The organism is Pseudaeromonas sp. HNCC25DJ182, assembly GCF_055413365.1.
In genome coordinates, this window is sequence record NZ_JBVAYG010000001.1 from 57,672 (window position 1) to 173,014 (window position 115,343).

At 54.2% G+C, this 115,343-nt stretch carries 99 protein-coding genes (2 of these 99 cut by a window edge); 42 read left to right on the top strand and 57 right to left on the bottom strand.

The genetic code is table 11. The annotated features are described in order from the left end of the window. From purL to ndk, 11 genes are all read right to left on the bottom strand, one after another. A protein-coding gene (gene purL, locus ACZYUB_RS00225; protein ID WP_463944608.1) for a phosphoribosylformylglycinamidine synthase crosses the window boundary here: on the bottom strand, positions 1-414 show its beginning. 3,477 nt of this gene lie to the left of the window's left edge; 414 of the gene's 3,891 nt are visible here — the first part of the coding sequence; its start codon is at positions 412-414; the stop codon falls past the left edge of the window. 719 nt (positions 415-1,133) lie between these two features. Then, on the bottom strand, positions 1,134-1,367 hold the full coding sequence (locus tag ACZYUB_RS00230) for a zinc ribbon domain-containing protein (protein WP_463944610.1): 234 nt from the start codon (positions 1,365-1,367) through the stop codon (positions 1,134-1,136). A gap of 44 nt (positions 1,368-1,411) precedes the next feature. Next, positions 1,412-2,905: a ribosome biogenesis GTPase Der gene (gene der / locus ACZYUB_RS00235; protein WP_463944612.1), complete on the bottom strand. Its 1,494-nt coding sequence runs from the start codon at positions 2,903-2,905 to the stop codon at positions 1,412-1,414. A gap of 74 nt (positions 2,906-2,979) precedes the next feature. Further along, positions 2,980-4,164, bottom strand: coding sequence for an outer membrane protein assembly factor BamB (gene bamB, locus ACZYUB_RS00240; RefSeq protein ID WP_463944614.1), 1,185 nt, complete (start codon positions 4,162-4,164; stop codon positions 2,980-2,982). Then, positions 4,157-4,813, bottom strand: coding sequence for a YfgM family protein (locus ACZYUB_RS00245; RefSeq protein WP_463944616.1), 657 nt, complete (start codon positions 4,811-4,813; stop codon positions 4,157-4,159). Before ACZYUB_RS00245 ends, bamB begins: the two co-directional genes overlap by 8 nt. Positions 4,814-4,816: 3 nt before the next feature. Further along, the gene (hisS, locus tag ACZYUB_RS00250; protein WP_463944618.1) at positions 4,817-6,094 is read right to left on the bottom strand and encodes a histidine--tRNA ligase; all 1,278 of its coding nucleotides are present in this window, start codon (positions 6,092-6,094) and stop codon (positions 4,817-4,819) included. 111 nt (positions 6,095-6,205) lie between these two features. Then, on the bottom strand, positions 6,206-7,321 hold the full coding sequence (gene ispG / locus ACZYUB_RS00255) for a flavodoxin-dependent (E)-4-hydroxy-3-methylbut-2-enyl-diphosphate synthase (RefSeq protein ID WP_463944620.1): 1,116 nt from the start codon (positions 7,319-7,321) through the stop codon (positions 6,206-6,208). A 4-nt stretch (positions 7,322-7,325) separates the two neighbouring features. Beyond that, positions 7,326-8,345: a cytoskeleton protein RodZ gene (gene rodZ / locus ACZYUB_RS00260; RefSeq protein ID WP_463944621.1), complete on the bottom strand. Its 1,020-nt coding sequence runs from the start codon at positions 8,343-8,345 to the stop codon at positions 7,326-7,328. After that, positions 8,335-9,117: a type IV pilus biogenesis/stability protein PilW gene (gene pilW / locus ACZYUB_RS00265; protein WP_463944623.1), complete on the bottom strand. Its 783-nt coding sequence runs from the start codon at positions 9,115-9,117 to the stop codon at positions 8,335-8,337. Before pilW ends, rodZ begins: the two co-directional genes overlap by 11 nt. A 26-nt stretch (positions 9,118-9,143) precedes the next feature. Further along, the gene (rlmN, locus tag ACZYUB_RS00270; protein ID WP_460881824.1) at positions 9,144-10,262 is read right to left on the bottom strand and encodes a dual-specificity RNA methyltransferase RlmN; all 1,119 of its coding nucleotides are present in this window, start codon (positions 10,260-10,262) and stop codon (positions 9,144-9,146) included. Positions 10,263-10,496: 234 nt separating this feature from the next. Then, positions 10,497-10,928, bottom strand: coding sequence for a nucleoside-diphosphate kinase (gene ndk / locus ACZYUB_RS00275; protein WP_460881823.1), 432 nt, complete (start codon positions 10,926-10,928; stop codon positions 10,497-10,499). A 277-nt stretch (positions 10,929-11,205) separates the two neighbouring features. On the opposite strand from ndk, the gene ACZYUB_RS00280 reads away from it, so the two are divergent. After that, positions 11,206-13,101, top strand: a complete 1,896-nt coding sequence (locus ACZYUB_RS00280; RefSeq protein ID WP_463944625.1) for an oxidoreductase — start codon at positions 11,206-11,208, stop codon at positions 13,099-13,101. 84 nt (positions 13,102-13,185) lie between these two features. On the opposite strand, the gene pepB (ACZYUB_RS00285) is transcribed toward ACZYUB_RS00280, so the two are convergent. The 10 genes from pepB (ACZYUB_RS00285) to trmJ all read right to left on the bottom strand — a co-directional run bounded on the left by pepB (ACZYUB_RS00285) (position 13,186) and on the right by trmJ (position 22,044). Continuing rightward, positions 13,186-14,484 (bottom strand): aminopeptidase PepB, encoded by a 1,299-nt coding sequence (pepB, locus tag ACZYUB_RS00285; protein ID WP_463945051.1) that lies wholly within the window; start codon positions 14,482-14,484, stop codon positions 13,186-13,188. After that, entirely contained in the window at positions 14,484-15,779 is a 1,296-nt protein-coding gene (gene pepB, locus ACZYUB_RS00290) for an aminopeptidase PepB (protein WP_463944626.1), read from the bottom strand. The genes pepB (ACZYUB_RS00285) and pepB (ACZYUB_RS00290) overlap by 1 nt, the downstream gene beginning before the upstream one ends. Positions 15,780-15,922: 143 nt before the next feature. Continuing rightward, positions 15,923-16,261, bottom strand: coding sequence for an ISC system 2Fe-2S type ferredoxin (gene fdx, locus ACZYUB_RS00295; RefSeq protein WP_463944627.1), 339 nt, complete (start codon positions 16,259-16,261; stop codon positions 15,923-15,925). A gap of 1 nt (position 16,262) precedes the next feature. Continuing rightward, a complete protein-coding gene (gene hscA / locus ACZYUB_RS00300; protein WP_463944628.1) occupies positions 16,263-18,110 on the bottom strand; it encodes a Fe-S protein assembly chaperone HscA in 1,848 nt (615 codons plus the stop codon). A 6-nt stretch (positions 18,111-18,116) separates the two neighbouring features. Then, on the bottom strand, positions 18,117-18,635 hold the full coding sequence (hscB, locus tag ACZYUB_RS00305; protein WP_463944630.1) for a co-chaperone HscB: 519 nt from the start codon (positions 18,633-18,635) through the stop codon (positions 18,117-18,119). Between the two features lie 86 nt (positions 18,636-18,721). Further along, positions 18,722-19,045, bottom strand: a complete 324-nt coding sequence (iscA, locus tag ACZYUB_RS00310; protein ID WP_463944632.1) for an iron-sulfur cluster assembly protein IscA — start codon at positions 19,043-19,045, stop codon at positions 18,722-18,724. Positions 19,046-19,067: 22 nt separating this feature from the next. Continuing rightward, on the bottom strand, positions 19,068-19,454 hold the full coding sequence (gene iscU, locus ACZYUB_RS00315; RefSeq protein ID WP_460883922.1) for a Fe-S cluster assembly scaffold IscU: 387 nt from the start codon (positions 19,452-19,454) through the stop codon (positions 19,068-19,070). 32 nt (positions 19,455-19,486) lie between these two features. After that, on the bottom strand, positions 19,487-20,701 hold the full coding sequence (locus ACZYUB_RS00320; protein WP_460883923.1) for an IscS subfamily cysteine desulfurase: 1,215 nt from the start codon (positions 20,699-20,701) through the stop codon (positions 19,487-19,489). A gap of 34 nt (positions 20,702-20,735) precedes the next feature. After that, positions 20,736-21,242, bottom strand: a complete 507-nt coding sequence (iscR, locus tag ACZYUB_RS00325; protein WP_463944634.1) for a Fe-S cluster assembly transcriptional regulator IscR — start codon at positions 21,240-21,242, stop codon at positions 20,736-20,738. An 82-nt stretch (positions 21,243-21,324) separates the two neighbouring features. Continuing rightward, positions 21,325-22,044: a tRNA (cytosine(32)/uridine(32)-2'-O)-methyltransferase TrmJ gene (gene trmJ / locus ACZYUB_RS00330; RefSeq protein ID WP_463944636.1), complete on the bottom strand. Its 720-nt coding sequence runs from the start codon at positions 22,042-22,044 to the stop codon at positions 21,325-21,327. Between the two features lie 139 nt (positions 22,045-22,183). Here trmJ and ACZYUB_RS00335 point away from each other — a divergent pair, with 139 nt between their 5' ends. Then, positions 22,184-22,552 (top strand): hypothetical protein, encoded by a 369-nt coding sequence (locus tag ACZYUB_RS00335; RefSeq protein ID WP_463944637.1) that lies wholly within the window; start codon positions 22,184-22,186, stop codon positions 22,550-22,552. A gap of 14 nt (positions 22,553-22,566) precedes the next feature. Here the strand turns inward: ACZYUB_RS00335 and ubiT are convergent, their stop codons facing one another. Beyond that, on the bottom strand, positions 22,567-23,073 hold the full coding sequence (gene ubiT, locus ACZYUB_RS00340) for a ubiquinone anaerobic biosynthesis accessory factor UbiT (protein WP_463944639.1): 507 nt from the start codon (positions 23,071-23,073) through the stop codon (positions 22,567-22,569). Positions 23,074-23,242: 169 nt separating this feature from the next. On the opposite strand from ubiT, the gene ubiU reads away from it, so the two are divergent. Both ubiU and ACZYUB_RS00350 read left to right on the top strand, forming a co-directional pair. Further along, positions 23,243-24,238, top strand: a complete 996-nt coding sequence (ubiU, locus tag ACZYUB_RS00345; RefSeq protein ID WP_463944641.1) for a ubiquinone anaerobic biosynthesis protein UbiU — start codon at positions 23,243-23,245, stop codon at positions 24,236-24,238. A 10-nt stretch (positions 24,239-24,248) separates the two neighbouring features. Then, entirely contained in the window at positions 24,249-25,130 is an 882-nt protein-coding gene (locus ACZYUB_RS00350) for a U32 family peptidase (RefSeq protein WP_463944642.1), read from the top strand. An 83-nt stretch (positions 25,131-25,213) separates the two neighbouring features. On the opposite strand, the gene nlpI is transcribed toward ACZYUB_RS00350, so the two are convergent. The 7 genes from nlpI to ACZYUB_RS00385 form a co-directional block, all read right to left on the bottom strand. Next, positions 25,214-26,140, bottom strand: coding sequence for a lipoprotein NlpI (gene nlpI, locus ACZYUB_RS00355; RefSeq protein WP_463945052.1), 927 nt, complete (start codon positions 26,138-26,140; stop codon positions 25,214-25,216). A gap of 187 nt (positions 26,141-26,327) precedes the next feature. Further along, complete coding sequence (gene secF / locus ACZYUB_RS00360) at positions 26,328-27,269, bottom strand: protein translocase subunit SecF (RefSeq protein ID WP_463944644.1); 942 nt, start codon at positions 27,267-27,269, stop codon at positions 26,328-26,330. Between the two features lie 10 nt (positions 27,270-27,279). Next, positions 27,280-29,133 carry a protein translocase subunit SecD gene (secD, locus tag ACZYUB_RS00365; protein ID WP_463944646.1) on the bottom strand — a complete coding sequence of 618 codons (1,854 nt, stop codon included), beginning with the start codon at positions 29,131-29,133 and terminating at the stop codon, positions 27,280-27,282. Positions 29,134-29,153: 20 nt separating this feature from the next. Next, a complete protein-coding gene (gene yajC, locus ACZYUB_RS00370) occupies positions 29,154-29,489 on the bottom strand; it encodes a preprotein translocase subunit YajC (protein ID WP_463944648.1) in 336 nt (111 codons plus the stop codon). A gap of 33 nt (positions 29,490-29,522) precedes the next feature. After that, a complete protein-coding gene (tgt, locus tag ACZYUB_RS00375; RefSeq protein WP_463945054.1) occupies positions 29,523-30,647 on the bottom strand; it encodes a tRNA guanosine(34) transglycosylase Tgt in 1,125 nt (374 codons plus the stop codon). Between the two features lie 49 nt (positions 30,648-30,696). After that, entirely contained in the window at positions 30,697-31,740 is a 1,044-nt protein-coding gene (queA, locus tag ACZYUB_RS00380; RefSeq protein ID WP_463944649.1) for a tRNA preQ1(34) S-adenosylmethionine ribosyltransferase-isomerase QueA, read from the bottom strand. A 339-nt stretch (positions 31,741-32,079) separates the two neighbouring features. After that, the gene (locus ACZYUB_RS00385; RefSeq protein WP_463944651.1) at positions 32,080-32,991 is read right to left on the bottom strand and encodes a LysR substrate-binding domain-containing protein; all 912 of its coding nucleotides are present in this window, start codon (positions 32,989-32,991) and stop codon (positions 32,080-32,082) included. Positions 32,992-33,114: 123 nt separating this feature from the next. On the opposite strand from ACZYUB_RS00385, the gene ACZYUB_RS00390 reads away from it, so the two are divergent. After that, positions 33,115-33,717 (top strand): peroxiredoxin C, encoded by a 603-nt coding sequence (locus tag ACZYUB_RS00390; protein WP_460883936.1) that lies wholly within the window; start codon positions 33,115-33,117, stop codon positions 33,715-33,717. Positions 33,718-33,827: 110 nt separating this feature from the next. Here the strand turns inward: ACZYUB_RS00390 and ACZYUB_RS00395 are convergent, their stop codons facing one another. The 5 genes from ACZYUB_RS00395 to yejK all read right to left on the bottom strand — a co-directional run bounded on the left by ACZYUB_RS00395 (position 33,828) and on the right by yejK (position 40,190). Further along, positions 33,828-34,964 carry an ABC transporter ATP-binding protein gene (locus ACZYUB_RS00395; RefSeq protein ID WP_463944652.1) on the bottom strand — a complete coding sequence of 379 codons (1,137 nt, stop codon included), beginning with the start codon at positions 34,962-34,964 and terminating at the stop codon, positions 33,828-33,830. Positions 34,965-35,044: 80 nt separating this feature from the next. Next, the gene (malG, locus tag ACZYUB_RS00400; protein WP_463944654.1) at positions 35,045-35,935 is read right to left on the bottom strand and encodes a maltose ABC transporter permease MalG; all 891 of its coding nucleotides are present in this window, start codon (positions 35,933-35,935) and stop codon (positions 35,045-35,047) included. A gap of 11 nt (positions 35,936-35,946) precedes the next feature. Beyond that, on the bottom strand, positions 35,947-37,584 hold the full coding sequence (malF, locus tag ACZYUB_RS00405; protein ID WP_463944656.1) for a maltose ABC transporter permease MalF: 1,638 nt from the start codon (positions 37,582-37,584) through the stop codon (positions 35,947-35,949). A gap of 64 nt (positions 37,585-37,648) precedes the next feature. Further along, positions 37,649-38,830: a maltose/maltodextrin ABC transporter substrate-binding protein MalE gene (gene malE / locus ACZYUB_RS00410; protein WP_463944658.1), complete on the bottom strand. Its 1,182-nt coding sequence runs from the start codon at positions 38,828-38,830 to the stop codon at positions 37,649-37,651. Positions 38,831-39,176: 346 nt separating this feature from the next. Then, a complete protein-coding gene (yejK, locus tag ACZYUB_RS00415; RefSeq protein WP_463944660.1) occupies positions 39,177-40,190 on the bottom strand; it encodes a nucleoid-associated protein YejK in 1,014 nt (337 codons plus the stop codon). Between the two features lie 67 nt (positions 40,191-40,257). Between yejK and ACZYUB_RS00420 the strand changes: the two genes are divergently transcribed. The 3 genes from ACZYUB_RS00420 to ACZYUB_RS00430 all read left to right on the top strand — a co-directional run bounded on the left by ACZYUB_RS00420 (position 40,258) and on the right by ACZYUB_RS00430 (position 43,333). Beyond that, the gene (locus tag ACZYUB_RS00420; RefSeq protein ID WP_463944661.1) at positions 40,258-40,488 is read left to right on the top strand and encodes a YejL family protein; all 231 of its coding nucleotides are present in this window, start codon (positions 40,258-40,260) and stop codon (positions 40,486-40,488) included. Positions 40,489-40,506: 18 nt separating this feature from the next. Continuing rightward, positions 40,507-42,396 carry a DUF3413 domain-containing protein gene (locus ACZYUB_RS00425; RefSeq protein WP_463944663.1) on the top strand — a complete coding sequence of 630 codons (1,890 nt, stop codon included), beginning with the start codon at positions 40,507-40,509 and terminating at the stop codon, positions 42,394-42,396. Between the two features lie 94 nt (positions 42,397-42,490). Then, a complete protein-coding gene (locus ACZYUB_RS00430) occupies positions 42,491-43,333 on the top strand; it encodes a tetratricopeptide repeat protein (RefSeq protein ID WP_463944665.1) in 843 nt (280 codons plus the stop codon). 28 nt (positions 43,334-43,361) lie between these two features. Here ACZYUB_RS00430 and ACZYUB_RS00435 read toward each other — a convergent pair whose 3' ends face one another. After that, on the bottom strand, positions 43,362-44,459 hold the full coding sequence (locus ACZYUB_RS00435; protein ID WP_463944666.1) for an AI-2E family transporter: 1,098 nt from the start codon (positions 44,457-44,459) through the stop codon (positions 43,362-43,364). Between the two features lie 213 nt (positions 44,460-44,672). Here ACZYUB_RS00435 and bepA point away from each other — a divergent pair, with 213 nt between their 5' ends. Together bepA and arsC are read left to right on the top strand one after the other, a co-directional pair. After that, positions 44,673-46,124, top strand: coding sequence for a beta-barrel assembly-enhancing protease (bepA, locus tag ACZYUB_RS00440; RefSeq protein WP_463944668.1), 1,452 nt, complete (start codon positions 44,673-44,675; stop codon positions 46,122-46,124). 36 nt (positions 46,125-46,160) lie between these two features. Then, positions 46,161-46,511 carry an arsenate reductase (glutaredoxin) gene (gene arsC / locus ACZYUB_RS00445; RefSeq protein ID WP_463944669.1) on the top strand — a complete coding sequence of 117 codons (351 nt, stop codon included), beginning with the start codon at positions 46,161-46,163 and terminating at the stop codon, positions 46,509-46,511. A gap of 74 nt (positions 46,512-46,585) precedes the next feature. Here arsC and hda read toward each other — a convergent pair whose 3' ends face one another. The 3 genes from hda to upp form a co-directional block, all read right to left on the bottom strand. Then, positions 46,586-47,287 carry a DnaA inactivator Hda gene (gene hda / locus ACZYUB_RS00450; protein WP_463944671.1) on the bottom strand — a complete coding sequence of 234 codons (702 nt, stop codon included), beginning with the start codon at positions 47,285-47,287 and terminating at the stop codon, positions 46,586-46,588. A 27-nt stretch (positions 47,288-47,314) separates the two neighbouring features. Then, positions 47,315-48,421: a DUF2066 domain-containing protein gene (locus ACZYUB_RS00455; RefSeq protein ID WP_463944672.1), complete on the bottom strand. Its 1,107-nt coding sequence runs from the start codon at positions 48,419-48,421 to the stop codon at positions 47,315-47,317. A gap of 150 nt (positions 48,422-48,571) precedes the next feature. After that, the gene (upp, locus tag ACZYUB_RS00460; protein ID WP_463944673.1) at positions 48,572-49,198 is read right to left on the bottom strand and encodes a uracil phosphoribosyltransferase; all 627 of its coding nucleotides are present in this window, start codon (positions 49,196-49,198) and stop codon (positions 48,572-48,574) included. Between the two features lie 164 nt (positions 49,199-49,362). Here upp and purM point away from each other — a divergent pair, with 164 nt between their 5' ends. Next, on the top strand, positions 49,363-50,400 hold the full coding sequence (gene purM, locus ACZYUB_RS00465; protein WP_463944675.1) for a phosphoribosylformylglycinamidine cyclo-ligase: 1,038 nt from the start codon (positions 49,363-49,365) through the stop codon (positions 50,398-50,400). Continuing rightward, positions 50,397-51,056, top strand: a complete 660-nt coding sequence (purN, locus tag ACZYUB_RS00470; protein ID WP_463945055.1) for a phosphoribosylglycinamide formyltransferase — start codon at positions 50,397-50,399, stop codon at positions 51,054-51,056. Before purM ends, purN begins: the two co-directional genes overlap by 4 nt. A gap of 66 nt (positions 51,057-51,122) precedes the next feature. Here purN and ACZYUB_RS00475 read toward each other — a convergent pair whose 3' ends face one another. Continuing rightward, the gene (locus ACZYUB_RS00475) at positions 51,123-51,938 is read right to left on the bottom strand and encodes a class II glutamine amidotransferase (protein WP_463944676.1); all 816 of its coding nucleotides are present in this window, start codon (positions 51,936-51,938) and stop codon (positions 51,123-51,125) included. A 27-nt stretch (positions 51,939-51,965) separates the two neighbouring features. After that, a complete protein-coding gene (lpcA, locus tag ACZYUB_RS00480; protein ID WP_460883766.1) occupies positions 51,966-52,550 on the bottom strand; it encodes a D-sedoheptulose 7-phosphate isomerase in 585 nt (194 codons plus the stop codon). A gap of 200 nt (positions 52,551-52,750) precedes the next feature. On the opposite strand from lpcA, the gene ACZYUB_RS00485 reads away from it, so the two are divergent. Further along, on the top strand, positions 52,751-54,262 hold the full coding sequence (locus tag ACZYUB_RS00485; protein ID WP_463944678.1) for a DUF3369 domain-containing protein: 1,512 nt from the start codon (positions 52,751-52,753) through the stop codon (positions 54,260-54,262). Between the two features lie 88 nt (positions 54,263-54,350). Here the strand turns inward: ACZYUB_RS00485 and dnaQ are convergent, their stop codons facing one another. Next, positions 54,351-55,088, bottom strand: a complete 738-nt coding sequence (gene dnaQ, locus ACZYUB_RS00490; RefSeq protein ID WP_463944680.1) for a DNA polymerase III subunit epsilon — start codon at positions 55,086-55,088, stop codon at positions 54,351-54,353. 49 nt (positions 55,089-55,137) lie between these two features. Here dnaQ and rnhA point away from each other — a divergent pair, with 49 nt between their 5' ends. Beyond that, on the top strand, positions 55,138-55,602 hold the full coding sequence (gene rnhA, locus ACZYUB_RS00495; protein ID WP_463944681.1) for a ribonuclease HI: 465 nt from the start codon (positions 55,138-55,140) through the stop codon (positions 55,600-55,602). A gap of 32 nt (positions 55,603-55,634) precedes the next feature. Here rnhA and ACZYUB_RS00500 read toward each other — a convergent pair whose 3' ends face one another. Next, positions 55,635-56,351: a class I SAM-dependent methyltransferase gene (locus ACZYUB_RS00500; RefSeq protein WP_463944683.1), complete on the bottom strand. Its 717-nt coding sequence runs from the start codon at positions 56,349-56,351 to the stop codon at positions 55,635-55,637. Positions 56,352-56,431: 80 nt separating this feature from the next. Between ACZYUB_RS00500 and gloB the strand changes: the two genes are divergently transcribed. Both gloB and ACZYUB_RS00510 read left to right on the top strand, forming a co-directional pair. Then, entirely contained in the window at positions 56,432-57,202 is a 771-nt protein-coding gene (gene gloB / locus ACZYUB_RS00505; protein WP_463944684.1) for a hydroxyacylglutathione hydrolase, read from the top strand. A 295-nt stretch (positions 57,203-57,497) separates the two neighbouring features. Then, positions 57,498-58,682 (top strand): LysM peptidoglycan-binding domain-containing protein, encoded by a 1,185-nt coding sequence (locus ACZYUB_RS00510; RefSeq protein WP_463944686.1) that lies wholly within the window; start codon positions 57,498-57,500, stop codon positions 58,680-58,682. Between the two features lie 98 nt (positions 58,683-58,780). Here ACZYUB_RS00510 and ligA read toward each other — a convergent pair whose 3' ends face one another. Continuing rightward, the gene (gene ligA, locus ACZYUB_RS00515; RefSeq protein ID WP_463944688.1) at positions 58,781-60,835 is read right to left on the bottom strand and encodes an NAD-dependent DNA ligase LigA; all 2,055 of its coding nucleotides are present in this window, start codon (positions 60,833-60,835) and stop codon (positions 58,781-58,783) included. Between the two features lie 82 nt (positions 60,836-60,917). After that, positions 60,918-61,721: a cell division protein ZipA gene (zipA, locus tag ACZYUB_RS00520; protein WP_463944689.1), complete on the bottom strand. Its 804-nt coding sequence runs from the start codon at positions 61,719-61,721 to the stop codon at positions 60,918-60,920. A 237-nt stretch (positions 61,722-61,958) separates the two neighbouring features. Between zipA and cysZ the strand changes: the two genes are divergently transcribed. Then, complete coding sequence (gene cysZ / locus ACZYUB_RS00525) at positions 61,959-62,714, top strand: sulfate transporter CysZ (protein WP_463944690.1); 756 nt, start codon at positions 61,959-61,961, stop codon at positions 62,712-62,714. Positions 62,715-62,774: 60 nt separating this feature from the next. Here cysZ and ACZYUB_RS00530 read toward each other — a convergent pair whose 3' ends face one another. Further along, a complete protein-coding gene (locus tag ACZYUB_RS00530; protein WP_463944692.1) occupies positions 62,775-63,323 on the bottom strand; it encodes a peptidoglycan L,D-endopeptidase MepK in 549 nt (182 codons plus the stop codon). Between the two features lie 230 nt (positions 63,324-63,553). Beyond that, positions 63,554-65,074, bottom strand: coding sequence for a L,D-transpeptidase family protein (locus tag ACZYUB_RS00535; protein WP_463944694.1), 1,521 nt, complete (start codon positions 65,072-65,074; stop codon positions 63,554-63,556). 378 nt (positions 65,075-65,452) lie between these two features. On the opposite strand from ACZYUB_RS00535, the gene cysK reads away from it, so the two are divergent. The 4 genes from cysK to crr all read left to right on the top strand — a co-directional run bounded on the left by cysK (position 65,453) and on the right by crr (position 69,438). Further along, on the top strand, positions 65,453-66,421 hold the full coding sequence (cysK, locus tag ACZYUB_RS00540) for a cysteine synthase A (protein ID WP_460883276.1): 969 nt from the start codon (positions 65,453-65,455) through the stop codon (positions 66,419-66,421). A 425-nt stretch (positions 66,422-66,846) separates the two neighbouring features. After that, complete coding sequence (locus tag ACZYUB_RS00545; RefSeq protein ID WP_460883275.1) at positions 66,847-67,104, top strand: HPr family phosphocarrier protein; 258 nt, start codon at positions 66,847-66,849, stop codon at positions 67,102-67,104. A gap of 52 nt (positions 67,105-67,156) precedes the next feature. Further along, positions 67,157-68,884: a phosphoenolpyruvate-protein phosphotransferase PtsI gene (gene ptsI, locus ACZYUB_RS00550; protein WP_463944696.1), complete on the top strand. Its 1,728-nt coding sequence runs from the start codon at positions 67,157-67,159 to the stop codon at positions 68,882-68,884. A 44-nt stretch (positions 68,885-68,928) separates the two neighbouring features. Further along, on the top strand, positions 68,929-69,438 hold the full coding sequence (gene crr, locus ACZYUB_RS00555) for a PTS glucose transporter subunit IIA (RefSeq protein WP_460883273.1): 510 nt from the start codon (positions 68,929-68,931) through the stop codon (positions 69,436-69,438). A gap of 252 nt (positions 69,439-69,690) precedes the next feature. On the opposite strand, the gene tesB is transcribed toward crr, so the two are convergent. The 5 genes from tesB to ACZYUB_RS00580 all read right to left on the bottom strand — a co-directional run bounded on the left by tesB (position 69,691) and on the right by ACZYUB_RS00580 (position 76,303). Continuing rightward, positions 69,691-70,554, bottom strand: coding sequence for an acyl-CoA thioesterase II (gene tesB, locus ACZYUB_RS00560; protein WP_463944697.1), 864 nt, complete (start codon positions 70,552-70,554; stop codon positions 69,691-69,693). 133 nt (positions 70,555-70,687) lie between these two features. After that, the gene (gene thrC / locus ACZYUB_RS00565) at positions 70,688-71,959 is read right to left on the bottom strand and encodes a threonine synthase (RefSeq protein ID WP_463944699.1); all 1,272 of its coding nucleotides are present in this window, start codon (positions 71,957-71,959) and stop codon (positions 70,688-70,690) included. Between the two features lie 13 nt (positions 71,960-71,972). Then, complete coding sequence (thrB, locus tag ACZYUB_RS00570; protein ID WP_463944700.1) at positions 71,973-72,926, bottom strand: homoserine kinase; 954 nt, start codon at positions 72,924-72,926, stop codon at positions 71,973-71,975. 1 nt (position 72,927) lies between these two features. Further along, positions 72,928-75,384 (bottom strand): bifunctional aspartate kinase/homoserine dehydrogenase I, encoded by a 2,457-nt coding sequence (thrA, locus tag ACZYUB_RS00575; RefSeq protein WP_463944702.1) that lies wholly within the window; start codon positions 75,382-75,384, stop codon positions 72,928-72,930. Between the two features lie 217 nt (positions 75,385-75,601). Further along, positions 75,602-76,303 carry a tRNA/rRNA methyltransferase gene (locus tag ACZYUB_RS00580; protein WP_463944703.1) on the bottom strand — a complete coding sequence of 234 codons (702 nt, stop codon included), beginning with the start codon at positions 76,301-76,303 and terminating at the stop codon, positions 75,602-75,604. Between the two features lie 173 nt (positions 76,304-76,476). Here ACZYUB_RS00580 and ACZYUB_RS00585 point away from each other — a divergent pair, with 173 nt between their 5' ends. The 6 genes from ACZYUB_RS00585 to rfaH all read left to right on the top strand — a co-directional run bounded on the left by ACZYUB_RS00585 (position 76,477) and on the right by rfaH (position 81,514). Next, complete coding sequence (locus ACZYUB_RS00585; RefSeq protein WP_463944705.1) at positions 76,477-76,977, top strand: hypothetical protein; 501 nt, start codon at positions 76,477-76,479, stop codon at positions 76,975-76,977. Between the two features lie 335 nt (positions 76,978-77,312). Then, positions 77,313-78,035: a two-component system response regulator ArcA gene (arcA, locus tag ACZYUB_RS00590; protein ID WP_463944706.1), complete on the top strand. Its 723-nt coding sequence runs from the start codon at positions 77,313-77,315 to the stop codon at positions 78,033-78,035. A gap of 307 nt (positions 78,036-78,342) precedes the next feature. Next, positions 78,343-79,386 carry a methionine ABC transporter ATP-binding protein MetN gene (metN, locus tag ACZYUB_RS00595; RefSeq protein ID WP_463944707.1) on the top strand — a complete coding sequence of 348 codons (1,044 nt, stop codon included), beginning with the start codon at positions 78,343-78,345 and terminating at the stop codon, positions 79,384-79,386. Further along, complete coding sequence (locus ACZYUB_RS00600) at positions 79,367-80,020, top strand: methionine ABC transporter permease (protein WP_460882033.1); 654 nt, start codon at positions 79,367-79,369, stop codon at positions 80,018-80,020. The genes metN and ACZYUB_RS00600 overlap by 20 nt, the downstream gene beginning before the upstream one ends. A 31-nt stretch (positions 80,021-80,051) precedes the next feature. Continuing rightward, positions 80,052-80,849: a methionine ABC transporter substrate-binding lipoprotein MetQ gene (metQ, locus tag ACZYUB_RS00605; protein WP_460882032.1), complete on the top strand. Its 798-nt coding sequence runs from the start codon at positions 80,052-80,054 to the stop codon at positions 80,847-80,849. Between the two features lie 161 nt (positions 80,850-81,010). After that, positions 81,011-81,514 (top strand): transcription/translation regulatory transformer protein RfaH, encoded by a 504-nt coding sequence (gene rfaH, locus ACZYUB_RS00610; RefSeq protein ID WP_460882031.1) that lies wholly within the window; start codon positions 81,011-81,013, stop codon positions 81,512-81,514. Positions 81,515-81,560: 46 nt separating this feature from the next. Here rfaH and dgt read toward each other — a convergent pair whose 3' ends face one another. The 4 genes from dgt to mnmL all read right to left on the bottom strand — a co-directional run bounded on the left by dgt (position 81,561) and on the right by mnmL (position 88,038). Beyond that, a complete protein-coding gene (gene dgt / locus ACZYUB_RS00615; RefSeq protein ID WP_463944709.1) occupies positions 81,561-82,919 on the bottom strand; it encodes a dGTPase in 1,359 nt (452 codons plus the stop codon). A gap of 31 nt (positions 82,920-82,950) precedes the next feature. Further along, positions 82,951-85,299 (bottom strand): aerobic respiration two-component sensor histidine kinase ArcB, encoded by a 2,349-nt coding sequence (gene arcB, locus ACZYUB_RS00620; protein ID WP_463944710.1) that lies wholly within the window; start codon positions 85,297-85,299, stop codon positions 82,951-82,953. Between the two features lie 169 nt (positions 85,300-85,468). Next, entirely contained in the window at positions 85,469-86,806 is a 1,338-nt protein-coding gene (gene glgC, locus ACZYUB_RS00625) for a glucose-1-phosphate adenylyltransferase (RefSeq protein WP_463944712.1), read from the bottom strand. Positions 86,807-87,132: 326 nt separating this feature from the next. Then, positions 87,133-88,038, bottom strand: a complete 906-nt coding sequence (gene mnmL / locus ACZYUB_RS00630) for a tRNA modification radical SAM protein MnmL/YtqA (RefSeq protein WP_463944713.1) — start codon at positions 88,036-88,038, stop codon at positions 87,133-87,135. Between the two features lie 179 nt (positions 88,039-88,217). Here mnmL and ACZYUB_RS00635 point away from each other — a divergent pair, with 179 nt between their 5' ends. From ACZYUB_RS00635 to ACZYUB_RS00665, 7 genes are all read left to right on the top strand, one after another. Beyond that, positions 88,218-90,254: a bacteriohemerythrin gene (locus ACZYUB_RS00635; RefSeq protein ID WP_463944715.1), complete on the top strand. Its 2,037-nt coding sequence runs from the start codon at positions 88,218-88,220 to the stop codon at positions 90,252-90,254. A 547-nt stretch (positions 90,255-90,801) separates the two neighbouring features. Further along, on the top strand, positions 90,802-95,259 hold the full coding sequence (gene gltB / locus ACZYUB_RS00640) for a glutamate synthase large subunit (RefSeq protein ID WP_463944716.1): 4,458 nt from the start codon (positions 90,802-90,804) through the stop codon (positions 95,257-95,259). 15 nt (positions 95,260-95,274) lie between these two features. Next, a complete protein-coding gene (locus ACZYUB_RS00645; protein ID WP_463944718.1) occupies positions 95,275-96,693 on the top strand; it encodes an FAD-dependent oxidoreductase in 1,419 nt (472 codons plus the stop codon). 118 nt (positions 96,694-96,811) lie between these two features. Further along, positions 96,812-97,177, top strand: a complete 366-nt coding sequence (locus ACZYUB_RS00650) for a YidH family protein (RefSeq protein ID WP_463944719.1) — start codon at positions 96,812-96,814, stop codon at positions 97,175-97,177. A 244-nt stretch (positions 97,178-97,421) separates the two neighbouring features. Further along, complete coding sequence (locus ACZYUB_RS00655) at positions 97,422-99,587, top strand: transporter substrate-binding domain-containing diguanylate cyclase (protein ID WP_463944721.1); 2,166 nt, start codon at positions 97,422-97,424, stop codon at positions 99,585-99,587. Between the two features lie 113 nt (positions 99,588-99,700). Next, positions 99,701-100,714 carry a LacI family DNA-binding transcriptional regulator gene (locus ACZYUB_RS00660; protein WP_463944723.1) on the top strand — a complete coding sequence of 338 codons (1,014 nt, stop codon included), beginning with the start codon at positions 99,701-99,703 and terminating at the stop codon, positions 100,712-100,714. A gap of 316 nt (positions 100,715-101,030) precedes the next feature. After that, positions 101,031-102,986 (top strand): alpha-amylase family glycosyl hydrolase, encoded by a 1,956-nt coding sequence (locus ACZYUB_RS00665; RefSeq protein ID WP_463944724.1) that lies wholly within the window; start codon positions 101,031-101,033, stop codon positions 102,984-102,986. 348 nt (positions 102,987-103,334) lie between these two features. On the opposite strand, the gene ACZYUB_RS00670 is transcribed toward ACZYUB_RS00665, so the two are convergent. Then, positions 103,335-104,426: an acyltransferase gene (locus tag ACZYUB_RS00670; RefSeq protein WP_463944726.1), complete on the bottom strand. Its 1,092-nt coding sequence runs from the start codon at positions 104,424-104,426 to the stop codon at positions 103,335-103,337. Between the two features lie 377 nt (positions 104,427-104,803). Between ACZYUB_RS00670 and ACZYUB_RS00675 the strand changes: the two genes are divergently transcribed. The 8 genes from ACZYUB_RS00675 (at position 104,804) to ACZYUB_RS00710 (ending at position 113,988) form a co-directional block, all read left to right on the top strand. Further along, on the top strand, positions 104,804-105,559 hold the full coding sequence (locus ACZYUB_RS00675; protein ID WP_463944728.1) for a class I SAM-dependent methyltransferase: 756 nt from the start codon (positions 104,804-104,806) through the stop codon (positions 105,557-105,559). A gap of 826 nt (positions 105,560-106,385) precedes the next feature. After that, positions 106,386-107,699 carry a hemolysin family protein gene (locus ACZYUB_RS00680; RefSeq protein ID WP_463944729.1) on the top strand — a complete coding sequence of 438 codons (1,314 nt, stop codon included), beginning with the start codon at positions 106,386-106,388 and terminating at the stop codon, positions 107,697-107,699. A gap of 1,064 nt (positions 107,700-108,763) precedes the next feature. Beyond that, positions 108,764-109,312 (top strand): hypothetical protein, encoded by a 549-nt coding sequence (locus tag ACZYUB_RS00685; RefSeq protein WP_463944731.1) that lies wholly within the window; start codon positions 108,764-108,766, stop codon positions 109,310-109,312. Between the two features lie 76 nt (positions 109,313-109,388). Continuing rightward, positions 109,389-110,270 (top strand): AbiTii domain-containing protein, encoded by an 882-nt coding sequence (locus tag ACZYUB_RS00690; protein WP_463944733.1) that lies wholly within the window; start codon positions 109,389-109,391, stop codon positions 110,268-110,270. Between the two features lie 81 nt (positions 110,271-110,351). Then, positions 110,352-111,470: a hypothetical protein gene (locus ACZYUB_RS00695; protein WP_463944735.1), complete on the top strand. Its 1,119-nt coding sequence runs from the start codon at positions 110,352-110,354 to the stop codon at positions 111,468-111,470. A gap of 420 nt (positions 111,471-111,890) precedes the next feature. Continuing rightward, a complete protein-coding gene (locus tag ACZYUB_RS00700) occupies positions 111,891-112,433 on the top strand; it encodes a cysteine hydrolase family protein (protein ID WP_463944736.1) in 543 nt (180 codons plus the stop codon). A gap of 326 nt (positions 112,434-112,759) precedes the next feature. Continuing rightward, positions 112,760-113,461 (top strand): cold shock domain-containing protein, encoded by a 702-nt coding sequence (locus ACZYUB_RS00705; protein WP_463944737.1) that lies wholly within the window; start codon positions 112,760-112,762, stop codon positions 113,459-113,461. Positions 113,462-113,571: 110 nt separating this feature from the next. After that, a complete protein-coding gene (locus ACZYUB_RS00710) occupies positions 113,572-113,988 on the top strand; it encodes an NADAR family protein (protein WP_463944739.1) in 417 nt (138 codons plus the stop codon). Positions 113,989-114,973: 985 nt separating this feature from the next. Here the strand turns inward: ACZYUB_RS00710 and ACZYUB_RS00715 are convergent. Beyond that, a protein-coding gene (locus ACZYUB_RS00715; protein WP_463944741.1) for a 2-hydroxyacid dehydrogenase crosses the window boundary here: on the bottom strand, positions 114,974-115,343 show its 3' portion. It continues 632 nt past the right edge of the window; 370 of the gene's 1,002 nt are visible here — the last part of the coding sequence; the start codon falls outside the window, past its right edge; its stop codon occupies positions 114,974-114,976.

Sequence of the window (115,343 nt, forward strand, 5' to 3'; positions counted from 1 at the left end):
CACCACTTCCATCATCCGATCATGCAGCAGGCTGGCAACCTGTTGGCGCTGGGCTGCATCCAGCTCCGGGGCGTCCAGATAGTAGGCAATACCGCGCTCCAGACGGGAAATCTGGCTCAGACCACAGTTATGGGCGATATCGGTAGCTTTGGAAGACCAGGGAGAGATGGTGCCGGGGCGAGGCGTAACAAGAAACAAGAGACCAGTCGGGGCGTGTTCAGCGATGGTTGGGCCATACGTCAGCAACTTGCCCAACGTCGCTCGTGCGTCCGGGCTCAGCGGGGCCGACAGATCGGCAAAGTGTACGAATTCGGCATACACATCCCTGATGGGGAGCCCCATCTCTTCAAAGCTTCGTAACAGTTTGCTGACACGAAAGCCGGATAAAGCGGGCGCACCTCGTAAGATTTCCATTTTGCCTATTCTCACAGTGTTGAAAGGGGGGAATGAGGAAGTGCGCGTATTATAGGAATCCGACACTGTGATGTCGACCGCAAAGACAAACGTTTTAGCGGCTTTCTTTGCCACGGGCCAGCCCGAGAAAGTCGCGGATCATTATCGCCTCGCATAAACTAATAGTTGTTGTTTTTCATATCGTTAATGAATTTTTAAACTCAAATTTCCGGCTATTCACGCCGCCAAAATTCCGGCTTATGCGCACTCGGCACCAATTCAACTCAAATGAAGCCATTTATTCGTTCCAGATCACGATTTACGGCCTGAATTCTAAGCGCTAAAGGCGGAGCCATTTGTTCATAATTTTCAGATTTATTAGTAAGTTGTCTGCCAGGATTGGTTATGGTAGCGTTATCTTGGTAACAGGCCATCTAGTTTGGCTGGAGGACGCACTATGATTCGAAGAAGAAGACTTTTGACGCAAAAACGTCGGCTCAATCGCGCCCCCAATCGTCGCAGCGCCTTGTCGTCTATCAAGCGCAAGATCCGCCTGCGTCGTCAGGTGTTATTCAGCTGTCAATTACTCGGGTAAGAGATCGGGATAGATCCTGTCGTGGGGCGCACGGACGCCAAGAAGCAAAAACAAGAAACAAAAACATGAAACAAGAAAAAAGGAGCCATCGGCTCCTTTTTTAGTCTCTGTGCACAGGAAAAGTTCCGCTCGAAAGCAACCCCTGCTACGTCACCTTGGTGACGACAAACCGCGCACTGCGTTTGGAGACCAGGTTGTTACAGCTGTTACAGAAGAAATCCACGGCTCCGCAGGCTTGAACCCGCTCCAGAATCCCATCGCATTGCGGGCAATGAGCCTCCAAGCTGAAGTTGTCTTTACAGACGGTACACTGGCTAGGACTATGACGCGGATCCAGTCCTTCCTGTTCACAGGAGGGGCATTGCAGCATAAAAGCCATGGTTTTCTTCTCCTTACTGGTATCAAACCGGTACTAGCGCTGATTTAGCCTTTTTTCACATGCTTCATCATACGACGACGCTTGCGGATCTGGCTCTGGGTCAGCTGGTTCTTCTTACCTTCAAACGGATTATCGCCTTCCTGGAATTCAATATGGATAGGAGTACCCATGATCTTCAGCGACTTGCGATAGTAGTTCATCAGATAGCGCTTGTAGGAGTCCGGCAGATCTTTGACCTGGTTACCGTGAATGATGATCCGCGGCGGGTTATAGCCACCGGCATGCGCATACTTGAGCTTGACGCGGCGACCTCGCACCAGAGGCGGCTGGTGATCTTCCTGAGCCATATGCATGACGCGAGTCAGCATGGAGGTGCCAATCCGGCGGGTCGCTGATTGATAGGCTTCCTGCAGAGATTCAAACAGGTGACCGACACCACTGCCATGCAAGGCTGAGATGAAGTGAATACGGGCGAAGTCAACGAAGCCCAGGCGGCGATCCAGCTCAGCCTTGATCTCTTCCTTGACGTCCTGGTCCAGACCATCCCACTTGTTGACTGCAATCACGATGGAGCGGCCGCTGTGCAGAATGAAACCCAGCAGACTCAAATCCTGATCGGAAATACCTTCGCGCGCATCGACCACCAGAATGACCACATTGGCATCTTCAATGGCTTGCAGGGTCTTGACCACAGAGAACTTCTCGACCGCTTCATACACCTTCTTCTTCTTCCGCACCCCGGCGGTATCGATGATGATGTATTGCTGGTCATCCCGCTCCATGGGGATGTAGATAGAGTCCCGCGTGGTGCCGGGCATATCGAATACGATGACCCGATCTTCACCCAGCATCCGGTTAGTCAGCGTCGACTTGCCGACATTGGGGCGTCCGACGATGGCAAACTTGATGGGCAGATCGGCAAACGGCTGCGCATCTTCCTCATCTTCGTCTTCTTCCAATTCCAGAACTTCTGGCTCATCCCAGGCATCGTCCCACTCATCATCATCCGACTCGCCTTCCGGATTGTTCTTTTGTTGCAACACTTCCAGATAAGGGGTCAGTGCGTGCTCGAGCAGGCTATGCACACCACGGCCATGAGCGGCGGCGATCTGGTAGATCTCGGAGCCCAATCCCAACTCGTAGAAATCACCGACCACTAGATCCGCATCAATGCCGTCAGTCTTGTTGGCGACCAAAAACACCTTCTTCTGCTGACGGCGTAGATGACCGGCAATGACGATATCGCCCGGAGTGACGCCCGCACGGGCATCCACCAGAAACAACACCACATCCGCTTCTTCGATGGCCAGCAGGGACTGCTCGGCCATCTTCAGCTCAATTCCCTCTTCGGAGCCATCGATACCACCGGTATCCACAGCGATAAATTCCATTTCGCCCACTTTGGCCTGACCGTATTTGCGGTCGCGGGTCAGACCGGGAAAATCGGCCACCAGAGCGTCCCGGCTTCGGGTCAGGCGGTTAAATAGTGTGGACTTGCCCACATTCGGGCGGCCCACCAGGGCTACAACTGGAGTCATAAACGACCTCGTTTTTAAATGACAAAGGCTCCTGATCCCGGATCAGGAGCCAAAAAATTACTGGTTGACCGGGCTCAGGGGCGTTTGAGTGCCACCAGATCGCCACTCCGTGTCTGCACATAGAGGATATCGCCATCGGCAACCGGCGCGACATACAAGCCGTCGCTATCCAGTTCCTGCATGGCTACAATCCGGCCACTGGCATCATCCAGCCAGTAGAGATAGCCTTCACCGTCCCCAACCACCACATAATCACCGAAGGTGACAGGTGCTGTCAGGTTGCGATAGGAAAGCTGGGTATTGGCCCACTTCTCGCTGCCATTGCTGCGATCCACCGCATAGACATGGCTCTTGGCATCGGTCAAAACCAGCTCCATCGGACCGACCCCCATGTTCTGGTATGAGGAATATTTGCGTTTCCACAACTCTTCCCCACTGATGAGCTTGCGCGCCATCAACTGACCGTTATAGGCCACGGCATAGAGTTCATCACCGATGATCACCGGCTGCGCATCCACATCGACCATCCGGTCCAACTCGGTCGCCCCGCGCGGCGAAGCGACGCGGGAGACATTGGCCAGCATGCCGCTGTCGAGCAGTACAACACCGATACGGCCATCGGCACGACCGTAAACTACACCGCCTGCCGCCAATACCGGCGTCGACTGGCCGCGTAACGTCAGCTTGGGCTGGTCATCACCGGTGCTCCACAGGATGTCCCCTTTCTCGGCATCCAGGGCAACCAGCTTGCCAGAGCTGGTGACGACGACGATCCGGCCAGCATCGGCAACCGGAGCCGCCAGCACTTCACCCGGAACCTGCTTGCTCCACAACAAGGAACCATCTGTCTGATCGATGGCATAGACATAGCCATTTTCAGAACCCAGGAACAACTTGCCATAGAATGCCGTCAGGCCACCGGAAAGGCGGGCACTGCGCTTGTCAGCATTTTCAGGCTGATCCGACAAGTCGATGGTCCACTTTCGATCGCCACTTTGCTTGTCAAATGCCATCACATCGCCATCGCGAGCAGCAGCAAAGACCTGATCATCAGCGACGACAGGGCTCAGCTGCGAATAAAACTTGCCGACGCCACTACCTACCGATTTACTCCACAAGACTTCTGGATCGAAGCGCGATTCCACGTGTGGAACCGGCGCCATCTTCACCACATCTTCCTCTGAATTAAACAGGGAGCAGCCTTGCAGTGCTATCCCTGCCATCAGAGTCATAGCCAGGTTTTTCAACCAGTTATGCATTCGGTTTCTCTTCTGTTACAGGAGACTTTGGGACCGCCAGTTCATCAAGCTTCATTTGCAACTCAGGACCGACCTTATCACCACTGGCTGTAGCGGCCTGCTGGTAAGCGGCCAACGCCTTGGCGTTATCGCCTTGTTTGCTAAACAAATCACCACGAATCTCAGCCGTGATCGCCTCGTAAGCAGGCAGCTTGACGCCGTCCAGACGCTTGGCGGCATCATCAAATTTCCCTTGCTCAATCAGAACCCGAGCCAGGCGAATCGCAGCCAGTGGCTTGACGGTGTCGCTGTTTCCTTTATCGGCCACTTGCTGCAGCTGCTCCACAGCCAGATCCAGCTTGCCAACTTTCACGGCTGCCGCTGCCAGTTGCAGGGCGGCCAAATCACCATAACTATCACCGGAGTGATCTTTAACAAACGCCTGGGCAGCGGCAAATGCTTTTTCATTTTCGCTCGCCAACTGCTTGACGATGGCATCATAGGCGATAGCGCCCGCTTCCATCTGCTGCTGACGATATTCGTTGAAATAGCGCCAGCCAAACATGCCGGCCAGACCCAGAGCGGCACCGATCAGAATGGCTTTGCCATTCTCTTTCCACCACTCTTTAATTGCCTCAGCCTGCTGCTCGTCGCTGTTGTAAATTTCCACTTGTTATTCTCCTTTGCTGGCCAGCAGCTGGATGAGTTGATCCAACTTCAGTGTCTGCTGGTCGCCTTGCTCACGCAGATATTTGATGCCTACCTCGCCATTGGCCAGCTCGGCTTCCCCTAAAATAAGAGCGATCTTAGCGCCAACCTTGTCGGCACGTTTTACCTGTTTCTTGAAGTTACCGCCACCACAATGGCTCATCAGTCGTAATGAAGGCAGGGCATCCCGCAATTGCTCGGCCAATTTCAGACCAGCCGACAGGGTTCCTTCACCGACCATGCACAAATAAATATCCACCGGCGCGGCAACGCCTTCGGTTCGTCCCAAGGTTTCCAGCAGCAATACCAGCCGCTCCATGCCCATGGCGAAACCGACCGCCGGGGTGGCTTGACCACCCAACTGCTCCACCAGACCATCATAACGGCCACCGCCACAGACGGTGCCCTGGGATCCCAGACTACTGGTCACCCATTCGAAGACGGTGTAGTTGTAGTAATCCAGACCCCGGACCAGACGCTCATTTACTTCGTACTGGATACCCGCGTCGTCCAGCAACGCCTTCAGACCGGCGAAATGGGCCTGGGTCTCGGCGGTGAAATAATCGGCCAGACGTGGGGCACTCGCCAGCAACTGCTGGATCCCTTGATCCTTGGTATCCAACACCCGCAGTGGGTTGGTATACATCCGGCGTTTGCAGTCTTCATCCAGCTGATCTTGGTGCTGTTCGAGGAAGGCGACCAGAGCGTCCCGGTAACGGGCCCGCTCTTCAGAGGAGCCCAGAGTGTTGAGTTGCAGACTCAGATGTTCACTGATACCAAAGGCCTTCCATAGACGTGCGGTCAACAGGATCAGCTCGGCATCCACATCCGGTCCATTCAGGCCGAAGACCTCGACCCCGAACTGATGGAATTGGCGATAACGGCCTTTCTGTGGCCGTTCGTGACGGAACATGGGGCCGATGTACCATACCCGACGTTCCTGATTGTAAATCAGCCCCTGCTCGATACAGGCGCGCACGCAACCTGCGGTACCTTCGGGACGCAGGGTCAGGCTATCGCCGTTGCGATCCTCGAAGGTGTACATCTCCTTCTCGACGACGTCGGTGACTTCACCAATCGCCCGTTGAAACAGGTTGGTCATCTCGACGATAGGCATGCGCATTTCGGCATAACCATAAGAGGCGACGACCTGACGTAAAGTGGATTCCACCATCTGCCAGAGCGGGCTTTGCTCGGGAAGACAATCATTCATACCGCGAATAGCTTGGATCTGTTTAGCCACGTTAAGTCTCGAATGCGTTAGAAAGCAGGGGAAAAGTTGGCCGCATTATAGGAACTTTCATCAGCCAGGTAAAATAAAGGGGCTAAAGGCGACCCCTGGTCGCCTTGGCTCTCACACTTCATCGATCGGAATGCGCTTCTCCACATCCAACCGGGTCGCCCGGGCTCGGATCCGCGCCTCCAGCGTATCAATCAAGGTATCATTGTCCAGCCGATCAACCCGCTCGCCCTGTTCATAGAAGGCGCTCTTCTTGTTGGCGCCTGCTAGTCCCAGATCGGAGACCAGGGCCTCGCCCGGACCATTCACCACACAGCCGATGATCGACACATCGATGGGAGTCGTAATATCCTCCAGTCGCTGCTCCAGGGCGTTTACAGTACCAATCACATCAAATTCCTGACGGGAGCAGGACGGACAGGCGATGAAGTTGATGCCACGCGAACGGATACGCAGGGATTTCAGAATATCGAAGCCGACCTTGACCTCTTCCACAGGATCAGCCGCCAGCGAGATGCGCAACGTATCGCCAATACCATCCGCCAATAACATCCCCAGCCCGATGGCTGACTTGACGGCCCCGGCCCGGAAACCACCGGCTTCGGTTATCCCCAGATGCAGCGGCTGCTCAATCTTCTGCGCCAGCAGACGATAGGCGCCAACGGCCAGAAACACATCTGAGGCTTTAACGCTGACCTTGAACTGATCAAAATTCAGACGATCCAGAATATCCACATGGCGCATGGCCGATTCCACCAACGCCTCGGCAGTGGGTTCGCCATAGCGATCCATCAGATCTTTTTCCAGCGAGCCACCATTGACCCCAATACGGATCGGAATACCCAGATCGCGAGCGCAATCCACCACGGAACGCACCCGACTTTCGTTACCGATATTGCCTGGATTGATCCGCAGGCAGTCGGCACCATATTCGGCGACTTTGAGGGCAATACGAAAATCAAAATGGATGTCGGCAACGATAGGAATGGACACCTGTTGCTTGATGAGACGAAACGCCTCGGCGGCATCCATGGTCGGCACAGAGACACGGACGATATCGGCGCCGGCGCGCTCCACGGCACGAATTTGCGCCACGGTCGCCTCGACATCTGTAGTCCGGGTGTTGGTCATGGTCTGTACCGTGATGGGAGCATCGCCCCCGACCGGTACCTTGCCAACCATGATCTGTTTGGATAAACGACGTTTAATCGGGGAGCTGGATTGACTCATAGACTCAATTCTTTAACGGCAACTCAAAACGAGCAGGACGGCCAACCGGGAATCGTTTCATATCAACCGCTTGCCCCATAAAACTCACGGATACGTATTTGGGTGCACCAATGTTCAACTTGAACGGAGCCTTCCCCTTCAACACATCGCGCTGACCGGCATGACGAGTAGCCGACAAGACCTTCTTGCCGGATGCATCGGTAACTTCCAGCCAGCAGTCACCGGTATAACTGATCACCAAGGCATCTGCCTCGACTGGTGGCGTTGCCTCGACCGGAGCAACTGCAGCACTCACAGCACTCACAGCACTATCAGGAACTGCATCCGTAGCCGTAACCGCAGCCTGAGCGGCATCGTTTGGAGTAGTTTCGGGTGCAGTCTCAGCGGCTTGAACGGCAGGGGTCACCGCCTGAGCAGCTGAGACGGCAACCGCCACTGCAGCGGCAGATGCAGCAGGTTGCACGCTGGCGCTATCCTTCTGTACCGGAGCAATCGTCAATTCATTGCGCTCACCGACCGGATTGGCATTGGACGCCTCGGTAACCGACTGACCCGCGGCCTCAAGCAGGGTTTGCTCATCCATGGTCACCACGGCCGGTTTCTCAGCCGGGCGGCCCAGGATCCAGTACAGAGCACCGGCACCGAGGGCAAAGAAGAGCAGCCAGGAGCCCAGACGCATGCGGTTCTCATTGGCTTCCAGACGCGTACGGCCAGAAAAACTATGCATTTCTGCATATTTGACTTCTGACAGACCCAGACGCTCATAGGCGGCCACAACCCGCTCTTCCGAAGCCCCTACCAGTTTGGCATAAGTTTTCAAATAACCACGGGTGAAGGTACTGGCTGTCCGCTGATCAAAGCGATCCTCTTCAATATCCCGAACCAGCGACACACGAAGATTGAGGCGAGAAGCCACTTCAGGCTGAGTCAGTCCACGGGCTTCGCGTGCCATACGCAACAACTGGCCAGGGCTATCGGGTGTTGCCGTCTCGGGACGGGGTTGGTCGTGTTGTTCAGTAGTCATTGTTTAAATATCTTTTTGCCTGATCGGATTTCGGAAATTGTTGCACCAGTTCATTGCCAAATTTATGCAATTCGGCCAATTCGCCCTGAGTTTGAGCCAACTCGAGGTGCAGCCAGAGGCTTTGCGGCGTATTTTTACCGCCTTTGCTGTAACGCTGCAGGTATCCTGCAGCCTTACCCGTATTGTTCATGTCCAGAGCCAGAGCTGCGGCTTCCAGTAACAGCTTACCGCGGCTCGGACTATAGCCGAGCGCCAAATCGTAATATTCAGCGGCCTTAGCTTTGTTCCCCGCTTGTATCGCACAAACGGCCCCATTTTCATAGGTATCATCCATGCGGATGTACTCAGGCTGCGCTAGCGCCAACTGAAAGTGTTTATCCGCCTCGGCGTAGCGTTTCTGCCCGCAGAGAAAAACCCCATAATTATTATGGGCATCTGGATTTTCACCATTTAATTCAATAAGCGACAAATAACTGGCTTCAGCTGATTTGTAATCACCAACTTTTTGATAGTAATAGGCCTTTGCCAAGTGAATATCCGGATTATGCGGATCAAACTGGTAGGCCTTTTCCAGATTGAATTTGGCCTGGGTCATGTCCCCTTTGTCCAAATATCCCATTCCCAGATTAAGCCGGGTTTTGGCCGCAGTCTGACGATCCACATCGCTGCGTACCGTATCTTTACCGACAAAAGTCGTTTCCGTCACACATCCAGGCAGCCCCAACAAGAGTGCTGCGACAAACAATATGCTTTTTTTCATGCGTTTGTTCATGACATGCTGCAATAACGGACTGGATTTCAAAGCATTTTGACGGAAATCCCCTCCTCTTGCATCCGTTTTTTCATGGTACGTTTGGTTCTGTCGATGACATCACCTACTAGCTGTCCACAAGCAGCATCAATATCATCGCCACGGGTCTTACGGACGATGACGGTATAGCCATGCTCCAACAGAACTTTCGAGAAACGATCGATGCGACTATTGCTGGGTTTGCCATACGGATTGCCCGGGAACGGGTTGAAGGGGATCAGATTGATTTTGCACGGCGTATCCTTGAGCAACTCGGCTAGTTCATGGGCTTGTTGCATATCGTCGTTGATATGATCGAGCAGCACATACTCTACCGTTACCTGTCCTTTATTGGCATTGGATTTGGTCATGTAGCGGCGAACGCCATCCAGCAGGGTCTGGATATCATATTTGTCGTTGATCGGCATGATCTCGGAGCGCAGTTTGTCATTCGGGGCATGCAGGGAGATAGCCAGCGCGACATCGATTTCATCGCCCAGCTTGTCCAGGGCCGGTACCACTCCGGAAGTCGAAACAGTCACCCGACGCTTGGAGAGCCCAAAACCCAGATCATCCAGCATCAATTCGAGAGCAGGTAGCAAGTTCGCCATGTTCAACAAGGGCTCACCCATGCCCATCATGACCACATTGGTAATCGGACGTTTGCCGGTATCTTTGACAAAACCCACCACCTGGGCCGCCCGCCATACCTGGCCGATGATCTCGGAGACCCGCAAATTGCGATTAAAACCTTGCTGGGCCGTCGAACAAAATTTGCATTCCAGCGCGCAGCCTACCTGAGAGGAGACACACAAGGTTGCCCGATCATCCTCAGGAATATAGACAGTCTCCACTTCCTGATCGCCGACCTGCATCGCCCATTTGATGGTGCCATCGACCGAGCGCTGTTCACGACTGATCTCGGGAGCCCGGATTTCGGCGATCAACGACAACTTCTCGCGCAGCTGCTTGTTTACATTGGTCATCTGGGCGAAATCATCACACCCGAAGTGATAAATCCACTTCATGATCTGGTCGGCGCGAAATGGCTTTTCACCCATCTCGGCAAACAAGGCTCGCATCGCCTTGCGATCCAGATCCAGCAGGTTGATTTTAGTGTCGCTCATGAAAGGCTCCGGAATAACCAATAGTACCAAGGAAGTGACAGTGAATCGGTTGCGAACGCATACGCCAAACGACCCACTACGGCCTTATCCTGCGGACAAAGCCCGAAAACGGGCGCGCATTGTACAAATTTTACCGTTCGGTTTCCACTGACGCAGTGTAGGGCTTAAAAATCACGCAGGGAGCCTAAAGCTCCCTGCGCAAGTACAAAAAATAGAGCTAACTAAAAGCGGAGATTAGCGTGTGCGAGGACAGATTTCATCATCGCTGAAAAAATAAGCAATTTCGCGTTCGGATGAGGGGATACTATCGGAGCCATGAACAGTATTTTGATCCACTGAGGTGGCGTAATCGGCGCGGATGGTGCCCGCTTGAGCCTTTTTCGGATCGGTAGCACCAATGACTTCACGGTGCCGGCGAATGGCATCCTCCCCTTCCAGAACCTGAACCATGACCGGGCCCGAGGTCATGAACTTGATCAATGGATCATAAAAAGGCTTGCCCTTATGTTCGGCATAGAAACCTTCCGCTTGCTCACGGGTCAGGTGCAGCATCTTGGCGGCAATGATGCGCAGACCTGCATTTTCAAAACGGTGATAGATATCGCCGATCAGATTACGGCCAACCGCATCGGGTTTGATGATAGAAAAGGTGCGTTCTGTAGCCATAGAGAGATCCTTAAGACCGAGATAATTGTCGATTTGCAGCCCGATTATATGGCAAGGCCGCGTCAGATCATGGCTTTATGTTACTTTTTGTTAAAACTTTTAACCAACTCTCAAACAAGGGATCCCAAGCAGCAGAAACCGGCACCGCCATCGCGATCTGGAGGTTGCGCCTGTCGCGCTTGCAAGTCGCTTTCACCCCCCGATGGGGTTTGCTACCCTTGTCACCCATCCCCGCATTCATCTTTAATTCCCTGATCCAGGCTCCATGGAGGAAGCGATGCTCGAATATATCCACGCAGGCTTGATTGGCTACGGTTATGCCGGCCAAACACTGCATGCTCCGCTGTTGAACAGTATTGCCGGTATCCGACTCAAGAGCATAGTTTCCCGCGATGGCGTCAAGGTCAAGAACGACTGGCCCACCGTGGAACACGTCGCAACCAGTGATCTGCTGCTGGCGGATCCGAGTATCGATCTGGTGGTCATCGCCACGCCGAATGACACCCATTATCCGCTGGCCAAAGCCGCGCTACTGGCGGGTAAGCATGTGGTCCTCGATAAGCCGTTCACCCTGGATGGCCGCGAAGCGCGGGAGCTAATTGCACTGGCGCAGGAACATGATCTGCAACTATCCGTGTTTCATAACCGACGCTGGGATGCGGATTTTCTGACCCTCCAGCAGCTTATCCGATCGGGGAGTCTGGGCGATATTCTGCATCTGGAGTCGCATTTTGATCGCTTTCGTCCCGAAGTACGGGATCGCTGGCGGGAACAAGCCGTTCCCGGTAGCGGCCTCTGGTACGATTTGGGCGCGCATTTGCTCGACCAGACCGTTCAACTCTTCGGCGCACCGGAAACCTTATGGCTGGATATGGCCCAGCAACGTCCAGGTGCCAAGACCGATGACTTTTTCCATGCCGTACTGCAATACGGCCCACGGCGGGTCATTCTGCACGCCAGTACCCAAGTGGCGGCCCAAGGCCCCCGCTTCACCGTGCACGGCAGTCTCGGCAGCTATCACAAGTTCGGGCTGGATGTGCAAGAGGAACAACTCAAAGCAGGCCGCTCTCCCTTGGACTCGGGGTTTGGCTGTGATCCGCGGCCGGGCCTGTTGATCACACCCACATCACAAGGACAACGCCAGCAGAGCATCGTCAATCAAACTGGTGACTACCGCGCCTTCTATCAGCAAATGTGCGATGCCATCCAGCGTGGCACACCGGTCCCCGTCGATCCGGAAGGCGTGGTAACAGTCATGGAGCTCATCGAGCTGGGTCTGCGTAGTCATCGTGAGGGGCGTCGCTTGCCGGTTGGGCACCAGCATATTGATTCCGTGGTACAGCAGGCGGGTCGTCACCAGACCTCTCATGCTGCCCCTCTGGCCATGCCGCTCAGTACACGACCAACGGTCAGCTCCAAGCCCGTCGAATCATCACGCACAACACAGATCCCGACATCCGGCATGGACACTCGCCCGTCACAGACCATAGCACCGAGCGGAGCCTCCGCTTCAGCATCACGCCAAGCTATCCCGACGCCAGGAACCAGGCCCAGTCCATTACCGACCGCATCAGGCCCTGTGTCCACTCGGCCTCTCCAGCGACCTATAACCCCGGCTCAAGATGCTCTGGCACGCTCAACGGCCAGCGCGCCTTCTTCCGCACGTCCCAATACTGGCAACTTCCGCAGCCCGACCCCACTGGATCGCTGGCAACTACAGCAAGAGGCCAACCGCACCGCCGCATCACTCTCGGTGCCCCCCGCAAGCCCGAAACTTCCTGCAGAGCCATCTCGCTCATCAGTCATCGGTAGCGAGCGGAGCACAACGCCTCAACAGACGCCGGTTACGCCGCCTCGTCAGGAGCCAGCCACATCTGGTCCCGTCGGCAGACACGTCTTTCCTCTCGATGTCAGCGATCCCCACCCGGCACCTAGCCTGGGCGGTCCCTTGCCCGAGATCGATGGCGAGGATGAGCGCAAAGAGCCCAAGTTCGGCACCTTTCGCATCCCACCCAGCTCACGGCCACTGAGTTCAGGTCCGGGTTCGCCAGGACTCTTTACCGATGAGCCACCCAGCCTGTCGACGCGCATAGCGGATCCTCTACCACGTTTGCGGGTCGAAGACCCGGCGGCAGACGAGGATGATGATCTGCCGCCGTTTAGTGCCAGCTGATAGCGACTGCGTTCACCTCGCATTTTGTGAACCAAAAAAGGGGAAGCCACTGGCTTCCCCTTGTCGTTGTTGCTATCGATGAACTCATGCTCCCCGAGCGGTTTCGGCCAACAGGCAACGTGCAATCGTCGTCATACCCGCCGCCGTAGCGCCAGCGGCCCAGAGTGCACTGCCGTTGTCATTGAAAGCTGCGGCCAAATCCAGATGCAACCAACCTTCGCCCTCGCGCGGAACAAAGCGGGAGAGAAAACCCGCGGCGTTGGAAGCACCACCCGGGCCACCACCTTTTACCGGCCGGGAGTTGGCAGTGTCCGCATAGTGAGAAGGACATTGCTGCCGGTGCCAGCGAGCCAATGGCAATGGCCAGAAGGCTTCAGCCTGCTGTTCGGCATGTTGCATGAAACGGCTCTGCAGGGCATTATCCAATGCAAACAGACCATGATAATGCCCACCGAGGGCCATATAGGCCGCACCGGTCAACGTCGCGGCATCGATGATCAGTGGTGCACCGGTTTCTGCGGCCGCCAACAAGCCATCCGCCAACACCAGTCGGCCTTCGGCGTCGGTATTCACCACTTCGACACTGACACCATTCTTGTAGTGGAGTATGTCCCCCAGCTTGAAGGCGTTGTCATTCACCAGATTCTCGGCACAGCACAGGAAGAGTTTTACCCGTTGGTTCAAGCCTTGCTGGATGGCAAAGCCCAGAGCGCCTGCCAATAAGGCTGCACCGCCCATGTCACTCTTCATGGTCAGCATACCTTCTGAACTCTTGAGACTGTATCCGCCAGAGTCGAAGGTGATCCCCTTGCCAACCAGGCAGGCGGCAACGGGGGCTCGACGATCACGGGTCGGATTGAAATCCAGCTCCAGCAGTACCGGCTCACGCCGACTGGCCCGCCCCACCGCATGCAGGCCAACCCATCCTGCCTCCAGCAACGCATCCCCCTTGAGGATGCGATGATTGATTTGTGTGGGTGCCAGTTCGGAGAGGAAGGTGACACTTTCCAGCGCCAAATCCAGAGGTCCGAGCTCCTGGGGAGACAGATTCGTCAGTCGTCGAACCCAGGTGGCGCAATAAAGCCGTTGCTCCAGCTCCAGGAGTTCGACTTCCGGCGCATCCGCCCAGCGCAGAGTCGCTGTCTCCGCCCCGGCAGTCGGCATATAACCTCGGGCAAAAGCCCATTGCTGAGGCAGGCTCCAGTGGCCCATCAACTGGACCGCCTTGATACCCAGCCCGGCGATGCGGCGCGCTGCCTGTTGCAGCGTCATCAGGGATGAACCATCCGGCAGGTGGATCTGCAAGCCATGAGAGCTATGGCTCACCAGATTATTATCCCCCCACTCGGCAGGCGCCGGATGAAAAGCCAGATGCACCTGCATCATGCACACACCTCCCGCAGCCAGCGGGCTATGGTACGAACGCCATGTCCCTTACCGCCCGCGGCCCACAGCTCATTACCATTTTTCTGGTAGGACGCAGAAAGGTCCATATGTACCCAGTCCAGACCAGCTGGCACAAACCGGGACAGGAAGGCCGCTGCCGTCGTCGCACCGGCCGTTCCCTCCGCGGAGGCGACATTGCCCAATTCGGCAAAGTTGGAGGTCAGCTGCCCCAGATGCCAGCTTTCCAGCGGCAATGGCCAGGATTTCTCGTTCTCTTCACTGGCCCAGCGGCACACTTGCAATGAGCGCATTTCGTCCAGACTGAGCACTGCGTGGTAATCACGACCCAGAGCCACCTTGGCCGCTCCGGTCAGGGTAGCAGCATCCAGAATATGCCGGGTTCCTGTTTCAGCAGCACACAGCAGGCCATCGGCTAATACCAGTCGCCCTTCCGCATCGGTATTCAGGATCTCCACACTCACGCCGTTGCGATAGGTAAAGATATCGCCCAGCTTGAATGCATCGCCACTGACCAGATTTTCGGCGCAGCACAAGAATAGTTTTACCCGCGCCTTGAGTCCTTGTCGGATAGCGAGCGCTAACGCGCCGCTGACCATGGCCGCCCCCCCCATATCCGACTTCATCGGCAGCATGTTATCGGAATCTTTGAGACTGTAACCGCCAGAATCAAAGGTGATCCCCTTACCGACCAGACAGGCGGCTACCGGAGCCGATGGATCGCCACTGGGGTTATAGTCCAATACCAGTAAGGCGGGCGCTCGCGCACTGCCTCGACCCACCTGATAGATGCCGATATGGCCCTGATCCTTGAGAGCTTCGCCACTGATGATCTCGAAACTGATCGCTTCCGGAGCCTGCTGGCCGATAAAGGTCGCCGCTTGCTCTGCCAAGGTTTGCGGATACAACTCATCCGGCGTGGCATTGGTGAGCTGGCGAACCCAACGGGTGACTTCGAGCAGCGCATCCAGCTGGCGCTGTTCAGCAGCAGCCATATCTCCCAGATACAGACTTTGGCCCGCGCGAGGATTGTAAAAGCCCTGATAGAAGGCGTAGCGGCGCTCCAGATCCCAATCACTGCCAACCAGAGCAATCTGTTTGATTCCCTGACTATCGAGACGGCGGCCAGCGCGCTGGATCAGACGTAAACATTCGACTTCACTACCAACCAGATGGATGGCGGTGCCACTCTGATTAAAACTGATAAGCGCCTTATCCCCCCATTGGGCATCGGCGGGATGATCGGCAAGCATGACTTTCATAATGGCGGACATAGGGCTGGCAATCCTTTTTCAGAAACAGTAACGATGAATGCAAAAGGCCACGCCTGGGTGGCATGGCCTTTAATTTATGCGGCTTTGCTGATCCAGACCAGCACAATTGACTGCATCTGCAGCGAGAGCTGCTGTCCCGCAGCCTAATGACGTTCGGAAGCCAGATTGATGGTGTATTTGGGTATATCGACCACCAGATCGGCATCCGCAACCCGGGCTTGGCAGCTGAGTCGAGATTCCGGCTCCAAACCCCAGGCTTTATCCAGCATGTCATCCTCCAGCTCATCGCTAGGCTCCAGGGAGTCGAAGCCTTCACGCACGACACAATGGCAGGTAGTGCAGGCACAAGACTTCTCGCAGGCATGTTCGATCTCGATATGGTGCCGCAGCGCCACATCGAGGATGGTTTCACCGCGGGTTGCATCGACAACCAAGCCTTCTGGACACAGGGTCTCGTGCGGCAGGAAAATAATCTTCGGCATATTACACCTTGTCTATCTGTTGCCCTTGCAGGGCGTGACGGATGGAGGCGTCCATCCGGCGAGCGGCAAACTCGGCAGTACAGTGGTCCACATCGGCAATGGCGGACTTGATAGCCTCCACATCCGAACCCTGGCGGCACGCTTTCAGGCGGGTCAGCGCGGTTTCAATCACCGCCCGATCCCCTCGCTCCAACAGAGTCGCACCATCCTTGAGCAACGCCTGCTCGACGCCCTCGAGCACCCGATCGGCCTCGACTTGCTGTTCTGCCAGCATGCGCGCCTGGATATCCTGTTCAGCAAAGCGCAATGAATCCCGCAGCATGTTGGCGATCTCGTCTTCATGCAATCCATAGGAGGGTTTGACCTCGATGGCAGCTTGCACGCCGGAACTCTTCTCCTGGGCACTGACGGCCAGCAGACCATCCGCATCCACCTGGAATGTCACCCGGATATGGGCGGCCCCGGCAGCCAGTGGCGGAATATCACGCAAGGTAAAACGCGCCAGAGAGCGGCAATCGCTGACCAGTTCGCGCTCGCCTTGCACCACATGCAGCGCCATCGCCGTCTGTCCATCCTTGAAGGTGGTGAACTCCTGAGCCCGCGCTACGGGTATAGTAGTATTGCGGGGGATGATCTTCTCCACCAAGCCGCCCATGGTCTCAAGCCCCAAGGACAACGGGATCACATCCAGCAATAACATCTCGGTCTCAGGCTTGTTACCCACCAGCACATCAGCCTGGATAGCGGCGCCGATGGCCACGACCTTGTCCGGATCGATACTGGTCAAAGGGATACGGCCAAAGAAAGCGCCGACCCGCTCCCGCACCAGAGGTACGCGCGTCGAACCACCGACCATCACCACCTGCAGGACCTCAACAGCCTCGACGCCAGCGTCTTTGAGCGCACGGCGACACGACAGCAAGGTCTTCTTCACCAACGGCTCGATCAGCGACTCGAACTGCGCCCGGCTCACCTCACCCTGCCAACCCAGGAAGCTGGCAGCAACGCTCGGAACATCGGTCAGTTGTTGCTTGATCGCACAGGCCAAGTCCAGCAACTCGCGCTGCTGCTCCGGCGTTAGTGCATCAATCGGTGCCGCTTGTGCCAGTAACCAGTCGGCGAGCAGATGATCAAAGTCATCCCCACCCAGTGCGGAGTCACCGCCGGTGGCCAGAACCTCGAACACACCACGATGCAATCGCAAAATGGAGATATCAAAGGTCCCGCCACCCAGGTCATAGACAGCGATCAAGCCTTCCTGACCGGAATCCAGACCATAGGCCACCGCCGCCGCCGTCGGCTCATTCAGCAAGCGCAAGACATGCAAACCAGCAAGCCGAGCCGCGTCCTTGGTCGCCTGACGTTGGGCATCGTTGAAATAGGCTGGCACGGTAATCACCACGCCATCGAGTTCGGCACCCAGGGTATGAGTTGCGCGTTGAGCCAGAGCCTTGAGAATTTCAGCAGAGACCTGGACCGGATTCACCGCCCCTTGCACCGTTTCAATCTGCACCATGCCATGGGGATTGGCACTGAACTGATACGGCAAACGCTGCTCATCTATGTCACTGGCGGCTTTACCCATCAGGCGTTTGATGGATGACAACGTATTGCGCGGGTCCTGGGCGGCACCCTGTTTGGCCTCATGGCCTACTCGCAGGCCATCGGCTTGATAATGCACGACGGATGGTAACAGGTGACGCCCCTGCTCATCCGCCAGGGTTTCCGCGCTGGCACTACGCACCACGGCCACCAGTGAATTGGTGGTTCCCAAATCGATTCCTACCGCCCACTTGTGTTGATGGGGAGCGGCGCTGAGGCCGGGTTCTGCAATGTGTAATAAGGCCATGAAAAGTTATAAATCCATCAAAGAGTCTTCGAGCCGGCTCAATTCTTCGCGCAGTTTGCGTACGAACTTGAGCTTGCGAATAAGATCGGCAGCAGAAGTCATTTCCGCTGCGGCGAGAGCTTGCTGCAGGGCAAGCATCAAATGATTGAATTCACTGCTGATCCGTTGTTCAAAGATTGGAATACCCGCCTCCGGATCTGCAGACTCCCGCAGCTCCTCCAGCTCTTCACGCCAGGCCAATTGCTGGATCAGAAATGTCGTATCTTGCAGTGTTTGCTGCTCACCACGGATGTCCAACCCCTGCAACATCAGCAGGTACTCGGCGCGGGCCAGAGGATCTTTCAGGGTCTGATAAGCCGCATTGATGTTACTGGCCTGCTGCATGGCGAGCAGGCGCTCATTTTCTGGCGCCGATGCCACGCGATCGGGGTGGAACTGTTGCTGCAATTGGCGATAGGTTTCAGCCAACTGATGGCTATCCAGTTCGAATTGCGCGGGGAGTTGAAACAGCTCGAAATAATTCACGATGCACTCTCAAGACCAGGCGTCGGTAATAATGACCAAAAAGGGTGACAAACGGCCCAGCCATTTGTCACCCCGGGGAGCTGCTGCTATACCGTGAAGCTCTCGCCGCAACCACACTCCCCTGTCTTGTTCGGGTTGTTGAACTTGAAGCCTTCGTTCAAACCTTCTTTAACAAAGTCCAGCTCAGTGCCGTCCAGATAGATGAGACTCTTGCTGTCGACAATAATGTTGACACCAGCGACGTTGAACACTTCATCATCGCCCTGAGTCTCGTCAACAAACTCCAGTACATAGGCCATGCCCGAGCAGCCGGAGGTTTTCACGCCAAGGCGCAGGCCAATTCCCTTGCCACGGCTTTGCAGAAATTTTTTGACCCGCTCGGCAGCGGCCTCTGTCATGGTTACAGCCATCTCTCATCCACCTTCTAAATACTTACTCGAGGCCTTTCTTTTGTTTGTAATCGGCAATGGCTGCCTTGATAGCATCTTCGGCCAGGATCGAGCAATGGATCTTCACTGGCGGCAAGGCCAACTCTTCGGCGATATCGGTATTCTTGATAGCCTGAGCCTGCTCCAGCGTCTTCCCCTTCACCCATTCAGTGACCAGAGAGCTGGACGCAATAGCCGAGCCACAGCCATAAGTCTTGAATTTGGCGTCTTCAATTACGCCAGCATCGTTGACCTTGAGTTGCAACTTCATCACATCACCACAGGCTGGTGCGCCGACCATTCCCGTCGCGACATTGGGATCATTCTTATCGAAAGACCCAACGTTACGTGGGTTTTCATAATGGTCAATGACTTTCTCGCTGTACGCCATGTATCACCTCCAACTAACTGCATTCTAACGGCTTAGTGATGAACCCACTCGACCTTGGTCAGGTCGACACCATCCTTGAACATGTCCCATAACGGTGACATCTCGCGTAAGCGGCTGATCGATTCGTTCAGCAACTTCACCGTGTAATCAATCTCCTCTTCCGTGGTAAAGCGGCCGATGGAGAAACGAATGGAGCTGTGTGCCAGCTCATCACTCAAGCCCAAAGCCCGCAACACATAGGAGGGCTCCAGGCTGGCAGAGGTACAAGCCGAACCGGAAGAAACCGCCAGATCCTTGAGCGCCATGATGAGGGATTCACCTTCCACATAGGCGAAGCTGACATTCAGATTACCCGGAACCCGGCGTTCCAGATCACCGTTGATATACACCTCTTCGATGTCTTTGAGGCCTTGCCACAACCGATCACGCAGGGTCAGGATCCGCGCCTCCTCATCCGCCATTTCCAGCTTGGCGATACGGAAAGCCTCGCCCATGCCAACAATCTGGTGTGTCGGTAGAGTGCCGGAACGCATACCGCGCTCATGACCACCGCCATGCATCTGGGCTTCCAGACGCACCCGTGGCTTACGACGGACGAACAGGGCACCGATCCCCTTGGGGCCATAGATCTTGTGTGCCGACATGGAGAGCAGATCAATCTTCATCGCCTCCACATCAATGGCAATTTTGCCCACGCTTTGCGCGGCATCGACATGGAAGAAAATCTTGCGCGCCCGGCACAGCTCACCAATCGCCGCCACATCCTGGATCACACCGATTTCGTTATTCACATGCATCAGACTCACCAGAATGGTGTCATCGCGCATGGCTGCTTCCAACTGCTGCAATGTCACCAAGCCATTCGGCTGCGGATCCAGATAGGTAACCTCAAAGCCTTCACCTTCCAGATAACGGCAAGGATCCAGTACCGCCTTGTGTTCCGTCTTGCAGGTGATGATGTGTTTCCCCTGCTTTTGATAGAAGTGCGCTATGCCCTTGATGGCCAGGTTATTGGATTCGGTGGCCCCGGAGGTAAAGACGATTTCACGGGGATCGGCACCAATCAGATCGGCGATATGGTTGCGCGCCTCATCAACCACTTCTTCGGCTTGCCAGCCGAAACGGTGGGAGCGCGAGGCCGGATTACCAAAGATGCCATCCAGGGTCAGGCATTGCATCATCTTCTCGGCAACGCGGGGATCCACAGGTGTGGTAGCAGAGTAATCCAGATAAATCGGCAGCTTCATTGTTCAAACACCTCGAAAAGGGTTGGGGTATCGTTTAGCCCAGTTGGACGGTGACATTCACCGGATCAATGTCCAACTTGTGGCCATGGGATACCACCACCTGTTTTTGTTTGTCTTGTCGTTCCGCAATCCGCTTCACATCAGCCTGGGTCACCAGTTCACCCAGCGTGATTTCGTCCAGAAAATTACTGATCCGGCTACTCAGATCGCGCCACAGAGAATGCGTCAGGCATTGAGTTCCACCCTGGCAACCATGCTGACCATGACAACGAGTGGCATCGACCGACTCATTCACGGCCAAGATGACCTTGCCAATGGAGATAGTATTGGCATCCATCCCCAGGCGATAGCCACCGCCAGGCCCACGCACACTAGCTACCAAGCCTTGCTTGCGCAGCTTGGAAAACAGTTGTTCCAGATAGGAAAGTGAAATGCCTTGCCGCTCGGAAATATCAGCCAGGGGAACGGGCCCCTGTTCAGCATGTAACGCCACATCGAGTAGTGCGGTGACGGCATAGCGCCCTTTAGAAGTCAGTCTCATGGCAAAGCACCCTATCACATTAAGCTGTGATCATGCTCCCATGCCCGAGTTTTTTAGTCAAGTATTTAACCCTACCATTGAGTCAGGTATTACGTAGCGTTTTCTGCACTGCTGTCAGAATGCCGCGTAGGATATTCAGCTCTTGGCTATCGGGTCGCGCGCGGTTAAACACTCGACGTAGTTTGCTCATCACCTGCCCAGGATGGTCCGCGCGCAGGAAGTTGACCTGGAGCAGTAACTGTTCCAGATGAGCATAAAAACGGTCTAAATCCTGCTGTTGTGGATAATCATCCACGGCCGCAGGCACAACATCCTTAGCCAGATGATGCATACGCACTTCATAACAAATGGTCTGCACCGCCATTGCCAAATTCAATGAGCTGTAGTCGGGATTGGCAGGAATGCAGACGTGATAATGGCACTGCTGCAACTCCTCGTTCGTCAAACCGGTGCGCTCACGGCCAAATACCAGCGCGACCTTGTGGCGCGTCGATTCGAGGATGGACTTGGCTCCCGCTTCACGCGGATCCAGCAAAGGCCACTCCAGGGTCCGGCTTCTGGCACTGGAACCAATGACCAGACCACAGTCGGCAACCGCTTCGGCCAAGGTATTTACGGTGCGAGCGTTCGCCAGCACATCCACTGCACCTGCCGCCATGGCTGTCGTCTGTCCATCCGGAGCCTCCACCGGATCCACCAGTACTAAATCGTGAATGCCCATGGTTTTCATGGCGCGAGCGGCAGAGCCGATATTGCCGGGATGGGAGGTATTGACCAGAACAATGCGGATATTATCTAACATCAAGGAAGGCTGACTAATCGAACGGAGGCTGGATTTTAACATGCACCACCAGGCTTGTCCCTCTTCCAGGGAGTGCATTGCCGAAGTGGCATTTATTTTCTATCTTTGAAGGGCGGTTATCTCCTTGCGAGGGCACCCCATGCTGCCACGTCTGCTCTACGAGTCGCTCCCCCTACTGTACATTCTGACTGGGCTGTTTTTCCTGGTCGTCACAACACAACCCTTGCTGTTATTTGCCGGTCTGTTGCTCTATACCTGCGGCACGCTGATTTGGGTGATGCGTTCCGATAATCGCCGCACCGACAACATGCGCTACACGAATAAGCACAAAATGACACCCGAGTGGCTCTATGAATTACAGCCCTTTATCCAGATTGGGCTGGTACTGCTGCTCTGGCGCCAACCCCTGGCATTGTGGCTGCAGTTACTCAGTTTACCACTCGTGGCCTGGGCACTCATTTGTCTGCAGCGGCGCAGCCACTCCCGACACCACAAGATACCCCATTGATCTCTAGACGCGCCTCAAGCCGGTTGCGCCGGAGTCAGCGGTAATCCGCGCTGCACAAAACTAGCCAGATCCGTCAATCCATGTTTGAGCATGCTTGGCAGCACATCCAGATCAATACTGTCCATCAGGTTTTTGACTTCCAAACCCAGCTCAGTATCCCCCTCAATGCGGAGTCGCCGCTGGAAGAACAGACTATCCGGATCCTCTTTACGACCAGCGATCAGAATCAGGTCATTGAGTTGCGCAGCGAAACTGACATCCACTCGGGGGGCCGCTTCGGCTATCAACAGTTGCTCATTCTGATAACTGATAAACCATGCCAGTCCCAGATCTTCAATGGCAATCTTCAGCCACTTGTCTTGCAAGAACTCAAAATCACCATCCGCCAGCGCCTCCTTGAATATCAGGTGTAAGCCATGGCCCATCAAGGCTTGTTGCAAGGGAAAGGGGACCAGACGAGCGGGAATGCGCAGCATATCAGGGGCGCGTGAAACCAGCATATGATGCAAACGGCTGAACACAATTAAATCTCCTCGAAGAATAGAGTTGCATCTAATCACATTTCACCGTGGGGATTTCTGTTGGAAATCAAGTTTATCCTGCAGGGTGACAGAAAACTGCCTCAAGTCAAAACCCAGTCCCACTCTGCTCTCTACAATGCCAACCATTCAACGAGAAGTGGAAAATGCCATGGAATTACTCTGTCCGGCCGGTAATTTACCTGCGCTGAAAGCGGCCATCGATCAAGGTGCCGATGCTGTGTTCATCGGCTTTAAAGACGATACCAATGCCCGGCATTTTGCTGGCCTGAATTTTGACGACAAAAAGCTGGCGCGCGGTGCTGAATATATCCATCAGCACGGACGCAAACTCCATGTCGCCATCAACACCTTTGCCCATCCTGATGCCGGAAATCGCTGGTGCCAGGCCGTGGATCGAGCTGTTGATCTCGGTGCCGATGCGCTGATCATCGCCGATATCGCGGTCCTGGATTACACTCGACAACGCTACCCACAAATGGAGATCCACCTTTCGGTGCAAGCCTCCGCCACCAACAGTGCTGCCATACGTTTTTATCAGGATAATTTCAACATCAAACGGGTCGTCTTACCCCGGGTGTTGTCGATCCATCAGGTCAAACAACTGGCCCGGGAAACGACAGCCGAGCTGGAGGTGTTTGCCTTTGGCAGCCTTTGCATCATGGCCGAAGGTCGCTGCTACCTCTCCTCTTATCTCACCGGCGAGAGTCCCAATACTGTGGGGGCCTGCTCACCAGCGCGCTTTGTCCGTTGGCAGGAGACGCCTGACGGCCTGGAATCCCGACTCAATGAGGTGCTGATCGATCGCTATGCGCCGGGGGAAAATGCGGGTTATCCGACGCTGTGCAAGGGACGCTACCGTGTTGGCGAACAGCTGTTTCACACCCTGGAAGAGCCCACCAGTCTTAATACCCTATCCTTGCTGCCCGAGTTATTTGCCTGCGGTGTGCGCTCGGTCAAGATCGAAGGCCGTCAGCGCAGCCCAGCCTACGTGGAACAGGTTACCCGGGTCTGGCGCGCCGCCATCGACAGTTATCTTGCCAATCCGCAAGCCTATGCCGTGAAAGCGGCATGGGATCAGCAACTGGCGGCGGTATCCGAAGGCAGTCAAACCACTCTTGGTGCCTATCATCGGCAGTGGCAGTAAGGAGCAATTTATGAAGTTATCTCTAGGTCCCCTGCTCTACTTCTGGCCGAAGACCAGCATCGAGCGCTTTTACCACCAAGCCTGTGATAGCGCGGTGGATATCGTCTACCTGGGCGAGACCGTCTGCAGTAAACGCCGGGAGATGCGCTTGGCCGACTGGTTACAACTGGCCCATCCCCTGCGGGAAAGCGGGAAGCAGGTGGTGCTATCGACGCTAGCCCTGATCCAGTCGCCTTCAGAACTCACCGAAATGAAACGCTGGATTGAGAATGGCGAATTGATGATCGAAGCCAATGATCTGGGAACCATACAGTTGGCGTTCGAAGCCGGGTTGCCCTTCGTCTGCGGACCCGCCATCAATTGCTATAACGCCGACGTGGTTGAACTGCTGGTACAAAAAGGGATGCAACGCTGGGTCATGCCGGTAGAGCTGTCTCGTGACTGGCTGCAACGGCTACTGAATGAGTGTACCGATCGCCAGATCCGTCAGCATTTCGAGGTCGAGTTATTTGCCTACGGCCACCTGCCTCTGGCTTACTCCGCGCGCTGCTTTACCGCCCGAGCGGAGAACAAACCCAAGGACCAGTGTGAGCTGGCTTGTTTGGCCTATCCACAAGGCCGAGTCGCCGAGAGTCAGGAGGGCGATGCCGTGTTTGTGCTCAACGGCATTCAGACCCAGTCCGGTTATTGCTACAACCTGATCCGGGACTTGCCCTCGATGGCAGGCTTGGTCGATGTGGTACGCCTTAGCCCCCAGGGTGACGAGACCTGGTCCTGGCTGGCACAGTTTGACCAGGCCCGTACTGGACACAGCCCTGCAGTCGCCTTACAAGCAGGTGAATGCAACGGCTATTGGCACCGCATTGCAGGTATGTCCATCCAGGCCGAATGATGCAGCACCACCAATAAAAAACGGGACCTCGAAGGTCCCGTTTTTTATGCTCATCGTGACAAAGACGATATATGGTGATCAGCTCACATCGTGGCCTCTTCATCGGCCAGCTTGGGATCGAGCAACAACAGCTCCAGCATCGCATACCGATGCTCGATAAAGTCATAGACATTATTGGCCATCGATAGTTTGAAATAACTCGCGGCCAGAGCGTGCTCTCCCTGCAGCAGATGGAGCTTGCCGAGATAGAAATAACTTTCACACAACCGCTCGGCTAACTCTTTATTATTGCGTGAGCTCTGAGCCAGCTTGGAAATGAATTCGGACTCCGCTTGCTGACCGGCAAACACCGAGACAATAGACCAGCCCCATTCATCACCCGAGTGCTGTTTAAATCGGCGCAATAACGCCTTATCGGCTTGTTCCTTGTTCACCTCGTGCTCGGCCATATAGAGCCATAACACGCGATAGGGATCCTCGGGACGTCGACGATAAAACTCGGAGAGATCTTCGACCGCCAGCTTGGCACGCTGTCCGTAATACAACGCGATCCCGCGATTGAGGAAGGCATAGTCATAATCAGGCGCCAGCTCCAAAGCCGAATCAAAGGCATCATAGGCTTCATCGAAACTTTGCTGCTGGGTCAGATAAACACCAATAAAGTTATAGGCTTCGGCAAAGTCCGGACGTTCACGCAATGCACGATTGAAATCGATACGCGCCATGGTCCGTAAACCAACCCGATCAAACACCACGCCACGCTCATAGTAAAGTTCGGCTCGCTGATCAGGGTTCAGATCGGAAGAGGATAGCAATTGGCCAATTTTCGCCAATGCTAATTCATTCTGATAACTGACTTGCAGGGGAACGGCCAATACGGCCACAGGCTTGTCATTTCGGGCCTGAACCTGGGTAGCGGCATCCATGCTGCTGCAACCATAAAGTGACGACAACACGAACACGCAGGCAAGCTGCGCTAATCCATTTCTAAAATCCAATGAGAGCTCCAAAACCCGGACAGGTTTGATGTCGTTAATGTTAAGGGGCTCGCTCGCATTTGTCATGCGAAGTTCAGCGGGAATTACGCGCCTGATGCACTTCAAACCAAGCTCTTCCGTTATACGGCATAGAAAATGGAATATTCCGACACGCGATAAACAAAAGGCGCCTTAACGGCGCCTTTCTTAAAGGTAGTTCTTAGAGTGATTCGACTTCCGAATCGTCCTTGCTCACTTCTACCGGTAACAAGTGTTCGCGACGAACCTTGAGGTACATGGCCCAGGCACTAGCAACATAGATAGAGGAGTAAGTACCAAAGCCGATACCGATCAGCAGGGCTGTGGCAAAGCCGTGGATCAGCGGCCCCCCCATCACAAACAGAGCAACCACGGTAAACAGGGTGGTTCCGGAAGTGATCAAGGTTCGGCTCAGGGTTTCCGTCATCGAGATATCGATGATTTCCCGCATATCGCCCTTACGCAGGCGGCGTGCATTTTCCCGAACCCGGTCAAACACCACTATGGTATCGTTCAGGGAGTAACCGACAACGGTCATCACAGCCGCCAGTACCGTCAAATCAAACTCGAACTGGAACCAGGAGAAGACTCCGAGCGTCACCAGCACATCGTGAGCCAATGACAATACCGCCCCCGTCGCCATCCGCCATTCAAAGCGAAAACCGACATAGGCCAGGATACACAGCAACGAAGCAACAATGGCCATGAAGCCACTCTGCGCCAATTCCGCCCCCACTGCCGGACCGACAAACTCCATCCGGGTCAGCTTCACCGACTCGGATACTGCCTTGCCTGCCGTTGTGACAGCATTCGCTAATTGCTGTTGATTGACCTCACCTTTAGGCGCCAGCCGGATGAGAACATCACGGGTTGAGCCGAAGAATTGAACAACTGCACCGTCAATTTTCTGATCAACCAAAGCACCACGTACCGCATTGAGTTCAACGGGTTGCTCATAATTTAATTCGACTATGGTACCGCCGGTAAAATCCAGCCCCCAATTCAGTCCCCGAGTTGCAAGGCTGAAAATGCACAAAGCAATAATCGTCAGCGACATCAGCGTCGCTGGAAATGCCAAACGCATGAAGGGGATAACATGGCCCGGTTTTAATAATTGGAACATTGCATCACCCTCAAATGGACAGATCGTTCAGACGCTTACCACCCCATAGCAGGTTGACCACAGCGCGGCTTCCTGTAATGGCGGTAAACATGGAACTGGCAATACCGATCATCAGCACCAGAGCAAAACCGCGCACCGGACCGGATCCCACAGAGAACAGGATAAAGGCAGTGATCAGCGTCGTGATGTTGGAGTCGGCGATGGTGGCAAATGCACGCTCGTAACCGAGATTAATGGCTTGCTGGGGACTGCGCCCTTCACGCAACTCTTCGCGGATCCGCTCGTAGATGAGGACGTTAGCATCCACCGCCATACCGAGCGTCAGAACGATACCGGCAATCCCTGGCAACGTCATGGTTGCGCCCGGAATCATGGACATGATGCCGACCAGCAAGACAACGTTAAAGCACAACGCCAAATTGGCAACCAAGCCGAACTTGCGGTAGTACAGCGCCATGAACAGCACCAAGACCCCCATCCCCAACGCCATGGCACGCAAGCCACTGTCGATGTTCTGCTGGCCCATGCTCGGACCTATGGTGCGTTCTTCAACGATCTGGATCGGCGCGATCAACGCACCAGCACGCAGCAACAGAGCCAGATTATGAGCTTCTTGGGGATTATCAATCCCGGTGATGCGGAAGTTATTGCCCAGACGTGACTGGATGGTCGCTACGTTCACCACCTCTTCATGCTTGCGGAATTTCCGCTTGCCATCTGGACCCGGCTCGCCAACCGGCTTGAACTCGATGAACACGGTCGCCATGGATTTGCCAACGCTATCCTTGGTGAAAGTAGACATCTTGTTTCCGCCCTGGCTATCCAGGCTGATATTCACTTGCGGACGGCTGTACTCATCGGCGCCGGATTTGGCATCGACAATGTGGTTACCGGTCAAAATTACCCGCTTCTGCAACACCACCGGACGGCCATTGCGATCCGTATAGAGTTGCGAGTTTGCAGGAACCCGACCCGCAGCCGCTCCGGCCAGATCGGCCGAATCATCCACCATGCGGAATTCCAGCGTAGCGGTCGCACCAAGAATTTCTTTAGCTCGCGCTGTGTCCTGAATACCAGGCAGCTCCACCACGATACGCTCAGCACCTTGACGCTGCACCAACGGCTCCGCCACACCCAACTCATTCACCCGGTTCCGGATGATGTTGATGTTCTGCTCCAAGGCGTAATTCTTGATTTCCTTGAGCTTGGCTTCGCTCATAGTCGCGGCCACTAGGAATTGGCCATTACGCTCCTGATCGGCAAACAACAGGTCAGGATGCTTCGAGCGCAATTCGGCCAGACCCGCTTGTTGGGACTCCTGATCACGAAACACGACTTCGACGCCACCGTCGTTACGACGGACAGAAGCATAACGAATCTCTTTGCCACGCAGTTCAGCGCGGAAATCCTGCACCATCTGATCCCGGGACTTGCTCAACGCTTCGGCCATATCCACTTCCATCAGGAAGTGGACACCACCACGCAAATCAAGCCCCAATTTCAGCGGGCCGGCACCGATAGCGGTCAGCCATGCCGGTGTCGCCGGAGCCAGGTTCAACGCCACAATGAACTGTTCACCCAAGGCTGTTGTCACCAACTCCTTGGACTTGAGCTGATCCTCGGTATTGGTAAACCGGACCAGGATCTGGCCCTTTTCCAATACAGCGGACTTGAATTGCAGTTTATGGGTATCGAGAACTTTTTTGACATCATCCAGCGTCGAAGCCTGAACCTCGACCCCCCGGGCACCGGAGACCTGCAACGCAGGATCTTCACCGTACAAATTAGGGGCAGAATAAAGAAAACCTATGACGACAACAAACACCACCAGCAGGTTTTTCCATAGCGGAAACCGATTTAACACGGCTGACTCCTAACGGCAAATTACAGAGACTGAATAGTGCCCTTCGGCAGTACAGCTGTGATGTAGTCTTTTTTGATAGTGATCAGCGTCTGATCATTCAGGGCCAGGACCAGGAAATCGCTATCCGCCGCCACTTTGCTGATCTTGCCAACCAGGCCACCGGAGGTGAGGACTTCATCACCCTTACTCAGTGAGGACATCAGATTCTTGTGCTCTTTGGCACGCTTGGATTGCGGGCGAAAGATCATGAAATAGAAGATCAGGCCGAATACAGCCAGCATGATGATCATTTCCATGCCACCACCTGCAGGAGCAGGAGCTGCACCCTCGGCATATGCCTTAGAGATAATATCCATTGTGTTTCCTCGTTATTACTTATGTTGATGTTATTAATCAGCCAAAGACGGCGTTGGCTTGCCTTGGCGGCGATAGAATTCTTCGACAAAGGCGTCTAATGTACCCGCATCGATTGCGTCCCGCAAACCTTGCATCAGGCGCTGGTAGTAACGCAGGTTATGGATGGTGTTCAAACGCGCGCCGAGGATTTCATTACAGCGATCCAGGTGGTGCAAGTAAGAGCGTGAATAATTTTGACAGGTGTAGCAATCACAATCGGCATCAAGGGTTGCGGTGTCATCTTTATGCTGGGCATTGCGGATTTTTATCGCACCATCCGTGGTGAAAAGATGGCCATTTCGGGCATTCCGGGTCGGCATCACACAATCAAACATATCAATGCCACGACGGACCCCTTCCACCAGATCCTCCGGTTTGCCAACTCCCATCAGATAACGGGGCTTATCTTCCGGGATTTGCGGACACACGTGCTCCAGGATACGGTGCATATCCGCTTTGGGCTCACCCACCGCCAGACCACCGACCGCATAGCCATCAAAACCAATATTCAGCAGCCCCTTGAGGGAAATATCCCGCAAGTCTTCGTAGACGCCACCTTGAATAATTCCAAACAGCGCGTTCGGGTTGTTTTGTAGATTGAAATGCGCGCGGGAACGATCCGCCCAACGCAGAGACATCTCCATCGATTTCTTGGCCACTTCCCACGTTGCAGGATAAGGCGTGCACTCATCAAAAATCATCACGATGTCGGACCCCAGGTCGTACTGGATTTCCATCGACTTTTCTGGGGATAAAAAGATTTTCTCGCCATTGACCGGATTGCGGAAGTGCACGCCCTCTTCGGTAATTTTGCGAATATCACCCAGGCTGAACACTTGAAAACCGCCGGAGTCGGTGAGGATCGGGCCATGCCAGTTCATGAAATCATGGAGATCTCCATGCTTTTTCATCACCTCTTGCCCAGGACGGATCCACAAGTGGAAGGTATTTCCGAGCAGGATCTCGGCGCCGGTCGCCTTGACCTCTTCCGGAGTCATCCCCTTGACCGTACCGTAGGTGCCCACCGGCATGAAGGCCGGCGTCTGCACAGTGCCGCGCTCGAATACCAACTGACCGCGACGCGCACGACCCACAACTTTTTTCAATTCAAATTTCATAATGACCTCAGAGTCAGAGAAACAGTCTGACATAGTGACGGCAGCGAAATTACCGCTGCCTTGTGACAAACATGGCATCACCGTAACTGAAGAAGCGATAGCGCTCGGTCACCGCGGCTTCATAGGCTGCCATGACATGCGAGTAACCAGCGAAGGCTGAGACCAGCATGATTAACGTAGATTCCGGCAGATGAAAATTGGTCACCAGGGCATCCACGACCTGAAATTGATAGCCAGGAAAGATAAAGATATCAGTATCGCCATAAAAAGCCTCCAGATCCCGACCTTGCTGCTGGCTAGCACGGGCTGCACTCTCCAGGGAACGCACAGAGGTTGTCCCCACCGCCACGACGCGGCCCCCGCGCTGTCGGGTGCTGGCAATTTGTTGCACCACCTCATCGGGAACTTCTACATATTCTTTATGCATGTGGTGATCTTCGATGCGATCGACGCGCACCGGTTGAAAGGTTCCGGCTCCAACATGCAGGGTCACAAAAGCAAAATCCACACCCTTGGCGCGTAGTGCATCGAGCAGCTGCGTATCGAAGTGCAAACCGGCCGTCGGCGCAGCAACCGCACCGGGCTTGGCGTTATAAACCGTCTGGTAGCGCTCTTTATCGGCTTGCTCATCTGGCCGATCAATATATGGCGGCAACGGCATATGACCTATCGCCTCTAAAATAGAGATCACATTTTGCTCGCCGGAAAAATGCAACTCAAACAACGCATCATGACGCGCAACCATGGTCGCCTCGATTCCCTGTTCGAACTGCAGCAAAGTTCCGGGTTTGGGAGCCTTGGAAGAGCGGACATGGGCAAGGACTGAATGCGAATCGAGGATCCGTTCAACCAGAACCTCCAGCTTGCCGCCACTGGCTTTCTGGCCAAACATCCGGGCTGGAATCACTCGGGTATTGTTGAAAACCAACAAGTCGCCGGCCTGAAGTAAATCGAGTAAGTCCATGAAGTTGCCATGGGTGATTTGCCCGCTATCGCCCTCTAATTTCAATAAGCGACTGGCTGTCCGCTCTGGCATGGGATACCGGGCAATCAGTTCATCGGGCAAGACAAAATTGAAATCAGAAACCTGCATGGTCACCTCTGGAATATCAAGAAGCGCACAGTCTAGTGACGCGGCTAGTCTGGATCAAGCAACACGCAACGGCTTGAATATATAGCAGCACCAAAATGGCGCTTCATGAGTGATAAGCGGGCGCCAAAAATGAAAAATTACAACTAAATAGACTGAAAACAGTTTCATTGGCGTCTTTTATTGCTCCATGCCGATCTGAATGTTGAAATAAAATTACAAACACTCTACCATGCTGACATGCTCTGAAGTTGGTTAGTCCCAATGAACCCTGAGCGAGTTTGCAACCCCTTTGTTTTACGATTAAGCCCCTTATAACCCGGCCAACGTGCCGGGATTTTTTTATTTGCAGCAAGCGGCGAGGCAGTCGGCAACCAGATTGCCAAACGTATAGAAAGTTTCGACCCGCGTAGAGCTGGGTCGCCATACCAGACCAATCTCCCGAGAAGCTAACTCGACAGACGGCGATAAAGCCACGAGTTCGGTTCGCTGTAACACACCACTATGGATCGCCATTTGCGGGAGAAAGGTTGCTCCGACCCGGGCCGATACCATCTGGATCAAGGTGTAAAGGCTCGTGGCCGCAAACGGATTAATCTTACTTCTATCCGCCATATGACAAGCGGCCAAGGCATGCCCTGTGAGGCAATGCTCTTGCTCCAGGAGATAAATAGATTGATCGGGTAGCAAGCGGTAATCGACAGCGTTTTCCAGCTGTGCGGCCAAAGAGCGGTGTAAAACCAATTTGAAGGGATCACGACCGACGCTGCGGCTATGCAGGCCCCGCAACTCGTAGGGTAGCGCCAACACCAGCAAATCCAGCTCCCCGGCTTCCAACTGCAGCAGTAAATTGGCAGACGTATCTTCACGCAGCAGAAGTTGCAACTCGGGAAATTGCAACGAGCTCTGAGTCACCAAATCAGAGAGCAGGAATGGTGCAATGGTAGGAATGCAGCCAAGGCGCAGCGTACCACTCATGACGCCCCCCTGAACCGATGCCAGATCCAGCATATCCTTGGTCTGGGAGAGGATACGGCGCGCGCGCTCGACCACCTCCTGACCCGCCATGGTAATGATAAATGCCTTATGATCGCGCTCTATCAACTGCACACCCAGCAACTCTTCCAGAGTCTGAATACCTGTGCTCAGGGTAGACTGGCTGACAAAACACTGTTTTGCCGCGCGATTAAAATTCTGGCATTCGGCAAGAGCCACCAGATAGTGTAACTGCTTCAGACTGGGCCAACGACTCATCGGAAAATACGATTAGGGTTATCTATTTTTTTTAATTTAACACAAATAGAACAAGGTTTAGACTCGAGCTTGTCTAATATAAAAATGTGCGTGTCACTTTGTCATCACTCAAAGGAGAACAACATGGTACTGGTAGGACGTCCTGCACCCGACTTCACCGCTGCGGCAGTTTTAGGTAATGGTGAGATCGTTGATAGTTTCAATCTGAGCTCATTCATCAAAGGTAAGGCTGCGGTTGTGTTCTTCTACCCGCTGGACTTCACCTTTGTCTGCCCATCAGAACTGATTGCATTTGATCATCGCTTCGAGGAATTCCAAAAGCGCGGCGTTGAAGTAATTGGGGTCTCCATCGATTCTCAATTTACGCATAATGCCTGGCGTAATACCAAGATTGCTGATGGCGGTATTGGTGCAGTCAAGTATCCATTGGTCGCTGATGTCAAACACGAAATCTGCAAGGCTTATGACGTAGAGCATCCCGAAGCCGGCGTTGCCTTCCGCGGTTCATTCCTGATCGATAAAGCGGGTCTGGTTCGTCACCAAGTTGTTAACGATCTGCCGCTGGGTCGGAATATTGATGAGATGTTGCGTATGGTTGATGCCCTGCAATTCCATGAGGAGCACGGCGAGGTATGCCCGGCACAATGGCAAAAGGGCCAAACTGGTATGGAAGCATCGCCCGAGGGCGTTGCCAAATATCTGGCCTCTAACGCCGACAAGCTGTAATTCCTAAAAAACAAACGCCGCTATGCTAGCGGCGTTTTTTTATGCTTGGATGACCCAATCAGCGCAATAAAAAGCGGGGCATAAGCCCCGCTTCTACTAATCGCGCTGTATTAAGAACGGTTGTACTTGGTTGTCCGTGGGAACGCCTGCTCTTTACTATCGAACAGATAGCACGCCTGGGCAGGAACACCGACCTCCAGAGTATCACCAGTATCAACCGGGATTTCACTGGCAGCCTTGACGGTAAAGTCTTTTCCATCAACTTCCATGTACACGAAGGATTCAGCACCCAAGTGCTCGGCAACCTGAACCAGCCCAGACAAGCGGCCAGCAGCATCCGGATGGTCAACAGGTACCAAGTGTTCAGGACGAACACCCAGTTCAACCTTGTCACCCACCTCGGCGCGGCGAGCATCGACACAAGCAGTGATGATGTCACCAGTCGTCAGCTTCACCTTACACTTGTCTTCGCCAATCTCGATCAATTCACCATCCAGGAAATTCATCTTCGGTGAACCGATGAAACCGGCCACGAATTTATTCGACGGATTGTGATACAGATCCAGTGGAGAACCGTACTGTTCCAGATTGCTCTCGGCGGTGTCCTTAAGCGGGCTCAAAACCACGATCTTGTCAGCCAGGGTCATTGCTTCAACCTGGTCATGGGTAACATAGATGATGGTGGAGTTCAGCTCTTTATGCAGCTTGGCGATTTCGATCCGCATCTTGACGCGCAATGCGGCATCCAGGTTTGACAAGGGTTCGTCAAACAGGAATACCGACGGCTGTTGCACGATAGAACGACCGATCGCCACCCGTTGCCGTTGACCTCCGGACAGAGCCTTCGGCTTACGCTCCAGCAAAGGAACCAGACCCAGAATATCCGCCGCACGGGAAACGCGCTTGTGGATAGTATCCTTGTCCATTTTCTTCAGCTTGAGGCCGAATGCCATATTTTCATAAACATCCATATGCGGATAAAGCGCATAGGATTGGAATACCATGCCCACGTTCCGCTCTACCGGCGGAACATCGTTCATGTAACGGCCACCAATAGTCAATTCACCCGAGGTGATATCTTCCAAGCCGGCAACCATACGCAACAGCGTAGATTTACCACAACCAGACGGACCTACGAAGACAACAAACTCGCCTTCTTTAATATTGAGATTAATGTTACGCAGTGTGTCTTTCAGAGAAGAAGGATCATAATTCTTGCGAACATTATTCAGGACTACTTCAGCCATGAGTCGCTCCGCTGTAAAAATCGAAAATCATGTGGAAACCAATTCAGGGGAGAGGTCTCTCTCCCCCTAAACATATTTTTTTAACCCTTAACGCCACCAGCGGTCAGGCCGCCAACCAGCCAGCGTTGAGCCAGCAGGAATACGATGGTGATAGGTAAGCCGGACATTACAGCCGCAGCGGCAAAGTCACCCCACAGATAATTCTGTGGATAGAGGTACTGTTGGGCACCCACAGCCAGTGTCAGATTGTTAACATCCGACAGCAGGATGGAGGCCATTGGAACCTCGGTGATCGAACCGATAAAGGAAAGGATGAATACCACAGCCAGAATCGGAACAGAAAGAGGCAACAGAATCAGACGGAATGCCTGCCAAGGCGTCGCACCGTCGATTGCAGCTGCTTCTTCCAAAGACGGATCGATCGTCTCGAAGTATCCCTTGATAGTCCATACGTGCAGTGCAATACCGCCCATATAGCCCAGGATTAGACCACCGTGTGTATTCAGACCCAGCCAAGGGACATAATCGCCAATCTTGTCAAACAAGGCATAAATAGCGACCAGAGCCAGTACGGCAGGGAACATCTGGAATATCAGCATCCCCTTCAAAATCGTCTCTTTTCCACGGAACCGCAGACGCGCGAACGCATATGCAGAGGTCGTTGAAAGAACAACGATAAAGATGGAGGTGATACCGGCAACCTTGATGGAGTTCCACAGCCACAGCAATACCGGGAAAGGTGGCGGAGTCACGTTACCATCCAGACCAGTAATGCTCATCCCCAATGCCAAACGCCAGTGATCCAGCGTCGGGTTCGAAGGGATGATCTCACCCACCGAGAAATTACCGGTACGGAACGAGATGGCAATAACCATGATGAGTGGGAACACAATCAACGCGATGAAGCCCCACATCAGCAGGTGGGTAGCCCACAGCCGGTATTTGATTGATTTAGGTTGAACAATAGCCATTGTCTAAGTCCTCAAATCTTGTCAACTTTGGACAACTTCAGGTTGAGCAGTGCCAAGGCGCCAACAATCAAGAAGATTGCGGTCGCGATTGCACCAGCCAGACCGTAGTCCTGACCACCGGCACCCTGGAAGGCGATGCGGTAGGTGTAGCTAACCAAGAGGTCAGTTGTACCTGCCGGGGTCGTCGCACCCACGATATCAGGCTCACCGTTGGTCAACAGTTGAATCAATACGAAGTTGTTGAAGTTAAAGGCAAATGATGCGATCAACAGCGGAGTCAAAGGTCTCATCAGCAGAGGCACAGTGATCTTGAAGAAGTTCTGGATTGGACCAGCACCATCCATCGCGGACGCTTCATACAAATCTTCAGGAATAGACTTCAGCAGCCCCATACACAGAATGATCATATAGGGATAACCCAACCAAGTATTCACGATTAGAATCATGGTCTTGGCGAGCATGGGACTGGTATACCACTCTGGCTTGTCAAAACCAAACATGTCAAAGAGCATGTTGATTTCACCAAAGTTCTGGTTGAACAAGCCCTTGAATACCAGGATAGAGATAAATGCTGGCACCGCGTAAGGCAATATCAGCATAACGCGGTAGAAACCACGTCCGCGCAACTCATCCCACTGCACCAGACAGGCCAGAACCATACCGATGGCCAGAGTGAAACCGACCGAGCAGGCCGCAAAAATCACCGTCCAGACAAAAATTTGCAGGAAAGGCCCCTGGATACCTGGGTCTGTCAACACGCGCAGGAAGTTCTTCCAGCCCACATTGACCACAAAACCAGGTGCAAAGCCTTCACCCACAAACACGCCTTCGTCATTCACGTACTGGAAGTAACCTGTTTCCATATTTGGAAGCATGATTTGCCCAGTTTCGTTATTACGCAGAATGTGTGGATCACTCAGGTGGATACCAGACTTCAGGTTAAAGCCATCACGCAAATGGGTAAACAGCGGCTTTTGCGCTGCAAACTTTCGCATGCCGGTCATGCTCAACTGGGTACCATCCGGCAGCAGCAGAGACATAGCAGTCAAATGACTCTTATGGCCAACAATTTCCCGGATCGGTGCTTCAGGTGCCGGAGCATCCCCTTCGAACGGAACCAATTTGATTTCAGCTTTCGCCGCCAAACTGTTCGTTGAAGACTTCAACTCGGCATTGGTCCACAGTTGCATCGGATTGCTGATATAAGACACGCCATCTTGCTTGAGTAACAGTTGGAAGCGTTGCTCGCCCCGATCAAGCAAAGAAAAGTCAAACTCGCCACCTTTGACCTTGTAGGTCTTTTTCAGGTGGTAAGCGCTAGCGTGTTCCAATGACAGCAGGTTAGCACCTGAGTAATTGGTAAAGGCAATACTGATGGTATATGCCAATGGGAAAATGATAAACGCGACCATGCCCGCCACACCCGGGAAGATGTAACGATGCGCATAGGTCTTTTTGTTGAGGAACACATAGACACCGGTACCGACAAGAACCAGGTCCAACAGAGCGAAAGCTATTTCGCCGCCGGCATACATCATGACAACAGCATAGCCATTCAAAATCACAACCAGTGAGGCAACCAACCATTTAATCCAGGCAGACCTGGAGGCAGAAGCCGCATTGGTATCAACAGACTGGATTTGTTCCATGCCCAAAAACCTTCATAACGCCAAAAAAAAATGGAGGCCCCGATCAACAGGGCCCCCCAATCATTTATTGCACGATACGACGTGCTGCGGTATCCAGAGCTTCGTCAAGAGTTTGACGGCCAGTGGTCGCATTTTTCAGTGCAGTTTCAAAAGAAGACCAGAAACGAATCATTTCAGGAACGCTAGGCATCGGCTCACCATTCAGAGCGTTAGCCATAGTAGCCTGGATACGCGGATCCTTGGCCAGAGTCGCTTGGAAAGACTTCAGAGCAACGGCGCCCAGCGGCTTGTCGCTGTTCACTGACTTCAGACCATCGTCAGTCAGCAGATAGTTTTCCAGGAACTCGATCGCCAGATCCTTGTTCGGGCTAGCTGCGTTGATGGTTGCACCCAACACACCAACGAAGGCCTTGGCAGGCTTGCCGTTCAGAGTAGGCAGCGGCGCTACAGCGTAGTCAACCTTGGCTGCATCGTAGTTGCTCCAGGACCATGGGCCGTTGATGATGGCAGCCACTTCGCCCTTGGAGAACTTGGCATCCATTACACCGTAGTCAACACCCTTCTCCATATGGCCGCTCTTGACCATATCAACCAGGAATTGAACACCAGCCTTGGCACCGGCATTGTTCACGCCAGTATCTTTTACGTCATAGCCAGTAGCGGTCTTCTTGAAGGCATAACCACCGTTAGCAGCAACCAGCGGGTAGCTGAAATACGGAGTGGTGTAAGCCCACATAACGGCACGCTTGCCTTCAGGCTTCAGTTTTTCGTCCAGCTGATTCAGCTCTTCGAAAGTCTTCGGCGGGGTAGCCAGCAGCTTCTTGTTGTAGATCAGGCCAACAGCTTCAACAGCTACCGGGTAGCCGTAGAACTTGCCATCCACTTGCATGGCATCCCAAGCGAAGTTTTCGAACTTGCCCTTGGTCGCAGCATTCGGAGTAACCGGAACGATCAGACCTGATTTAGCCCACTCGCCGAAGCGGTCATGAGCCCACAGGAAGATATCAGGGCCGTTGCCGGTAGCAGCGGTCTGTTGGAACTTAACTTCTACTTGGTCAGGGTGAGCAACAGTGACCTTCACGCCTGTCGCTGCTTCGAACTTCTTACCTACTTCAGCCAGGCCGTTATAGCCTTTATCACCGTTGATCCAAATGGTGAGCTGACCTTCCTCGATTGCTGCACTGGCAGCAGAAGCCATACCCAGTGTTGCAAGCCCGATAAAAGACGCGAGAATTTTCTTTTTCATTAGCCTTTCCTTACTTAGTTGTTAGTCCCACGCTGAACACGCTGTAATAAGCCTGTGTGCGGGGAGCATATTAGAGCATGCCCCCTATTGGTCCTATGACGGATCTCGCATTTTTGGAAAGACAGAAGCGAAACGCCGATAAACACAAACTGAAACCATTTTCTGGTATCGGTTTCATTCCGAGGTATTAATTACAGCTTGTTGAAAATTGTTCAACGAGTAGACACGAGGCATTTTTCTGACGCCACAGAACACGAAGAAACAAGGCAGATCCATAAAAAATGAAACAAACAATAACAGCGCCAAAAATACCGCTCATCAACAATGAGCGGTCAATTTACAGACATTACCGATTATTTCGTAGCAGTTGGTCTTTTAAGTTAGGAGGTGTGCCAATAATGGTGAGTGTATCTGTTGCCGCATCGTAGCTGATCCGTTGCCCCAGCAGCTTTTGATCGAAGCTGATGGTCAGGCCGCCACCAGAACCAACGTACTTGGTCATGGCTCGTAACGCGCTCTGGCTGGGCGGAAAACTCTCGGGCAATCCGACCTCATTGGTCAAGAACGTATAGAAATCACCGGAATCCACCTCAGGGATGATCTCGCCGATCCGTTTCGCTTCCAGGTCGTCACCGGACTTCAACTGCTCTTTGCAATAAGTGTGTAACTCTTTTTTCGCATCCAGAAGCTGCTCGGTCGGCACTTGATAGGTATCCGCATACGAGCTAATAGCCCGGATCAGGGTTTCATTCTGTATTTTCTGATCTACGCCCTCGTCTGCAGAAAGAAACTCCATGAAAAAATCAGACACTTTTCTTCCAGCTCTACCCTTGATAAAAGAAAGATAGCGTTTTTTTTCTGCCGCAATACGTTGCTGGGTTAAATCAATTCGTGCAGCAAGACCCATGCGACTTAAATCAATATACTTGACCCTTTGAATATCAAATCCAGAGGTAAAGCTGACACTTTCTTCTGTTTCGAGAATGCCAACCATCAAATAATCATTACCCACATACTGGTAGTGCACAAAATAAATAAACCCATCGCAATGCAAGGAATATTTATTAATAGCTGCCGTTAATATATCGGTAGCATCACATGAGAAATCGACAAAGCTCAATTCACCCTGAATATATTTTTGCAATAACTGTGCAAAGGTGATGTTTTCAGGTGGTAATTGATCCTGAAACGCAGCATAGGCGCGGTTATTCTTTTGTTGAAATGTTTGATGGAGCTCCAAAGCTAACTCAGCAACTTGCTCAGTGGCAGATAGTGGTCCGTGGCTTAATTCGGCAACAACGCCAACATCGGCCTCCTGACGCAAAATATGCAGAACCATGGATATGTTTTGTACACTCATAGCAATCATAGTGTTAGTCAACGATGTGCAGTATTATAAGCGCCTTTGCGAGAAAAGGACCGATCCGATGCCCATTACCTCAAAATACAGCAATGAACAGATAGAAAGTCTGGTAAATGAATTACTTAGCGTATTGCAGCGACATAAAGCACCCGTAGACCTGTCGTTGATTGCCATCGGCAATATGGCGACTCATGTGATCACAGAGCGGCTTCCAGTGGCACAGCAAGCCAGCATTGCAGACTCTTTTGCCTCCGCATTGATGCAATCCGTCAAGCTCCCTGATGCCAAGCACTGAAGTCGGATCACCGTCAACATGAATGAGCTCTTTACTAAGACACCTAATCCGCAATATGGCGAAAACGTTTCGCGGCTAATCAGCTGGGGCCATTGGTTCCTTTGTTTTAATATCCTATTGGCTATGCTGATCGCCCTACGTTTTATCCTTGCCATGCCGTGGCCAACCACTGGGCTAGGCCAGTTCTATCTCTTGGTGAGCTGGATTGGGCACTTTGCTTTTATCGGATTCATTTTTTTCCTGTTGACGATCTTTCCGCTGAGCTTTGTGTGTACTCATCAGCGACTACTCCGCAGCCTGTCTATCCTTATTGCTGCATCCGTACAAACATTGTTACTTATTGATACACAGGTGTATCAATTACTGAAGTTTCATCTTAATCCCTTCGTGTGGAGCCTATTGTTTGAGCCCTTTCAGTCCAAGAGCAATCTGAACTGGAATTTCTTGTTTATCGCTATTCCAACGATCGTGCTGCTGGAGATCATTTTTTCCAATCAAGCGTGGAAGCGACAATTCAAACGTAGCAAACCCTATCTGGGTAAGAGCGTTGCAGCTTTGTTTTTGGGCTGCTTCTTGCTGACACATTTGACCCATATCTGGGCCGATGCACGCTTCTATACGCCGATCACGGCGCAAAAATCCAACTTTCCGCTGTCGTACCCAATGACGGCGCGTTCATTTCTGGCACGGCACGGTTGGTTAGATCTGCAGGAGTTCAAAGCACGGGAAAAAAGCGCGGTCGAGCAGCCCCATCGACGACTGCTTTACCCCCTAGCCCCCTTGCAGGTTCAGCCTCATGAACAAAAGTTGAACCTCTTGCTCATCGTGCTGAGTGGACTGCGTCAGGATATGTTGAACAATATCAACATGCCCAACCTGCAACGTTTTTCGCAGCAATATCAGCGCTTCGACAATCATGTGGCCGGGGATAATGAAACCGAAACCAGCCTGTTCAGCCTGTTCTATGGTCTGCCCGCCCAGTATGCCGATGATGTGATTGCCGATAAGCGACCGCCACTGTTGATTGATGAATTGCAGCGCCAAGAATATCGAATCAAGGCCTTTACCACCGATGGCTTGAACCAGCCTATTTATCAACATGCGATTTTTAGCGGCATCCGGCATAAGCAACAAATTGGCGCCGGGCGCAATGATGAAGCCACGCTGAAATCCTGGTTTACTTGGCAACAAAAACAGCAACCAGGTTCACCCTGGTTTTCCTACATAGCCCTGAGTGGCCCGGGCAGCCTGACTTTACCCGCCGATTTTCAGGGGCCTTATCAACCTGAGCTTAAGAAGCTCGACCCATTCGGCTCAATTCCTGCCGAGCAGCGGCCATTGCTGATCAATCGCTACAAGAACGCGGTGTTTTATCTGGATCAACTCCTGGGCAACTATTTCGAGCAGCTGATGACCCACCAGGTGCTGGACAATACCCTGGTGATTATTACCAGTGATCATGGTTTTGAGCTCGGTGAAAGTGGTGCAGCTAGCTGGGGAGCCGGCGGCAATTACTCGAATGTACAAATGAAGGTTCCGTTTCTCATGGCGTGGCCCGGTCATGCCAACCAGCAGATCGATACCCTCACCAGCCACCAGGATCTGGTGCCGACACTGTTACCCGAATTGCTGGGCGTGACGTCACCCGAGGTCGACTACTCAACAGGCCACTCCCTGCTGCGGCCAACCAGCCGTGAGTGGGTCATCAGCGGGAACAATCGTCATTCCGTGATTTTTGGTCAACAGGAAATCACCCTGTTCGATCGCCAAGGTAACTTTGAAGTCCGCACCGTCGACGGGTACAAGAGTATCGATAACGGGCGCCAGGATATGCCGGTTCTGCTGAAAGTGATGCGCGAGTTGAGCCGATTTAAAGGCAGCATGGATAACAACGCGACCGCACACTGAAGGTGACTCTGCCCACGAAGCGGATGCTCGTGGGCGCTTGAAATACCGGTTCACATCCCCCACATATGCAGTACATCAACAGCAGGGTATTTCCATGATCATCCAGATTACGCCTGAAAACTTTCGCGCCGAATTAATCGAAGCCTCGATGACCAAGACCATTGCGGTCTATTTCTATGCCGATGCGCTTCCGGAATGTCAGCCGGTTACTCCGGAGCTGGAAGGGCTGATTGGTACCGCCAACCCGGTCCTGACACTGGCCAAGGTCGATGTCAGCAATCCGCAACTGCAGAGTCTCGCCGTGCAGTTGGGATTACAAGCCTTACCTGCCTTGGTGCTGTTCAAGGAAGGGCGTCCGGTGGATGCCATCCAGGGCAGCGAGCAGTTGGCGGGGGCTCGTCAATTCCTGGCTGATTATCTGCCCAAAGAAGAGGATTTGTTGCTCGAGCAAGGTCGTCACAGTATGGCGCAGGCCGACATTCAAAACGCCTATAGCAGCTTCCAGACCGCCCATCAGCTAGCGCCCACTCGCACCGATATCACCCTGTTGCTGGTCGATTGCAGCCTGCAATTACAAAAGCTCACGCAAGCCAAAGAGCTATTGGCCCTGATCCCGATGGTGGCACAGGACTCCGAGTATCAACGTTTGGTGGCCGCGTTGGAATTAGCCACCCAGGCTGCCGACAGCCCGGAGATCCAGGCGCTGGAAGCTCGCTTGCAGCTGGAGCCTGATAACGGCCTGATAAAACAGGAGCTGGCCATTCAGTACAGTCAAGCAGGACGCAAAGAAGAGGCCCTGGAATTGCTGCTCGGTCTGCTCAAGCAGGATCTGGGGTTCGGCGACGCCAAAAAGATCTATCTGGACATTCTGGCCACCCTGCCCGGGGATGCGATTACCAGCCGCTACCGTCGCCAGTTGTACACCCTGCTGTATTAATCCTGCGGTAATCATCCAGTTGCCTCGTTTAGGAGGCAACTTTTGATGCGCCAGCTTTGGTGGCGCGCTCCATCTTCTGACTGCTCCCCGGCCATGCATTGACCACCGCTTTGACCAGCGTGGCCAGGGGAATGGCAAAAAATACCCCCCAGAATCCCCACAAACCGCCAAATACCAGCACCGCAATGATGATGGCGATCGGGTGTAGATTCATGGCTTCGGAAAACAGCAAGGGAACCAACAGATTGGCATCCAGCGCCTGAACCACCAGATAGGCAATTAGCAGATAGAGAAATTCCGGACTCAACCCCCACTGAAACAGACCGACAATGACCACGGGGACGCTAATCATCACGGCACCGACGTAGGGGATCAACACCGACAATCCCACCCCGACACCTAGCAGCAGCGCATAATCGATCCCCATGATGGAGAAAACCAAGTAGTTGGCCAGGCTGACAATCAGGATATGGATCACCTTACCGCGGATGTAATTGACAATCTGCGCATTCATTTCGATCCAGACTTGGGTCGCCAGCGCCCGATTGCTGGGCAAGAAGCGATAGACACCCGCCAACAGGATGGCCTTGTCCTTGAGCATGAAAAACACCATCAGCGGTACCAGGATCAGGTACACCATCACCACGACGACATTAATAAGTGACGACACAGAGGCCGACACGATCAGCTCCCCGAGTTTGACAAAACGCGCCTGCACCGTATTGAGCAGGGTTTCGGCCAGAGAAACATCCATCAGATCCGGATACGATTCGGGTAATCGCAACATATAGATTTTCAGATTGCCCAGCATGCTCGGGGCTTCGCGAGCCAGATTGACCCCCTGGCGTACTATGCTCGGCAACAAACCGGTCAGCAGCAATAGCATCACGCCGATAAAGAGCAGCAGCACCAGACTGACACTCAAGGTCCGGCTACAACCCAAGCGCATCAGCCGCTGCGTCGGCCAATCCAGCAGATACGCCAGAACCAGAGCGACCAGAATGGGGCTTATTAAATCGCCAAAAAAATAGATGGTGGCAAAACCAGCCAGCAGCAACAAAAACAGCGTTACGGCGTTGGGATCTGAAAAACGTCGTTTGTACCAATTGAGGAGAATTTTAAACATGGAAAACCCTATACCTGGCAAACATCAATACGGCAATTCGAAGCCCCATCATGAGGTAACACCAACCTTGGCTCCGGGCGGTATCGCGCTGGGCAAGCCGGGTCGGCAGGGCCGCTGGCAGCTATTATCCTCCCCCGCAGGTCATGAAACAACGCTTGTTCATTAGCCGGTTAGCGGAGTATTCTGCCCGAGCTTTTTCAAGGAGGTAACCGCGTGAAGTTAAAGCGTGTTTTACAATCATTGACTTGTGCCTTGCTGGTCGGTCTATCCACTCACTCGGCTCATGCCATCAATGAGAGCCAGCTACCGGATATCGGGACGGCCGGTGTCTCTGCACTCTCCATCGACCGGGAAATCGTCTACGGCAACGCCTTCATGCGGATTGCTCGCGCCCAGTTGCCGATCATCGATGACCCGGTATTGAATGAATATCTGGACGATCTGGGACAACGTCTGGTCAGCCGCGCCAGTGACGTGCGCTTTCCCTTTACCTTTTTTCTGGTCAAAGACGATACCATCAACGCCGCCGCCTTTCTGGGTGGCAAGGTCAAGGTGCATTCCGGACTGTTTTTAAATGCCGCCACCGAGAGCGAACTCGCCTCGGTACTCGCCCATGAAATAAGCCATGTTACCCAGCGACATATCGCCCGTTACATGGAAGCCCAGACCCGGCAAACGCCAGTGACCATCGCGGGTCTCGTCGGCTCGGTAGCACTGGCCATTTTGAATCCCACTGTCGGTATAGCTGCATTGCAAACCACCATGGGACTGCAAGTGCAATCGGCCATCAACTATACCCGGGATAATGAATACGAAGCCGATCGCATCGGCATGAAATTACTCTACGATGCCGGTTTCGAACCCATGGGCATGGCCAACTTTTTTCAAAAACTGGCCGCTAGCTATCGCTACGCCACCAAGCCTCCGGAAATGCTGCTGACGCACCCGCTTCCCGAAACCCGGATCGCCGAAGCACGTAGTCGGGCCGCCAACTTTCCCCGCCAATCCCCTCACAACGAGGCGGACTTCCTGTTTGCCAAGGCTCGCATCCAGGTGCGCTTCAGCCAGGAAACCCCAGATGGCATGTTGAGCTACTTTGAGCACCAAATCAGCCGCACCGGAAAACAGAACCATCTGTTATATGGCAAGGCTCTGGCGCTGTTAGCCCTGAACCGGACTCAGGATGCTGCGGTGATCATCAATGACCTGGCGCAGCGTTTTCCGGATGACTTGTTTATTCTCGATACCCAGACCGACATCGATATGGCAAATCAACGTTATGCTCAGGCGATCCAACGGTTGGAAAGTCAACAGGTGCGGTTACCGGATAACAGCGTAGTGATCTTCAATCTGGCCAGTTGTTACATGCAGCAGAATCAATTGCCCAAAGCAGCCAAGTTGCTGGACTTGTATGTTCGCAATCATCCCGAGAGCGATTTAGGATGGCGCACCCTGGTTGATGTCTACCAGCAAGCGGGGGATGAAACCAACCTGCACCTCGCCTATGCCGAAAGCAAGGCGCTGTCTGGAGACTACATGCGGGCGATGGATGAGCTCAATTTAGCCCGAGCAACCAGCAGCGACAAGCTGGTGCTAGCCCGCATTGATGCCCGGCTAGTACAGCTCGAAGAAGCCAAGCGGCTGGATGAAAGTCTACGCCAATAAGCAAGATCCCCCTTGGATGTCAAACAGGAGAAAGGCATGCGTGTAACTATTTATCATAATCCCCGCTGCTCCAAGAGTCGGGAAACCCTGACCCTGTTAGAGGCGCGTGGATTAACTCCTGATGTCGTGCGCTATCTGGAGACTCCACCCGATGTAACGGCGTTGAAAACATTGATCGCGCAGTTGGGTTTCAGCTCGGTTCGCCAACTCATGCGTCGGAAGGACGATCTCTACCAAAGTCTGCAACTGGATAATCCGGCATTAGATGAGGAAGAGCTCTATCGTGTGCTGGCGGAACATCCCGCCCTGATGGAGCGTCCCATCGTGGTTCACGGTAAACAGGCCCGGCTCGGTCGTCCACCCGAGCAGGTGCTGGAGATCCTGTGATGTAAGAGACTCCGCCCATGCAAAAAGCCAGCAATCACTTGCTGGCTTTTTTGTCAGTCGCGCAACTGCTCCAACTAAAGACGCAGCGCCTCTTTGACAAAAGGGATCGTCAGTTTGCGCTTGGCATCCAACGAGGCGTTATCTAACTCATTCAGCGTGGTCAGCAAGGTTCGCATATCCCGCGACAAACGATTGAGCAAGAACCGTCCGACATCAACCGGTAACTTGAAGCCGCGCAATTCGGCCCGCAACTGCAGGGCGCTGAGTTTGCCCTCATCATCCAGCTCATGCAGCTGGTACGCCAGGCCCCAATCCAGTCGGGAAGCCAGATCGGCAAGCCCTAAGCCGATTTTTCGCGGCGCTGTCGCCGCTGTGACGATGAGCGAGCCCTGATTATGCTCTTTCCAGCGATTGAAGAAATCAAACAGCGACTCCTCCCATTCCGGATGTCCGGCGATGGCATCCAGATTATCCAGACATACCAGGGGCAGCTGCTCCATCTGATCCAGCACACCGGGATCAAACGCCGCATACTGCTCCAGCGGAATATAAGCCGCCGCATCGCCACTGGCATTGACCTCGGCACAGGTGGCATGCAGCAGATGCGAACGCCCCGAGCCGCGGCTCCCCCAGACAAACAGCAGCGGAGCACCCTGGCCAATGGCCGCATTCTTCAAGTTGGTAATGAGCTGGGCATTATCCCCAGGGTAGAAACTGGCAAAGGTCTCATCATCCGGCAACTGAACAGCCAGGGAGAGTTGGGCGGGTTGACTCACGGAATATTCCCTATTCAAGAGGCGGACTCAGGGCTGACGCCACTGCATATGGAAGCGATTATTAACATCCGCGGGCACCAGTCGCTGTTGATCCTGCAACGCGGCAAAGAATCCGTTGGCATCCGTCTTCAGGCTGAGCGTAAAAATCACCGTATCTCCGGTCATGCTGGAAACATTGCTTTGCGTGACCACGGCAAGCTGGCGCAACAAACCCTGGAGTGCCAGCAAGTCATCCACACTCTTGACGTTATCCACCTGCAAGGTGGCAGTGCCAGCGGCCGAGACCCCAGCACTGGTTGCCAGAGCGGTGCCAGTCACCACAGCAGCGCTACTGGCCTGAGCACCGCTGACCGCCGGAGCCACGGCAGGCAGGGGCAATATCTTGCCATAACGCTCCGCCAGATAGTGACTGATGGCGCTCAGCGTCTGCGAAACAACCGCATCCGCAGTCCCTTGGCTCTGACCGTTGATCAACGCCTCACCCTTGCCCGTACCGGCATGCAGATGCCACTGCAACTGCCACTGTTCCCCCCGTTGACTCAACTGTCCGCGGACGATCAGTAACTCATCCCCATAACGCTGGCTGGCTTTCAATAGTGGAGGCATCAACCCCTGAGCCACCACATCCGCCGAGACCAGCGTCAAATCATCCAGATCTAGCAACGGGAAAAGCGCCGGGAGCGCCCACCGCGCGCCTTCGCGGGAGAAAAGCTGTGGCCAGGATGTGGTGCTATCCCCGGGAATCAAGGGCACCGGCAGTTGCGCATCCACGACCCAAAATAATAACGACGGTCGGGGTTGCTCCCAATAGGGCACCACACCGAGTGCCACCAACCGCTTGACCCCTTCCGGATCAAAATCCAGCCGCAACCCACCGGCCCCTTGCTCCACGTTGCGTACCAGGCTACCGACCCGATCCACACCCTGAGCAACGGCAGGACGGGTCACATCAATCGCACCGCCGGTGAGCCGCTGCAAGACGGTAACCAGCCCTTGACGCTCAGCCGCCAGCACATTGCCATTCGCCGGCACCGTGACTTGAAACAGTGCAGCAGAGGATTCGGACGTAGCAGACAAGGCTGGCGGCGCGATGCACAACAACAGCAGACTCAGGAGTATGGGCAAACGCAGCATAGGGGTGTCCTCGACCAGGGAGCATCGATGATAGCCTCCGGCATCCAGCTATCGCAAGATGAAGCCCAAATCCATCGAGTCTGCAGCCTGAAATTGTTAGCGACAGAAACAAAAAAACCGGCCGCAGCCGGTTTTAAGTCCATGGGCGCCTTACTTGGTCCCGAAGATCTTATCTCCGGCATCACCCAAACCTGGAACTATATAGCCCTTTTCATTCAATTTCTGATCGATGGCGGCACAATACAGCTCGACATCATCGTGGGCGGCTTGCAAGGCGGCCAGTCCTTCCGGTGCCGCGACCAGCACAATGACCTTGATCGACTTACAGCCTTTCTTCTTCAATAGATCGATGGTGGCGATCATAGAGCCGCCGGTAGCCAGCATGGGATCGACCACCAGCGCCAGGCGCTCTTCGATGCTGCTGACGATCTTTTCGAAATAGGGAACCGGCTTCAGGGTCTCTTCATCGCGGTAGATCCCGACCACACTCACCCGTGCGCTGGGGATGTGCTCCAAGACACCGTCCATCATGCCCAGACCTGCCCGCAGGATCGGCACGACCGTGACTTTTTTACCCTTGATCTGATCCACAGCCACAGGACCATTCCAGCCTTCGATGGTCACTTTTTCGGTCTCGAAATCGGCGGTCGCCTCATAAGTCAGCAGACTCCCCACCTCCTTGGCCAGTTCACGAAAACGCTTGGTGCTGATATCCGCTTCACGCATCAGACCCAACTTGTGCTTAACCAACGGGTGTTTGACTTCTACTACTTTCATCATTTGCTCCTCGGGCGCCATCATAACCGCGGAATTTTATCATTCAGCGCAGCCGCTGTGGAGCAGTTTAATCGAACGATGGGCAAACGATTTCGTTTTGTCCTGGCGGCGTTGGTTGCTAGAATGTGCGCGTTTTTTCCACCCTGATACGACAAGGATCTCCCGTGACTGACAAGACTTCACTGAGCTACAAGGACGCTGGCGTTGACATCGATGCTGGTAATGCCCTGGTTGAGCGGATCAAAGGCGTATCCAAGCGCACTCGCCGTCCGGAAGTCATCGGTGGCCTCGGCGGCTTCGGTGCCCTGTGCCGTATTCCGGCCGGTTACCGCGAGCCGGTACTGGTTTCTGGCACCGATGGTGTCGGTACCAAGCTGCGTCTGGCCATTGATCTGAAAAAACATGACACCGTCGGTATTGACCTGGTCGCCATGTGTGCCAACGATCTGATCGTTCAAGGTGCTGAACCCCTGTTCTTTCTCGACTACTACGCCACTGGCAAACTGGATGTCGATACCGCTGCGGCTGTGGTCACCGGCATCGGTATCGGTTGCGAGATGTCCGGTTGCTCACTGATCGGTGGTGAAACCGCCGAGATGCCCGGCATGTACGAGGGCGAAGACTATGACATCGCCGGTTTCTGCGTCGGCGTGGTTGAAGCCTCAGAAATCATCGATGGCAGCAAGGTCAAGGCGGGTGATGCGCTGATCGCGCTGGCCTCCTCCGGCCCGCACTCCAACGGTTTCTCGCTGATCCGCAAGATCCTGGAAGTTTCCAAGGCTGATCTGCAACAAACCGTCGGCGACAAGAGCCTGGCTGATGCCCTACTCGAGCCGACCCGCATCTATGTCAAGCCGGTGCTGAAGTTGATCGAGGCCTGTGACATTCATGCCCTGTCCCATATCACCGGTGGTGGCTTCTGGGAAAATATCCCGCGCGTACTGCCCGACAACACCAAAGCAGTGATTGACGGTAGCAGCTGGCAGTGGCCTGCGGTGTTCTCCTGGCTGCAAGCCAACGGCAATGTTGAAACCTACGAAATGTACCGGACCTTCAACTGCGGCGTCGGCATGATCATCGCCCTGCCGGCCGAGCAGGTCACCGCCGCCCTGGCACTGTTGCAGGCCGAAGGCGAGCAAGCCTGGCATATCGGCCACATCGCCGATGCGGCTGCGGGTGAAGAGCAGGTCGAGATCCGCTGATGCGCTTCGCGGTACTGGTTTCTGGCAACGGCAGTAATTTACAGGCCTTGATGGATGCCTGCGCTGCGGGTCGCATCCAGGGTGAATTGGTCGGGGTGCTGAGTAACCGCCCTGATGCATTTGCTCTGGAACGAGCCAAAGCAGCAGGGATTGCGACCCAGGTTCTGAGCAATCAGGCCTTCAGTGATCGCGACAGTTATGACGCCGCCTTGATTCAGGCGCTAGAAACCTGGCAACCGGATCTACTGGTGATGGCAGGCTTCATGCGTATCCTTACTCCGGCATTCGTTCAACATTTTGCCGGGCGTATGCTCAACATCCATCCATCCTTGTTACCCAAGTACCAAGGGGTGAAGACCCATGCTCGGGCCATCGCCGCTGGCGACACGGTTCACGGGGCTACGGTGCATTTTGTGACTGAAGAGCTCGATGGCGGGCCTATCGTCTTGCAGGCGCGAGTGCCCATCTTTCCAGAAGATGATGTGTCCTCACTCGCCGAGCGGGTGTTGAGTCAGGAGCACCAACTCTATCCGTTGGTCGTAAACTGGTTCTGTCAGCAACGGTTACGGATGCAGGATGGCCATGCTTGGCTGGATGGACAGCAGCTCCCGGCGTTGGGATATGCCAGTGATGACGAAGATTTGGCGTTGAGTTGATATCCACAATAGCGAAGAGGGGAGCCATGGCTCCCCTCTTCTTTTTCCACTGATGTTGCCGCCTGGTCAGCTCTGGGCCAGAGTATCACTGATCTGGATCGAATCGGCTCTGCCCCACAGCATCCGCTCCCCGTAATAGAACAGGTTGCACTCGGCCGTGGCCATTTTTTGCCAACGCTCATCCTGAGTCAGCGGCAACGTCGCTATGATGGTGACCACATCATTTGGCGTCGTTTCATGCTGGAAATCGATACTGACGTCCTCATCCAGCAACCGCGCTTGGCCAAACGGTGCGCGTCGGGTCAGCCAATGCAGATTCGTGGTGCAGTAGGTCATCACATAATCACCATCGGTGAGCAACATATTGAAGACTCCGAGGGTTGCCAGCTGATCGCAACAACGAGCCACCAGCGTGAAAACCGCCCGCATATCTTGTGGTGGCGTTGGAAAAGCCAGCTCCAGTTGGTTGAGTAACCAGCAAAAAGCCAGTTCACTGTCCGTCGACCCTACCGGCAGGAAGCGTCCTGTGGCCCATTCTTCATAGCCACTAAGCTGCCCGTTGTGGGCAAAGGTCCAGTAACGCCCCCATAACTCACGGGTGAAGGGATGGGTATTCTCCAACGCCACACCGCCGCGATTAGCCTGGCGGATATGGCTGACCACGGCACAACTCTTGATTGGATACTCTTGCACCAGCTGCGCAATGCGCGATTGACAGCTGGGCATCGGATCCTTGAAGGTTCGACAACCCTTGCCCTCATAAAAAGTAATACCCCAGCCATCACGATGAGGGCCTGTCTTGCCTCCCCGCTGCATCAGGCCAGTGAAGCTGAAACAGATATCGGTCGGGACATTGGCACTCATGCCCAGCAATTCGCACATAGTTACTCCTGTCCTTAGCCCCTCGTATCAGGATTGACTGGCCATCTCTTTTTCGATCAACTGGATCAGCAGATGGATAATTTTGATATGCACCTCCTGGATCCGGTCCGCATAACCGAAATGCGGAACCCGGATTTCAACATCCGCCAACCCCGCCATTTTGCCGCCATCCTTACCAGTCAGTGCTATGGTTTTGATGCCCTTGCTCTTGGCTGCCTCAATGGCACGCAAGATATTGCCAGAGTTGCCGCTGGTGGAGATGCCCAGCAGCACATCACCTTGCCGTCCTACCGCTTCCACATAGCGGGAGAACACAAACTCATAGCCAAAATCATTGGACACACAGGAGAGATGGCTGGGATCCGAGATAGCGATACCGGCATAACCGGGGCGATTTTCGCGGTAACGCCCGGTCAACTCTTCGGCGAAATGCATCGCATCACAATGGGAACCACCATTACCACAAGACAGCACCTTACCCTGCTGCCGGAAAGAGTCTGCGATCAGGCGAGCCGCCGACTCGATATTCAACAAATTCTGTGGTTCGTTGATGAAGTCTTGCAGCACCTTGGCCGCTTCATTCAACTCACTCCGGATCAACTCTTGATACATCTCTTTCCCCAGTCGATTGGCAATAGGTTTTTATTCTGACACAGGTTGGCAAAGACGTCAGCGCCAAGCGGGGTACCCGGTGCGAATTGCCGGTGTTGTCACCTTGTTAATGGGAAAGAAATAATCGGCGTCTTTTTTTATTAAAATCTTTTAATATGATTAGAGTGCCATGTAGCCGTACGCTAACCAGGACTGTACCAATGGATGATGAAATCCTGATTATTGATGACGAAAAAGCCGAGTCCGTACACATCAAGCAGGGCTGGAAAGTACTGATCGTCGATGATGAGCCCGAGGTACACCGCATCACCAAGATGACCTTGGCTCAGTTTCTATTTGATAACAAGCCGATTGAATTTCTCCATGCCTATACCGGTACCGAAGCCAAAGCCATCATGGCCAACGAACCCGATATCGCCCTGATCCTGCTGGACGTGGTCATGGAGACCGACAGCGCCGGGCTCGATGTGGTGCGTTATGTCCGGACCGAGCTTCATAACCCGCAAGTGCGCATCGTGCTGCGCACCGGTCAACCCGGACAAGCGCCAGAAGATGATGTGGTCGCTAACTTTGATATCAATGATTACAAAGACAAAACCGAGCTAACCTCGCAAAAATTGCGGACGTTGATCCGTGCTAGCCTGCGTTCGTATCGTGATATCTGTACTCTCGAACATAACCGCAAGGGGCTGGAAAAGGTCATCGCGGCATCCAAGGGGATTTTTGAAAAGCAGGCGCTCAAGCAATTTGCCGAAGGAACCCTGGATCAACTTAGCGCTCTGTTGGCACTTGAAGAAACCAGCCTGTTTCAGCTGAAACAAAATGCTTATGAAATCCGGAATACGGATGTGGAACCGATCCTGAATGAGGAAGATCAGACCCATTACCGGAACTCCGCCGTAATCCAGCAGGCGCTGGCCAATAAGCAGAATGTATTCCGTGATAACGAATTGGTCATCTATTGCAAAAACCCGCGCCACAGCCTGATTTTCCACATTGAAGGAACACGACCATTGAGTCAGATGGATACCTATCTACTCAATCTGTTCACCGAGAATATTATCATCGCACTGGAGAATATCCGGCTGAATGAGCTGTTGGCTGATAATCAGCGGGAAATCATTTACCGGATCGGCGAAATAGTCGAAACACGTTCGAAAGAATCCGGCCTCCACGTCAAACGGGTAGCCTTGTATTGTGAACTCTTTGCCCGTCTGCTGGGATTCCCGGAAGAGAAAGCCGAGCTATTGAAACGAGCCTCCCCACTCCATGACATCGGCAAGATTGGTATCCCGGATGCCATACTGCACAAGCCAGGCAAACTCGATGCCGACGAATGGGAAATCATGAAGACCCATGCCCAGATCGGTTACGACATGCTCAGTGGCTCCGATATCGAGTTGTTTCAAGTTGCCTCGCAGATCGCCCTCAATCACCACGAAAAGTGGGATGGCTCTGGCTACCCGCAGGGGCTGACCGGTCACACCATTCCTCTGGAAGGACGTATTACGGCATTAGTCGATGTGTTTGATGCACTAGGCTCCGATCGCTGCTACAAGCGCGCCTGGCCACTGGATAAAATCCTGGCCTTGATTCAGGAAGAGAAGGGACGTCATTTTGATCCAGCATTGGTCGAGCTCATGTTAGCCAATCTCGATGATTTTCTGGCAATCCGGGATACCTATCGGGATGAATTCCAAGGGCACGAATAATCGGTCAGGCGGATCAAAAAAGGAACCTAAGGGTTCCTTTTTTGTTGCTGCCTCACGTCGAGATCCGCAAAGATAGATCCCGCAGCTCTCACTCCCGCCACAAACAGCGACCACCCTTTTTGTTGACCAGATCCAGCCGCCCTTCATGCAACACTAGCTCATCCGCTGAAGCCGCGATCACCCGCAAAGTCCCGGCGAGACGCTCGAGACGCTGAGGTTCGGTATTCTGCTCCCGCTGGGATGGTGAAGCTTCGCCAGCAGTTAAGTCCAGACGGGTTTGCCCGCCGGTCATCATCAGATAAACGTCGGCCAGGATCTCGGCATCCAATAGCGCGCCGTGCAAAGTCCGATGACTATTATCGATGCCATAGCGCGAACAGAGCGCATCCAGGCTATTTCGCTTGCCGGGAAATAAGCGCCGCGCCATGACCAGCGTATCGGCAACACTGCATATTTCCCGGGTTTTAAACTCTAACCCCAACTTGTCGAATTCATAGTCCATGAAGCCAACGTCGAAGGGAGCATTGTGGATCACCAACTCAGCGCCGCGGATGAATTCAATAAATTCATCGGCGATGGCACCGAACGGTGGTTTATCCATCAAAAATGCATCTGTGATGCCGTGAACCCGGATAGCTTCTTCGTCCACGAGCCGGTCTGGTTTGATATAGACATGGAAATGACGTCCGGTCAGACGACGATTGATCACTTCCACACAACCGATTTCGATGATGCGATGGCCCAAGTAATGCGGACCACCACTGAGATTCATCCCCGTGGTTTCGGTATCCAGAATTACCTGGCGCATGGATTGGATTGGGTTCATAAGCCTTTTATGTCACACTGCGCAAAACCCCATGTTACCGCACTTTCCAATGTTAAAGCAGATCTCTCTCTTCACCGACGGCTCATGTCTCGGCAACCCAGGCCCGGGGGGTTACGGCGCTATTCTCGTCTATAAGCAACACCGGAAGGAGCTATCCCAAGGCTACCGTTTGACCACCAATAACCGTATGGAGTTGATGGCCGCTATCGCGGGGCTACAGTCATTGCAAGAGCCCTGCATGGTGCGACTCACCACGGACAGTCAATACGTCAAACAGGGTATTACCCAGTGGATCCAGAACTGGAAGCGACGAGGCTGGCTAACCGCCAGCAAGGAGCCAGTAAAAAATGTCGATCTCTGGAAACTGCTCGACACCGAAGTCCAACGGCATCAGGTGGATTGGCATTGGGTCAAAGGGCATTCCGGGCACGATGAAAACGAGCGCTGTGATATCTTGGCTCGTGATGCCGCCATGAGTCACGCTCTGCTGGAGGATACGGGTTATCAACCCTGAGGCAAGTACCGTTCAACTCGCTGCAAAACTGACTAAATCCGGGCCATGCCCGGCACGATCAGCGGTTTCCGAGCCCAGCGCCGTTCGGGCTCGGGAGTCAGAGGTATGGTTCTTTTACGAGCCGCCAGCATGTACACCGAAGCAAAGTAGCCACAATAATCGCGCCCTAGATTTTCGCGCCACCAATGGATCTTGCTACCGGACGAGAGACTGCTAAAACCGAAAGCCTCGTAGTGCACCAGTTCAAATCCCAGCAACTCCAACCAATCACGGATCCGCTCGGGTGAAAACATCCGGGCATGCCAGGGATGTTGGCGTCGCATGAAGGGTAATAACCGGCCGAGACCAACCAGGCTGTGAGGATTGAATCCACTCAGAATCAACCAGCCATCCGCCGTCAACACGCGTTCCACCTCACGCAGTACCTGATGCGGATCATTCGTGTAATCCAGCGTCTGTGCTAACAAACAAGCATCAATCGCAGCATCACGGATCGGTAGGTCTGCCACATCGGCCAAGACTCCCAGTCCAGCTCCCGTCAATCCCAGTGAAACCTGGTGCCGGATCGCCGAACCACTGCACGACAAATGACTACTCAACGCACCAAGCTTGAGCAAATGATAGCCAAATAGGTGTGGACACCAGAGGTCTAACCGCTCCTGGATCTCGGCGGCCAGCCAATCGCCCATCGGGAGTTGCTCCCAGGATTCGGGCGAAACGATCTGGCGTTGCGTCAATGCTGGCTTCACACTCACTCCTGCAGAAAATATTGCGCACGATGACAGTTCACCGTATCAATGAGCATCCGAACAAGCAAAAGGACCTATCCATGTTACAGATCGTCACTATCCCGGCTCGGCAGGATAACTATATCTGGTTACTCAAGAAAGGGCTGCACGCAGTGGTTGTTGATCCGGGGCATGCCGATCCGGTGCTAGAGCGGCTGAATAGCTTAGGTCTGACTCTGGATGCTATCTTGCTCACGCACCATCATCACGATCATATCGATGGCGTACCTGAGCTATTAGCACACTATCCCGACGCGATCTGCTATGGCCCTGCGGCCGAACATCCTCTATTACCAACCCAGCAACCGTTACACAACGGCCAGCGCATTGTTCTGGATACGCTGGAAATAAGCTTGGAAATCATGGCATTACCTGGTCACACCCGTGAGCACATCGCCTACTACGGCCATGACGCCCTGTTCTGCGGTGATGTGTTGTTTTCTGGCGGATGTGGTCGTCTGCTCGATGGGACACCGGAGCAGATGTATGACTCATTGCAGCGGATTAAACAGTTGCCTCCAGAAACAAGGATCTATGCTGCTCATGAGTACACACAAAGTAATCTGGCATTCTGCCAGCGTGTCGAACCCGATAACGCTGCACTCATGGATCGCATCCAGTCAGTGAGTAAACTACGCCGTCAGGGCCTCCCCACCCTTCCTAGTGACCTGGCTACCGAACTGGCTACCAACGTCTTTCTTCGGACGCAGATGACCGGCATACGCCACTGGGCAGAACAAAATGCTTATTGCGAATGTAAAAATGAGATCCATGTCTTTGCCATTTTGAGAGAAAAAAAGAATAATCTTTGACCAATTCGGTTCATAAATTGAGCATAAAGCTTGCATTAGTTGATCTGGTTTTCGATCACACTTACCATCGGCGACTGACTGAGAGGATGAAAACTGGATGAACATGAAGCTACGACTGGCTGTAGTGGCCACTTTGTTGCTCACGGGCTGCCAGACATTACCGACCCGTAATGACGCAGTAACTGATGATCAGCGGACTGCCCAAACAGCGAGCCCAGCGCACTCAGCGCTCGATCGATCGGAAGAGCAACAATCTCGGATCTCCATTTGGCGACACGCCAGTAATGAAATGAAGATGGAAATCCCTAATCGAGCCGAAGTCATCGGCTACCGCGACTGGTACCTCAAGCATCCGAAATATCTCAACACCGTTACCCAACGCGCCGCCCCCTACCTGTACCTAGTCGCTAAAGAAATAGAAAAGCGGGATATGCCCATGGAATTGGTGCTATTACCCGTGGTCGAGAGCGCATACAACCCGAATGCACGTTCACCCAGCAATGCGGTTGGGCTATGGCAGTTCACTTCAGGAACAGGCCAACGTTATGGTTTGAAACAGGACTATTGGTACGACGGGCGCCGCGATATTCAAGCCTCCACTCACGCGGCTCTGGACTATCTGCAAAAACTGCACGATGACTTCAATGGTGACTGGTTCCACGCGATCGCCGCCTATAACGCTGGCGAAGGCCGGATTCAAAAAGCGGTCGACAGAAGTCGGCGCGCAGGCAAGAGCGGGGATTTCTGGTCACTGGATCTGCCACGCCAAACCACGGAATATGTACCGCGTTTGTTGGCTCTGGCCGATATTATTAAAAATGCTGACAGTTATGGCGTAAAACTCCCCAGCCATCCGAATAAACAACAATGGCAACAGATTGATGCTGGCGGCCAGGTGTCGCTCTCAGTCGTCGCGGAGATGGCCGGCCTGTCCTTGCAGGAAGTCAAAGCACTCAATCCTGGCTATCTGCGTGGTTCGACCCCCAGCCGCGGACCCCACCACCTGTTGGTACCGAAAAAAGATGCTCGAGAGCTGGAATTGGCGCTGGCTGAATTGCCGTCAGGTCGCCGTCTGAAGCCAGGTGAGCAGTTCGTCCTGCCGGGTGAAGAGGAGCGCGTCCAGTTGGCCTCGCAACGGCGGAGCAAAAGTAATGGCCAACGCGCGGCGCAATTAACCAGCTATACCGTCAAATCAGGTGATAGCCTCTGGAGTATCGGCAAAGCGCATGGAGTAACTAAGGCTCAGCTGCTGAGTTGGAATAAGCTCCCCCATAATCAGCTTAAGGTTGGACAAACCATCAAGCTGCAAGCCAAGCACACACAGCAGAAGCCGCGTAAGAATTATGAGGTTCGCCGTGGAGACTCACTTTACTCCATCGCCCAGCGCTTTCAGGTCTCGATTGATGAGCTTAAACGCCTGAATCGCCTGTCGAATAACAGCCAGCTCAAACCCGGCCAAACCTTGATCATCAAGGGCTAAGCCAAGCGACTGGCGTACTAACATAGAGTTACCGCCCAAAAACCGAAGGCCCCGGCATTACAACCGGGGCCTTCTGTATTTCGAACAAACATCTTGATTCAGCCAGGCCAATCGAAATGCTGCGGATCGTTTAACAAGGCGACCAATGCTGATTCATCCAGAACCGGGATCCCTAACTGTTCGGCCTTGGATAATTTGGAGCCTGCCGCTTCGCCTGCAATCACGGCACTGCTTTTGGCTGAGACCGAACCTGCAACCTTGGCTCCCAGAGCTAACAACGCAGTTTTGGCTTCGTCCCGGGTCATCTGATGGAGTGTGCCGGTCAGCACCAGCGTTTTGCCTTGCAACGGCAGTTCCTCCGCACTCGGACGCTGAATGTCCGGCCACAGGATCCCGGCTCCGCCCTCCTCGCGAGATTGCTGCAGTCGCTCGAGAACCTCCAGATTATGGGTTTGCCGGAAGAAGTAATAGACATGCTTGGCGACTATGTCACCCACATCCGGTACCTGCAGCAATGCCTCAATACTGGCGTTTGCGATGGCTGGAAGCTCGGCAAAATGGTTGGCGAGCGCCAAAGCTGTCGACTCACCCACCTCGCGGATACCTAGTGCGAACAGAAAGCGGGGCAAAGTGGTCGAGCGGGCTTTATCAATAGCCAGGAGCAGCTTCTGTGCAGATTTAGTCCCCATGCGCTCCAGACTGGCCAGGGTCGCTTCATTCAATGTAAAGAGGTCGGCAGGCGTTTCGACAAGATGGCGATCCACCAATTGCTCGATGAGCTTGTCACCCAAGCCTTCTATATCCATGGCACGGCGGGAGGCAAAATGTTTCAGCGCTTCCTTACGCTGCGCCTCGCAAAATAATCCGCCACTGCAACGAGCGACGGCTTCACCCGGTAGTCGCTCGACCTCGGAGTCACAGACTGGGCAGCGGTCTGGAAAAATAACCGTTACACACCGCAAAGGATCCCGACGCTCCAGGACCACCCCGACAATCTGCGGGATCACATCCCCAGCCCGGCGCACAATGACGGTATCGCCAATCTGGATATCCAGTCGCTCCATCTCGTCGGCATTGTGCAAGGTGGCGTTGGAGACAGTCACACCACCGACAAATACCGGCTCCAAGCGAGCAACTGGAGTGATGGCCCCGGTCCGGCCAACCTGAAACTCGATCCCATTGATGAGAGTCAGCTCTTCTTGAGCTGGGAATTTATGTGCCACCGCCCAACGCGGTGCTCGGGAGACAAACCCCAACGCTTGTTGCTGTTCGATGCTATCGACCTTGAACACCACACCATCAATCTCGAATGGCAAACTTTCCCGGCGACTCAGGATGGCGTCGTGATACTGGCAACAGCCTGCAATCCCGGTAACCCGCCGAATATCGTCACTAACCGGTAAGCCAAGCGATTTGAGCCACTGCAGGCGAGCATAATGGGATACCGACAACTCCACCCCCTCCGCAACCCCGATGCCATAGGCATAAAAAGCCAAGGGGCGCTGAGCAGTAATGCGCGGATCCAGTTGCCGCAAACTCCCTGCCGCCGCGTTACGTGGGTTGGCAAACACCTTCTCGCCATGAGCCAACGCCTGTTCGTTCCAACGCTGAAAGCCAGCTTTGGGCATGAAGACTTCACCCCGAACCTCCAGACGAGCAGGCCAGTTATCGCCCTGCAATTGCAGCGGAATGCAGCGGATGGTCCGCACATTATGGGTTATATCTTCGCCGGTATTGCCATCGCCGCGCGTTGCTGCCCGGATCAGAATGCCATCTTCATACAGCAGACTAACCGCCAGACCATCCAGCTTCGGCTCACAACAAAACGCGATGTCGTCCACGAGGTTCAAACGTTCCTGAACCCGATGCCCAAAGCCCTGAAGTTCTTCCGTATTGAATACATTATCCAGCGACAACATGGGTTGGGCGTGGGGAACCGAGGTAAAGACAGAAGAAGGTGAACCACCAACTCGTTGTGTTGGTGAACTCGCCTCGATCAGCTCAGGATGGGCTGTCTCCAGCGCTTTGAGCTCCAGGAGCAACCGATCATATTCACTATCCGGAACCGATGGTGCATCCAGGACATAATATTCATGCTCATAGCGAGCCAGCTGCCGGATCAGCTCCACCATCTGTTGCTTGATTTCACTCATCAACGACGCCCTTCGATGTCAAAAATTCATCACCATAAAAAATGCGGCCGTAGCCGCATTAAAACCTACAATGGGGCTAGCCTCACTGCATATCGTAAGCGCGTAACTCATCAAGATATTGGTTAATCAGATATTCGCTCAGCGGGTTGCGCTGCCGATCCATCAACAGGGTATCCAGTTCGGCAGAGATTTTTTCTGCGGCCTGTAACATCAACTTGAAATGAGCCTCGGCGCGCCCTGGATGCGGTAACTCCATAAACAAGGAGACCCCCGGAGTGGTAAATTGCGCCATGCGAGCCGGCTCAAAAGTGCCCGGTTTTACCATATTCGCTAGGCTAAACAGCACATCACCGTGACCATTGGGCTCCAGGTGGCGATGAAAAATGGACATATCACCATAACGGAAACCTAATTTTTTCAGGATGAACAACAAATCCTCACCAGCGATCTGGGTCCCTTCGCGCGACATGATATTGATCTGATAAAAATCACTCCAAGTCGGCTCAATCACCTTGGGAGCAGCCTCGACCATCGTCTCGGGCTCAGCGACGGATACCGGAGAAACAGACTCATCCGTCATGATGGACGTCATTTTTAATCCAGGCTCGACTTTAGCGCTACTCCACTGTTTCGGTGTGCTAACCGGCATTTTCGGCTCTTGCCGACGAGAAACAACACGAACCTTGCCAATACCATCTTCATCAAAACCATCACCGACACTCCCGGCGTCATCGCGATATTTTGATTTTACATCCGGCATACGCCCAAGCGGCTTTTCCTTGATGGAAATGCGCTTGTTTTTACGGTTAGTCCAAAGTCCATGAATGACCAAGGCCGCAATTGCTAATGCACCTATGATGACCAGTATGATTCGCAAATCCTGCATTGCCGTTTCTCTTTCTAATTCTATTGAGCCCATTCGGGCAATTCAGCGGTTGCCCTCGATGCCGACCATAGAATCGGTAATTCTATGACTGACGCGTCCTTCTCAAATTCCCGAGGCCAGATGATGAACTGACCCTTAGGAATATAGCCAGAGTCCGTCGAGTATGGCTGCAATGACTTTACCAAAATGAGACACTATTTGTAATATCTGTAACACTATTGTACGCGGGAAAGCAGCATGGTTTATAAAATCACGAAGAAAAGTGGTATCAGTTACTTAACCCAGGGGCTGTCGCTGGTCTGTCAGCCGGGATTGCGGCGTTTTGTCATACTGCCTCTGCTGACTAATTTGATTCTTTTTTCAGCATGTTTTTATTGGCTTTTCTCCCGACTATCAGAATGGGCCGATCAATGGATCGGGCAATTACCCTCCTGGCTGACATGGCTTGAATATCTACTCTGGCCCCTGACCATCATAGTCGTGTTACTGTTTTTTTCGTTTATCTTCAGCATGGTTGCAAACTGGATAGCAGCGCCATTCAATGGCCTGCTCGCCGAACAGGTGGAAGCACGATTGACCGGCGTCACCCCGCCAGATACTTCGCTACGCCAACTGCTCGCGGATATTCCCAGAATTCTGAAACGGGAGTGGCAAAAATTAAAATACTACCTGCCAAAGGCTATCGGCTGCCTGATCTTATTTTTTATTCCACTACTGGGGCAAACCTTGGCACCGCTGCTCTGGGTCTTGTTATCGGCCTGGATGGCTGCCATACAATACGCTGATTATTCCTATGACAATCACAAGATCCCGTTCGAGATCATGCGTGATGATCTCAAGTCTGAACGCCTCCCTAACCTGGGATTTGGCTTTGCCGTCTCGGTGTGCACCGCTATTCCACTGATCAATTTCCTGATCATGCCGGTAGCTGTCTGTGGCGCCACGGCGATGTGGGTTGATCTGTATCGCTCACGGCATATGCCAGCCGCCTGACGAAGGCTGCAGCAGATATAAAAAAAAAGCGCCTAGGGCGCTTTTTTTATGTCATTCAAATTACCAGTGCCTTTTCGGCCCAGTATCCAGATGAACGAAATTGGAACGGGGATAGTAACCGACGCCCCCCGAGTTCAGAGCCAAGGCAGCGCGACGAATATGATTGAGCTCCACTCCAGGAATACGCAAATCCACCGCCTTGCCAGACATATGCAAACTCTTCTTCGCTACTCCTCGGCTGGAACGACGCAACGCAGCATTAGTTTGCTGTGAGCGATAGCCACAAATCACATGGATTTCTTTTTGCACACCTAATTTACGCTGCAGCTCAAACAACTGGTCGAACAACTTGGTATCTATCGGTAATTGCACATCACCTGCACGGTGATCACGAAACAACCAGCTAAACTCTTGCAAACCATCCTTGTTGTAACGTCCGTTTTCCCAATAGCAGGCGGATACGCGTTCTCCCGTGTTCGGATTATAAAAACGCAACAGCCGGGCAGGAGCAGTGCGACTGGCATACGCAGTTTCGGGTAACAGGGTTGCCGCCATCAAGCAGGCACTGCCCAACAACAAACGACGACGACTGATTTCCAGATCCAACATGTGAACGCACCTCCCATCATGGGTATCTGCACAAGCACGAACTAACCAGGCTCGACTCTATGCCCACCAATAGGCAAAGAAGATAACGATTGGATAAAACCAGTGTCAAACAACGATTTCGAATAACGACTCAAAGGACCCTTGCTGAACGATAAGATCGGTTAAATCATGAGCTATCGCACAGAATAAACGCGCCACACGGCGCGTTATCAGCACGATCTTATTCCAGGTTATGCCTTCTGATGGCGACGCAAGCTTTGCATCACGGGACCATTGCCATCGATTTTGCCGCTATCAAAACCGTAGATATCGTCTCGAAATTGCAACAAGCCTTGCGCATCCACCCAACTGCGCCAATAGACGGTATATACCGGAACCGGGTTATTTAATGGTACCCATTTGGTTGCCTTGCTCTGCAAGATGGCATCCAGTTTGTCTTTACTCCATTTTGAATCTTTAAGTAATAACTCCGCCAAATCGGCAGACTGCTCAACACGCACACACCCGGAGCTGATGGCCCGGAGATCATGGTTGAATAAGCTGGGTTTCGAGGTGGAATGCAGATAGATGGAATCATCATTCGGCAAATAGAATTTATAACGACCCAACGCGTTGTGATCGCCCGGTTGTTGGCGCAAGCGATAAGGAAAACCGGCGGTAATCGCATCATCCAGCGTAATAGAGGCAGGATCGACCTTGGCACCATCGTAGCTGTAAATGTCAAATCGTTCCTTCGACAGATAGTCTGGATCATGTGACAACTTGGGCACTATATCTTGCCGCAATATGGTGGTTGGAACATGCCACGCCGGATTCAGCACCACACTCGCAATTTGGCTGGAAAGGATCGGCGTCTGGCGCTTCAGCTGTCCCACTATGACCCGGCTGCTCAACAATTGATGTTCACCTTCCAGAACCCGGAGCTGATATTCCGGCAAGTTGACCAACACATAGCGTCCGCTATCCAGCTGATCACCGACATCCTGACGAAGCAGAGTTCTTGCCAGGATAACCGCCTTTTGTTCAGGAGGAACCCGCAACCACATTAAAGTTTTACGGCCAATCACCCCGTCATCCGTTAATCCATGTGCACGCTGAAAGCCTTTAATGGCGGAAACCACTACATCGTTATACACAGGATCGCCATCTGCTTGAGCCAGTAGTTGTACCCTGACAAGAACCTGTTTGATTACCGGCAAGCTGTCGCTGCTTTCCCCAGGATGCAAGCGCAGATCCGGAATCTCAGGCCAGGGTTCTTGACGCGCCATATCCAGCAGATGATTTAACTGCTGCCGCATGACCAGATAATTGGGCTCCTGGGGTCGCAAGGCCGTTACCGTCGCCATGAGTCCACCTTGCTGTAACAGCAAGAGGTAATCATCACTATCTGCCAAGGTCGGCTGCAAATTGAACTTCCGGACATTGAGGCGCTCTCTGGCATCCCAGCTCAACTGGTGCCACTGACTCCGAAACCGCTGCAGCGTCATATAAGACTCGGCAAAGAGTCGTCCCTGGGTGGCGGCATCCTGACTATTCATCAAAGCCAGCCAGAGCTCATTGAACCGCGGATGAATATTTGCAACCGCCAATTCCAACAATTGCTGAGCCAGCTCTTTTCTTTCTTCAGCACTGGGCAAGGGATAGACGGACGTTGGAGAAAATACAGCCACTGCCTCACCATGCAGAGGCGGTGTCGCAGTCGGTAATGACTCAACGGCGACCGCATGCCCGGACACGGCGGCGCCAAGCATCCAAAATCCAATACCCCAACGATTGACTTGCCTAAATAACATCCTGCCTCCACTGTGGAGGGATCTTGATTGCTGATCCCACACAAGTTATTTGCTACATCCTGTTCTGCAGAAACTGGTTCCATACCAGCCCGTTGCAGTGTTTAGGTTTCACAACAAGCTGTCAATCCGGCGATTTGCTTTCCACAGAGGCCATGATCGAGGTCACACCGAATCATACTTCGGCCAACCGTAACCCAATCCCCGGTTTCAAACCAATGCCTTCTCGAGCTCAATCACATAGTTTCACAGAACATATGTTTATAACTAAATGTCACTTCCGATTACTGTTTATATGATTAATCTAACATTATCTGCTGAAAACATAGGGACAGCGCCATGAGCAAAGTGTACGAAGATAACTCACTGACTATTGGAAACACGCCTTTAGTCAAACTGAACCGGGTCAGTAAAGGACGAGTTCTGGCAAAGGTAGAAAGCCGGAACCCCAGCTTCAGCGTAAAATGCCGTATCGGTGCCAATATGATTTGGGACGCCGAAAAGAAAGGATTGTTGGGCCCGGGGAAGGAAATTATCGAACCGACCAGTGGGAATACTGGTATTGCTCTGGCTTTCGTGGCCGCGTCCCGTGGTTACGCCATTACCTTGACCATGCCCGCCACCATGAGCCTGGAGCGTCGCAAGTTACTGAAAGCTCTGGGTGCCAATCTTGTCCTGACTGAAGGCCCCTTGGGGATGAAGGGCGCGGTTGCTAAAGCTGAAGAAATTCGCGATTCGGATCCTGAAAAGTACATCCTGCTGCAACAATTTGATAATCCGGCAAACCCGGAAATTCATGTCAAGACCACGGGTCCGGAAATTTGGGATGCTACCGATGGTGAGGTCGATGTCATCGTCGCAGGCGTAGGGACCGGTGGCACCATTACCGGGATCTCCCGTTACATTAAGCAGATCCAGGGTAAAGCTATTACCAGCGTTGCCGTTGAACCGAAGGAATCTCCGGTTATCAGCCAAAAATTGGCTGGCGAAGAGATTAAACCAGGCCCCCATAAGATCCAGGGCATTGGCGCCGGCTTCATCCCGGGTAACTTGGATCTTTCCTTGCTTGATCGTGTCGAACAGGTCACCAGCGACGAAGCTGTTGAGATGGCTCGCCGTTTGATGCAGGAAGAAGGCATTCTTGCCGGTATCAGCTCGGGTGCAGCAGTGGTCGCAGCCAACCGGATTGCTGAGTTGCCAGAGTTTAAAGACAAGACCATAGTGGTCATACTCCCAAGCTCGGGCGAACGTTATCTCTCCAGCGTCTTGTTCCAGGGCCAGTTTGGTGAGCAAGAGCTCCAAGCCTGATCCAGAGCTAATTTTCATTATTTTTACTCTAAAAACGAGGCGCCGGTTTATCCGGCGCCTTTTTTTCGTGCTATATACCCAAAAGAAGCTGCCAATAACATATTTCACATAGAGAAATATGTTGTCTACCCTCGGTGGAATAATGCCATGCAAAACGTTTCATTTGCCTTCATTGACTTGGCGCAAGGGTTTTCAATGCTAACGTATCAAAAGGTAACGCATGGATATTTTTTGTTGCATCCTAACGGTATGGCCTTTTGCCAACCACGAGAGCAAGGCATAATCCGGTGCGGTTGAGGTCTTATTGGTCAAAGAATTACCAACAATCAAGGCACACCAATAAGTACCGAACACGTTTAACTCGCTCGAGGATTCCAGGTTCAATATTTGTCCTGAAATCATCATCAACAACATTGGGGTGAAAAATGTTTGAGAAATCTGTAGTCATTACTGCTGAAAACGGTCTCCACACTCGTCCGGCTGCTCAGTTCGTCAAAGAAGCCAAGGAGTTCCAAAGTGAAATTACCGTCGTCAGTGGTGGTAAATCCGCCAGCGCCAAGAGTCTGTTCAAGCTGCAAACTCTCGGTCTGACCAAAGGCACTACCGTGACGATCAAAGCTGATGGCGCTGATGCTCAGAAGGCTGTAGAAAAATTGGTCGCACTGATGGCTGAGCTGGAATAATCCAGCTCCCCCTTCAGCATTCTGGCATCCACACACAACTACAGGTACGGCTATGATTTCTGGAATTCTGGCATCTCCGGGCATCGCGTTTGCGAAAGCACTCCTGCTCAAAGAAGATGAAATCGTCATCAACAACGAATCCGTTGCAGAGGCCAATATTGAGACTGAAGTAGCGCGTTTTTTCGACGCCCGCGCTAAATCGTCTCAGCAACTCGAAGCCATCAAAGTGATGGCTGGCCGCACATTCGGTGAAGAGAAAGAGGCCATCTTCGAAGGGCACATCATGTTGCTCGAAGATGAAGAATTGGAAGGTGACATTGTCTCTCTGATCCGCGATGAGCGTTTCAGTGCAGAAAAAGCGATTCATCATGCGATTGAACAATATGCATCCATGATGGCAGAACTGGATGATCCCTATCTGCGTGAGCGCGCCACAGATTTCCGTGATATCGGTACCCGTCTGGTGAAGAATGCCTTGGGTATGGAAATCGTCAATCTCAGCACCATTGATGAAGAAGTCATCTTGGTCGCACACGATCTGACGCCTTCAGAAACAGCCCAAATCAACCTGAATTTTGTGCGTGGCTTCGTTACCGATATCGGCGGCCGGACCTCGCATACCTCCATCATGGCCCGATCTTTGGAACTCCCGGCCATCGTGGGGACCAATGACATCACTAAACAGGTCAAATCTGGCGACTTCCTGGTGCTGGATGCCTTGCACAACCACGTGCTGATCAACCCGAGCGACGAACAACTCAAGAAGCTCAAGGACGCTCAGGCTAAATTCCTGGCTGAGAAAGCTGAACTGGCAAAACTCAAAGAGCTGCCAGCCGAAACCACAGACGGTCACCGTGTCGAAGTGTGTGCCAACATTGGCACGATCAAGGATATGGATGGCGCACACCGCAATGGCGCTGAAGGTGTCGGCCTCTACCGGACTGAATTCTTGTTTATGGATCGTGATGCTCTGCCTTCTGAAGAAGAGCAATACCATGCCTATAAAGAAGTCGCAGAGTCCATGCCGGATCACCCGATCATTGTCCGCACTATGGACATTGGTGGTGATAAAGAACTGCCTTACATGAAGTTCCCCAAGGAAATGAACCCCTTCCTGGGCTGGCGCGCTGTACGGATCTTCTTTGATCGTAAAGACATCATGCATACCCAGTTGCGCGCCATTTTACGTGCCTCGGCTTATGGCAAATTGCGCATCATGTTCCCGATGATCATCTCCGTAGAAGAGCTGCGTGCACTGAAGCAAGAGATTGAAGAGCTGAAGGCCGAGCTGCGCAGTGAGCAACTGCCATTTGACGAGTCCATCGAAGTCGGTGTGATGATTGAAACACCAGCCGCTGCCGTGATTGCCCGTCATTTGGCGAAAGAGGCTGACTTCTTCTCCATCGGTACCAACGATCTGACCCAGTACACTCTGGCCGTTGACCGTGGTAACGAACTGATTTCCGGGTTGTATAACCCCCTGTCCCCTTCCGTTTTGACCCTGATCAAACAGGTTATTGACGCGTCCCATGCTGAAGGCAAGTGGACCGGGATGTGTGGTGAACTGGCTGGTGATGATCGAGCCTCCCTGCTGCTGCTGGGTATGGGACTGGATGAGTTCTCCATGAGCGCCATGTCCATTCCGCGCGTCAAGCAGTTGGTGCGCAGTGCCAATTATGCAGAAGTCAAAGCCATGGCAGACCAAGCGTTGGCTTGTGCTACCATTGCTGAAGTTGAAGCCGTGCTGGATACCTTTGTGAAGCAAAAGGCTGTCTGTTAATATCACTGCATATAAGATAAAAACAACTCTTAGGAGCTAACGCTATGGGTTTGTTCGACAAACTGAGACGACTGGTATCTGATGACAGCGCTGACACCAGCGGCATCGAAATTTTTGCACCGCTCTCTGGTGAAATTATTCCGATTGAAGATGTACCGGATGTGGTTTTTGCTGAAAAAATCGTCGGTGACGGTATTGCCATCAAGCCAGCAGGCAACAAGATGGTAGCTCCTTGCGATGGCACCATTGGCAAGATTTTCGAAACCAATCATGCCTTCTCCATCGAATCCGATTCCGGCATCGAGTTATTTGTCCACTTCGGCATCGACACCGTCGAACTGAAGGGTGAAGGTTTTACCCGTATCGCCGCTGAAGGTCAGCAAGTGAAGAAGGGTGATACCATCATCGAGTTCGATCTGGCTCTGCTGGAAGCCAAGGCAAAATCAACTCTGACTCCGGTTGTCATCTCCAACATGGATGACATCAAAGAGCTGATCAAACTCAATGGCGCAGTAACCGTTGGTGAAACACCGGTGATGCGCATCAAGAAGTAAGTTTACTTCTACAAAAAACCCGCCTTCCGGCGGGTTTTTTTATGGCGCTGTCCCTGTTATGCATGGCTCGCATCAAAACCCGGTATCAGGCTGGTGTCCAGGAATCCGGATGAACACTGACACGCCGTAAAACACCCATGTTGGCTCGTTGGCGGCATCAGTGCCGCCAACGGTCTGCATTTCGTCCAGACTCGATCCCTATTTATTCCCAACAGGTAACTGGGACAGCTTCTTTTTATGGGACTTTCGCCATCAGCGTGTACGCCTCCGGATGACCCCCTCCTGAATGGTCGACGCAACCAGCATGCCATCACGGGTAAAGAACTGACCCCGAACCAGACCACGCCCCCCTGAGGCGCTTGGACTATCCACCGCATAAAGCAACCAGTCATCGAAGCGAAATTCCCGATGGAACCACATCGCATGATCGATGGTCGCGACCTGTAATCCGGCATCAAAAAAGGCTACGCCATGGGGCTGCAGGGCGGTCGGCAAAAAATTGAAGTCTGAGGCATAAGCCAATAGATACCGGTGGATTGCCTGCTCATCGGGCATCTGGCCGTTGGCCCGGAACCAGACATGACGTTTCGGCGGACAGGCCTCGGCTCGTAGTGGATTGACGAAGCTGACCGGGCGCATCTCGATAGGTTTATCACTCAATAGCTTGTCATGCAAAAACGAAGGGATATAAGCCTTAAGCTCCTGAGCCCACTCCAGTTCACTCTTGAGCCCCTCAGGTCCCGGGACATCTGGCATGGCATCCTGATGATCCAGCCCCGGCTCTTCCAGTTGAAATGAACCATTCAGGTAGAAGATGGGTTTACCATGCTGGATCGCCTGCACACGCCGCGTCGAGACAGTATTACCGTCACGGATATGTTCGACCTCGTACAAAATAGGACAGGTGACATCCCCGGGACGCAAAAAATAACAGTGCAGGGAATGCACCATGCGCTCTGGCTCGACGGTCTGCTGTGCGGCCGAGAGGGCCTGCCCCATCACTTGGCCGCCGAAGACAGCGCCGAATCCCAGATCCTGGCTTTGACCACGAAAATGACCTTCCTCGATGCGCTCCAGCGCCAGCTGGGAAAGTAGATTATTGAGTACCTGCGTCATGACATGACTCTCTGACAGAAGAAGGAAACCAGTCGGCAGGCTACCAGAATGGTCTGCATTTTAAAATTTGTGGTCACGCACGCCATACAAAAACGGACAGCCAGTGCTGTCCGTTTCAGATGACCCAGTAGGCTTATGCCTTGAGCAAGTAGGCACGCAACGCACTGAAATCGGCATCCATCTCATCGGAAAGCAAAGCCAGATCCGCACGTTCTGCCAGTGGCGCCGGTAAATTCAGCTGGATGTTCAGGATCGACTCCACACTCTCCTTGAACTTGGCTGGATGGGCTGTACACAGGAAGATACCCGCTTCATCGGCCGCCAGCTGGCTCTGCAGCAGATCCCAGGCAATGGCGCCGTGAGGCTCACACAGATAGCCTTGAGCATACAGACGCTTGAGCGCATCTTCGGTTTGAGCATCGCTGAGTGAACCGGATGCCAAGCTTTGCAGATCCCAGCCCTTGACCTTGAACAGCTCTTCCACACGAGGCCAGTTATTCGGACGACTGACATCCATGGCATTGGATAGGGTGGCAACGGTAGCCTTAGGATCCCAAGTGCCCTGCTGCAGATAGCGTGGCACTGTATCATTGGCATTGGTGGCGACCATGAAGCGCTTCACCGGTAACCCCAGCGCCTTGGCAATCAATCCTGCGGTCAGGTTACCGAAGTTACCGGACGGCACGGCAATCACCGCCTGAGCGCGCTTCTCGGCAGGCAGTTGTGCAACCGCCTCGAAGTAATAGCAAACCTGGGCCAGCAACCGGCTGATATTGATGGAATTCGCGGAGTTCAGGCCAATCGCCTGCTTCAGCTCCTCGTCATCAAACGCCTGCTTCACCAGCGCCTGGCAATCATCAAAGGCGCCATGAACCGCAATGGTGCGAATATTGCCACCGAGGGTACAGAACAGTTTTTCCTGCAACGGGCTGATCTTGCCCTTCGGATAGAGGATCACCACCTCGATATTCGGCAAGCCATAGAAGGCATGAGCTACCGCGGCTCCGGTATCCCCGGAAGTAGCAGTCAGGATGGTGATCTTTTTACCATCCGACACTGCCATCAGCGATTGCGCCATGAAACGGCCACCGAAATCCTTGAAGGCCAGCGTCGGGCCATGGAACAGCTCAAGCGCGTACTGATTCGTACCGACCTCAACCAGCGGAGCCGGGAAGGTGAACGCATTGGCAACCAACTGAGCCAGTTCCGGCAGTTCATCCCCCAGCAGATGGCGCAGAATGATCGCGGAACGCTCAACCAATGGCTTGGCAAGTAAACCTTCGACATCAGCCAGCGGCGCTATGCTGTCAGGGAAAAACAGCCCCTGTTCACGCCCTAACCCCTGCTTGACGGCTTGCGCGAAATTAACCTGTTCACTGTGATCTTTGATGTTGTACAGCTTCATAATCCTGTGTCCCTTACTCGATTACATTCACCGTGGTGCCCGCGCGATCGATACGGCACACGTGGCAGAACCCGTCCTGATTCTGGATAAAATTGGCTTCCAGCCACTCCTGCATACGCAGTGCTTGTTGCTTGTCCGTCATCACCACAAACACACTGGGACCAGAGCCTGAAATCCCGGTCGCTAATGCGCCCGATAACGCCGCATGCTGACGCACCTCGTTAAAGCCCGGGATCAATGCCTGACGGTAGGGCTCGGCGATGACATCCTTGAGCACGGCTGCGGCCAATTGATCCTGCCCGGTATAACTGGCATGGATAAAGGCAGCCAGGCGACGGCCATAGGTCAGACAGTCACTGCGTCGATATTGTGCCGGCAGAATCGCACGTGCTTCTGCGGTACTGATGCTGATCCCGGGATAACAGGACACCCAGTACCAATGCTCGAAATCCGGAATCGATTGACTGATCACCCCAGCTTCCTCGATCATCAACTGGATACCACCCAGATAGCAAGGAGCAACGTTATCGTAATGTACGGAGCCGGAAATGCTGCCTTCCAGTTCCCCCATCAGCAACAGTTGCTCGTCTTTATTCAGAGCAAAGTCGTGAAAACCGTTCAGGCCTTCCAGTGCCGCTACAATGCTCGAAGCGCTGGAGCCAAGCCCCGAGCCGATGGGCAAATTCTTTTCCAGCACCATATGCAGCGGCTGAATGCTGCGCCCCTTTTTCTTGAGCGCCTCGGCATAGCCTAAATAACAGGCATAGACGATGTTTTTTTGTGGATCGACGGGCAGCTTATGGGCAAAACGGCCCCGGCATTCCAGCGTAAAATCTTGCGCACCGGCGTGCACTTCAACCCGATCACCGAGTAAAGATCCGTCAATCGGGGCCAAAGCAGCCCCGAGTACATCGAAACCGACACTGACATTCCCTATCGATGCGGGTGCGTAGGCAACAACCGCCATGTTAAACCTCCTGTTTCCAATTCAGGGTACGCAGCAGATCTGCAAACACCCCCGCCGCAGTGACTTCGGTTCCCGCTCCGTAACCGCGGAGCACGAGAGGAATCGGCTGATAATAAGTAGAGAAGAACGCCAGCGCGTTTTCGCCATCCTTGACCTTATACAGGGGATCATTGTCATCCACTGCCTTGATGGCCACCTTGCATTTACCATCCTTGATGGAGCCAACGTAGCGCAAGACCTGCCCCTGCGCTTTGGCTTCGGCCACCTTGCTGGCAAACCAAGCATCCGCTTCCGGCAAACGACGGATAAAGCTCTCGGTATCGCCGCTGGCATCAAAATCTGGTGGCAGAGCTTGCTCGACCTCCACGTCGGCCAAGTCCAGTACCATACCCGCTTCACGAGCCAGGATCAGCAGCTTGCGCGCCACATCCATGCCACTGAGATCATCTCGCGGATCCGGTTCGGTGAAGCCCTTGCCCTTGGCGGTCAGAGTCGCCTCGGAGAAGCTCATCCCCTCATCCAGCTTGCCGAAGATAAAGGACAAGGAGCCGGAGAGGATACCGTCAAAGGCCTTGAGCTTGTCACCTGCCTTGATCAGGTTCTGCAGGTTCTCGATGACCGGCAAACCAGCACCCACGTTGGTTTCATACAGGAACTTGCGGCGCGTTAATTGTGCGGTTTTACGCAGCTCACGGTAGTAGGCCATGGAGCTGGTATTGGCTTTCTTGTTCGGTGTAACCACATGGAAGCCGGCCGCCAGGAAATCGGCATACTGGTTAGCCACAGACTCATCAGAGGTACAGTCGACGATCACCGGGTTGATGAGGTGACTATCGTCGACCAATTTTTTCACCGCACCCAGCGTGAAACCGTGGGCTGCCTCTTCGAGCAAAGCACTCGTATTGGCCAGATCCAGGCCATCTCGATTCAGTGCCAGTTTACGGGAGTTCGCCAGACCGACCACACGCAAGCCGATGCCCTGTGCCGCCAGCACTGGCTGTTGACGACGGATTTGTTCCAACAAGGCGCCACCGACGCCGCCCAACCCCACCAGGATCAGGTCGATAAACTGCATGCTGGTGAAGAAGTTCTGGTGACACGCCTTGATGGCCTCGTTGACCTTACCCTTGGTCACGACCGCGGAAATAGAGCGCTCACTGGAGCCCTGTGCGATGGCCACCACATTGATGTTGCCCTGTGCCAGCGACAGGAAGAAACGCGCCGCAACGCCTTTGCTGGTGCGCATGCCATCGCCGACCACCGAGATGATAGCCAGCTCATGACGCATCTCGATGGCTTCCAGCAATCCGGCCTTCAGTTCCAGCTCGAACTCCTCTTCCAGGATCAGACGGGCCTTTTCCGCATCGTAGGTATGGATACAGAAGCTGATGCTGTACTCGGAAGAGGACTGGGTGATCAGTGTAATGGATACACCGGCACGGGAAACCGCGGTGAAGATGCGACCGGCCATGCCGACCATGCCTTTCATACCTGGGCCGCTGACGTTGATCATGGAGATCCCGGCCAGATCGGAGATGCCCTTGACCGGTAGCTCGTCATCGCCCTGCTCGGCAATCAGAGTGCCCTCGCCCTGTGGGTTGAAACTGTTCTTGATGAGACAAGGAATATGGAACTGAGCGATGGGCGCTATGGTCCGCGGGTGCAGAACCTTGGCACCAAAGTAAGAAAGCTCCATCGCTTCCTTATACGACATGCGCTTGAGCAGCACCGCATCCGGCACCAAACGCGGATCGCAACTGTAGACACCATCCACATCAGTCCAGATTTCACAGCACTCGGCGCTGACACAGGCGGCCAGACAAGCTGCGGAGTAATCCGAGCCATTGCGCCCTAACAGCACCAGTTCACCCTTCTCATTGCCGCCGGTGAAACCTGCCATCAAATAGACAGCTTCAGCCTTGAGCGGCTCGGCTTGAAAACGGGCACGGGAGACATCGATGTTGACATGGGATTCCAGGAAACCACCTTCAGCCAGCAGTAGCTTGACCGGATCAATCAGCACCACCTCATGTCCACGAACACTCAGCAATTCATGCATGCAGGCAATGGATAGGGCTTCACCGCGGCTGAGGATCTGCGCCTGAATATTATCCGGGCATTGGCCCAGCAGGGTGATGCCTTGCATCTGCCGACGAACACCGGCAAATTCAAGCTCCATTCGCGCCTTGAGCTTGCTGTCGTCCAGCGCTGGATATTTACTCTTTAAGCCAGCAATCAGGCGGGTGAAGATCCCTTCAATCTGCGCCAGAGTTTCTGAGGCATCCAGCCCCCGGCTCGTCTGTTCCACCAAGGCAACCAGGTGATTGGTCACCTTGGCAGGAGCTGACAGAACCAACGCCACCTGAGCTTGCTGCTGGTTGTTAACCACAATGTCCGATACCCGCAAAAAACGCTCGGCATCAGCCAGTGAAGAGCCTCCAAACTTCAAAACACGCATACACATCTCCCTGTAACGAAAAAGCCCGTACCTTAGGGGTACGGGCTTTTGAAATTTCTGAACCTGTTGTCAGTGCACTCAGCAGCCCGCCCCGATACCACCCAAGGTGGTGCCGGTAATAATAATTGTGGTGGTGCGGGTGATCACTGACAGCATGTTGGAAATCAAACCTGAATGAATAAACGCGCTTAGCAATACCGGATTGCCCTACTACCTGTCAATCTATTCTTGAATTTGCCAACGCCTTGGCCAGATCCTTGCACAGCAGATGTAACAGGTTCATATCCCGCTGTGCCAGCATAGGAATGCCATCCAGCACCCACTTCCTTAGTTTTTCATCCTGAGATACACCGATTGCATCGAGTATTTGTTCTGATTGTGATTGCAGAGCATGGACCTGAGCCTGTTCAGGTTGGGCAACCTGCTCGGGGACAGTTTCCCCATCGAATAATGTGGAGAGCTCATAGGCATATAACATGATGGCCTGCCCCAGATTCAAGGAGGGGTAACCCACTCGCAATGGCAAATAGCTAACCAGATCGGCTTGTGCCAGTTGGGCATTGGACAAACCGGACTCTTCGCACCCAAACAGAATGCCGATACGACGTAAGCTGGATTTGCTGCGGATCTGCTGGCACACCTCATCCGGCGTCAAATAACGGTAGTGTTCGCCACGCTGCCGCGCCGTTGTCGCGACCACCAGATCCAGGTCAGCCAAGGCATCAGGTAAATCATCAAACCGTTGCGCACTGGTCAACACCTCTTGTGCGCCATGAGCAACCCAGTGCGCCTCATCCCGGGTATGCACATCACTAGCAACAATCCGCAACTGTGCTAACCCCATGGTCTTGAGAGCCCGTGCCGCAGCACCGACATTTTCCGGTCGTGCCGGCGCCATCAGGATAAAAATGAGTTCCATAGCATCTCCCTCTCCCACGAGGGCGCCAATCTAGCGTCAGCGCCGGGGGAATACCAGCACTTGCACTATTATTCCCATGGTGCCGCGGGGTGACCGACCATAAATATAACTTGGCTCACTGATCCTGGGATGTAGCTGTGCCATGCTTATGCTCATTGTATGCGGGGAGTCCCATGAACCGACTAGGCAACCGTCTCTTATTTGCTATCTGTATGCTGGCCATGATGAGCCCGGCAGGGGCGGTCGTGCACAGCTTTGGATCAGGGAAAACGGCTCTTGGCGATCATATCTATGTCAGTACTTACACGCCTTCTCTGCTCGAGCAGAACTTGTACGCCAAACAGCAGTTGATCTATGACTGGCAATTCAAAGGGGGCTATCAAGAGAATTGGAAAGGTTGGTACTCCTTCTTTGAAACGGGCGCCGCCAAGCCCAATGTGGATGGCATCACTCAACAGAACTATCAATTCAGCTCCGGTGTCGGTTACCACTGGAATGACAACCTGATCCTATCCAGCAGCATGCGGCAAATTTTTGCTGAAACGTCCGATACCCAGCTCGAATTCAGCTCAACCCTGCAGTTAAGCCAAGTCCTGAGTGTACAGGCCGCCTATGGCCTTTCCAAAGATGAGAGCCTGCAAGAAATTGCCTTGGGCCTCGCTTACCAGTTTTAACCGCACCGCCACCCTGCTCGTCTTTTACGAGCAATCGCGCTTCCACCATTTGACCTTCCGATTAAAGTTGATATACGTCAAACAAGCTCTCGATTCTTGCCCCTCCCCCCCAGTCAGCTATTGTTAACCGCCTGTTACTTGATACATTCCCTGCCCGTTACACATGGGTTTCTTTCAATCCTTGAAAGGTTGAAGTACGCCCGAGGAATGAGACCACAGCGTCAAAATCACCGAAAAAATAGCTTGCTGCACTAAGCGCTGTGAACTACTCATCGCCTTTAGTAAAACGAAATGTTAAATTTTCTGTCAGTTTTTTAACCTCCTGGGTAATGTCCATGCACACACCACAGATCCTGATCGTCGAAGACGAGCTCGTGACACGCAATTCTCTGAAAAGCATCTTTGAAGCAGAAGGCTACGATGTGCTCGAAGCCAATAACGGCGATGAGATGCATGAAGCTTTAACCGACAATGATGTTGATCTTGTCATCATGGACATCAATTTACCGGGGAAAAATGGCCTGCTGTTGGCCCGTGAGTTACGTGAGAAAGGCCAAACCGGCCTGATGTTCCTGACCGGGCGCGACAATGAAGTAGATAAGATCCTTGGCCTGGAAATTGGCGCCGATGATTACATCACCAAGCCATTTAATCCGCGCGAGCTGACGATCCGGGCCCGCAACCTGCTCAGCCGCACCCGTCGCGGGGATGACACTTCAGGTACTGCGACGAACCAGCAGCAAAACTACCGTTTCAATGGCTGGACGCTGGATATCAACAGCCGGAGCCTGATCAATCCATCAGCCGAATCATTTCGTCTTCCACGCTCCGAGTTTCGAGCCCTGCTGCATTTTTGTGAAAACCCGGGCCAAATCCAGACCCGTGCTGACTTATTACTGAAGATGACCGGTCGTGAACTCAAACCACACGATAGAACCGTAGACGTGACTATCCGGCGGATCCGTAAACATTTTGAATCGGTGCCAGATACTCCGGAAATCATCGCCACCATCCACGGTGAAGGCTACCGCTTTTGTGGCACCCTGGAAGTCGATTAATTCGATATTATCCTCCTGATAACTGATGATTCCGGGGCGCGCTGCGCCCCGGAGTCATTTCTGCCTCGCCCTGTTACGCACCACACATCGCCCTTCTATGCCGGAATCCACTACTCTTGCAGGGTGGCGTTAGCAACTATTTAGCTATAGATAGTAGCCATTTAGCCATCCAGACATAAAAAAGTCCGTTGACACAACTCTGTGAACGCCATAGCATCTTTTACCATGATTACTGGCATATCTAGCCAGTTTGGCTGCAGCTCCAGTCATAACCAGTGACAGACGCCGCCGTAGCATGAGATTAACCATGATTAAACTAAGTAAAATTGCAAAAACATACGGTCAAGGCTCCCAGGCCGTGGTCGCCCTCAAACCCACCGACCTGCAGATCGGCAAGGGGGAAATCTTCGGGGTGATTGGCGCATCCGGGGCTGGTAAAAGCACCCTCATTCGTTGTGTCAATCTTCTGGAGCGACCAACCTCAGGCCATGTCGAAGTCGATGGTATCGAATTAACCGCGCTGGCGAATCATGAGCTGACCCTGGCCCGTCGCAAGATTGGCATGATCTTCCAACACTTCAATCTGCTCGCCTCGAGAACCGTATTCGAGAATGTTGCGCTACCTCTGGAGCTGGCAGGCATAGATAAAGCCGGTATTCAGCAACGGGTCACCAAGCTGCTGGATCTGGTGGGCCTGAGCAATCGTGCCGATGCCTATCCATCTGAACTCTCTGGTGGACAGAAACAGCGAGTCGCCATCGCCCGGGCTCTGGCTCCCGAGCCCAAGGTATTGCTGTGCGACGAAGCCACCTCGGCGCTGGATCCACAAACTACCCAATCCATCCTGGCCCTGCTCAAAGAGATCAACCTCAAACTGGGGCTGACCATATTGCTGATTACCCATGAAATGGATGTAGTGAAGAGTATTTGTGATCGGGTCGCCATCATCAGCGAGGGGGAGTTAATCGAACAAGGGGAAGTCGCCTGGTTCTTCTCTCATGCCAAGACCCAACTGGCGCAAGACTTTATTCGCTCCACCATTCACTTACCGATCCCCCAGGAATATCAGGCCCGGTTGCTGGACGAGCGGATTGAGCAGAGCTGGCCCTTACTGCGCCTGGGCTTCAGTGGCAATACGGTCGATGCGCCGCTGATTTCCCAAGCCAGCCGCCAATTCGGAATCGATGTCAGTATTCTCAGCGCCGACATTGAGTACGCTGGTGGCGTCAAATTTGGTTTCCTGCTCGCCGAACTGTTTGCCACACCGGCCGCGACGCAACAGACCATCGATTTTTTCCGTGAGCACCAAATCCAGGTAGAGGTATTAGGCTATGTCCGCAGCCATGATTGATTTGTTACTCCTGGCCTTGGGTGAAACCATCCTCATGGTCGCAGCGTCGGCACTGTTCAGTGCGTTATTGGGTATTCCATTGGGCGTGGCCCTGCATGTGACCAAAGCCGGACAAATCCTGGCCCAACCGAAACTGCAGCGCCTGCTGGGCACCCTCGTCAATATCGGCCGCTCGGTGCCATTCATTATTTTGCTGGTGGCCATCATTCCGTTTACCCGACTCATCGTCGGAACCAGTATCGGTACGGTTGCCGCCATAGTCCCCCTTACCGTCGGCGCCATTCCGTTTGTCGCGCGCCTGATTGAGGGCGCCCTGATCGAGGTACCATTCGGTCTTCAGGAAGCCGCTCAGGCCATGGGAGCAAAACCACTGCAGATCATCCAGAAAGTATTACTACCCGAAGCCTTGCCCGGGATTATCAATGCTCTCACCATCACGCTGGTAACCCTGGTGAATTACTCGGCGATGGCGGGTGCTATCGGTGGTGGTGGCCTGGGGGATGTGGGTATTCGCTACGGCTATCAACGCTTTGACCCTGCCATTATGCTGGTCACCGTGGTGATTCTGGTGCTGCTGGTGCAACTGATCCAAGGACTGGGTGACCGTCTGGTCAAACGTGTCGATCATCGCTAAAAAATCGAGTTTTATCCAACAGGAGGTTTCCATGAAATATGCACTACATACTGCCGCCGCCTTGCTCTCTGCATTGCTGATCTCGGGATGTGGCAAAGATGCACAAGACAACCATATCAAAGTCGGTGCGATTGCCGGTACCGAAGCGCAGGTGGTGGAAGTAGCCAAGCAAGTCGCCAAAGAGAAGTTCGGCCTGGAAGTCGAAATTGTCAGCTTCAGCGACTATGTCACGCCAAACGTCGCGCTCAACGATGGCAGCATTGATGTCAACGCCTTCCAACACAAGCCTTACCTGGATTCACAAATCAAGGATCGTGGCTACAAACTGGCGGCTGTGGGCAATACGTTCGTCTATCCGATAGCTGGCTACTCCAAGAAAATCAAGACCATAGCTGAGTTGAAAGAAGGCGCCCAAATCGCGGTCCCCAACGATCCGACCAATCTCGGCCGCTCTTTGCTGCTGCTGCAAAAGCAGGGCATCATCCAGCTGAAGGCAGATGTCGGCCTGAATGGAACAGTGCTGGATATCGTCGGCAATCCGAAGCAAGTCAAGATTGTCGAACTGGAAGCGGCGCAACTGCCACGCTCCCTGGATGATGTGGATCTGGCGATTATCAACACCACCTATGCCTCGCAAATTGACCTGTTGCCAACTCGGGATGGTCTGTTTGTCGAAGACAAGGACTCACCTTACGTGAATCTGGTGGTGGCTCGTGAAGACAACAAGGATGCAGAAAAGGTCAAACAGTTCGTGCAGGCCTATCAAAGCGATGAAGTCTACAAAGCCGCACAAGAGTTGTTCAAAGGCGGCGTCGTCAAGGGCTGGTAACACGCCAACCCCGGCCGTGTAATTTTTTGTAAATGCGGTTAGAATCCACAGAAAGGCCACGAAAGCGTGGCCTTTCTTTTTTTCAGTCGCTATTGTTGGGCTGAGCATAATGAATACGATAACTAACAAAAAAAACTGCACGGATCACGGAAGTTACCGCCATGAAAGACTGGTATTTAGCGTATTGCCGCCATCGCGAAGAGGGGAGAGCCAGCATGCACCTGAGAAATCAGGGTGTGGACAGCTACTACCCCATGGTTCAGGTCGAGAAGTTACAGCGGGGCCACCGTGTCGCACGGATGGAGCCCATGTTCCCCTCCTATCTGTTTGTGCAAGTCGATTTGGATACCTTCCCCCCCTATCGCCTGAACTCCACCCGGGGTCTGCGTCATATGGTGCGCTTTGGTAATCAATGGACCAAGGTTCCCAAGGAGCTGGTCTATTCGTTGATGTGTCACGAAGATAGCGACGAGGTGCGAGCGCTGCTGAGTCAGTTACCCTGCAGCGGTGATAAGGTACGGATCAACGAAGGCGCCTTTGCCGGACTCGAAGCCCTCTATCTGGAGCCGGACGGCGATCAGCGCTCCTATCTGCTGCTGGAGATGCTGCATAAGCAGTTCCAACACAGTATCGATAATCGCGCCTTTGCCCTGATCTCAGGCTAACCTTCACAACTTGATGACCAAGGGGACTCTAGCGCCCCTTGCGTCATCAGAAGCCACGCAGTAACCGGTATTCCGCCTGCACATAGGTATCGGTCATGCCACTGACATAGTCGACGAGCAGACGCACCCGGTAATACCACTCCAGTTCTTCCCAACGAGCATCCTCGCACTCAAGATCCCTGACCGCCCGGCGATAGGCATCCAGATGTCGCCGCGATAAACGATGGGATAAACGTCGATGCAGCGCATGGCCACTGCCCTCGTCATCCGCCAGCAGCGCCATAAATTCGGCATGAGTCAGCGTCAGCAGTCGCCCATAACTATCCAGTACGCCGGTTAATGCCGCATATCCTTCCAGCTCCAGCGCTTCAATCTCACGACAACGAAAAATCCGATCCCGGGCGAGCTGACGCAAGAGTGACAGCAATTCGATGGCTGGATGACCGCTGGCCAGTAAACTGCCAGCGAAATGCCCCTCCAGGATCGCGGACTCATGCTGCAGGTACTCCGCCACCACCACCCGGACCACCTCATCGGTCAAGCGCGCACGGAAGGTCGGAAAGAAGCCCTCTACGCTAGCCTGCGCCTCGGCCAGCAGCCCGGAGAGATACGCATCACCCTGCCAGACCGAGAGCAGGTGCTGTTGCAGCTCGAGCAGGCTCAACAAGCCACGATCGACCGCATCCTCCAGATCGGCGATGCAGTAACAGAGATCGTCGGCCGCCTCCATCAGATAAACCAGCGGGAATCGCTGCCCCATCTGCACCCCCAGCTGTTGCCGTAGCTGACTCACCAATCGGCGCTCACTGTAAAAATAACCAATCTTTTGTCCGGGTTCGGCGCCATCCCCCATGCCGACCGGCACCTTGATCAGGGTCGCCAGCAAGCTATAGGTCAAATCCATCTGTTGCAGGGAGTGCGCCAGCCGCAAGCTCTGGGCATTGCCATCAAACGCCAGCAGGTCCGGTTGGAGAGTCCGAGTCCATAGCTCACTCGGCTCCTGCGCCAAGCACTGGGCATAGAGAAGTGGCAATTGCTGCCCCAGCCACTCCCGCAGCACCGACTCGCCAAAGTGGCCGAACGGAGGGTTGCCCACATCGTGGAGCAGACAGGCCATTTCCAGCAGATTCAACAAAGGCATTTCCGGTAAACCGGCATCTTCCTTGGCGCGGAGCAAGGCTCGACAGATCTGGCGCCCCACCTGCTGCACCTCCAGAGAATGAGTCAAACGGCTACGAACAGAGGCTTTGACATCCAGAGGAAAAACCTGAGTTTTTTGCTGCAAACGCCTCACCGGAGCACTCTGTACCACGCGAGCCCGGTCCGCTTCCGTCGCATCCAGCAAGGAGTCGGCAGGCAAGTCACTGAAACGCGCCGGTTGCAACAACTGCTCATATCTCATCATCCGGTGACTCTCCCGAAGTTATTCCCCGCCATCAACTGGCCAACCAGGTTTTCAACTGCTGCAGATCGCTTGGATAGACACTCCGCAATTCAGCCACCCACACCTGGATCTGTTGCGACCACTCCGGCAAATCCGGGGATTGGGCCTGTTTGGCCAATTGGTGCAAACGCCGCAGGCCAATGGCCCCGACCGCGCTCTTGATCTTGTGCGCCTCACTGACGATCCCGTCCTGCTGCTGAGCTTCGAGCTGGTGCTCCAGCTCAGCCAGATAATCCGGCATCATCTGCTCGAACAGCTCCACGGCTCCGAGCAAAACCGACTTGCCCACCATGTCGGCGTAGTCCGTTAAAAAGGGCAGATCCAGAATATCCTCGAGCACCGGCGCATCGGCCGCGACAGCCGGTAGAGCAGGCACAGCCTCGAGCGCGGCCGGATCCGCATCCTGCGCCGCAGGCGCAAGAAACAGCTGGTGCAACACCCGCTTGAGATTGTCTACCGACAGCGGCTTGCCGATCACATCGCGCATGCCGTGGGCCAGATAAGTCGACTTGTCGCGGATCAGGTTGGCGGTTAACGCCACCAGCGGCGGCAGCGTCTCGCGCCCATGGCGCTCCAGCAACTGGTCCGCAACCTCAAATCCGGTCATATCCGGCAACTGGATATCCAGCAGTACCAGATCGAACGCCTCGGGTTGCATCAGTGCCAAGGCCTCCTCGCCGCAACGGGCCGGAACCACACTGTGCCCCAGCTTTTCGAGTAAGGCGGTCGCTACCGTGATGTTCAGCTCCACATCCTCGACCAACAGGATCCGCAGTGCCGGAGTCGTCAACTCGCTCTCCGGGGCTGGCTCCGGTAGCGACTCCACCTCCAGCTCCAGGGTGAAGCAGCTACCATGACCCTCTTCGCTATCCACCTCCAGCGTCCCCCCCATGGCTTCCACCAGTTGTCGGGACACCGCCAAGCCAATGCCGGTACCGACAGCATGCTTCTTGCCATTGACCTGGTAGTACATGGCAAAAATCTTGTCGAGCTCGGCAGCAGGGATCCCGACTCCGGTATCTTCAACCTCAAAGCGCAGATGAACATGCCGCTCGTCTTCCTGATGCATATAGATCCGTAACGTCACCCCGCCCTGTTCCGTGAACTTGATGGCATTACCGGTCAGATTCCACAGCACCTGCCGCAAGCGAGTTCCATCGGCCAAGACCCAGGGAGGGACATCACCATCCAGATCCACATGCAGATACAAACCTTTTTGCTCGGCCATCAGCCGGGTCAGAGACTCCAAATCGCTCAAGAATGCCGGTAAGTCGACCCGGGCTGGCGCGATCTGCAAGCGATGGCGATCAATTTTGTCCAGATCGATGATGTCGTTGAAAATATTGCCCAAGGTGACGGCACTGACATGGATGGTATTGAGATACTGACGCTGCTCAGCATCCAGACGGCTTTCCTGCAAAATCCGGCTCAGGCCGACGATGCCATTGAGCGGGGTGCGCAATTCGTGACTGATAGTCGAGATGAAGGTGGTCTTCTCCCGGCTCGCCTGCTCCAGCTGTTCCTGATAGCGCTTGCGCTCGGTGACGTCGCGACCAAAACCCAGCAGCCCCAAGCGGTTACCCCGCGCATCATAAAACGGCACCTTGCGCATCTCGAAACAGGCGGTATGCCCATCGGGATAGCGCATCCACTGCTCATAGGTGTAGGTCTGATTGCTGGCAAAAACATGACGATCAGTTTCCACCACTCGGTCCGCTATCTCAGGTTCATAGATGTCATGGGGCGTCTTGCCAATCAGCTCGGACTCTTTACAGCCAGTCAATGTTTCCATCGCCAGATTACAGCCGGAGAACTCCCCTTGCGGGTTGCGGTAGTAAATGATGTCTGGCGAACTATCGATGAAGGAGCGCAACAAGGCACTGCGATCCTCCAAGTCCAGCTGTGCCTGCTCCCGTCGGGCCACTTCGGCCTTCAGCTCGCTCATGGCCTGCTGCCGCGCCACCTCGGCCCTGTGAGTCTCTTCAATCTGCTGATTTAACTGGCTGATGTTGCTATGCAGTTGCACATTCAACGCCTGATCCCGTTCCCGCATCTCCTGTAGTTTGCTGACCATATGGGTCAGACGCTGCCGGGAGTCTTCCAGCTCATCGACCACAGCGGTAAGGAAATAGGCCGCCCAGGGAGTCACCAGCAAACCGAAAAATACCGAGCGCACTATGTCGACCACATCGACAATGCCACGGAGCAACAGCGTCACTCCCATCTGGATCAGCACCGCCAGCACTATGATGAAGAGCGCCAGTAACAAGCTGAAGCGAATGATCCCCAGCCGAGTCAGCCAATCCACATAATATTGGGCCCAGGATTTGATTTGCCGCATGCCAGTTCCTCGTAATACAACTCGGGCTATCATATCAACCCCAGGCCAGTCTCGGGCAGGATCCGCGCACAGTTAGTGGTAAATCGCGATAAAAACAACAAAGGGGCCTTTCGGCCCCCCAGATTTACATACGATTCTAGCGTCTCGTGTCGACAGTCAGCCCAACCGCTTAACGCGGTCGATCCGGCCGCTCCTGAGGCACACCATCGAATAAATCGGGATGCTGCTGCGCCAGCGCCTTGAGCATACTCTTGGTCACCAGCGTCACCCCGCCCTCGCTACGGTGAAAACGGCGGGCATCCTCCTCGGCGTCCTCCCCGATCACCAGACCCGGCGGCAACACACACTGTTTGTCGATGATCACCTTGTGCAGACGACAGCCCCGGTGGATGACCACATCCGGGAACGCGACCACTCCATCCAGCTTGCAGTTGGAGTGCACCCGCACCCCGGTGAACAACACCGAGTTGGCAATATCCGATCCACTGACGATGACACCGCCGGAAAACACCGAATTCAACGAATTCCCGGCTTTCCCCTCGTAATCCTGCACGAACTTGGCGGGTGGCAACTGCTTCTGATTGGTCCAGATAGGCCAACTTTCGTCATATAGATCCAGTTCCGGCACCACCGAAGCCAAATCCATATTCGCTTCCCAGAAGGAATCGACCGTACCGACATCGCGCCAGTAGCAGCAGTGCTCGTGTCCACGATTGCGCACACAGGAGAGGTTGAACGGATGGGCATGCGCCAGGCCGGCCTTGACCATTTTGGGGATGATGTTCATGCCAAAATCGCGGCACGAGCTGTCATCATCCTGATCCTCGGCCAGCACTTGATACAAGAACTCCGCATCAAACACATACACTCCCATGGAAGCCAACGAGGTCTCGGGATCACCGGGAATCGTCGGCGGATCTTCCGGCTTCTCGACAAAATCGATGATGCGGCGACTCTCATCGACCTGCATGACACCAAACGCCGAAGCCTCCTGCTTGGGCACCTCGATACAGGCGACCGTCACCGGACCGCCTAACTGCACGTGATCCATGATCAGCGTGGTGTAATCCATCTTGTAGACGTGATCCCCCGCCAACACCAGAATGTACTTGGGCGCATAATCGCGCACTATGTCCAGATTCTGGAACACCGCATCAGCGGTTCCCCGGTACCAGTTCACTTCGTCCACCCGTTGCTGGGCCGGCAGTAAGTCGATGAACTCGTTCATCTGGTAACGCAGGAAAGACCAACCGGCTTGCAGGTGACGCAACAGGCTATGAGACTTGTACTGGGTCACAACCCCGACCCGGCGGACACCAGAATTGATGCAGTTTGACAGTGCAAAATCGATGATGCGGAACTTACCACCAAAGTGGACCGCTGGCTTGGCTCGATTATCGGTCAGCTGCTTGAGTCGACTACCGCGACCGCCCGCCAGCACCAGAGCCATAGTCTGGTTCACCGCTTCTCGAGCCTGATTGATTGATCCTGGTCCAACAGATACCAATTTTATCTCCTTGTCGATTCTTATGAATAAGCTCGCAATCCTTGGCTCACCCTTACCTTACGGACTGGCGTGGCAGCTGTCGATGGACTGCCTTACCATCTTGCGCATCCAAGACAACAGAAACTGTAAGTCAGCTCACGAAAACGCTTTCAGTCCTGATGGCAGTATCACAGAAGTAGAGTTATTGATCAGTATGAGGCGCTTAAATCATCGGCAGTATGCCACCGCAAAAGATAAGAGCTCCATATGAGGTAATGTGGCCACCACAGAATTCCACCACCCGCGCGACGCGGATCCTGATCCTCGGCTACCGCTCTTCATCCTGCTCAGCCCAGAGCCGACCCTTGCCCACCGCTCACCGCTAAGGCTTCGCCGATGGCCACCATGGCGCTCCAGCGATTCTCGCACCACTCGGGCGCCAAGAGTGTCGGTTTGCGCGCCGACGCGGAGACCCGGTGATAGACCACCTCGGTGGGCGTGTGCCGGATCATTGCCACCGCCGCCTCGACATACTCTTCGAGGGTCGGCACCTCGAGGCGCCCCGCGTGCCAGGCTTTGCCCAGAATGCTGCCCTCCACCACATGCAAGGGGTGCAATTTAATGCCTTCCGTACCGGTACGAATCACCTGCTGCAACGTGGTCAGGCTATCCATGGCCACCTCTCCGGGAAGACCGACGATGAGGTGGGTACAGACCTTCAACTGGCGCGCCCGCGCCCGGATCACCGCATTTTCATACGCCCGGTAATCATGACCACGATTGATACGTTTGAGGGTTGCATCATTCGCGCTCTGCAAACCAAGCTCCAGCCAGATCTCGAAGCCCTGTTGCTGATAGCCCGCCAGCAAGTCGAGAACCGCATCCGGCACGCAATCCGGACGGGTGCCCACGCACAGACCGACAATATCCGCCGCTTGCAGCGCCTCCTCATACATCCGGCGCAAATAGCCGACTTCGGCGTAGGTGCTGGTATAGGCCTGAAAATAGGCCAGATAGCGCTTGGCGCGATTAGCCTCGCCGGCTCGAGCCCGCAATTGATCACGGATAGAAAGCACCTGGGCTTGTTCATCGGCAAACGACGCCACATTGCAGAAGGTACAACCACCACGCCCCAGGGTGCCGTCCCGATTCGGGCAGGTAAAGGCACCGTGCAGGGTGAGTTTATGGATCCGCTCACCATAGCGGCTCTTGAGGTCATCCCCCAACATATGAACGTGCTGATTGAGTTGCATACCGGCTCCTGATGGTTGGCTGCGCATTGTAACGACGCAGCGCCAGGACCGAGATGATCCAGCGCAGGCAGTGACCAATACTTCCGCGACAAAAATGTTCATAAAACGTGGCCGGTGCCCCGCTCATGGTCTGCAGTCTGACTATGCTCGACTGAGATTTCCTGCATTGAGGACCTGTAATGTTGAACTGGCTGAATCAAATCTCGATCCGTCGATTTATTCTCTGCGCCTCCGCCATCATCATGGTGACCATAGCCGCCGACAGCATCTGGCGCGCTCGGCTCACCTCCGAGCTGGCCTTGTTACCGCAAGCACTCATCCAGCTCTCCCATACCGCAACCTCCCTGCAGGAGTTGCGCTATCACACTACCCAGATCCAGCAATTCCTGACCGATGCCTCGCTAACGGGCGATGACGCGGCGATCCGCGAAGCTGAGAGCCATGCTCGGGAGGCTAAAGCCTTGTTGCCACAGCTCGGATCTGGGCAACAGGGATTGGCCGCACGTATCGACCAGCAACTCCAGGTCGGTCAAGCCATGGTCACCGCCTATAAGGAGCAAGGCGTTGCCGCTGGCAATCAGCTGATGAAAGAGGAAAACAGCGGCTTTGATGCCCTCTCGGCGCAGATTGCCGGAGAGGTAGCACGTCAGTTGGAACAGCAAGTATCCCGTCTGCAAGAGTTTGAACAACTGACACTGGAGCGTAAGAATGCCCTGCAGCAACAAGACACCCTGATTGCCGTCGGTTATCTGCTCATCGTCATCATCGTGCTCTTACTGCTGCTACGAAAAGTCATGACACCGCTGAGTCATCTGATGACCGAGATGGCGGATCTGGCCCGGGGTAGTCGGAATCTCTCTTTTCGTTTGCCGGAAAAGGGCCGGGATGAGTTCACCACGCTGGCCACCACCTTCAACCATTTCTTAACCGACATCGATCACATCATCGGCACCATACAGGCCGTATCTATCCACTCCCATCACCAGATGGAGGCCATGATGGGGCATACCCAAACCACGCTACAGGGCATGAACAAGGTGCAGAATAATACCGACACCCTGGCGACAGCCATCAACCAGATGGCCAGTACGGTGCAAGATATTGCTCACAATACCGAATTGGCCAAACAAGACACCCAACTAGCACAGCGTCAGGCCGATGAGGGTCAAGCCCAGGTCAGCCAGACCATAGCCCTCATCCAGCAGGTGGCAAGCCAGATCGATGCCTCGGCCGAAACCATCAATCAGCTGGATCACGAAAGCGCCCGGATCGGCGAGATCCTGAACGTCATCCGCACCATCTCCGAACAAACCAACCTCCTGGCGCTCAATGCCGCGATTGAAGCGGCGCGCGCCGGTGAGGCCGGGCGCGGCTTTGCCGTAGTTGCCGATGAAGTGCGCCAACTGGCGACCCGAACCCAGAGTTCAACGCTGGAGATCCAGCAACGGATCGAGACACTCCAACAAAGCACCAGCGATGCGGTCTCGACCATGCGCACCACCAGCCAGCTGAGCGACTCAGCTGTCCAGCAAGCCAGTGAAACCGGCCGGACCCTGCACGCTATCGTCGCGGCGGTAGATCGAATCGCTGATATGAACGCCCAGATCGCCACCGCAACCGAGGAGCAGTCGGTGGTCGCCGAGGAAACCAGCCGCAATGTGGTGACCGTGGCCGATATCGCCAACCAGACTTGTGAACTGGCGCGACAAAGCTCACAACGGGCACGGGAGGTCAACTACGCCAGCCAGGAAATCAGCCTGCTGAGCTGCCAGTTTGAGGTGAGCTACCAGCAAGAAGAGGAAAATGACGATGAGATTGCTCGCTGGAGTGATGCATTCCTGGTCCATATTGATGAAATCGATGCCCAGCATCAGGGCCTCTTCAACGCCATGAACCGGTTTTACAGCACCTGTAAACAGCACCAGAGTCCACAGCTCATCCAGCAACGGCTGGATGAGCTCGTACAATTAGCGAAACAACATCTTCAGGCCGAAGAGCAACTGATGCAGAGGGCACACTACAGCCAATATGGGGAGCACAAGAAGACCCATGCCACTCTGCTGGCAGATTTGGAGCAACTGCTGGTTCGGTTCAAAGCCCGAGAGCCGGAAAGTGACATGGAGCTCATCATGTTTCTGAAAAACTGGCTCATCGACCATATCTTCCGCGTCGACAAACAGTATGTCGCTGAATTGCATCGCGCCGGCATTCGTTGATGCCATAGGGGAGATTACAAACATCCATTTGCATATATATGCAACAAGTGGAAATTAAACTCTGATGGAATAGCGGCAATCGTGGCAGATCACTCGCTGAATAACCGACATTCGGCAGGATAAAATCTCCATAATGCGGAAGAGAATCCTCAGTGCGGCGTGCGGAACAGACGCAGCACCGGAGGGTATCCAACTGAATTTTCCGTGATCGACCACCGATAAGTCACGGTGTGTCGGTGTTCGCCATTAACATGGCAAGCGGATCGATAACAGAAAAACAACAAGTTAGTTTGAGCTCTGTTGCCATCTGTCATTGGCAGCTTCTATCACCCCGGGCTGGCAAGCCAGCGTCTTTCGCTGCCCCATCCAGCAGAGTGCAAAATGAATAGAAAACAAAGGAATATGCAATCAATAATTGACCTGCCCTGCGCTTCATTTTAGCTTGGTAAACCAAGCGCCGCCTTGCCTCGACATGGGCGGGCCGCCACAAGGAAATAACTGTCGATCCACCCGGGGCATCGGCAGCCAGAGGGAATGGAGGAATGCGATGTCGTTATATGATCCCCGCCACGAACGGGATAACTGTGGCTTTGGGTTGATTGCCCATACCGAGGGTGCAGCCAGCCACAAGTTGATTCGTCTGGCTATTTCTGGCCTCGCCCGTATGCAGCACCGGGGAGGTATCGCCGCCGATGGTAAAACCGGTGACGGCTGTGGCTTGCTACTACAAAAGCCTGATAGCTTTTTCCGCGCCGTTGCCGAAGAGAAGGGCTGGAATCTGGGCCGCAAGTACGCGGTCGGCATGCTGTTTCTCAACCCGGACCCGCTATTGGCCGAAGCCAGCCGTCGCATCGTCACCGAAGAGCTGGAAAAAGAGACCCTCACCCTGGTGGGTTGGCGCGATGTGCCAGTCAATACCAAGGTCCTGGGCGAAATCGCCCTGGCCACCCTGCCACGGATCGAGCAGGTGTTCGTCAATGCCCCACCGGGTTGGGTGATGAAGGATCTGGATCGCCGACTGTATATCGCCCGGCGTCGCATCGAAAAACGCATTCAGGACGAACAGTTCTATATTGCCAGCCTCTCCAATCAGGTCATCGTCTACAAGGGGCTCTGTCTGGCCGCCGATCTGCCGCGCCTTTATCTGGATCTGGCGGATATCCGTCTGCAGTCGGCGATCTGTGTCTTCCACCAGCGCTTCTCCACCAACACCCAGCCGCGCTGGCCGCTGGCCCAACCGTTCCGCTTCCTCGCCCACAATGGCGAAATCAACACCATCAACGGCAACCGGCAGTGGGCCCGGGCCCGGGCTTACAAGTTCAGCTCGCCTCTGCTGCCGGATCTGCAATCGGCAGCGCCCTTCGTCAACAACAGCGGCTCCGACTCCTCGAGTCTGGATAATATGCTGGAGCTGTTCCTGGCCGGTGGCCTGGACTTGTTCCGCGCCGTGCGCCTGCTGGTACCGCCCGCCTGGCAGAAGCATCCGGCCATGGATGACGAACTGCGCGCCTTCTATGACTTCAACTCCATGCATATGGAGCCCTGGGATGGTCCGGCAGGTCTGGTGATGTCCGATGGTCGCTTTGCCGCCTGCGCCCTGGATCGCAATGGCCTGCGCCCCGCCCGCTATGTGGTGACCAAGGATAAATTCATCACCCTGGCCTCGGAGGTCGGGATCTGGGATTACACCCCGGATGAAGTGGTAGAAAAAGGGCGCGTCGGCCCTGGCGAGCTATTTGTGGTCGATACCTACACCGCCAAGGTCTGGACCAGTTTCGAGATCGATGACGATCTCAAGCATCGTCACCCCTATCGGCAGTGGATGGAGCAGCATAGACGCCATCTGGTCAGCTTCGAGGCGATCCCGGATGACAAGATCGGTCGCCGCGAGCTGGAAGACGATCTGCTGCACTGCTATCAGAAGCAATTTGGTTACAGCTATGAAGAGCTGGATCAGGTGCTGCGGGTGTTGGGTGAAAATGGTCAGGAAGCGGTGGGCTCCATGGGGGATGACACGCCGATGGCGGTGCTCTCCGGCAAGCCCCGTTCACTCTACGACTACTTCCGCCAGATGTTTGCCCAGGTCACCAATCCGCCTATCGATCCGCTGCGGGAAAATCATGTCATGTCGCTGGCTACCTGTATCGGCCGCGAACAGAACGTGTTCAACGAAACCTATGGTCATGCCCATCGGGTGCAGTTTGCGTCACCCATCCTGCTCTACTCCGACTTTCATCAGTTGCTGGAGCTTGATGATTCCCACTACCGCCACGCCCGTCTAAGCATGAGTTTTACTCCGGGCGAAGGGTTGGAGCAGGCGTTGCTGCGCTTGTGCGAAGAGGCCAAAACCGCCGCCCGAGCCGGGGCCGTGCTGTTGGTGCTCTCCGATCGGCAGATAGCGCCGGATCGCTTGCCAATCCCGGCAGCCATGGCGGTTGGCGCCTTGCAACGCACTCTGGTGGAGGCGGATCTGCGCTGCGACTGCAACCTGATTGTCGAAACCGCCACCGCCCGCGATCCCCACCACTTTGCGGTCCTGCTCGGCTTCGGCGCCACAGCGATCTACCCCTACCTGGCCTATGAATCCCTGGCCAAGATGGTCGATGACGGCACCCTGCCGCTGACCCTGCGTCAGGTGTTGAAGAACTATCGGACCGGTATCGAAAAAGGGCTCTACAAGGTGATGTCCAAGATGGGCATCAGCACCATCGCTAGCTATCGCTGCACCCAACTGTTTGAAGCCATCGGTATCGGCGCGGAGGTGGTGGATCTCTGTTTCCAGGGTGTCGCCAGCCGGATTGGTGGCGCCAACTTTGCCGACTTCCAGCAGGATCTGCAGCTGCTGGCCCATCAGGCCTGGCTCAGGCGCAAGGCCCTGCCCCACGGCGGTCTGCTCAAATATGTGCACGATGGCGAGTATCACTGCTTCAATCCGGATGTGGTGCAGAGTCTGCAAGCCGCGGTGAAGAGTGACGATTACGCCGAGTACCAGCGCTTTGCCCGTCTGGTCAATGAGCGACCGGTCGCCACCCTGCGAGATCTGCTGACCGTGCAAGCCGCTGCGGCTCCCATCCCCTTAAGCGAGGTCGAACCCGAAGCCAACTTTTATCGCCGTTTCGACACTGCCGCCATGTCGATTGGTGCCCTCGGCCCCGAGGCACACGAAGCCCTGGCCGTGGCCATGAACCGCCTCGGTGGCCGCAGCAACTCTGGCGAAGGTGGTGAAGATCCGGCCCGCTATGGCACAGAGCGCAATTCCCGCATCAAGCAGGTCGCCTCCGGACGATTTGGCGTGACGCCCCACTATCTGGTGAATGCCGATGTCATCCAGATCAAGATCGCTCAAGGCGCCAAGCCCGGTGAGGGTGGCCAGTTGCCCGGCGACAAGGTCACGGTGCAGATCGCCAAGCTGCGCTACTCGGTACCCGGCGTGACGCTGATATCTCCGCCGCCCCATCATGACATCTACTCCATCGAAGATCTGGCCCAGCTGATCTTCGATATCAAGCAGGTCAATCCGCACTGCCTGGTGTCGGTGAAGCTGGTCTCCGAGCCCGGGGTCGGCACCATTGCCACCGGGGTGGCCAAGGCCTATGCCGATCTCATCACCATCTCCGGCTATGACGGCGGCACGGGCGCCAGTCCCATCACCTCGGTCAAGTATGCGGGCTCCCCCTGGGAGCTGGGCCTGGCCGAGACCCAGCAAGCGCTGGTCGCCAACGGCCTGCGGCACAAGGTGCGGCTGCAGGTGGATGGTGGTCTGAAAACCGGGCTGGATATCATCAAGGCCGCTATTCTCGGTGCCGAGAGCTTCGGCTTCGGCACCGGCCCCATGGTGGCGCTCGGCTGTAAATATCTGCGCATCTGTCATCTGAACAACTGTGCCACCGGCATTGCCACCCAGGATGAAAAGCTGCGCAAGGATCACTACCGCGGCGACGCCGAGTTGGTGATGAACTACTTCCGTTTCCTGACCCGCGAGACCCGGGAGCTGTTGGCGCAACTCGGCGTCCGCCAGCTGACCGATCTCATCGGCCGTACCGATCTGTTGCAGCAACTGCCCGGTCTGACCGCCCGTCAGGGACGTCTGGATCTGGGCGCTGTGCTGGCCACGCCGCACTCCCCCCAGGGCTTGCCGCTGTTTTGCCAGCAGGAGAACCCCAGTTTCGACAAGGGCGATCTGAACCTGCAGCTGTTGCAGGAGTTGGAGCCGGTACTGCGCGACAAACAGGGTGGCGAGTACCACTACAGCATCCGCAACACCGACCGCTCGGTGGGCGCCCTGCTCTCCGGCACCATAGCCCGCTTGCATGGCAATCAGGGGATGGCGTCAGACCCTCTGACACTGCACTTTGACGGTACTGCGGGACAAAGCTTCGGGGTCTGGAATGCCGGTGGCCTGCAGCTCATCCTGACCGGGGATGCCAATGACTATGTGGGCAAGGGCATGACCGGCGGCAAGCTGGTGATCCGCCCCCATGTCGGCGTCAGTTTCAAATCCCACCATGCCACCATAGTCGGTAATACCTGTCTGTATGGCGCGACCGGTGGCCAGCTCTATGCAGCCGGTCAGGCCGGTGAGCGTTTCGCGGTGCGCAACTCGGGCGCTCATGCCGTGGTCGAAGGGGTCGGTGACAATGGCTGTGAATATATGACTGGCGGCATCGTCACCATACTGGGAGCAACCGGCGTCAACTTTGCGGCCGGTATGACCGGTGGTTTTGCCTACGTACTGGATGAGCAGGGCAACTTTGACAAGAAGACCAACCACGAGTTGGTGGATCTGCTGAATGTGCAGGAGTTTGCCATTCATGCCGAGCATCTGCGCGGCATCATCACCCAACATCTGCAGGAGACCGGCAGCCCCAGGGCCGAAGCCATTCTGGCCGACTTTGGTCACTATTTGCCACGCTTCCGGCTGGTCAAACCCAAGTCCAGCGATGTGAAAGCCCTGCTCGGCCATACCGCCCGCAGCGTGGCAGAGCTGCGCGTGCAGGCGCAATAAGACAAGGATGCCCCCATGAGCCAACAACATGTGTTCCAGTTTATCGACGTTCGGCGAATTGATCCGCCGAAGAAGCCGATCGGCGTCCGTAAACAGGAGTTTATCGAGATCTACGAACCCTTTACCGAAGCGCAGGCCAAGATGCAGGCCGATCGCTGCCTGGAGTGCGGCAACCCCTATTGCGAGTGGAAGTGTCCAGTGCACAACTACATCCCCAACTGGCTGAAACTGGCCCAGGAGGGACGCATTCTCGAAGCCGCCGAGCTGGCCCATCAGACCAATAGTCTGCCGGAGGTGTGCGGCCGGGTCTGTCCGCAGGATCGTCTGTGTGAAGGCTCCTGCACCCTGAATGACGAGTTCGGGGCAGTTACCATCGGCAACGTAGAAAAATACATCACCGATCGCGCCTTCGAGATGGGGTGGCGGCCGGATATGTCCAAAGTGGAGTGGAGCGACAAGCGAGTCGCCATCGTCGGTGCAGGTCCTGCCGGGCTAGCCTGTGCCGATGTGCTGGTACGCAATGGCGTCAAGCCCGTGGTATTTGATCGCCATCCGGAAATCGGCGGCCTGCTCACCTTCGGTATCCCGTCGTTCAAGCTCGACAAACAGGTGATGCAGCGGCGGCGGGATATCTTCGAGGAGATGGGTATCGAGTTTCGTCTCGACACCCAGATCGGCAGCGACGTGGCCTTTGCCGACCTGCTCGCCGACTACGATGCGGTATTTGTCGCCGTCGGCACCTATGGCTTCCTGCGCGGCAATCTGCAGCATGAGGATGCCCCCGGCGTGCACGCCGCCCTGCCCTATCTGATCGCCAATACCAATCGCCTGCTCGGAGTCGAAAAGTCGCCGAGCGAGTACATCGATCTGGCCGGACAGCGGGTGGTGGTACTGGGTGGTGGCGATACAGCCATGGATTGTGTCCGTACAGCCGTCCGTCAGGGGGCCACCGAGGTGTGCTGCGCCTATCGGCGGGATGAAGAGAACATGCCTGGCTCGCGGCGTGAAGTGCAAAATGCCAAAGAGGAAGGCGTACGCTTTTTATGGAACATGCAGCCATTGGGCATGGCTCTGGACGCTCAGGGGCATGTACAGGGAGTGCAGATGGTGAAAACCCGGTTGGGCGAGCCCGATGCTCACGGTCGCCGCGCTCCGGAAGCGATCCCCGGCAGTGAAACCCTGATCCCCGCCGATGCGGTGATCCTGGCGTTCGGTTTTAAACCCAATCCGCCGGAGTGGTTGCAGGAAGCCGGTGTCGCTCTGGACGAGCGCGGCCGGATCCAGGCCAGCGCCCGGCAAAACTACCCCTATCAGACCAGCAATCCACGGGTGTTTGCCGGTGGCGATGCGGTACGAGGCTCGGATCTGGTGGTGACTGCGATTGCCGAAGGGCGTGGCGCCGCATCCGGGATCCTGGATTATCTGCAGGTTTAGGCGCGGGTCCCGAGCCTGCTGGCTCGGGGTCTGCTGGCGGTCAGCCTGACCGCCAGCCCCTTGACTCGCAGCGAGGTTTCCATAACTCTGCCATCACACCTCATCATTGGAATAAGCCATGGGCTACCTGCAAGATCCCCGCGTCCTGTTTGCGGCCGAGCGCACCCTGCTGGCCTGGAATCGAACCAGTCTGGCACTGATGGGATTCGGTTTTGTCATCGAACGCTTCGCCCTCTATGTGCAGATCATGGCACCGGAGCGCATCACACCAGCCGAGTCGCAGTTGTCCCTGATCCTGGGCTTGGCGTTTGTCTTCCTCGGCACCCTCACCGCCTTCTCCTCCAGTTGGCAATATACCAAAGTGCTCAACCACTTGGCCGCCGAAGAGATCCCCGACGGTTACCGCCCGCAATTTAGCAGCAGCCTGAACATTCTGGTCGGCTTACTCGGCCTCTTGCTGTTTGGCTTTTTGCTGCTGAAGTAAGGGTGCCGCGATCCCGATCCGGTGCAGCAAAGAGGATTCAAATGCCATCGAATGATTTTGCAGAAGAAACCGCTTACAAATGAGTCATAGCCCTCACTTTCTGTGACGACTTGTTAATCCCGTGTTCACATTTTTGTGATATGGATCTATCGTGAGTGTTGAAATCGTAACCATCTAGCTCCGAGTGGCGCTTGGGTGAATCGATAACTCACAAGGCGACACGGATTGAGGTTACCACCGCGGGATGACAACACGTTTGCGCTTCCACATACTCCACATCTGCTGGTGGTTTTGCCTGCTGCTCGGCCCATCGGTCATGGCGGCGGACTTGACCGCTCAGGAGCAGCAATGGTTGCGCGCCCACAGCGGCAAGACCCTGACGCTGGGCCTGAGCGAGGTGCCCAGCATCGAACAATTTGATTATGCCGGCAAACCGCGTGGTTATGTTCAGGATCTGGTGACGCTACTGGAACGACAGCTGGGCCTGCGCATCACTGTGGTTCAAGTGCAATCCTGGAGTGATGTTTACAACCGCTTCCTCAGCGGCCAGATCGATATCCTGCTCGGGGCCAATGAAACCCCCCAGCGTAAACAGTTTATGGCCTTCACCCGCCCGATCCAGCGCTACCCCTATGTGGTATTTGCCAACCGCGACAGCCAGATCCGCAACCTGGGCGATCTGCATCAGCGCCAGATCGGCTTTCTCACCGATGATGTGGTGTTTAACCTGTTTCCGGACAATTACCCCCACATCGCCTATCAAAGCCGCACCTTCACCACTCTGGAGGATGCCTTTGCCGCCCTCAGTCAGCACCAGATCGATGGCGTAATCACCAGCAGCGGCAATCAAACCCCGCTGTATCTGCGCCATCATACCAATCTGATTGAGGTGGCTACGCTCAATGGCATCAGCTCCGATATGACGCTGGCCACTCGCCTGGCCGATGAACCACTGGCACGGATCCTGGATAAGGTGATCGCCAGCGAACATCAGGCGCTGACCCGGATGCTGGATAAAAATAACCAGCTCTACAACCAGAAAATTCTGGAATTGACCGCTCGCGAGCAAAGCTGGCTAGAACAAAAGCCTGTGGTGCGCATCGGGGTGGCGACCGATTACCTGCCGTTTGAATATGAGGCAGATGGCCAATATCGCGGCATCACAGGTGCCTTTATCCAGCAGGTTCAGGCCCTGACCGGCTTGCAAGTCCAGCTGGTACAAGGGGACTTCAACAGCCTGTATCAACAGATGCAGCAAGGAAAACTGGATCTGCTCAACATGGCTAAGACGCCGGAGCGGATGAAACAGTTTCTCTTCACCGCCCCCTATTTCAAAGAGCGCGACATTATTCTGGGCCACCGCAATCACCCCTATGTACAGGACGTCTACGGCCTGGAAAACAAGCGCGTCGCGGTGATCGACGGTTTCTGGCACAAGGAGTATCTGCGGCGGAACTTGCGCCACGTCGAGATCGTCACCACCCAGAACCTCAACCAATCCCTGGAGCTGCTGGATAGTGGTGCCGTGGACTACCTGATCGAGAATCCGACGGTGCTGGATTATTACCGCCATGGCCTCGGCTACCAGGAGCTGGAGAAAAAAGGCAGCACAGCCGCCGACTCCTTCTTCTATCTCGGGGTCAACCGTGACTACCCGGAGCTGGTCAGCATCATCAACAAGACGTTGCGCCAGATCGATCCGGAGCAGATGCGGGTTCAGGGCCTCAACAGCGTGCCGGATCTCCAGGCCCAGCGTATTCGCCTGCTGGTGATCCTCTCTTCCATCCTGGCTATCGCCCTGCTGGTCTGTCTGGTGCTGGCATTCCTGCTGACCCGTCGCTACATAGCCCAGCGTGCCGCCAATGCCATGCTCAAGGAGCGACAACTGCTGCTGTATACCGATCCGCTGACCGGCCTCGACAACCGTTTGAGCTACAACCAGAGCGAAAACGAGTTGCGTCATTGCCACGCGCCCCAGGCCTGGATGGTGATTGACCTGAATAACCTCAAGTATATCAACGACCAATATGGTCATCTGGCCGGCGATCAACTGCTGATCCAGTTTTCCAAACTCCTGCGCCAAAGCCTGCCGCCCCAGACCCTGCTGTTCCGGATGGGCGGTGATGAATTCTTGGCTGTGGTGCAGAACGTGGATGAAACCCACGCCCACCAGCTGGAACGGGAGCTGTTGCAGCATCTGAATCAGGAGCTGAGCTCGTACCAGGAGGCGCCCTTGCCACCGGGCCCGCTGGCGGCGATTGGTCTGGCCTGGCGCCCCGATGCCACTCATCCACTGGCTGATACCTTCATGCTCGCCGACCACCGCATGTACGAACACAAACGCACCAGCAAGATCAGCCCGCATCTGGCGAGTCACCTGGCCCAGGGTTCACTCTGTATCGCCGATTAATATCCCGGCCTCGCGGCGAGGCTGGCAGAGCATAGCCAGATTCTGATAGCCTTAGCCTCCCATGGCACCGTCAGCTCGCTGCCATTCACTCACGTTCAGGAACTCCAACCCGCATGGCCGCCACCATCCACGACGTCGCCCGTCTCGCCCAGGTTGCTATCTCCACCGTCTCCAAAGTGATGAGTGATAGCCCGCGGATCTCGGCGGAAACCAAGTTGCGGGTGCGAAATGCCATGCAGACCCTGGATTATCATCCCAGCCGCAACGCCCGGGGGCTGGCCAAGAACACCACCGAAACCTTGGGCATACTCATGCCGCTGGAGCGCGACTGCGCCTTTCGCAACCCCTATGTGTTCGAGATCCTCTGCGGTATCGAGAGCCTCTGCTCCCAGCACAGCTACTCGGTGACCCTGCTCAATGCCCTGCAACTGGCCAACAACCGCAGCGCCATCAAACGGCTGATTGCCGAGCGTCAGGTCGATGGTTTTATTCTGCACGCCACTCAGGATGCGCCGCTGCTCATCAAGCTGCTCAGTGAACAACAGCTGCCCTTTGTGGTGATTGGCCAGCTCACCCCGCACGACAAACACAGCTGGGTGGATATGGATAACCGCCACGCCGGTCACGCCGCGACCCGTCACCTGCTGGAGCAGGGCTATCGCCAGTTGCAGTTTGTCGGCACCCAGCCCCAGGACACCATCACCCGCAAGCGGGCCCAGGGCTTTGCCCAGGCCTTGAGCGAGCAGGGTCTGAGCCCCATCGCCAGTGATCTCTATGCCGGTGACAACAGCAGTGCCAATGGTCAGGCCATCTGGCAGCAGATCGCCCGTCAACCCCAGCGTCCGGACGGGATCGTGGTCGCCACCAGCCAGCTGGCGGCGGGTCTGATGGCCGGGGCCCAGGCCAGCGGCCTGCGGATTGGTCCTGAGCTCGGCGTGATCAGCTTTGATAACTACCCGCTGGCCGAGCACACCACACCGGCGCTGTCGGTTGTCGATCTGGACCTGTTCGAGCTGGGTGCCCAGGCCAGCCGCGCCCTGTTCGAGCAACTGGAGAACCCCCAGCACCGCGTTCAATCCCAACTGCTGAATCTGCTGCTACGCCCCCGAGCCTCCAGCCAGCGCTAGGCCGCGCCCTACTCCCTACGCTCGATTTCCTGCTGTCTGCTCCCTGTTCGCTGCACCCTGCTCTCTACGCCCGAATCCCTACCCCCAATACCCAACGGCGGAATGCGTTCGCTTATCTCGGGATGAGATCCGGATCCCGATCCCCGGATCTTTTAGGATTGCCGATTGACTCGGCTTTGCCTCCGGATCGAAAATAACTGGGAAAGCGCTTTCCCTGTTTGCTCGTTATTTGTATGGCGTGATTTTTATAATGTTGTTTTATATGACATTAAATTTCACAAATCAGGAAATCAGTTTCTCATTATAAGGATTCACTATGTTAAACCTCGACCATCACGGGTCTATGGGCTGGCTATCCGGCCCCCTGCTGGCCAGCCTGTTGCTGGCTACCGGCTGTAACAACGACACCACCTCGACCCCGGCTCCCGTCGCCAAGGCTGACTGGCACCAGAGCGTGGCGTACGAGATTTTCGTGCGCAGCTTCTATGACAGCGATGGCGATGGCACCGGGGATCTGGCTGGCGTCACCGCCAAGCTCGACTATCTGGGCGGCCTGGGGGTCGATGCCCTGTGGCTGATGCCCATCCAGCCGAGTCCGACCTACCACGGTTATGCGGTGAGTGATTACACCAGCATCAATCCGGACTATGGCACCCTGGACGACTTCAAGACCCTGATCGCCGAGGCCCACAAGCGCCACATCAAGGTGATCCCGGATCTGGTGGTCAACCATACGTCCGAGCAGCACCCCTGGTTCCAGGGCATGCTGGCCGGTGACGCCGCCTACCAGAACTTCTACCGCTGCGGCGATACCGCCATCGACGGCAACTGGGGCGAAGTGGCGCCCGGCAAATACTGCTACTACTCCTTCGGCCCGCAGAGCGGCTTGCCCGATCTCAACTATCAGGAGCCAGCAGTGCGCAACGAGGTGCTGAAGATCGCCGACTTCTGGCTGGCCGCCGGGGTGGATGGCTTCCGCCTGGATGTGGCGCAGGATATTGGCGACGGTGATGATGCCTACTCCGTCGCCTGGTGGCAGGAGTTTGATACCCACGTCAAATTGATGAAGGCCGATGCCTTTGTGGTCGGCGAAGTGAACTACGACAGTCTGGATGGCAACACCAAGATTGCCCCCTTCCTGGCGGGCATGACCTCGGCCTTTAACTTCCCGCTGTATAACGAGCTGGTCACCGCCGCCGCCGGTCTGCCCAAGGATCTGCTGGCGCTGGTCAATCCGACCCGCGAACGCTACGCCGCCGTGAACCCGGATTATGTGGATGCGACCGTCATCGGCAACCACGACCGCAATCGCATCGCCTCGGAGCTGAACTTTATCGACAGCAAGATCCGTCGCGCCGTCATGCTGCAGATGACCCTGCCCGGCACGCCGTTTATCTATTACGGTGACGAAATTGGCATGCGTGGTGGCCACGATCTGCAGGCCGATCCACACAAGCGCGAACCCTTCGACTGGTACGCCGCCGGCGATGGCATCGGCATGACCCGGATGACCCGGGCCGTGTATGGCGCCGAGGCCAAGAACCTGCTGCCCAACGACGGCATCTCGCTGGAGGAGCAGCAAGGACAACCCGGCTCCCTGTATGAGCTCTACAAGCAGCTGATCCAGATCCGCAAGAGCAACAGTATCCTGTTCACCGGCCAGTACCAGCGGGTCGGCACCCCGGCCGGCAGCTATGGCTACCAGATCACCGCCGCCGATGCTGACTACAACCTGCTGGTGGTGCATAACCGGTTGGCGGATCAGGAGCTGGCGCTGCATATCACAGGCGCTACCACCGAGTTGCTCGGCAACATGGCGTATCAGGATGGCGATACCTTGACCATTCCCGCCTATGGCAGCGTGATCCTGAAAACCAAGGGCCAGGCGGCGGCCGTCGAGCTGGGTAGCATTCCGGACGATGCGATGGATACCAGCGACGTGACGCTGGATATCCAGGTGCATGTGCCGGAGAACACCCCGAGCGATGCCAAGCTCTATATGCCCAACTCCGATGACGGCTGGGACCCGGCCACCATCACAGTCGATGCCGACACCACGCTGGAGCGGGTGGATGCCAACACCTTCCATATCCGTGTCACTCGCCCCCGTGGCACCCGTCTGGAGTACAAGTTCTTCCGTGGCGGTTGGGACAGCAGCGAGACCGATGCCGATGGTAACTGGACCGGCAATCGCATCTTCCTGTTTGTCGATGACAGCAGCCAGGTGGACGTCAATATCCAGGGCTGGCGTGATACCAACTTTAAGGGCTGAGCCTCCCCCCTGTTCCGCAAATAACAAAACGGGCCGCATCGGCCCGTTTTTTATGGCTCTGTCCCAGTGATGCGTTGCCCGGATCCAAAACCGCCATCAAGCCGCTATTTCGGAGCCAAGAGCCAAGAGTCAGGAGTCAGGAGTCAGGACGAACACAGACACGCCATGAATACATCCGTGTAGGCTCGGCGGCGGCATCCCTGCCGCCAACGGTCTGCTTTTCGTCCAGACTCCATCCCTCTTGATCGACAACAGGTAACGGGCATATAGCCTTTCTTATCGCTTCCTATCGCCGCACCTGTCACGCGCAGGCTGGTCATCGCAACATAGCTTTATCGCGACATAGCTTCATCGCGCTTGGCCCGCAGACAATGCCCCCCGTGGCGCCGCATCCCGGGATGCCCACTGACCGCGTAGCAGCACTCCTGCCAGCGGCAACCGTGCCAGCAGCCCATACAGCGCCAGGGAGCAGGCCAGCACCACCAGGGGCTTGATGAGCTCCCAGCCCGGCGACATCCATTTGCTGCTGAGTGGAAACAACCAGATCACCAGCAGCATATGCAGGCAATAGAGCCCCAGCACCTTGGGCGCCTGCCGCTCCAGCCAGCTACCACGCCCCAGGTCAGGGTTGGCCAGCAACCAGCAGAACAGACCGAGCGCCCAGGGCACGCTGGAGAGCAGGAAGTCATGACGACCAAATGGTATCTCCCACAGCTGCTTCAACAGCAAGCCTTCCAGCAGATAACCCAGCATGCCGACGACCAGCAAACGCAGTGCCAGCGCCGAGCTCAAGCGCCAGTGGTGCTGGCGGATCATAAAGCCCAGCGCCACAAACAGCAGGGAGAAGAAGGGACCGTTGCGCGTCATCACCGCCCACTCGGCGCCCAGAACGGGCTTGCCATAGGAGCCACCGAGCAGGGCCAGCAGATAGAGGGTCACCCCCAGCGCCAACGCCAGACCCGGACGGCGCACCTGCTGGCACAACGCCAGGATCAGCACCGCCAGCATCAGCGCTGGCAGGAACCACAGATGGACCATGCCGCCGACCCACCATTGATTCAGCGGGTCCGCCAGCAGCATCTGCCACTGGAAGGCCATGGACTCCAGATAGCCGAACTGCCAGGCCCCGATCGGATCGAAGGGGATCACCGCATACAGGGCGCTCCACACCAGCCACAGCACCAGCAGCGGACGGCAATAACGCAACGCCACCTTAAGCGGCGCCCCAGCGCTCAGCTTGGGCTGCAAAAAATAGCCGGAGCAGAGAAAGAAAAACGGCACCGCAAAGCGGGTGATCTGGTTGAGGAATCCGGCCACATAGATATCGATGGTCCAATTCCAGACCGTGGGATCAAAGGGGTTCGCAAACGGCGAAATATGGATCACCATCACCGCGATGATGGCCACCATCCGGCCGCACTCAATACTGGATATCCGCATGTCGACTCCTCGGGACTGCTCGAAAGAAGCCGCTAGACTATCCACTCAGCGCAACCGGTTGCAATTGCAAAGCCCGGATCTGTGATGGCCCTATCTGGCCGGTTACGCTTCGTTACCCGGCGCAGAATAAGGTAACAGCCCGGCGCCTCCCCCCAGCCCGCAGGGCGTTGATTCAGTAAGCCCGCGAGGTGATTATTTGATAGGCCCGCGCCCGGTGCCGTGCTAGCTTCGGCACTCGCATCTGTCTCTTATGTACTTTCGGCAGGGGCCAGATTAGTCCAGCCCCTGCCTTCCTTGTTGTCTGCTTCAACCCTATGTCCTGATGGTGCATTCGCTGGCGGCGGATCCGAACCTGGTGCATAAACCCGGGAGTCGCCATGAGTAACCAGCGTTGGAAAGCCAAGTGGAAGGCTGACGATATCGCCTTTCATCAACCCCAGATCCATCCCCATCTGATCCGTTTCTGGCCCCGGCTGGCGCTGCCGGAGGGCGCCACTGTGCTGGTGCCGCTGTGTGGCAAGAGTCTGGATCTGGGCTGGCTGCACCAGCAGGGCCATCGAGTGATCGGCATCGAGCTCAGCCATATCGCCATTGCCGCCTTCTTTGCCGAGCGCGGGCTGCAGCCGCAGCGCCAGCGCCTGGGGCGCTTTCAGCGCTACTGGGCGGGCACGCTGGAGCTGTGGTGTGGCGATCTGTTTGACCTGCGCCGCGAGGATCTGGGCAACGTCGCCGCCGTCTATGACTGCGCGGCCCTCACCGCCCTGCCCGCCGCCAGTCGCGGCCATTATGTACGGCAGTTGAGCGCCTTGCTGGGTACGGGGGGGCAGATGTTGTTGCTGACCACGGAATCCGCTGACGAACCGGCCGCCATGACCGAGGTAGTCCCGGCCGCGACGGATCAGGCGAGTTCGGCCGTCATGGCCGAGGTGGCTCCGGCCGCGACGGATCAGGCCGATGCCTGCCCGGCTGTCGCCGGGCACAGCCCGGATCCGGAGGTGCTGGCGCTCTATCAGAGCCGCTTTGCCATCGCGCTGTGGTTTGGTCACACCTGCCTGAAGAGGGATCCTGAGCACCCGGACCTGCCCGCCAGTCTGCTGGCGGAGAAGGTGTATCATCTGGGGCCTCGGGTGTAGGGGCTATTGGGCCATAGCACCATGGCCTTTGGCCGGCGAGGATCACCTCCTGCCCCTTGCCTCTTTCATGTCGAACTTCGAATCTCGATGCTGAATGCGGCTGGACCGGTTCCGCCGTCTGTCGGATACGGCGAGGCCGGTTCCGCCCTAGTCGGCTTGGGCGATTGGCCAACCTGCTGTTGGCGGGGGCGGACCAAGGGGGAAAAGGCCTCCCCCTTGGCAATCCCGGACCTTAGCGTATGCCGACTGTCGGGAGAGCCCCGCGCTCCGGGATTCTCTTCACCGGCCGGGAGCCACACGCCATCCCTGGCGTGACGCTCCCTTGTGCGATCATCCTGACCGCGTACCGGCTGCGATCATCCCTACCCACGGCCCGACAGACGGCTTTGAGATTTGTGTGAAAACCAAACGAGCAAGAGCGGTATGGATTCATCCCCCGGCCCGACAGATGGCTTGGGGTTTTATCTGTAAACCAGACAAGCAAAAGCGGTATGGATTGCGGTACGACAGACGGTTTGGAGTGTTGTGAATAAAGGCATGAGCACAACGCTGGCTAGGCTTTGCGGGTGCGGGCGGGCTCAGGATTTGACAGCTCAGGATCCCACTTGTACGATTTGCTTCCCTAAGTTACCAGAGGCGTATCCGGGTCAACCCGGCTCTAACTATCTATGGACATACCCAGTTGTCGACTCTTCGACGCTAGTTCTGCCTGTTACACTCCGAATCTGACTCATACCCGGTTGTTATCCTGCTCTGCCCTTCGTTCTTGCCCGTCCGGCACTCGCGCTAGTTCCCTCCGTTGCCAGCCTGTTGATGGAGACAGACCATGGAAATCCTGATCCTGTTAGGACTCGTGTTACTCAATGGCCTGTTCGCGATGTCAGAAATCGCCCTGGTGACCGCGAAGAAAGCCCGGCTGACCAAGTTGGCCCAGGATGGCGATCACGCCGCCCGGGTGGCGTTAAAGCTGGGCGAAGATCCGACCCAGTTCCTCTCCACCATCCAGATTGGTATCACCTCCATCGGCATCCTGAACGGGATTGTCGGTGAAGCCGTGCTGGCCGCGCCGCTGTCGCAGTGGCTGCAATCCTTCGGCGTGGCCACCGCGACCGCCAATATCAGCGCCACCGCCACTATCGTCGTGGTCGTCACCTATGTCTCCATCGTGGTCGGCGAGCTGGTGCCCAAGCGGATTGGCCAGATCGATCCCGAACCCATCGCCCGTCTGGTCGCCCGGCCGATGCAGGTGCTGGCACTGCTCACCCGTCCGTTCGTGCTGCTGCTGAGCCTCTCCACCCACGGCTTGCTGCGCCTGCTGGGTGTGCGCCAGGATGGCCAGTCCCGGGTCACCGAAGAGGAGATCCACGCCATGCTGGAAGAGGGCTCGGAAGCCGGCATCATAGAGCAGAATGAGCACGATATGGTGCGCAACGTATTCCGGCTGGATGACCGGCAACTGGGCTCCTTGATGATCCCGCGCTCCGATGTGGTCTACCTCGACATACTGCACCCGGAAGAAGAGAACCTGACCCGGTTGATCGACTCCGAACACTCGCGCTTCCCGGTCTGCGAAGGCGGGCTGAATAACCTGCTCGGCGTCATGCATGCCAAGCAGGCGTTGTCGGCCATAGTGCGCGGCGAAACCCCGAACTTCAGCGCCCATCTGTCGCCCTGCATCTATGTGCCGGAGACCCTGACCGGCATGGAGCTGCTGGAGCAGTTCCGCCAGAACAATATGCAGATGGCCTTTGTCATCGACGAATACGGCGAAATCGAGGGCATAGTGACCCTGCAGGATGTGCTGGAAGCCGTCACCGGCGAGTTCACACCGAGCAATGCCGAAGATGCCTGGGCCATCCAGCGCGAAGATGGCTCCTGGCTGCTGGATGGCGCCATCCCGATCCTCGAAATGAAGGATCGGCTGGCGCTCAAGACGGTGCCGGAAGAGGACAAGGGCCGTTATCACACCCTCAGTGGCATGGTGATGCTGTTGCTGGGCCGCGTGCCGAGCACCGGCGATTACGCCGACTGGCTGGGCTGGCGCTTCGAGGTGGTGGATATGGACGAGAAGCGCATCGACAAGATCCTGGCCTCGCCGCGGCCGGATGGTGAGAGTTCACCGCCGGAATATATGTTGTAACAGTTTTTATCGTTGGCACGATTTGCTGGATTAGACCGGCTCCCTTGGGAGCCGGTTTTGTTTTTTTTATGACCATGGGATGGTCATGCCGCCCATCGGTGGCTCCGGCGAGCCGCTCGGACAGCGCACCGGCCGCGTTCCTCCCTCGGCCTCACAAGCGGCGCTGGCTGATAGCGGATCGGAATTTGGGGATCTGGATTGGGGATTGCTTGATCCGGTTCCGCCCTGGTCGGCAATCGCGATTTGCCAACCTGCCGTTGGCGGGGGCGGCAAGGGGGCAAAAGGCCCTGCCCCCTTGACCCCTGGCCGTTGGTGTATGCCGACTGTCGGGAAAAACCCGCGCTCCGGGATTCTCTTCGCCGGCCGGGAGCCACACGCCATCCATGGCGTGACGCTCCCTTTTGCGGTCATCCTGACCGCGCACCGCCTCCGTTCACCCCTCCCCGCGGCCCGACAGACGTCTTGAACTTTTGTGTTGGTTTCATGGTTAAAAGCAAAGCGCTGGTCGGTTCGATTAGTAGGTTGGGCTGAGTTGGGCGAAGCCCAACGAGTACGGCGTGAGGAGCTCTGGTAGGTGCCATTCGCGCAGCGAAATCGCACGCATGGGGGCTCGAAGGGTTGTAAAACAGGGCTTGAAACACTCGCTTGCTGCCAAAAACCGTGGGCAACGAACAAAATGTGACTCCGCCCATCTGAATCCATTTTCCCCGCCGCGCAAAGTGCGGTAGTTTAAAAACTCAAATAACTCAAGGTTATTGCCGAGATTAACAGCCCCCGCGACGTTCCAGGCACTGTGGCAGCCGTAAGCCAGGGGCGGTAGCCATGGCAATCGACAATTCAATCGCTGGAGGAGCGAAAGAATCCAGAGCGATCTCGGTTGAGGCTTGAAGTTGGATGGAGTGGCACCTCCCCTCGGTCATGCAGGTTGGGCAGCCGGAAATAATTCAAGGAATTGATTAGCGGGCATTTTTTAACAACCCCCCACAACGAAATGCGGAAATATTATTTTACAAATAATGGAATAATTCCGCTTAACATAATTATTATGTCTTTCCGAGGGAAATATGGAGTTAGATATTCTCACAAAGGTTATCATTGGAATAATCTCATCACTGGGAACGGCTGGAGTTATTTTTCTAAACTTTAGGCAAGCGGCGAAACTAAAAGCAGAATTATTAGATCAATTTGACTCTGCGGTAAGGCATAACAAAAAACATACCGCAACAGAGTTGTTTCGGCTAATTCATGGAATAAGAATGAGCTTTACGGATATAAAGGCGCTCATACAGCATGATGAATGTTCAAAGATTATCTATGCATTAAAAAAGACACCGGGCATAGTTGCCTATAAGTCAGGTAACTTTGAATACTCTGGACTTGGTAGTAACAGATTATATAGATTTATTGATCGTTGGATGACAAAGCTTGGATTGTTAATGTTCTCAACTTTATCCGTAGCATTCATGTTGATGTTTTCTTTTGGGCATGGCAATACATCAATCACAGGTTTTATCATGATGATAATTTGCGCCACTCTAACAACAGTTCAACTTAGGCAGCGACGTTACGACCAAATGATTGATAATTTAGTTAATTCAGATCATAACAAATAGTTTAAGTCGCTCGCTGGGACGCGCATAAAGCTGCGCGCCCCATAACTAAAATATTAAAATGCATTAGAGAACCCTTATGGCATCTTTAGTTATAGAACTTCAAAAAAATTCTTTAGATGAAAACTATCCAATTTCAAATTTATTAAGGCAAGCATATTTAGTTGCCACAAAATTAAAAATTGATGATTTTAAAAATTGGGTTGGTTGTGAAATGAATGGATATTCTGAAGATGATGATATTCCAGAATATCGAAAATATAGAGGTATCCTTAAAGCGCATAATCCTTTTCATGGTTGGATAGAAACATCGACAAACAATAATGAAATGGAGGATATGTTTACACTTTCTCATACAAATCAAAGCATAGCTGAAATCGAAAAATTAGCTGCTTCAGAAAATCCATTTCTCGGTAAAAATTTCAGTGCTGAACAACAAGGCCTCATCCAAGACTTATTTAGAACTGATTTCAAGTTTATGCTATTCATTCCTATAACTTCGATGCATCAAATATTGAGTTCAGTGAGAAACTCAATCCTTGAGTGGAGTTTAAAATTAGAATCCGAAGGCATTCTTGGCGAGGATTACATATTTACTGACAATGAGAAGGAAAAGGCTACTATGTCAACCAATATTCACATTGGTACATTCCAAGGTATCCTCGGTGACATTTCCCGAAGTTCAGTTGAACAGAATCTTAATCAGAACATTTCAATGAATGATTTCAAGACCCTAGCTGAGTTTCTGAGAAACAATAAAGTTAGTGATGAAGATATATCTGAATTAAATACACGTATTATTGACGATGGTGATTTAAAAGATAAATCTTTTGGTCCTCGCGTCTCTGACTGGATAGGTCGCATGATAACAAAAGCTGCAGATGGCTCATGGAACGTTGCTATCGGTGCGGCAGGAAACTTATTGGCAAGTGCGATTAGCAATTACTATGGCATAGGCTAGCTGCATTTTAACAAAAATTTGAAATTGGACGGCACTGCGTGCCGCCATTTAAGTAAAAGTTAGGCGCATTAGGAGTGGCAATTGAGTATTGACCTTTTTAAAGCTGTAGTTGCCCCTGAAAAACAACATCCATTTTTTAAACTCGTGTTAAACGAGCCAGCTTATAAAAAAACACATGAAATTATTAATTCATGGGGTCAGGGTTTACTTGAACGTAGTGGAGAAGCGACGAAGTTTGTTATCGAATTTCAAACGACGTTTAATTCTTCATTCTGGGAGCTTTATCTCAATCAAGCATTCAAAGACCTTGGATATGACATTGATTACAGTAAAGCAAGTCCAGACTTTAACTTGATCAATAAAAAGAATCGTCGAGCAATTTCCGTTGAGGCTGTAACTTCAAATCCAAGAGAAGTTGAAGAATTGGAACTTAAAAAGCTCGGAGATGGTTTCCTTGATGAATCGACTTTAAAGCTGGCTGGCAAAATTAGAGATAAACACTTACTTTACATTGGCAATGGGAAAAAGAAACATCCATATTCATCATTAACACATGTCCAAGGTAACTCGTTTGTTCTCGCCGTAGCTCCTTTTGATAAAAATTTTACACAAGCCCAGAATAATACAGCTATAAACAGAGTGCTTTATGGTTTTGAGCCACCAGAAAGCTATGATTCTAAACAGAGAACAGTAGAATTCATTCCGAATAAAAATGGAAAAAATATCGATTTAGGCATATTCAAAAATGATTCCTATAAAGAAATCAGTGCTGTGATTTTTTCAACCACGGGAACATTTAGTAAAGCAATTGTAAAAGCAGGTGCCGCAAACTTCATTAGATGTATGCGATTGCGCAAAATGAGTTTGAGCGACTTCTTAACCCACGAAGGCTCTAATAAGTTGGGCAGATCCATCAATGAAATTTCTGAAGGTTATACAGTTTTCTCTGAGCGGATATTTGATGGAGTAAACATCTGTGGTCACGATATGTATTTATATGACGCTCATTTCCACAAAGAAACTCATTTAGACGGCATACAGATTTATCATAATCCATTTGCGATGAACCCATTGAAACTGGATGACTTTAATAGTCCTGAGATTGTTCATTATCATTATGATGTTGATACAGGTGAAATGCATTTCGAATATAATGATCTTGCCTTAGTATCCAGAAATACTGTCTCGTCATTCGCCTAACAAAAAATTGGTGTGGGCAGGTCCGTAGGTGCGATTAGCGAAGCGTAATCGCACGCATGTTATCGATGATAATCAAGGTAGCATGAATATATGTGGCGACCATGTGCAATGAAAATAACTATTCTGTCCAATGTCTTATAAAATTTAGAGATAAATATCTGAGAAAATGCAGCATTGGTAGAGAATTGATATCTTAGCATTAAGAAAATGGCCATAAATTATCTACCCCATTAGAGATTAATACATTATAAATCCACTTTCATTTATATCAATAGCTTTGTCGTCTATCGTCTTTGCTAAATTATTTGTGTTTTTATAAAATATAGAAGATTCAAATTAAGCCTAAAAAACATTGCCGGACCACTTCGAGGTCCACAGTTAAAATTTAAATAACAGTTAAAATTTCGAGTACACATTCAAATGACAAAAGCATTATTAATCATTGACGTCCAAGTTGGTTTATTCGAGCCAGAACCATCGCCTTACCAATCTGATGAAATAATTTCAAACATTAATAAACTAACTGATAAGGCACGAGCGTCTAATGCGCCTATCATTTGGATACAACATGAAACACCAAATAACGAAATACTAAGCTTTCAAAGCTCCGGTTGGCAGTTGCCTAATAGCTTGAATCAAGATCAATCAGATTTTTATGTCCGTAAAACAACGCCTGACTCATTTTTAAAAACCGACTTGCTGCAAATCTTAACAAACCAAGCTGTTACTGAATTAGTTGTCTGTGGTTATGCATCTGAATTTTGTGTAGATACTACGATTCGTAGTGCAGCAGCGAAAGGTTTTAACATCACGTTAGTCAGTGATACACATACAACACATGATAAACCACACGCTCCTGCTGTATTTATCATTCAGCATCACAATGCAACGCTGCCAAACATTAAAAGTTTCGGTGTAACAATCAGAACTGAGCAATCCGACCTAATTGAATTCTCTAGTTAAAAAAAGCTTGGTCGGAGTGTACAGATCTAGCCCGTAGGGCGCAATAGCGTAGCGTATTGCGCCGAATAACACATAATGGCAACACCGATAACCAACAATAAAAGACTATGACTGTCGATAGTTCCATAGGCGGGCACCTATTGTTTACCATTAACTTTCGACAGAAACATAATAATTTCTAGTTGGTCGAGAAATTTAATTGTTGTGACACGTTATGGTCATCATTAAATCTGGCGCAATACGCTTTGCTATTGCGCCCTACTTGCTGGTGCTCTATTTGCACCTCAAGAAGAACAATACATGACCCCGCAACTCATGGAGCTTTAATGAAAGGCAAGATTGTTCAATGGAATGATGAGAAAGGATTTGGTTTTATTACCAATGACGATCTTTCGGAGCGAGTGTTTTTTCATATCTCAGCATTAAAGCACAGAGAGAGACGGCCGCAGGTGCAGGATGCGGTTATCTTTGAGGTGATGATCGATAACCAGCAGCGGATGAAGGCGACCGAGGTTTATTTTGAAGGCTTAAGTCTGCAAGCGGTGAAACCCGCAGCAAAGAAGCCGCAACTAGATGCCCGCCAATCCTATGGCTCGCGTATTGTGCTTGAACCGAAGAAGAGAACGACTGTAGACCATGTGCTGTTGCTGATCGCCTTCCTATTTTTAGCCAGTGCTGGTTTACTGTTTTTCAAGACCAATAATTTGGCGACCGCGATCCCACTCGGAGTACCTGCACTCATCTTGCTGGCTATTTATAATCGCCAGAAGATCCCGACTAGCAAATTATTTACCTGTAACCACTGTCGCTGTAATACGCCCTTTGATAGTCGCACCATTCGCGCCTGGAATATGGGTGCCATCAAACTCTATTGCTCGCGCTGCCATTCCGAATGGTTACGCAATAGAAATAGTGGATATGACAATTCCTATACGTCCACGAATAAAGGCAGTGGCTGCCTGGGTGCCTTATTGCTGATCCTCGCCCTGCCGATCGGCATCATCACCCTGACCCAGTGGTTTAGCTGAATTTTTTTTAAATAGACTGGCCACTCCTTTATTCAAGGAAAAATAGAAACCCCGTCAGGCTCAGGATTAATACATCAATAATTTAAGTTCGCTTATAGTTCGAGGCTCTTATGATGGATGAGGATATTTATTCCAATCTGGCGCTGATCCCATTTACGCTGGCGGGTTTTACCTGGCATTCGGCGGAGCAATATTTTCAGGCCGCCAAATTCACCGATGCCGAGATCATCCAGCGCATCCAGCAGTGTCCGAATCCATTTCGCTGCGCTTCGCTGGGGCAGACCCGGCGCTTTAAAATCCGCGATGATTGGGAAACCATTAAAGTCTCGGTGATGGAAACCGCGATCCGGGCGCGCTTTGCCCAGCACCCGGAATTAGCCCATCACCTCGCACTCAGCCGACATCCACTCTCCGACCACTCCGCCGCCGACTCCTTCTGGGGCCCCGGCGTCGATGGCCACGGCACCAATATGACCGGCCAGATCCTGATGCAAATCCGCCGCGAACTCCAAGCCAACCCGAAATAACAACATCCATCTTCAAGCTCTGAGCTTTCAATCTTCAGTTTTAGTCTTCGGCTCTCCGCTTTGAACCATCCCCCACCACCAAAAACCGAAGGCGTCTGTCGGGCCGGGTGGTGGGATGGCTGCAGCCGGTGCGCGGTCAGGATGACCGCAAAAGGGAGCGTCACGCCATGGATGGCGTGTGGCTCCCGGCCGGTGGAGGACATTCCGCAGCCCGGGGCCTTCCCGACAGTCGGCATACGCCAAGGGCCCGGGATTGCCAAGGGGGAGGCCTTTCCCCCCTTGGCCCGCCGCCGTTCGCCGCAGGTGAACAGAACGCCAATGTCTGCAAGGCGGAAACGGAACAAGTCGCTCCCGACGACGATGTGGGAGATACCGCATGTCGATCAATCCCCATGCGCCCGATTACGCTGCGCTAATCGAGCCTACGAAAGCAAGCGTCAGATTTGAACCATCCCCCTCCCCCAAAGCCCGAAGCCGTCTGTCGGGCCGGGCGGTGGGATGGCTGCAGCCGGTGCGCGGTCAGGATGACCGCAAGAGGGAGCGTCACGCCAGGGATGGCGTGTGGCTCCCGGCCGGTGGAGGACATTCCGCAGCCCGGGGCCTTCCCGAAAGTCGGCCTACACCTCAGGCCCGGGATTGCCAAGGGGCCAAATCGGGGTTTGGACGGGATTGATTATCACGGCCCCGATTTGGCGCGAGGGCAGGGACAGCCCGAGCGGATTGCGAAGCCATGGATGGCGTAGCGAGGCCTTTTCCCCCTTGGCCCGCCGCCGTTCGCCGCAGGTGAACAGAACGGCAATGTCTGCAAGGCGGAAACGGAACAAGCCAAACCCGCCAACGATGCGGGCAACACCGCAGCATCCGTCGCGCGGTCAGGATGATCGCAAGAGGTGCGCAGAGTCGCCTCATCGCCAATGTAGGCCGGGAATGGCCAGAGGGAATCCCCTGGTTAGCGTTTGCGCGCAACCAGGGGAGCGTCGGATGCTCAGGACGCGGAGTATTCCACTTCGTTGCCTGTGGGGGTGTCGGCGGCAAAGGCCTTGACGTTATCGAGGGTGGTGGTGGCGATGGCCAGCAGGGCTTCGCGGGTCAGGAATGCCTGGTGGCCGGTAAACAGCACGTTGTGGCAGGCCGAGAGGCGGCGGAAGGTATCATCGGTGATCACCTCGTTGGATTTGTCCTCGAAGAAGAGCTCCTGCTCCTCCTCGTAGACGTCGAGGCCCAGCGCCCCTATCTTCCCCTGCTTCAGCGCCTCGATGGCAGCGAGTGAATCCAGCAAGGCGCCACGGCTGGTATTGATGATCATGACCCCCTCTTTCATCTTGGCAAAGGCCTCGGCGCCCAGCAGGTGGTAG

Coding starts and splice junctions, on each gene's coding strand:
- ACZYUB_RS00475 (WP_463944676.1), bottom strand. CDS start 51,938: ATGTGCGAATTGCTGGGCATGAGTGCCAATGTCCCGACCGATATCTGT.
- ACZYUB_RS00350 (WP_463944642.1), top strand. CDS start 24,249: ATGAAGTTATCTCTAGGTCCCCTGCTCTACTTCTGGCCGAAGACCAGC.
- bamB (WP_463944614.1), bottom strand. CDS start 4,164: ATGCATAACTGGTTGAAAAACCTGGCTATGACTCTGATGGCAGGGATA.
- ispG (WP_463944620.1), bottom strand. CDS start 7,321: ATGAGTCAATCCAGCTCCCCGATTAAACGTCGTTTATCCAAACAGATC.
- ACZYUB_RS00280 (WP_463944625.1), top strand. CDS start 11,206: ATGCTCGAATATATCCACGCAGGCTTGATTGGCTACGGTTATGCCGGC.
- ACZYUB_RS00395 (WP_463944652.1), bottom strand. CDS start 34,964: ATGGCTGAAGTAGTCCTGAATAATGTTCGCAAGAATTATGATCCTTCT.
- metN (WP_463944707.1), top strand. CDS start 78,343: ATGATTAAACTAAGTAAAATTGCAAAAACATACGGTCAAGGCTCCCAG.
- der (WP_463944612.1), bottom strand. CDS start 2,905: ATGACTCCAGTTGTAGCCCTGGTGGGCCGCCCGAATGTGGGCAAGTCC.
- rfaH (WP_460882031.1), top strand. CDS start 81,011: ATGAAAGACTGGTATTTAGCGTATTGCCGCCATCGCGAAGAGGGGAGA.
- tesB (WP_463944697.1), bottom strand. CDS start 70,554: ATGACGCAGGTACTCAATAATCTACTTTCCCAGCTGGCGCTGGAGCGC.
- hscA (WP_463944628.1), bottom strand. CDS start 18,110: ATGGCCTTATTACACATTGCAGAACCCGGCCTCAGCGCCGCTCCCCAT.
- malF (WP_463944656.1), bottom strand. CDS start 37,584: ATGGAACAAATCCAGTCTGTTGATACCAATGCGGCTTCTGCCTCCAGG.
- thrC (WP_463944699.1), bottom strand. CDS start 71,959: ATGAAGCTGTACAACATCAAAGATCACAGTGAACAGGTTAATTTCGCG.
- ACZYUB_RS00390 (WP_460883936.1), top strand. CDS start 33,115: ATGGTACTGGTAGGACGTCCTGCACCCGACTTCACCGCTGCGGCAGTT.
- upp (WP_463944673.1), bottom strand. CDS start 49,198: ATGAAAGTAGTAGAAGTCAAACACCCGTTGGTTAAGCACAAGTTGGGT.
- ubiU (WP_463944641.1), top strand. CDS start 23,243: ATGGAATTACTCTGTCCGGCCGGTAATTTACCTGCGCTGAAAGCGGCC.
- iscR (WP_463944634.1), bottom strand. CDS start 21,242: ATGAGACTGACTTCTAAAGGGCGCTATGCCGTCACCGCACTACTCGAT.
- cysK (WP_460883276.1), top strand. CDS start 65,453: ATGAGCAAAGTGTACGAAGATAACTCACTGACTATTGGAAACACGCCT.
- ACZYUB_RS00585 (WP_463944705.1), top strand. CDS start 76,477: ATGAACCGACTAGGCAACCGTCTCTTATTTGCTATCTGTATGCTGGCC.
- ACZYUB_RS00655 (WP_463944721.1), top strand. CDS start 97,422: ATGACAACACGTTTGCGCTTCCACATACTCCACATCTGCTGGTGGTTT.
- ACZYUB_RS00430 (WP_463944665.1), top strand. CDS start 42,491: ATGATCATCCAGATTACGCCTGAAAACTTTCGCGCCGAATTAATCGAA.
- ACZYUB_RS00690 (WP_463944733.1), top strand. CDS start 109,389: ATGGCATCTTTAGTTATAGAACTTCAAAAAAATTCTTTAGATGAAAAC.
- ACZYUB_RS00420 (WP_463944661.1), top strand. CDS start 40,258: ATGCCCATTACCTCAAAATACAGCAATGAACAGATAGAAAGTCTGGTA.
- tgt (WP_463945054.1), bottom strand. CDS start 30,647: ATGAAATTTGAATTGAAAAAAGTTGTGGGTCGTGCGCGTCGCGGTCAG.
- ACZYUB_RS00685 (WP_463944731.1), top strand. CDS start 108,764: ATGGAGTTAGATATTCTCACAAAGGTTATCATTGGAATAATCTCATCA.
- dgt (WP_463944709.1), bottom strand. CDS start 82,919: ATGATGAGATATGAGCAGTTGTTGCAACCGGCGCGTTTCAGTGACTTG.
- thrA (WP_463944702.1), bottom strand. CDS start 75,384: ATGCGTGTTTTGAAGTTTGGAGGCTCTTCACTGGCTGATGCCGAGCGT.
- rnhA (WP_463944681.1), top strand. CDS start 55,138: ATGTTAAAGCAGATCTCTCTCTTCACCGACGGCTCATGTCTCGGCAAC.
- ACZYUB_RS00580 (WP_463944703.1), bottom strand. CDS start 76,303: ATGGAACTCATTTTTATCCTGATGGCGCCGGCACGACCGGAAAATGTC.
- pepB (WP_463944626.1), bottom strand. CDS start 15,779: ATGTCCGCCATTATGAAAGTCATGCTTGCCGATCATCCCGCCGATGCC.
- ACZYUB_RS00485 (WP_463944678.1), top strand. CDS start 52,751: ATGGATGATGAAATCCTGATTATTGATGACGAAAAAGCCGAGTCCGTA.
- ndk (WP_460881823.1), bottom strand. CDS start 10,928: ATGGCTACAGAACGCACCTTTTCTATCATCAAACCCGATGCGGTTGGC.
- ACZYUB_RS00665 (WP_463944724.1), top strand. CDS start 101,031: ATGTTAAACCTCGACCATCACGGGTCTATGGGCTGGCTATCCGGCCCC.
- mnmL (WP_463944713.1), bottom strand. CDS start 88,038: ATGCAACTCAATCAGCACGTTCATATGTTGGGGGATGACCTCAAGAGC.
- ptsI (WP_463944696.1), top strand. CDS start 67,157: ATGATTTCTGGAATTCTGGCATCTCCGGGCATCGCGTTTGCGAAAGCA.
- iscU (WP_460883922.1), bottom strand. CDS start 19,454: ATGGCGTACAGCGAGAAAGTCATTGACCATTATGAAAACCCACGTAAC.
- lpcA (WP_460883766.1), bottom strand. CDS start 52,550: ATGTATCAAGAGTTGATCCGGAGTGAGTTGAATGAAGCGGCCAAGGTG.
- zipA (WP_463944689.1), bottom strand. CDS start 61,721: ATGCAGGATTTGCGAATCATACTGGTCATCATAGGTGCATTAGCAATT.
- malG (WP_463944654.1), bottom strand. CDS start 35,935: ATGGCTATTGTTCAACCTAAATCAATCAAATACCGGCTGTGGGCTACC.
- malE (WP_463944658.1), bottom strand. CDS start 38,830: ATGAAAAAGAAAATTCTCGCGTCTTTTATCGGGCTTGCAACACTGGGT.
- ACZYUB_RS00705 (WP_463944737.1), top strand. CDS start 112,760: ATGAAAGGCAAGATTGTTCAATGGAATGATGAGAAAGGATTTGGTTTT.
- yejK (WP_463944660.1), bottom strand. CDS start 40,190: ATGAGTGTACAAAACATATCCATGGTTCTGCATATTTTGCGTCAGGAG.
- crr (WP_460883273.1), top strand. CDS start 68,929: ATGGGTTTGTTCGACAAACTGAGACGACTGGTATCTGATGACAGCGCT.
- ACZYUB_RS00635 (WP_463944715.1), top strand. CDS start 88,218: ATGTTGAACTGGCTGAATCAAATCTCGATCCGTCGATTTATTCTCTGC.
- ACZYUB_RS00650 (WP_463944719.1), top strand. CDS start 96,812: ATGGGCTACCTGCAAGATCCCCGCGTCCTGTTTGCGGCCGAGCGCACC.
- ACZYUB_RS00600 (WP_460882033.1), top strand. CDS start 79,367: ATGTCCGCAGCCATGATTGATTTGTTACTCCTGGCCTTGGGTGAAACC.
- ACZYUB_RS00510 (WP_463944686.1), top strand. CDS start 57,498: ATGGAAATCCCTAATCGAGCCGAAGTCATCGGCTACCGCGACTGGTAC.
- arcA (WP_463944706.1), top strand. CDS start 77,313: ATGCACACACCACAGATCCTGATCGTCGAAGACGAGCTCGTGACACGC.
- cysZ (WP_463944690.1), top strand. CDS start 61,959: ATGGTTTATAAAATCACGAAGAAAAGTGGTATCAGTTACTTAACCCAG.
- ACZYUB_RS00660 (WP_463944723.1), top strand. CDS start 99,701: ATGGCCGCCACCATCCACGACGTCGCCCGTCTCGCCCAGGTTGCTATC.
- ACZYUB_RS00230 (WP_463944610.1), bottom strand. CDS start 1,367: ATGGCTTTTATGCTGCAATGCCCCTCCTGTGAACAGGAAGGACTGGAT.
- rodZ (WP_463944621.1), bottom strand. CDS start 8,345: ATGACTACTGAACAACACGACCAACCCCGTCCCGAGACGGCAACACCC.
- queA (WP_463944649.1), bottom strand. CDS start 31,740: ATGCAGGTTTCTGATTTCAATTTTGTCTTGCCCGATGAACTGATTGCC.
- arsC (WP_463944669.1), top strand. CDS start 46,161: ATGCGTGTAACTATTTATCATAATCCCCGCTGCTCCAAGAGTCGGGAA.
- ligA (WP_463944688.1), bottom strand. CDS start 60,835: ATGAGTGAAATCAAGCAACAGATGGTGGAGCTGATCCGGCAGCTGGCT.
- ACZYUB_RS00435 (WP_463944666.1), bottom strand. CDS start 44,459: ATGTTTAAAATTCTCCTCAATTGGTACAAACGACGTTTTTCAGATCCC.
- ACZYUB_RS00335 (WP_463944637.1), top strand. CDS start 22,184: ATGCTGCCACGTCTGCTCTACGAGTCGCTCCCCCTACTGTACATTCTG.
- ACZYUB_RS00530 (WP_463944692.1), bottom strand. CDS start 63,323: ATGTTGGATCTGGAAATCAGTCGTCGTCGTTTGTTGTTGGGCAGTGCC.
- ACZYUB_RS00385 (WP_463944651.1), bottom strand. CDS start 32,991: ATGAGTCGTTGGCCCAGTCTGAAGCAGTTACACTATCTGGTGGCTCTT.
- dnaQ (WP_463944680.1), bottom strand. CDS start 55,088: ATGAACCCAATCCAATCCATGCGCCAGGTAATTCTGGATACCGAAACC.
- ACZYUB_RS00710 (WP_463944739.1), top strand. CDS start 113,572: ATGATGGATGAGGATATTTATTCCAATCTGGCGCTGATCCCATTTACG.
- gltB (WP_463944716.1), top strand. CDS start 90,802: ATGTCGTTATATGATCCCCGCCACGAACGGGATAACTGTGGCTTTGGG.
- yajC (WP_463944648.1), bottom strand. CDS start 29,489: ATGGATATTATCTCTAAGGCATATGCCGAGGGTGCAGCTCCTGCTCCT.
- pepB (WP_463945051.1), bottom strand. CDS start 14,484: ATGCAGGTGCATCTGGCTTTTCATCCGGCGCCTGCCGAGTGGGGGGAT.
- ACZYUB_RS00645 (WP_463944718.1), top strand. CDS start 95,275: ATGAGCCAACAACATGTGTTCCAGTTTATCGACGTTCGGCGAATTGAT.
- fdx (WP_463944627.1), bottom strand. CDS start 16,261: ATGCCGAAGATTATTTTCCTGCCGCACGAGACCCTGTGTCCAGAAGGC.
- rlmN (WP_460881824.1), bottom strand. CDS start 10,262: ATGAGCGACACTAAAATCAACCTGCTGGATCTGGATCGCAAGGCGATG.
- ACZYUB_RS00675 (WP_463944728.1), top strand. CDS start 104,804: ATGAGTAACCAGCGTTGGAAAGCCAAGTGGAAGGCTGACGATATCGCC.
- thrB (WP_463944700.1), bottom strand. CDS start 72,926: ATGGCGGTTGTTGCCTACGCACCCGCATCGATAGGGAATGTCAGTGTC.
- ACZYUB_RS00545 (WP_460883275.1), top strand. CDS start 66,847: ATGTTTGAGAAATCTGTAGTCATTACTGCTGAAAACGGTCTCCACACT.
- ACZYUB_RS00320 (WP_460883923.1), bottom strand. CDS start 20,701: ATGAAGCTGCCGATTTATCTGGATTACTCTGCTACCACACCTGTGGAT.
- gloB (WP_463944684.1), top strand. CDS start 56,432: ATGTTACAGATCGTCACTATCCCGGCTCGGCAGGATAACTATATCTGG.
- arcB (WP_463944710.1), bottom strand. CDS start 85,299: ATGCGGCAAATCAAATCCTGGGCCCAATATTATGTGGATTGGCTGACT.
- ACZYUB_RS00425 (WP_463944663.1), top strand. CDS start 40,507: ATGAATGAGCTCTTTACTAAGACACCTAATCCGCAATATGGCGAAAAC.
- ACZYUB_RS00535 (WP_463944694.1), bottom strand. CDS start 65,074: ATGCTTGGCGCCGCCGTGTCCGGGCATGCGGTCGCCGTTGAGTCATTA.
- metQ (WP_460882032.1), top strand. CDS start 80,052: ATGAAATATGCACTACATACTGCCGCCGCCTTGCTCTCTGCATTGCTG.
- trmJ (WP_463944636.1), bottom strand. CDS start 22,044: ATGTTAGATAATATCCGCATTGTTCTGGTCAATACCTCCCATCCCGGC.
- ACZYUB_RS00680 (WP_463944729.1), top strand. CDS start 106,386: ATGGAAATCCTGATCCTGTTAGGACTCGTGTTACTCAATGGCCTGTTC.
- secF (WP_463944644.1), bottom strand. CDS start 27,269: ATGTTCCAATTATTAAAACCGGGCCATGTTATCCCCTTCATGCGTTTG.
- ACZYUB_RS00700 (WP_463944736.1), top strand. CDS start 111,891: ATGACAAAAGCATTATTAATCATTGACGTCCAAGTTGGTTTATTCGAG.
- pilW (WP_463944623.1), bottom strand. CDS start 9,117: ATGAACAAACGCATGAAAAAAAGCATATTGTTTGTCGCAGCACTCTTG.
- ACZYUB_RS00670 (WP_463944726.1), bottom strand. CDS start 104,426: ATGCGGATATCCAGTATTGAGTGCGGCCGGATGGTGGCCATCATCGCG.
- iscA (WP_463944632.1), bottom strand. CDS start 19,045: ATGGCTGTAACCATGACAGAGGCCGCTGCCGAGCGGGTCAAAAAATTT.
- ACZYUB_RS00455 (WP_463944672.1), bottom strand. CDS start 48,421: ATGCTGCGTTTGCCCATACTCCTGAGTCTGCTGTTGTTGTGCATCGCG.